This window comes from Macrococcus lamae, from assembly GCF_004359545.1.
GTDB classification, from domain to species: Bacteria; Bacillota; Bacilli; order Staphylococcales; family Staphylococcaceae; genus Macrococcus; species Macrococcus lamae.
This window is the reverse complement of the sequence record NZ_SCWB01000001.1, coordinates 115,344-228,048: the sequence shown is the minus strand read 5'-3', so window position 1 is coordinate 228,048 and position 112,705 is coordinate 115,344. Positions and strand designations below refer to the sequence as shown.

General features: G+C 40.0%; 130 protein-coding genes, 1 other RNA gene and 2 riboswitches (2 of these 133 only partly in view). Of the genes, 19 read left to right on the top strand and 112 right to left on the bottom strand.

Annotation, left to right across the window (positions count from 1 at the left end; all coding sequences use genetic code 11):
- The 9 genes from msrA to ERX29_RS01215 all read right to left on the bottom strand — a co-directional run.
- Positions 1-311 carry the 5' portion of a peptide-methionine (S)-S-oxide reductase MsrA gene (gene msrA, locus ERX29_RS01255; RefSeq protein ID WP_133442860.1) on the bottom strand. 217 nt of this gene lie to the left of the window's left edge, so only the first 311 of its 528 coding nucleotides appear in the window; the start codon lies at positions 309-311; its stop codon lies beyond the left edge, outside the window.
- Positions 312-316: 5 nt separating this feature from the next.
- The gene (locus tag ERX29_RS01250) at positions 317-871 is read right to left on the bottom strand and encodes a DUF2140 family protein (RefSeq protein WP_133442859.1); all 555 of its coding nucleotides are present in this window, start codon (positions 869-871) and stop codon (positions 317-319) included.
- Positions 855-1,586 (bottom strand): lysophospholipid acyltransferase family protein, encoded by a 732-nt coding sequence (locus ERX29_RS01245; RefSeq protein WP_133442858.1) that lies wholly within the window; start codon positions 1,584-1,586, stop codon positions 855-857. The genes ERX29_RS01250 and ERX29_RS01245 overlap by 17 nt, the downstream gene beginning before the upstream one ends.
- Positions 1,570-2,058: a dihydrofolate reductase gene (locus tag ERX29_RS01240; RefSeq protein ID WP_133442857.1), complete on the bottom strand. Its 489-nt coding sequence runs from the start codon at positions 2,056-2,058 to the stop codon at positions 1,570-1,572. The genes ERX29_RS01245 and ERX29_RS01240 overlap by 17 nt, the downstream gene beginning before the upstream one ends.
- Before the next feature lie 10 nt (positions 2,059-2,068).
- Positions 2,069-3,019 (bottom strand): thymidylate synthase, encoded by a 951-nt coding sequence (locus ERX29_RS01235; protein ID WP_133442856.1) that lies wholly within the window; start codon positions 3,017-3,019, stop codon positions 2,069-2,071.
- A 231-nt stretch (positions 3,020-3,250) separates the two neighbouring features.
- A complete protein-coding gene (locus ERX29_RS01230; protein ID WP_133442855.1) occupies positions 3,251-4,048 on the bottom strand; it encodes a class I SAM-dependent methyltransferase in 798 nt (265 codons plus the stop codon).
- A complete protein-coding gene (locus tag ERX29_RS01225; protein WP_133442854.1) occupies positions 4,032-4,469 on the bottom strand; it encodes a BrxA/BrxB family bacilliredoxin in 438 nt (145 codons plus the stop codon). Before ERX29_RS01225 ends, ERX29_RS01230 begins: the two co-directional genes overlap by 17 nt.
- Before the next feature lies 1 nt (position 4,470).
- Positions 4,471-5,583 carry a conserved virulence factor C family protein gene (locus tag ERX29_RS01220; RefSeq protein ID WP_133442853.1) on the bottom strand — a complete coding sequence of 371 codons (1,113 nt, stop codon included), beginning with the start codon at positions 5,581-5,583 and terminating at the stop codon, positions 4,471-4,473.
- Between the two features lie 10 nt (positions 5,584-5,593).
- Entirely contained in the window at positions 5,594-5,770 is a 177-nt protein-coding gene (locus ERX29_RS01215) for a zinc-finger domain-containing protein (protein ID WP_133442852.1), read from the bottom strand.
- 173 nt (positions 5,771-5,943) lie between these two features.
- On the opposite strand from ERX29_RS01215, the gene ERX29_RS01210 reads away from it, so the two are divergent.
- A complete protein-coding gene (locus ERX29_RS01210) occupies positions 5,944-6,585 on the top strand; it encodes a queuosine precursor transporter (protein WP_133442920.1) in 642 nt (213 codons plus the stop codon).
- Entirely contained in the window at positions 6,560-6,955 is a 396-nt protein-coding gene (locus ERX29_RS01205; RefSeq protein ID WP_165981020.1) for a ribonuclease HI family protein, read from the top strand. Before ERX29_RS01210 ends, ERX29_RS01205 begins: the two co-directional genes overlap by 26 nt.
- 71 nt (positions 6,956-7,026) lie before the next feature.
- On the opposite strand, the gene ERX29_RS01200 is transcribed toward ERX29_RS01205, so the two are convergent.
- The 8 genes from ERX29_RS01200 to ERX29_RS01165 all read right to left on the bottom strand — a co-directional run bounded on the left by ERX29_RS01200 (position 7,027) and on the right by ERX29_RS01165 (position 15,096).
- On the bottom strand, positions 7,027-7,899 hold the full coding sequence (locus ERX29_RS01200; protein WP_133442850.1) for a 5'-3' exonuclease: 873 nt from the start codon (positions 7,897-7,899) through the stop codon (positions 7,027-7,029).
- A gap of 3 nt (positions 7,900-7,902) precedes the next feature.
- Positions 7,903-8,703: a sulfurtransferase gene (locus tag ERX29_RS01195; protein WP_133442849.1), complete on the bottom strand. Its 801-nt coding sequence runs from the start codon at positions 8,701-8,703 to the stop codon at positions 7,903-7,905.
- 11 nt (positions 8,704-8,714) lie between these two features.
- Positions 8,715-12,080, bottom strand: coding sequence for a dynamin family protein (locus tag ERX29_RS01190; protein WP_133442848.1), 3,366 nt, complete (start codon positions 12,078-12,080; stop codon positions 8,715-8,717).
- A gap of 117 nt (positions 12,081-12,197) precedes the next feature.
- Positions 12,198-13,316 carry a THUMP domain-containing class I SAM-dependent RNA methyltransferase gene (locus ERX29_RS01185; protein WP_133442847.1) on the bottom strand — a complete coding sequence of 373 codons (1,119 nt, stop codon included), beginning with the start codon at positions 13,314-13,316 and terminating at the stop codon, positions 12,198-12,200.
- A gap of 150 nt (positions 13,317-13,466) precedes the next feature.
- Positions 13,467-13,840, bottom strand: an RNA gene (gene rnpB / locus ERX29_RS01180) — RNase P RNA component class B.
- Positions 13,841-13,884: 44 nt separating this feature from the next.
- Positions 13,885-14,196 (bottom strand): DivIVA domain-containing protein, encoded by a 312-nt coding sequence (locus ERX29_RS01175; protein WP_133442846.1) that lies wholly within the window; start codon positions 14,194-14,196, stop codon positions 13,885-13,887.
- Between the two features lie 10 nt (positions 14,197-14,206).
- Positions 14,207-14,764, bottom strand: a complete 558-nt coding sequence (locus ERX29_RS01170; protein ID WP_133442845.1) for an SLOG family protein — start codon at positions 14,762-14,764, stop codon at positions 14,207-14,209.
- Positions 14,761-15,096 carry a DUF1798 family protein gene (locus ERX29_RS01165; protein ID WP_133442844.1) on the bottom strand — a complete coding sequence of 112 codons (336 nt, stop codon included), beginning with the start codon at positions 15,094-15,096 and terminating at the stop codon, positions 14,761-14,763. Before ERX29_RS01165 ends, ERX29_RS01170 begins: the two co-directional genes overlap by 4 nt.
- A gap of 74 nt (positions 15,097-15,170) precedes the next feature.
- Here ERX29_RS01165 and recU point away from each other — a divergent pair, with 74 nt between their 5' ends.
- Entirely contained in the window at positions 15,171-15,779 is a 609-nt protein-coding gene (gene recU, locus ERX29_RS01160) for a Holliday junction resolvase RecU (RefSeq protein WP_133442843.1), read from the top strand.
- A 3-nt stretch (positions 15,780-15,782) separates the two neighbouring features.
- A complete protein-coding gene (locus ERX29_RS01155; RefSeq protein ID WP_133442842.1) occupies positions 15,783-18,191 on the top strand; it encodes a transglycosylase domain-containing protein in 2,409 nt (802 codons plus the stop codon).
- 62 nt (positions 18,192-18,253) lie between these two features.
- Here ERX29_RS01155 and ERX29_RS01150 read toward each other — a convergent pair whose 3' ends face one another.
- The 11 genes from ERX29_RS01150 to ERX29_RS01100 all read right to left on the bottom strand — a co-directional run bounded on the left by ERX29_RS01150 (position 18,254) and on the right by ERX29_RS01100 (position 29,035).
- Entirely contained in the window at positions 18,254-18,583 is a 330-nt protein-coding gene (locus tag ERX29_RS01150; RefSeq protein WP_133442841.1) for a YpoC family protein, read from the bottom strand.
- A complete protein-coding gene (gene nth / locus ERX29_RS01145; protein ID WP_133442840.1) occupies positions 18,573-19,232 on the bottom strand; it encodes an endonuclease III in 660 nt (219 codons plus the stop codon). Before nth ends, ERX29_RS01150 begins: the two co-directional genes overlap by 11 nt.
- Positions 19,222-19,890 (bottom strand): DnaD domain-containing protein, encoded by a 669-nt coding sequence (locus tag ERX29_RS01140; RefSeq protein ID WP_133442839.1) that lies wholly within the window; start codon positions 19,888-19,890, stop codon positions 19,222-19,224. Before ERX29_RS01140 ends, nth begins: the two co-directional genes overlap by 11 nt.
- Positions 19,891-19,943: 53 nt before the next feature.
- Positions 19,944-21,236 carry an asparagine--tRNA ligase gene (gene asnS / locus ERX29_RS01135; RefSeq protein ID WP_133442838.1) on the bottom strand — a complete coding sequence of 431 codons (1,293 nt, stop codon included), beginning with the start codon at positions 21,234-21,236 and terminating at the stop codon, positions 19,944-19,946.
- Positions 21,220-22,419 (bottom strand): pyridoxal phosphate-dependent aminotransferase, encoded by a 1,200-nt coding sequence (locus ERX29_RS01130; RefSeq protein WP_133442837.1) that lies wholly within the window; start codon positions 22,417-22,419, stop codon positions 21,220-21,222. Before ERX29_RS01130 ends, asnS begins: the two co-directional genes overlap by 17 nt.
- 61 nt (positions 22,420-22,480) lie before the next feature.
- Positions 22,481-25,078 (bottom strand): helicase C-terminal domain-containing protein, encoded by a 2,598-nt coding sequence (locus ERX29_RS01125; protein WP_133442836.1) that lies wholly within the window; start codon positions 25,076-25,078, stop codon positions 22,481-22,483.
- A 1-nt stretch (position 25,079) separates the two neighbouring features.
- On the bottom strand, positions 25,080-26,060 hold the full coding sequence (locus ERX29_RS01120) for a biotin--[acetyl-CoA-carboxylase] ligase (RefSeq protein WP_133442835.1): 981 nt from the start codon (positions 26,058-26,060) through the stop codon (positions 25,080-25,082).
- Positions 26,047-27,225, bottom strand: coding sequence for a CCA tRNA nucleotidyltransferase (locus ERX29_RS01115; RefSeq protein WP_133442834.1), 1,179 nt, complete (start codon positions 27,223-27,225; stop codon positions 26,047-26,049). The genes ERX29_RS01120 and ERX29_RS01115 overlap by 14 nt, the downstream gene beginning before the upstream one ends.
- Complete coding sequence (gene bshA, locus ERX29_RS01110) at positions 27,209-28,339, bottom strand: N-acetyl-alpha-D-glucosaminyl L-malate synthase BshA (RefSeq protein ID WP_133442833.1); 1,131 nt, start codon at positions 28,337-28,339, stop codon at positions 27,209-27,211. The genes ERX29_RS01115 and bshA overlap by 17 nt, the downstream gene beginning before the upstream one ends.
- Before the next feature lies 1 nt (position 28,340).
- Positions 28,341-28,715: a methylglyoxal synthase gene (gene mgsA, locus ERX29_RS01105; protein WP_133442832.1), complete on the bottom strand. Its 375-nt coding sequence runs from the start codon at positions 28,713-28,715 to the stop codon at positions 28,341-28,343.
- Positions 28,712-29,035 carry a nucleotide pyrophosphohydrolase gene (locus ERX29_RS01100; RefSeq protein WP_133442831.1) on the bottom strand — a complete coding sequence of 108 codons (324 nt, stop codon included), beginning with the start codon at positions 29,033-29,035 and terminating at the stop codon, positions 28,712-28,714. Before ERX29_RS01100 ends, mgsA begins: the two co-directional genes overlap by 4 nt.
- A gap of 68 nt (positions 29,036-29,103) precedes the next feature.
- On the opposite strand from ERX29_RS01100, the gene ERX29_RS01095 reads away from it, so the two are divergent.
- Positions 29,104-29,973, top strand: a complete 870-nt coding sequence (locus ERX29_RS01095; protein WP_133442830.1) for a YitT family protein — start codon at positions 29,104-29,106, stop codon at positions 29,971-29,973.
- 67 nt (positions 29,974-30,040) lie between these two features.
- Here ERX29_RS01095 and ERX29_RS01090 read toward each other — a convergent pair whose 3' ends face one another.
- The 22 genes from ERX29_RS01090 to cmk form a co-directional block, all read right to left on the bottom strand.
- Positions 30,041-30,736 (bottom strand): zinc metallopeptidase, encoded by a 696-nt coding sequence (locus ERX29_RS01090; protein WP_133442829.1) that lies wholly within the window; start codon positions 30,734-30,736, stop codon positions 30,041-30,043.
- Between the two features lie 57 nt (positions 30,737-30,793).
- Entirely contained in the window at positions 30,794-31,363 is a 570-nt protein-coding gene (locus ERX29_RS01085; protein ID WP_133442828.1) for a DUF1405 domain-containing protein, read from the bottom strand.
- 50 nt (positions 31,364-31,413) lie between these two features.
- A complete protein-coding gene (locus ERX29_RS01080; RefSeq protein WP_133442827.1) occupies positions 31,414-32,202 on the bottom strand; it encodes a menaquinol-cytochrome c reductase cytochrome b/c subunit in 789 nt (262 codons plus the stop codon).
- A gap of 32 nt (positions 32,203-32,234) precedes the next feature.
- Positions 32,235-32,909: a menaquinol-cytochrome c reductase cytochrome b subunit gene (gene qcrB, locus ERX29_RS01075; protein ID WP_133442826.1), complete on the bottom strand. Its 675-nt coding sequence runs from the start codon at positions 32,907-32,909 to the stop codon at positions 32,235-32,237.
- Between the two features lie 12 nt (positions 32,910-32,921).
- Entirely contained in the window at positions 32,922-33,425 is a 504-nt protein-coding gene (locus ERX29_RS01070; RefSeq protein ID WP_133442825.1) for a QcrA and Rieske domain-containing protein, read from the bottom strand.
- A gap of 116 nt (positions 33,426-33,541) precedes the next feature.
- Positions 33,542-33,970 (bottom strand): DUF2487 family protein, encoded by a 429-nt coding sequence (locus tag ERX29_RS01065; RefSeq protein WP_133442824.1) that lies wholly within the window; start codon positions 33,968-33,970, stop codon positions 33,542-33,544.
- 4 nt (positions 33,971-33,974) lie between these two features.
- Positions 33,975-34,490, bottom strand: a complete 516-nt coding sequence (locus ERX29_RS01060; RefSeq protein ID WP_165981019.1) for a YpiB family protein — start codon at positions 34,488-34,490, stop codon at positions 33,975-33,977.
- The gene (locus tag ERX29_RS01055) at positions 34,480-35,691 is read right to left on the bottom strand and encodes a tetratricopeptide repeat protein (RefSeq protein ID WP_133442822.1); all 1,212 of its coding nucleotides are present in this window, start codon (positions 35,689-35,691) and stop codon (positions 34,480-34,482) included. The genes ERX29_RS01060 and ERX29_RS01055 overlap by 11 nt, the downstream gene beginning before the upstream one ends.
- On the bottom strand, positions 35,691-36,977 hold the full coding sequence (gene aroA, locus ERX29_RS01050) for a 3-phosphoshikimate 1-carboxyvinyltransferase (RefSeq protein WP_133442821.1): 1,287 nt from the start codon (positions 36,975-36,977) through the stop codon (positions 35,691-35,693). Before aroA ends, ERX29_RS01055 begins: the two co-directional genes overlap by 1 nt.
- Positions 36,967-38,010, bottom strand: a complete 1,044-nt coding sequence (locus tag ERX29_RS01045; protein WP_133442820.1) for a 3-dehydroquinate synthase — start codon at positions 38,008-38,010, stop codon at positions 36,967-36,969. Before ERX29_RS01045 ends, aroA begins: the two co-directional genes overlap by 11 nt.
- On the bottom strand, positions 38,010-39,176 hold the full coding sequence (gene aroC, locus ERX29_RS01040; RefSeq protein WP_133442819.1) for a chorismate synthase: 1,167 nt from the start codon (positions 39,174-39,176) through the stop codon (positions 38,010-38,012). The genes ERX29_RS01045 and aroC overlap by 1 nt, the downstream gene beginning before the upstream one ends.
- A gap of 87 nt (positions 39,177-39,263) precedes the next feature.
- Complete coding sequence (gene ndk, locus ERX29_RS01035) at positions 39,264-39,710, bottom strand: nucleoside-diphosphate kinase (protein WP_133442919.1); 447 nt, start codon at positions 39,708-39,710, stop codon at positions 39,264-39,266.
- Between the two features lie 69 nt (positions 39,711-39,779).
- Positions 39,780-40,715: a hexaprenyl-diphosphate synthase large subunit gene (gene hexs-b, locus ERX29_RS01030; RefSeq protein ID WP_165981018.1), complete on the bottom strand. Its 936-nt coding sequence runs from the start codon at positions 40,713-40,715 to the stop codon at positions 39,780-39,782.
- An 11-nt stretch (positions 40,716-40,726) separates the two neighbouring features.
- Entirely contained in the window at positions 40,727-41,437 is a 711-nt protein-coding gene (locus ERX29_RS01025; protein WP_133442918.1) for a demethylmenaquinone methyltransferase, read from the bottom strand.
- A gap of 7 nt (positions 41,438-41,444) precedes the next feature.
- The gene (locus tag ERX29_RS01020) at positions 41,445-41,915 is read right to left on the bottom strand and encodes a hypothetical protein (RefSeq protein WP_133442817.1); all 471 of its coding nucleotides are present in this window, start codon (positions 41,913-41,915) and stop codon (positions 41,445-41,447) included.
- Positions 41,916-42,023: 108 nt separating this feature from the next.
- Positions 42,024-42,296, bottom strand: coding sequence for an HU family DNA-binding protein (locus tag ERX29_RS01015; protein ID WP_133442816.1), 273 nt, complete (start codon positions 42,294-42,296; stop codon positions 42,024-42,026).
- 111 nt (positions 42,297-42,407) lie between these two features.
- Positions 42,408-43,124 (bottom strand): hypothetical protein, encoded by a 717-nt coding sequence (locus ERX29_RS01010; protein ID WP_165981017.1) that lies wholly within the window; start codon positions 43,122-43,124, stop codon positions 42,408-42,410.
- Entirely contained in the window at positions 43,117-43,305 is a 189-nt protein-coding gene (locus ERX29_RS01005) for a DUF2768 domain-containing protein (RefSeq protein ID WP_243719919.1), read from the bottom strand. The genes ERX29_RS01010 and ERX29_RS01005 overlap by 8 nt, the downstream gene beginning before the upstream one ends.
- A 27-nt stretch (positions 43,306-43,332) precedes the next feature.
- Positions 43,333-44,331 (bottom strand): NAD(P)H-dependent glycerol-3-phosphate dehydrogenase, encoded by a 999-nt coding sequence (locus ERX29_RS01000; protein WP_133442813.1) that lies wholly within the window; start codon positions 44,329-44,331, stop codon positions 43,333-43,335.
- 12 nt (positions 44,332-44,343) lie between these two features.
- On the bottom strand, positions 44,344-45,654 hold the full coding sequence (der, locus tag ERX29_RS00995; protein WP_133442812.1) for a ribosome biogenesis GTPase Der: 1,311 nt from the start codon (positions 45,652-45,654) through the stop codon (positions 44,344-44,346).
- A 107-nt stretch (positions 45,655-45,761) separates the two neighbouring features.
- On the bottom strand, positions 45,762-46,919 hold the full coding sequence (gene rpsA, locus ERX29_RS00990; RefSeq protein ID WP_133442811.1) for a 30S ribosomal protein S1: 1,158 nt from the start codon (positions 46,917-46,919) through the stop codon (positions 45,762-45,764).
- 78 nt (positions 46,920-46,997) lie between these two features.
- A complete protein-coding gene (gene cmk / locus ERX29_RS00985) occupies positions 46,998-47,648 on the bottom strand; it encodes a (d)CMP kinase (RefSeq protein WP_133442810.1) in 651 nt (216 codons plus the stop codon).
- A 74-nt stretch (positions 47,649-47,722) separates the two neighbouring features.
- Between cmk and ERX29_RS00980 the strand changes: the two genes are divergently transcribed.
- Complete coding sequence (locus ERX29_RS00980; protein ID WP_133442809.1) at positions 47,723-48,688, top strand: asparaginase; 966 nt, start codon at positions 47,723-47,725, stop codon at positions 48,686-48,688.
- A gap of 103 nt (positions 48,689-48,791) precedes the next feature.
- On the opposite strand, the gene ERX29_RS00975 is transcribed toward ERX29_RS00980, so the two are convergent.
- The 5 genes from ERX29_RS00975 to ERX29_RS00955 form a co-directional block, all read right to left on the bottom strand.
- Entirely contained in the window at positions 48,792-49,766 is a 975-nt protein-coding gene (locus ERX29_RS00975) for a YpdA family putative bacillithiol disulfide reductase (protein ID WP_133442808.1), read from the bottom strand.
- Positions 49,767-49,808: 42 nt separating this feature from the next.
- Complete coding sequence (locus ERX29_RS00970) at positions 49,809-50,429, bottom strand: CBS domain-containing protein (protein WP_243719918.1); 621 nt, start codon at positions 50,427-50,429, stop codon at positions 49,809-49,811.
- 49 nt (positions 50,430-50,478) lie between these two features.
- Positions 50,479-51,456, bottom strand: coding sequence for a LysM peptidoglycan-binding domain-containing protein (locus tag ERX29_RS00965; protein ID WP_133442806.1), 978 nt, complete (start codon positions 51,454-51,456; stop codon positions 50,479-50,481).
- 71 nt (positions 51,457-51,527) lie between these two features.
- A complete protein-coding gene (locus ERX29_RS00960; protein WP_165981016.1) occupies positions 51,528-52,892 on the bottom strand; it encodes a RecQ family ATP-dependent DNA helicase in 1,365 nt (454 codons plus the stop codon).
- A complete protein-coding gene (locus tag ERX29_RS00955) occupies positions 52,870-53,802 on the bottom strand; it encodes a helix-turn-helix domain-containing protein (RefSeq protein WP_133442804.1) in 933 nt (310 codons plus the stop codon). The genes ERX29_RS00960 and ERX29_RS00955 overlap by 23 nt, the downstream gene beginning before the upstream one ends.
- A gap of 125 nt (positions 53,803-53,927) precedes the next feature.
- Between ERX29_RS00955 and ERX29_RS00950 the strand changes: the two genes are divergently transcribed.
- Positions 53,928-54,152 carry a ferredoxin gene (locus ERX29_RS00950; RefSeq protein WP_133442917.1) on the top strand — a complete coding sequence of 75 codons (225 nt, stop codon included), beginning with the start codon at positions 53,928-53,930 and terminating at the stop codon, positions 54,150-54,152.
- A gap of 49 nt (positions 54,153-54,201) precedes the next feature.
- Here the strand turns inward: ERX29_RS00950 and ERX29_RS00945 are convergent, their stop codons facing one another.
- The 11 genes from ERX29_RS00945 to ERX29_RS00895 all read right to left on the bottom strand — a co-directional run bounded on the left by ERX29_RS00945 (position 54,202) and on the right by ERX29_RS00895 (position 64,365).
- Entirely contained in the window at positions 54,202-54,426 is a 225-nt protein-coding gene (locus tag ERX29_RS00945; RefSeq protein ID WP_133442803.1) for a sulfurtransferase TusA family protein, read from the bottom strand.
- 18 nt (positions 54,427-54,444) lie between these two features.
- Complete coding sequence (locus tag ERX29_RS00940; RefSeq protein ID WP_207999141.1) at positions 54,445-55,512, bottom strand: YeeE/YedE family protein; 1,068 nt, start codon at positions 55,510-55,512, stop codon at positions 54,445-54,447.
- A 159-nt stretch (positions 55,513-55,671) separates the two neighbouring features.
- Positions 55,672-56,217 (bottom strand): ECF transporter S component, encoded by a 546-nt coding sequence (locus ERX29_RS00935; RefSeq protein ID WP_243719930.1) that lies wholly within the window; start codon positions 56,215-56,217, stop codon positions 55,672-55,674.
- Between the two features lie 82 nt (positions 56,218-56,299).
- Positions 56,300-56,428: riboswitch (FMN riboswitch) on the bottom strand.
- 54 nt (positions 56,429-56,482) lie between these two features.
- The gene (locus ERX29_RS00930; RefSeq protein WP_243719917.1) at positions 56,483-58,153 is read right to left on the bottom strand and encodes an ATP-binding protein; all 1,671 of its coding nucleotides are present in this window, start codon (positions 58,151-58,153) and stop codon (positions 56,483-56,485) included.
- Between the two features lie 50 nt (positions 58,154-58,203).
- Entirely contained in the window at positions 58,204-58,914 is a 711-nt protein-coding gene (locus ERX29_RS00925) for a response regulator transcription factor (protein ID WP_133442799.1), read from the bottom strand.
- A gap of 15 nt (positions 58,915-58,929) precedes the next feature.
- The gene (gene ccsB / locus ERX29_RS00920) at positions 58,930-60,132 is read right to left on the bottom strand and encodes a c-type cytochrome biogenesis protein CcsB (protein ID WP_133442798.1); all 1,203 of its coding nucleotides are present in this window, start codon (positions 60,130-60,132) and stop codon (positions 58,930-58,932) included.
- Positions 60,129-61,760: a cytochrome c biogenesis protein ResB gene (gene resB / locus ERX29_RS00915; RefSeq protein WP_133442797.1), complete on the bottom strand. Its 1,632-nt coding sequence runs from the start codon at positions 61,758-61,760 to the stop codon at positions 60,129-60,131. Before resB ends, ccsB begins: the two co-directional genes overlap by 4 nt.
- 14 nt (positions 61,761-61,774) lie before the next feature.
- Positions 61,775-62,308, bottom strand: a complete 534-nt coding sequence (resA, locus tag ERX29_RS00910; protein ID WP_133442796.1) for a thiol-disulfide oxidoreductase ResA — start codon at positions 62,306-62,308, stop codon at positions 61,775-61,777.
- A 77-nt stretch (positions 62,309-62,385) separates the two neighbouring features.
- On the bottom strand, positions 62,386-63,123 hold the full coding sequence (locus ERX29_RS00905; RefSeq protein ID WP_133442795.1) for a pseudouridine synthase: 738 nt from the start codon (positions 63,121-63,123) through the stop codon (positions 62,386-62,388).
- Position 63,124: 1 nt separating this feature from the next.
- Positions 63,125-63,661, bottom strand: a complete 537-nt coding sequence (gene scpB, locus ERX29_RS00900) for an SMC-Scp complex subunit ScpB (RefSeq protein WP_133442794.1) — start codon at positions 63,659-63,661, stop codon at positions 63,125-63,127.
- The gene (locus ERX29_RS00895; RefSeq protein ID WP_133442793.1) at positions 63,655-64,365 is read right to left on the bottom strand and encodes a segregation and condensation protein A; all 711 of its coding nucleotides are present in this window, start codon (positions 64,363-64,365) and stop codon (positions 63,655-63,657) included. The genes scpB and ERX29_RS00895 overlap by 7 nt, the downstream gene beginning before the upstream one ends.
- 29 nt (positions 64,366-64,394) lie before the next feature.
- Here ERX29_RS00895 and ERX29_RS00890 point away from each other — a divergent pair, with 29 nt between their 5' ends.
- On the top strand, positions 64,395-64,916 hold the full coding sequence (locus tag ERX29_RS00890; RefSeq protein ID WP_133442792.1) for a DUF309 domain-containing protein: 522 nt from the start codon (positions 64,395-64,397) through the stop codon (positions 64,914-64,916).
- 49 nt (positions 64,917-64,965) lie between these two features.
- Here ERX29_RS00890 and xerD read toward each other — a convergent pair whose 3' ends face one another.
- From xerD to ERX29_RS00875, 3 genes are all read right to left on the bottom strand, one after another.
- A complete protein-coding gene (xerD, locus tag ERX29_RS00885) occupies positions 64,966-65,853 on the bottom strand; it encodes a site-specific tyrosine recombinase XerD (protein ID WP_133442916.1) in 888 nt (295 codons plus the stop codon).
- Between the two features lie 72 nt (positions 65,854-65,925).
- Positions 65,926-66,363 (bottom strand): ferric iron uptake transcriptional regulator, encoded by a 438-nt coding sequence (gene fur / locus ERX29_RS00880; RefSeq protein WP_133442791.1) that lies wholly within the window; start codon positions 66,361-66,363, stop codon positions 65,926-65,928.
- 80 nt (positions 66,364-66,443) lie between these two features.
- Positions 66,444-66,986 carry an NUDIX hydrolase gene (locus ERX29_RS00875; RefSeq protein WP_133442915.1) on the bottom strand — a complete coding sequence of 181 codons (543 nt, stop codon included), beginning with the start codon at positions 66,984-66,986 and terminating at the stop codon, positions 66,444-66,446.
- A 63-nt stretch (positions 66,987-67,049) separates the two neighbouring features.
- On the opposite strand from ERX29_RS00875, the gene ERX29_RS00870 reads away from it, so the two are divergent.
- Together ERX29_RS00870 and ERX29_RS00865 are read left to right on the top strand one after the other, a co-directional pair.
- The gene (locus ERX29_RS00870) at positions 67,050-67,952 is read left to right on the top strand and encodes an aldo/keto reductase (RefSeq protein WP_279433902.1); all 903 of its coding nucleotides are present in this window, start codon (positions 67,050-67,052) and stop codon (positions 67,950-67,952) included.
- Positions 67,949-68,881: an alpha/beta hydrolase gene (locus tag ERX29_RS00865; RefSeq protein WP_243719916.1), complete on the top strand. Its 933-nt coding sequence runs from the start codon at positions 67,949-67,951 to the stop codon at positions 68,879-68,881. The genes ERX29_RS00870 and ERX29_RS00865 overlap by 4 nt, the downstream gene beginning before the upstream one ends.
- A 70-nt stretch (positions 68,882-68,951) precedes the next feature.
- Here ERX29_RS00865 and ERX29_RS00860 read toward each other — a convergent pair whose 3' ends face one another.
- Both ERX29_RS00860 and ERX29_RS00855 read right to left on the bottom strand, forming a co-directional pair.
- On the bottom strand, positions 68,952-69,722 hold the full coding sequence (locus ERX29_RS00860) for an SDR family NAD(P)-dependent oxidoreductase (protein WP_165981015.1): 771 nt from the start codon (positions 69,720-69,722) through the stop codon (positions 68,952-68,954).
- Positions 69,723-69,780: 58 nt separating this feature from the next.
- Positions 69,781-70,701, bottom strand: a complete 921-nt coding sequence (locus ERX29_RS00855) for an MBL fold metallo-hydrolase (protein ID WP_133442787.1) — start codon at positions 70,699-70,701, stop codon at positions 69,781-69,783.
- A gap of 107 nt (positions 70,702-70,808) precedes the next feature.
- Between ERX29_RS00855 and zwf the strand changes: the two genes are divergently transcribed.
- The 3 genes from zwf to ERX29_RS00840 are packed head-to-tail and all read left to right on the top strand — an operon-like array spanning position 70,809 to position 73,797.
- The gene (gene zwf / locus ERX29_RS00850) at positions 70,809-72,287 is read left to right on the top strand and encodes a glucose-6-phosphate dehydrogenase (RefSeq protein WP_133442786.1); all 1,479 of its coding nucleotides are present in this window, start codon (positions 70,809-70,811) and stop codon (positions 72,285-72,287) included.
- Between the two features lie 54 nt (positions 72,288-72,341).
- A complete protein-coding gene (locus ERX29_RS00845; protein WP_133442785.1) occupies positions 72,342-72,935 on the top strand; it encodes a hypothetical protein in 594 nt (197 codons plus the stop codon).
- A 28-nt stretch (positions 72,936-72,963) separates the two neighbouring features.
- Positions 72,964-73,797, top strand: a complete 834-nt coding sequence (locus ERX29_RS00840; protein WP_133442784.1) for a helix-turn-helix domain-containing protein — start codon at positions 72,964-72,966, stop codon at positions 73,795-73,797.
- Positions 73,798-73,830: 33 nt separating this feature from the next.
- Here ERX29_RS00840 and gndA read toward each other — a convergent pair whose 3' ends face one another.
- Both gndA and ERX29_RS00830 read right to left on the bottom strand, forming a co-directional pair.
- The gene (gene gndA, locus ERX29_RS00835; protein WP_133442783.1) at positions 73,831-75,234 is read right to left on the bottom strand and encodes an NADP-dependent phosphogluconate dehydrogenase; all 1,404 of its coding nucleotides are present in this window, start codon (positions 75,232-75,234) and stop codon (positions 73,831-73,833) included.
- Between the two features lie 90 nt (positions 75,235-75,324).
- Positions 75,325-76,434 carry a M20/M25/M40 family metallo-hydrolase gene (locus ERX29_RS00830; protein ID WP_133442782.1) on the bottom strand — a complete coding sequence of 370 codons (1,110 nt, stop codon included), beginning with the start codon at positions 76,432-76,434 and terminating at the stop codon, positions 75,325-75,327.
- A 65-nt stretch (positions 76,435-76,499) separates the two neighbouring features.
- Here ERX29_RS00830 and prli42 point away from each other — a divergent pair, with 65 nt between their 5' ends.
- Positions 76,500-76,601, top strand: a complete 102-nt coding sequence (gene prli42, locus ERX29_RS11100) for a stressosome-associated protein Prli42 (RefSeq protein WP_165981014.1) — start codon at positions 76,500-76,502, stop codon at positions 76,599-76,601.
- A gap of 23 nt (positions 76,602-76,624) precedes the next feature.
- On the opposite strand, the gene ERX29_RS00825 is transcribed toward prli42, so the two are convergent.
- The 9 genes from ERX29_RS00825 to ERX29_RS00785 form a co-directional block, all read right to left on the bottom strand.
- Entirely contained in the window at positions 76,625-77,602 is a 978-nt protein-coding gene (locus ERX29_RS00825) for an aromatic acid exporter family protein (RefSeq protein ID WP_133442781.1), read from the bottom strand.
- Between the two features lie 34 nt (positions 77,603-77,636).
- A complete protein-coding gene (locus ERX29_RS00820) occupies positions 77,637-78,074 on the bottom strand; it encodes a BrxA/BrxB family bacilliredoxin (RefSeq protein WP_133442780.1) in 438 nt (145 codons plus the stop codon).
- Between the two features lie 73 nt (positions 78,075-78,147).
- Complete coding sequence (locus ERX29_RS00815; protein WP_133442779.1) at positions 78,148-79,398, bottom strand: dihydrolipoamide acetyltransferase family protein; 1,251 nt, start codon at positions 79,396-79,398, stop codon at positions 78,148-78,150.
- A 12-nt stretch (positions 79,399-79,410) separates the two neighbouring features.
- Complete coding sequence (locus tag ERX29_RS00810) at positions 79,411-80,394, bottom strand: alpha-ketoacid dehydrogenase subunit beta (protein WP_133442778.1); 984 nt, start codon at positions 80,392-80,394, stop codon at positions 79,411-79,413.
- Positions 80,395-80,397: 3 nt separating this feature from the next.
- The gene (locus ERX29_RS00805) at positions 80,398-81,378 is read right to left on the bottom strand and encodes a thiamine pyrophosphate-dependent dehydrogenase E1 component subunit alpha (RefSeq protein ID WP_133442777.1); all 981 of its coding nucleotides are present in this window, start codon (positions 81,376-81,378) and stop codon (positions 80,398-80,400) included.
- A 12-nt stretch (positions 81,379-81,390) separates the two neighbouring features.
- A complete protein-coding gene (gene lpdA / locus ERX29_RS00800) occupies positions 81,391-82,797 on the bottom strand; it encodes a dihydrolipoyl dehydrogenase (RefSeq protein ID WP_133442776.1) in 1,407 nt (468 codons plus the stop codon).
- A gap of 11 nt (positions 82,798-82,808) precedes the next feature.
- Complete coding sequence (gene buk, locus ERX29_RS00795) at positions 82,809-83,864, bottom strand: butyrate kinase (protein WP_133442775.1); 1,056 nt, start codon at positions 83,862-83,864, stop codon at positions 82,809-82,811.
- Entirely contained in the window at positions 83,864-84,964 is a 1,101-nt protein-coding gene (locus ERX29_RS00790; protein ID WP_133442774.1) for a Glu/Leu/Phe/Val dehydrogenase dimerization domain-containing protein, read from the bottom strand. The genes buk and ERX29_RS00790 overlap by 1 nt, the downstream gene beginning before the upstream one ends.
- Before the next feature lie 236 nt (positions 84,965-85,200).
- The gene (locus ERX29_RS00785; protein WP_133442914.1) at positions 85,201-86,091 is read right to left on the bottom strand and encodes a bifunctional enoyl-CoA hydratase/phosphate acetyltransferase; all 891 of its coding nucleotides are present in this window, start codon (positions 86,089-86,091) and stop codon (positions 85,201-85,203) included.
- Between the two features lie 104 nt (positions 86,092-86,195).
- On the opposite strand from ERX29_RS00785, the gene ERX29_RS00780 reads away from it, so the two are divergent.
- Positions 86,196-86,441: a DUF2627 domain-containing protein gene (locus ERX29_RS00780; protein WP_133442773.1), complete on the top strand. Its 246-nt coding sequence runs from the start codon at positions 86,196-86,198 to the stop codon at positions 86,439-86,441.
- Between the two features lie 6 nt (positions 86,442-86,447).
- Here ERX29_RS00780 and ERX29_RS00775 read toward each other — a convergent pair whose 3' ends face one another.
- From ERX29_RS00775 to ERX29_RS00705, 15 genes are all read right to left on the bottom strand, one after another.
- The gene (locus ERX29_RS00775; protein WP_133442772.1) at positions 86,448-87,158 is read right to left on the bottom strand and encodes a glycerophosphodiester phosphodiesterase family protein; all 711 of its coding nucleotides are present in this window, start codon (positions 87,156-87,158) and stop codon (positions 86,448-86,450) included.
- Positions 87,159-87,161: 3 nt separating this feature from the next.
- Entirely contained in the window at positions 87,162-87,821 is a 660-nt protein-coding gene (locus ERX29_RS00770; RefSeq protein WP_133442771.1) for a response regulator, read from the bottom strand.
- Positions 87,822-87,835: 14 nt separating this feature from the next.
- The gene (gene recN, locus ERX29_RS00765) at positions 87,836-89,506 is read right to left on the bottom strand and encodes a DNA repair protein RecN (protein ID WP_133442770.1); all 1,671 of its coding nucleotides are present in this window, start codon (positions 89,504-89,506) and stop codon (positions 87,836-87,838) included.
- A gap of 13 nt (positions 89,507-89,519) precedes the next feature.
- Positions 89,520-89,972, bottom strand: a complete 453-nt coding sequence (gene ahrC / locus ERX29_RS00760) for a transcriptional regulator AhrC/ArgR (RefSeq protein ID WP_133442769.1) — start codon at positions 89,970-89,972, stop codon at positions 89,520-89,522.
- A gap of 106 nt (positions 89,973-90,078) precedes the next feature.
- A complete protein-coding gene (locus ERX29_RS00755) occupies positions 90,079-90,867 on the bottom strand; it encodes a TlyA family RNA methyltransferase (protein ID WP_133442768.1) in 789 nt (262 codons plus the stop codon).
- Complete coding sequence (gene dxs, locus ERX29_RS00750; protein WP_133442767.1) at positions 90,848-92,740, bottom strand: 1-deoxy-D-xylulose-5-phosphate synthase; 1,893 nt, start codon at positions 92,738-92,740, stop codon at positions 90,848-90,850. Before dxs ends, ERX29_RS00755 begins: the two co-directional genes overlap by 20 nt.
- 102 nt (positions 92,741-92,842) lie before the next feature.
- The gene (locus ERX29_RS00745) at positions 92,843-93,703 is read right to left on the bottom strand and encodes a polyprenyl synthetase family protein (protein WP_133442766.1); all 861 of its coding nucleotides are present in this window, start codon (positions 93,701-93,703) and stop codon (positions 92,843-92,845) included.
- Positions 93,693-93,893, bottom strand: coding sequence for an exodeoxyribonuclease VII small subunit (xseB, locus tag ERX29_RS00740; RefSeq protein WP_133442765.1), 201 nt, complete (start codon positions 93,891-93,893; stop codon positions 93,693-93,695). The genes ERX29_RS00745 and xseB overlap by 11 nt, the downstream gene beginning before the upstream one ends.
- Positions 93,877-95,226, bottom strand: coding sequence for an exodeoxyribonuclease VII large subunit (gene xseA, locus ERX29_RS00735; RefSeq protein ID WP_133442764.1), 1,350 nt, complete (start codon positions 95,224-95,226; stop codon positions 93,877-93,879). Before xseA ends, xseB begins: the two co-directional genes overlap by 17 nt.
- Positions 95,223-95,615 (bottom strand): transcription antitermination factor NusB, encoded by a 393-nt coding sequence (gene nusB, locus ERX29_RS00730; protein WP_133442763.1) that lies wholly within the window; start codon positions 95,613-95,615, stop codon positions 95,223-95,225. Before nusB ends, xseA begins: the two co-directional genes overlap by 4 nt.
- A 41-nt stretch (positions 95,616-95,656) precedes the next feature.
- Positions 95,657-96,004, bottom strand: a complete 348-nt coding sequence (locus ERX29_RS00725; RefSeq protein WP_133442762.1) for an Asp23/Gls24 family envelope stress response protein — start codon at positions 96,002-96,004, stop codon at positions 95,657-95,659.
- 152 nt (positions 96,005-96,156) lie between these two features.
- Positions 96,157-97,506, bottom strand: coding sequence for an acetyl-CoA carboxylase biotin carboxylase subunit (gene accC, locus ERX29_RS00720; RefSeq protein ID WP_133442761.1), 1,350 nt, complete (start codon positions 97,504-97,506; stop codon positions 96,157-96,159).
- Complete coding sequence (accB, locus tag ERX29_RS00715; protein WP_133442760.1) at positions 97,506-97,949, bottom strand: acetyl-CoA carboxylase biotin carboxyl carrier protein; 444 nt, start codon at positions 97,947-97,949, stop codon at positions 97,506-97,508. The genes accC and accB overlap by 1 nt, the downstream gene beginning before the upstream one ends.
- A 108-nt stretch (positions 97,950-98,057) precedes the next feature.
- Complete coding sequence (gene efp / locus ERX29_RS00710; protein ID WP_133442759.1) at positions 98,058-98,615, bottom strand: elongation factor P; 558 nt, start codon at positions 98,613-98,615, stop codon at positions 98,058-98,060.
- Between the two features lie 25 nt (positions 98,616-98,640).
- The gene (locus ERX29_RS00705; protein ID WP_207999134.1) at positions 98,641-99,693 is read right to left on the bottom strand and encodes a M24 family metallopeptidase; all 1,053 of its coding nucleotides are present in this window, start codon (positions 99,691-99,693) and stop codon (positions 98,641-98,643) included.
- An 83-nt stretch (positions 99,694-99,776) separates the two neighbouring features.
- Here ERX29_RS00705 and ERX29_RS00700 point away from each other — a divergent pair, with 83 nt between their 5' ends.
- Positions 99,777-100,364 (top strand): hypothetical protein, encoded by a 588-nt coding sequence (locus ERX29_RS00700; RefSeq protein WP_133442757.1) that lies wholly within the window; start codon positions 99,777-99,779, stop codon positions 100,362-100,364.
- A gap of 125 nt (positions 100,365-100,489) precedes the next feature.
- Here the strand turns inward: ERX29_RS00700 and ERX29_RS00695 are convergent, their stop codons facing one another.
- A complete protein-coding gene (locus ERX29_RS00695) occupies positions 100,490-101,320 on the bottom strand; it encodes a lipoate--protein ligase family protein (RefSeq protein WP_133442756.1) in 831 nt (276 codons plus the stop codon).
- Positions 101,321-101,416: 96 nt separating this feature from the next.
- Between ERX29_RS00695 and ERX29_RS00690 the strand changes: the two genes are divergently transcribed.
- Positions 101,417-101,800: a rhodanese-like domain-containing protein gene (locus ERX29_RS00690; RefSeq protein WP_133442755.1), complete on the top strand. Its 384-nt coding sequence runs from the start codon at positions 101,417-101,419 to the stop codon at positions 101,798-101,800.
- Between the two features lie 29 nt (positions 101,801-101,829).
- Here the strand turns inward: ERX29_RS00690 and gcvPB are convergent, their stop codons facing one another.
- The 10 genes from gcvPB to comGA form a co-directional block, all read right to left on the bottom strand.
- Positions 101,830-103,299: an aminomethyl-transferring glycine dehydrogenase subunit GcvPB gene (gene gcvPB / locus ERX29_RS00685; protein WP_133442754.1), complete on the bottom strand. Its 1,470-nt coding sequence runs from the start codon at positions 103,297-103,299 to the stop codon at positions 101,830-101,832.
- Entirely contained in the window at positions 103,292-104,635 is a 1,344-nt protein-coding gene (gcvPA, locus tag ERX29_RS00680) for an aminomethyl-transferring glycine dehydrogenase subunit GcvPA (RefSeq protein WP_133442753.1), read from the bottom strand. The genes gcvPB and gcvPA overlap by 8 nt, the downstream gene beginning before the upstream one ends.
- Positions 104,636-104,646: 11 nt before the next feature.
- Positions 104,647-105,732: a glycine cleavage system aminomethyltransferase GcvT gene (gene gcvT / locus ERX29_RS00675; RefSeq protein WP_133442913.1), complete on the bottom strand. Its 1,086-nt coding sequence runs from the start codon at positions 105,730-105,732 to the stop codon at positions 104,647-104,649.
- Positions 105,733-105,798: 66 nt separating this feature from the next.
- Positions 105,799-105,886, bottom strand: a riboswitch (glycine riboswitch).
- Positions 105,879-106,379, bottom strand: coding sequence for a shikimate kinase (locus tag ERX29_RS00670; RefSeq protein ID WP_243719914.1), 501 nt, complete (start codon positions 106,377-106,379; stop codon positions 105,879-105,881). (Overlaps the previous riboswitch by 8 nt.)
- 155 nt (positions 106,380-106,534) lie before the next feature.
- Entirely contained in the window at positions 106,535-107,002 is a 468-nt protein-coding gene (gene comGF / locus ERX29_RS00665; RefSeq protein ID WP_165981013.1) for a competence type IV pilus minor pilin ComGF, read from the bottom strand.
- Complete coding sequence (locus tag ERX29_RS10920; RefSeq protein WP_165981012.1) at positions 106,941-107,183, bottom strand: hypothetical protein; 243 nt, start codon at positions 107,181-107,183, stop codon at positions 106,941-106,943. The genes comGF and ERX29_RS10920 overlap by 62 nt, the downstream gene beginning before the upstream one ends.
- Positions 107,170-107,604, bottom strand: coding sequence for a hypothetical protein (locus tag ERX29_RS00660; RefSeq protein WP_133442751.1), 435 nt, complete (start codon positions 107,602-107,604; stop codon positions 107,170-107,172). The genes ERX29_RS10920 and ERX29_RS00660 overlap by 14 nt, the downstream gene beginning before the upstream one ends.
- Positions 107,591-107,926 (bottom strand): competence type IV pilus major pilin ComGC, encoded by a 336-nt coding sequence (gene comGC / locus ERX29_RS00655; protein WP_133442750.1) that lies wholly within the window; start codon positions 107,924-107,926, stop codon positions 107,591-107,593. Before comGC ends, ERX29_RS00660 begins: the two co-directional genes overlap by 14 nt.
- A 17-nt stretch (positions 107,927-107,943) precedes the next feature.
- Positions 107,944-108,936, bottom strand: coding sequence for a competence type IV pilus assembly protein ComGB (gene comGB, locus ERX29_RS00650; protein ID WP_165981011.1), 993 nt, complete (start codon positions 108,934-108,936; stop codon positions 107,944-107,946).
- Positions 108,937-108,961: 25 nt separating this feature from the next.
- The gene (comGA, locus tag ERX29_RS00645; RefSeq protein ID WP_133442748.1) at positions 108,962-109,939 is read right to left on the bottom strand and encodes a competence type IV pilus ATPase ComGA; all 978 of its coding nucleotides are present in this window, start codon (positions 109,937-109,939) and stop codon (positions 108,962-108,964) included.
- Positions 109,940-110,138: 199 nt separating this feature from the next.
- On the opposite strand from comGA, the gene ERX29_RS00640 reads away from it, so the two are divergent.
- Positions 110,139-110,387, top strand: a complete 249-nt coding sequence (locus ERX29_RS00640; RefSeq protein ID WP_133442747.1) for a DUF2626 domain-containing protein — start codon at positions 110,139-110,141, stop codon at positions 110,385-110,387.
- Positions 110,388-110,417: 30 nt separating this feature from the next.
- On the opposite strand, the gene ERX29_RS00635 is transcribed toward ERX29_RS00640, so the two are convergent.
- Complete coding sequence (locus ERX29_RS00635) at positions 110,418-111,047, bottom strand: MBL fold metallo-hydrolase (RefSeq protein WP_133442746.1); 630 nt, start codon at positions 111,045-111,047, stop codon at positions 110,418-110,420.
- A gap of 96 nt (positions 111,048-111,143) precedes the next feature.
- Here ERX29_RS00635 and ERX29_RS00630 point away from each other — a divergent pair, with 96 nt between their 5' ends.
- Entirely contained in the window at positions 111,144-111,383 is a 240-nt protein-coding gene (locus tag ERX29_RS00630) for a DUF2759 family protein (RefSeq protein WP_133442745.1), read from the top strand.
- A 26-nt stretch (positions 111,384-111,409) separates the two neighbouring features.
- Here the strand turns inward: ERX29_RS00630 and ERX29_RS00625 are convergent, their stop codons facing one another.
- The 3 genes in view from ERX29_RS00625 to ERX29_RS00615 are tightly spaced (at most 10 nt apart) and all read right to left on the bottom strand, a layout consistent with a single transcriptional unit that may run on beyond the window.
- Positions 111,410-111,718, bottom strand: a complete 309-nt coding sequence (locus ERX29_RS00625) for an MTH1187 family thiamine-binding protein (RefSeq protein WP_133442744.1) — start codon at positions 111,716-111,718, stop codon at positions 111,410-111,412.
- Between the two features lie 10 nt (positions 111,719-111,728).
- A complete protein-coding gene (locus ERX29_RS00620) occupies positions 111,729-112,688 on the bottom strand; it encodes an ROK family glucokinase (RefSeq protein ID WP_133442743.1) in 960 nt (319 codons plus the stop codon).
- Positions 112,685-112,705: the 3' end of a YqgQ family protein gene (locus tag ERX29_RS00615; protein WP_133442742.1), read on the bottom strand. It continues 171 nt past the right edge of the window; the window shows 21 of its 192 coding nt (coding positions 172-192); its start codon lies off the right edge, out of view — the gene reads right to left on this strand; it ends in the stop codon at positions 112,685-112,687. Before ERX29_RS00615 ends, ERX29_RS00620 begins: the two co-directional genes overlap by 4 nt.

Below are 112,705 nucleotides of genomic sequence, written 5' to 3'. Positions count from 1 at the left end.
TGCTTGCTGTCATGATAAAAGATTGCGGGTTCGTAGCTTTCTCCTCGGTCATAAAACTGACCGGATGCATCAGTCGGGTCAAATGTCTTAAAAAACACTTCAAGTACTTCTTTATATGAGATGACCTGCTCATCAAAAGTAATCTGCACCGCTTCACGATGTCCAGTGGTATTCGTACATACTTCTTTGTATATCGGATTTTCAATGTGTCCTCCACTGTAACCAGATATCACTGATTCTACCCCGTCATACTGGTGAAACGGTTTGACGAGACACCAGAAACAACCGCCTGCTAATGTTGCTACTGCCATATATATCACTCCTCGATTATTATGTTAAAGTGCCATCCTGTCTGATCTATATGAGTAAGATCCAAGGCAGTTCCATCTAGTTTAATGGGTTCCATGTCATAATAAAAACATTCATTTCTAACATCCAGTTCTACATTATTCGGTAAAGTGCCGAACCTTTTAATAATATTCAACGTTCTTTTTTTTGACAACGGAAGTCCGGCCACTTTTACTTCTTTTATATTCAGCCTGAGTTTATTATGACCAATGACAACAGGTGTCGTCAAAACATTTGTCTTAATTTTCTGACCAATGACTTCACTTTCCTGCTCAATCAGCAGCTGCTGGTCAGATAAGGTCAGTTTCATTGTCTCAGTATTCTCCTGCTTTAAATAATGATTGACTACTTCTGGTTTCAATGTCAGAGTATTTTCACTTTGAGCAGGATGCTGATTTTTTACTTCAATGCTTTTCGGTTCTTCTGTCAGAACGTTCAGTATAGTCATGACAGCAATGATATTAACTATCAGTAACAACCCGAACAAAGCAGTCCAGCCATTGATTTTAAATATGCTGTTCATTTAAATGGTCCTCTATCTGAGATTTCACCATATCCGCCACTTCCTGTAATGGCAGCTGCTGAAAAATATCTGGTGATATGGGATCAAACAAATGTACATGAACGTGACCCAGAACCATTCTTTTACTGTTGTACTGCTCCATTATTTTCGATGTGCCTGAAACAGCTACCGGGACAATTGAAACACCTGCAGATTTAGCAAGCTTGAATGAACCCGATTTAAACTCCTGCAGACCACTACCCTTACTCCGACTGCCTTCAGGAAAAATCATGACGCTGTGCCCTTCTTGTAACGACTGCACACCGTCTTTAATCATCTGAAGTGATGAACGTCTATTTGAACGGTCAAGATAAATACAGTTCAGCAGCATCATCCAGCGATGCAGGAACGGAATTTTCCGTACTTCAACTTTTGAGACGAAACCAAAAGGTTTATCAATGGCATACATGAGCACCGGAATATCAAAATTACCTTCATGATTGCTGACAAACAGTACCGGCTGTCCATTATCCGTATTATTACCTGTAACAGTCACCGTGACACCAGCACTTTCCAGAACGCGGCGCGCCCAGTTTCTAGACATTAAACTGGCATAACGGTCCTGTGTGCTGACATTTGACAGCAATTGCTGATGTTTTTCCATATAATCAATTTTAGTGGTCGCCAGTGCCGCGTAGCCGATAATGACACCGACAGTTTTAATCATTCTGATCATGAGTTCTCCTCACCAGATGCAAGAATTTATGTGGCGGCTGACCATTGTCAGCTGACCCTTGTTCGACTGACTCTACTTCCCAGTCAGTAAAGCTATACGGAGGGAAGAAAGCATCCCCCATATGCTTTGTTTCAATGACAGTGACATACATATCGTCAACGATATCCATTGTCTGCTCATAAAGCTTCTGACCACCAAAAATAAAGACATGGCCATCAAGTCGACTGATGTCACCCAAAGAATGAATCACATCAATTCCTTCTGATGAAAATGACGGGTCACTTGTCAGTACAACATTACGACGGTTCGGAAGCGGCTTTCCGAGTGATAAATATGTGTTTTTCCCCATAACAATCGTATGACCCGTTGTCAGCTGTTTGACACGCTTTAAATCATCCGGCAGATGCCATGGCATCTTGTTGTTATGACCTATCACTAAATTGAGATCATGACATACAATAGTTGAAAGCATAATTGTCTCCTTAAACGGCTATAGGTGCCTTGATGGCAGGGTGAGCCTCGTAGTTTTTAATTGCCAGGTCTTCATATTCGATATCGAATAGTGATTTGTCTGATAAGATCTCAAGTCGCGGCGGTTCGTAAGAGTTCCGGGACAGTTGTTCCTTTACCGCTTCCAGATGATTGCTGTAAATATGAGCATCACCTAGTGTATGAACAAATTCTCCAACTTCCAGCTCACATTCTTTTGCCACTAAATAAGTCAGTAGACTGTAACTTGCAATATTGAACGGTACACCTAAAAATACATCAGCGCTGCGCTGGTAGAGCTGACAGCTCAGTCTACCATCCTGAACATAGAACTGAAACAATGTATGACAAGGCGGCAGCGCCATCGTATCAATTTCACCCGGGTTCCATGCCGAAACAATATGACGCCTTGAAGATGGATTGGTCTTAATGTTTTCAACCACGTCTTTCAACTGATCAGTTACTCGATTTTTCGTTTCAAAATGGCGCCACTGTTTACCATATACATTGCCGAGATCTCCGTACTTTGACATAAACGCATCATCTGTCAGAACACGCTCTTTGAAAATCGCGAGCTGTTCTTTATACTGTTCATTAAACGCAGCGTCAGATAATGAGCGATGTCCGAAATCAGTCATATCGGGACCTGTATAGTCGTCACTTTCAATCCATTTTTTAAATGCCCATTCATTCCATATATTGTTGTTATACTGCAGTAGATACCTGATATTTGTATCGCCTTTAATAAACCAGATCAGCTCTGTCGCCAGCAGTTTAAACGATACTTTCTTAGTGGTCAGCAGCGGAAATCCTTCCGCCAGATTGAACCGCATCTGATGACCGAACTTGGATAGTGTTCCGGTATTCGTCCGGTCGTCCTTCTCCTGTCCTGCCGCTAAAATTTCTTTGCATAATTCATGATAGACATGATCAAATGAATTCATGACTTCACCTCTTTCATAATTGTCTACTATACTTTATAATACATATAGATGAATAATAAATAAAACGATAAATTTTTGAAGCATGAATATCGTTGTATTGGAGGAAGAACAATGGAAGAAGTCATGGTAGTATCTGGTTTATTCTTATTACTGGCATATATGATCAGCATGATGATCACAGAATAGTTTTTAATTTCCATAACGAAACAAACAAGGAGCTGAGTTACTGTCTCACTTTCTTGTTTGTTTTTTTAATATTCCAAAATGACTCTTTGAACTTTTTCTGATGATGACATCAAAACCAAACTGTACAAACAGCTGACTTCTGAAATGAGCTTTTAAAATTATACACTGAGACGACTTCACTAATTCCGACACTAACTGCTCATTATGCTCAGTGGTGATTTGTCTATTAATAACCTGCATTCCTGAATTCTGACCGATAGTCGTTTCAAACATCGGATCGGCATACACTATATCAGCTGTAGATACCAGACTGTTACGAACAGCTGAACCATAGTGAAAAGTGATACGTTCAGTGATATCTGCTGCATGATACTTCACAATCCCCTCTTTGATTACAAAATAAATAAGCGGATGCGTTTCAAACGCATGAAATTCTGCCGCTATCAAAATATGTGCCATCAGCATCAGATCATTTCCCATTCCCATCGTCGCATCGACAATAGTGACAGCATCAGACGATGCCACAGGCAGAATTTCAATAAGCGGTGGTAAGTCACCATATTTATTAAAGCGCTTCAGCTTAAAACGCATCGTATTCTCATGGTAAAACACTTTCTCTTCCGCCGAAAAATAAAGGACAGGCATATGATGACTGATAACGATAACAGGAGAACTATCATTTTTGAACAGTTCTTTTATCGTCCGCTTGCGACGAGGGATTATTTCAACCGATAAATCCAGTTCTAGTGACTGTAGTTCTGAATATGCCTGTTTCATCATTAAAAAAATCACATCATCGGTCTTTACCGGTGATGTGATTCTTACCTTACTGACAATGTTCATCGAAAGCTTCCTTGATATCCATACAGATTTCCTCGATCGGACGTCCTTCTATATGTTCACGCGGCATAAAATATTTGAGTTCTGTTCCTTTGAAAAGTGCCATCGATGGACTTGACGGTACTTGTCCGATATACTGACGCATCATATCGGTTGCTTCTCTGTCCTGACCTGCGAAGACTGTGACCGCTGCATCAGGTTTATGGTCATTCTGCTGTGCTACTGTCACCGCTGCGGGACGTGCCAGCCCTGCCGCACAGCCGCACACGGAATTGACGACAACAAAGGTTGTTTTGTCGTCAGCAACGCTATTGAAATAATCAGCTACTGCTTCTTCTGTTTCTAGCGACTTAAACCCCTGGTTTGTTAATTCATTTCTCATCGGCATTGCCAGTTGCTTCATATATTCCTCGTATGCATTCATATTACTGCTCCCTTTCTCTGTTAGCCATCTGCTTCCAAACGGAACCGACCGCTTCCTCGCCTTTAGTGATTCGTTCTCTTGCCATCCTCGCCTGCAGCCTCACTTCAAACGCTGGATCATCGAGATGTTTCTCTAAATACGGCAGGCTTGAGTCATCGCCTTCATCATAGATAAACATCGCGGCACGCCATCTGACGATCGGATGTTTATCATCAAGTGCACGATGCATGACTGGCAGACTTTCCTTGAAACCAAGATCACTTAAAGTATCACCTGCAGTACGGCGTATCGTCAGATTATTATCTGTCATCGCAGCATGTAGCAGCGGCAGCACTTCAGTGCCGCCGATCATACCAAGGAAAACAATTCCCAGTCTGCGCAGCTGAGGTTTCTCGTCCTGCATCACTACCTCAAGAAACGGAATATCGCTCTCGTCCGGTTCAGGGAAATGGTCCAGCATACGGTAGCGTTCCTGCCAGTCAGTTTCATCTATATATGCGTCTATCGGCGTTCTTTTGAGCTGTTTTTCCTTGAAGATATATTCTGTTGCTTTAGCAGCTGCAGTCAGCATGCTTAACCGTTCTTCAGGAAACAGTGCATCCACTTCCTCAATTACCGACTGAATAATCTCATCGACTTGACCATAACGGATACCGAACGGCACCCATTTTCTCAAGAAAACGATGTTGTCATCGTCCAGCTGGGACTCAAGCATTGCATCAATAAATCTTAAATCCAGCTGTTTACGTTTCTCTCCTTCAACATTTGTCACTTTCACCTGATATGGAATCTCTTTAAAGGTCAGCAGTTCTACCGTGTGTTCTCCAGTGTCTATTTGAAGTTCAGGTTCAGCGGATACTTCTTCATCAAACAGTTGTTTGATCTGTGGCAGCAGCTGCTCCCAGTTTGATTTCGGTGATTTATCGACAGCTATAAAATCCATGACGTGAAATACTGACTGGATATCCTCTATTGCCAGCAACCCGTTAATAAACTCCGGGTTGCTGCTGTCAACCACTTTGTATGTTCTACTTTTATTATCATCACGCTGATAATCCAGTACAATTTTTAAAGTATTAGGACTTGGTGTAGGTTCTATCTTTAAGATTTTCATGTTGTACTCCTTACTGAAGATTATTACCCCACTGTTTAATCTGGAGGCCGATTGAACATTTTGAAATGCAGTAAGCATGCGCTTTTGTCTTGCTTTCAGAACGCAGCGTTTTCTTAATCAGACATCGATGACAGTAGTGATCTTCAAGTTGATTGATTTTCTTCACAGTCTCAACTGTTTGCTTCACTTGATCACCTCATTCATGATTATAGCAGATAAGAACTTCTCTGTAATTGTCCTTGCTTAAATGATATCGCTCCCCTATAATTGAAAAGTTGAATTATAAAAGGAGGAATCATCTTGTCCAACGAACTTATTGCTGTCATTGCCTTTTTTGTGACTTTCATCTGTTTAATCGCGATGTACCGTTTTTTCGGCAAAAGCGGTTTACTCGTCTGGGTGGCCATTGGTACAGTCATAGCAAACATACAGGTAACGAAAACTGTTGAAGTATTCGGCATTACAGCAACACTCGGCAATATTCTGTTTGCCTCAATTTATCTCGCAACTGATATTCTGAATGATATATATGGAAGAAGAACTGCAAAGCGCGCTGTCTGGCTCGGATTTGCATCAGTCATTGTAATGGTGCTATTGATGACCATCTCGCTCAGTTTCAAACCCGCTGAATCCGATATTGCCCAGCAGAGCATGGAAACACTCTTCGGACTGGTTCCAAGAATTGCTCTTGGTTCAATCATCGCCTATATCATCGGACAGTACTTTGACGTATATATTTTCAACGTCATCAAGAAATTTTTCTCAAGCGATAAAACATTTATCATAAGGGCATATGGTAGTACAGCGGTCAGTTCTATTTTTGATACTGCACTGTTCACACTGATTGCCTTCTACGGCTTGATGCCAGAATCAGTCATGATGGAAATTTTTCTGACGACTTATCTGTTCAAACTGCTGACAACAATCTGCAATGTGCCATTCGGTTATCTTGCGAAATATATAGCGAAAGATGTGGATGATGATGGCCCAGCTGTTCATTGATGCAGCGACAAGGCAGAATCCATTTGAGAGCAGTATCGGGTATGTCTTCAAAATAGATGGTCAGGTACTGGAGTTCGGCCAGTATCTGGGTGAACTCGATAATCACGAGGCTGAATGGACAGGGCTGATCAAAGCATTGGAGCAGGCCATACTGCTTGATATACGTACATTGATCATTAAAAGCGATGCGAAAGTAGTAGTAGATGCTGTTAGTAAAAAATATACTAAGAATCTTAAATTCAAGACTTATCTTGAACAGTATCAGCTTCTTGAACAGCACTTTGACCTCATCCTCATAGACTGGATTCCACGGGACCAGAACAAACATGCAGATCACGTGGCAAGGCACTATTTAAATCACAAGAACTGAATTTTGATAGAGCATATGAAAACCCCTGAACTTTGACGTGAAAATCAAGTTCAGGGGTTTTCATATGCCAATTACAGTTTGAGAAGAAAATTGCTAGCCACTTTCAGCTCATGCTGATCACATATCATACTCATTTTATCAATATCAAGCGTATAACACATCGATGAGCTAATATGCTCTAAATCGAGCGGAACTTCTGTATGTATCGCTGCAAGTTGATGACTGATGATTAGATCCTCATAAAACATGTCTATTTTATTCTGCTGACCTTTCGGCAGTTCCTTCTTATGAGCCAGTGTATTTTTAACTGAGCCATACGTCTGAATAAACTTCAAGGCGGTCTTTTCCCCGATTCCTTTAACACCCGGATAGCCATCTGATGTGTCACCCATAAAGGCTTTGACATCAATTAGCTGTTTAGGTTCAATACCATATTCTTCTCTGAAACGACGGACATCATATTTATTATATTCAGTGAATCCTTTTTTAATCAGCCAGATTTCTATTCCATCATCAAGCAGCTGCAGTAGATCCCGATCTCCGCTGATAACTTTAATTTGAAACCGACTTTTCAGTTTATCAGCAATCGTACCTATAACATCATCTGCTTCATAGTTTCTGACACCGATATTGAAGAAGCCTAGTTCCTCAGATAAGCGTTGTACCATTTCAAACTGAGGATTAAGTTCATCTGGTGGTGCCGGTCGATGGGATTTATAATCTGCTGAAATAGTGTTTCTGAAAGTCACTGCTCCCATATCCCATGTCACAATCACGTGATCAGCTTCTGCATCCTTGATGGCGCTTGCCACATGTCTGATAAAACCTTGCACGCCGTTTGTCGCTATGCCTTCTGAATTGCGCATAAAATGGTGATTCATGGCTGTCGCAAAGTAATGGCGGAATAACAGGGCCATTCCATCAACAATTAATAAGTTTTTCATTGTTCAACCTCTTTCTATATCGTCAGGGTAATGGAAGAGCCACTCTGAATAACTGCCAGCATACAACTTAACCGGATGGTTTAATGATGTCAGCGCAGCGAAAAGCGGAGTGGCAGATAAACCAGATCCGCAGTAAACAATCGCCGGATTATCCTTAACCATATGCTGCAGTTCAGAGAAATCCCCGCCAGAATTTAATACATTTTGATACGGAAAGTTCACTGCTCCTGGAATTCTTCCTGGTCGCGCATCAATGGGCTCTACTTCTCCAAGATAACGCTGTTCTGCACGTGCATCAATTAGTATATCATTTGTCTGTCGTGAGTTTCTAACTTCCTGTCGAGACGCCAATAGTTCTTTGTTTATATGATCCGGCTGAATGCGCGGCAGTTCACTAATAGAAGCAAGATAGTGGACAGGAGATAACTCACTGACTGTTTTCGGCAGTTCCAGTTGATTATAATTCTCTTTAAGAATAAGACATGGTAAACCCGCAAGATAGCAGAGAAAGAAAAACCGTGTTGCCATGAATCCTTCTGACTGGTCATAACATACAGCTGTTCTACCGTTTGTATGATAGTTAACAAAAGTATAGAACAACGAGAGCTCCGGCAGCGGATGACGCCCTTCTTCAGGTCTATTCTGGTTATAGAGCACAGGAAATCCAGACACAAATACTGCACCGTCGATGTGCCCCTTGTTAAAAAGAGCTGTGCTTTGTTCTATATCATCCATAACATTTCGACAGTCAAATAACTGATGATGCACAGCGCTTAAGTCTTTACTTTCCATCCAGACTTGCATGGTTATCCCTCCTATAAAGCAGCACGAATCTCGGTCACAACTGATTCATCGAGCTGCTGAGATTGTCTTTCCTGAATATCCGCAAGCACTTCTTCATTGTTAGCGGTCCACTCAGCGATTATGGATTCCCGCCGCTCATTTAAATAGTCAGCGACGGCTGCCTTATAGTCTTTCAGCTTCGCTGCCAGCAGCTGCAGAGATACATCATGAACCTGTTCGTACAATTCGTTGATAGTTTCCTTTGTTCTATAGCTCCGCGTCGTCACTTTAACCGGGATGCGGCCGATTTTGGCATCGATGAACGATTCTGTGAGCTGTATTAACTTCATTTCAGCCGGACTGCTGATGATCTGATGGTCCAGCAGTTCTTGGCGGATTAAACTTGAGTTATTCTGCACCGCCTGATTGAAGACATGATTAAGCCGTGGTGAAATCATTGATAATTCTTCTTCCAGCCGGTTCGACAAATGATTTAAATAGCCCGTTGAATCGTCTACTGTACGCCTGTTATAGTACGTCTTAATCAGGTCATACAGTTGAATGTTAAAGCGGTCAGTAAGGAACGTCAGCTGCTCGTTCAGTTCCTGTATTGCTTTGTCAATACTGCTGTCAATGACAGATGCATTAAATGGCGGCTCTGACTCAAGCTTCGAGTAATAAACTTTATGCTCAGCTTCTTCTGCTTTAGCGGTCTCAAAGTTCTGAACAATGTAGTTGGCATGCGCCGCCAGCTGATTCACACCGCGTTCGAACTGCTGAATTTTCTGCGTCTTGCTGTCTACTGCTGCAAAGTGCTGAATAGCAGTCTTGAATTCAGTGAAACGGTCGTCTTGTGCTGCGAGTGCCTGTTTGCTTGACAGCTGAAACAATGTCGCCGGGACGTTTAACTGCGCGAGCTCTGATTCGAAGTAGCGTGTCACCTGATCAATCTCTGCATCGTTGCTCGCAAGGTCGATCGCATTAATGACGTAAAAAGTTTCGCTGTCCTCACTTAATACTTGCAGTTCATTCAAATAAGAGATAAATGCTTTATCGCTCTCAGTAAAGACATGGTTAAAATATGACACATAAATCAGCAGGTCACTGTCAGCAATAATTTCAGTCGTCTCGTTAGTATGCCGCATATTCGTCGAGCCGATGCCCGGGGAGTCGATAATGACTTTGCCACGCAGAAAATTAATGTCGTACTGAAGGTATATTCTATCTACAAATGCTGAATGCACGTCAACCGCTGTAAATTTGACGACTTCTTCTTCAGAAATCGCAATGATATCACCTTCAGCCAGATGCGGCATGTAATGGGCATAGTTTTCTTTAAGTGCCTGGATAAACTTTTTGTACTGGTTATCAAGCATCGGCTGCGCTTTATCATAAGTTTTCAACCATGCTTCAATCGTCGGCTCATTAATATTGACCGCGCGCCCGATTTTATTGAGTTCGGCTGTCAGCATGGCTGTTGTCTTGAACTTCATCGTATGCTGATGGCCATAGCTGATTTCTGTAATTGCTGCAGTTGTCGGATTTGGAGAGGAGACAAGTTTCTTGTCACCAAGCATCGCGTTGATCAGTGAGCTTTTCCCGGCACTGAACGCGCCGAAGACTACGATTCTAGTGACGTCATTATTAATGCGGTCCAGCTGCTGACTCAAACGTGCCGTGATGTCGCTAAAATAGCTGATGTTGCTGAACTGACCAAGTGTCTCCACTGCCTGCTCGATGTCGGTTTCTGCTGCTGCTTTTCTTATGAATACGCGCTGCATTTCCTGTACATTCTTCTGCAGCGTCAGCGTTACTAAATGACGATCGATCAGCTTATCGATTGATTCGTCTACGTGTATATAGTAATGACGGTAGTTTTCAGTCGTTAATGAGTCAATCAGCTCATCATTCTGTTCATACTGCTCAAGCAGCTTCATCTGTTGACTATCACCTGACGACTGTATACGCGTTCGGTCCAGCTCCTGAATAAACTTATCGATGATCGCCCGGTTATCACGGACGACATCCTGTTCGATATATTTTTTCAGCTGGTCGGTGTAGTTTTGGACATAATCGTTGTTGATCAGTGCCTGTGATTTCATCTGGGTGCGCACATCTTCTGCAGTCACGCTGTATGTATAATCTTTGCAGTTTTCAATCCAGCTGCTATCTTTTGTGTACTTCGCATAGTTCTGATAGAACGCACGAATATGGAAGTTTACCTGCTTTTCAACCGACTGATTAAGCGCGGTAAGCACTGCGTCCATCATATCGTTTCTCAGCTGCTCCCGCTTTTTCTCTTTACCGAACAATCCGCCGACTTTATAGTCAGACGCATAGACTTCCAGCAGTTCACGAATCTGCTCCCTAATTTCGAACGGAATGATATAAGCATTCTTCAGAATGTCACGTATATGTTTCAGGAATGCGTCACGCGTCGTCTGCTCATCGCTGAAAATCGCCTGTTCTTCTGACAGCTGTGACTGCTCAAGCGTCTTTACTTTGAAGGCAGGGAACTCGTCTTTTTCAATGCCGAACTGTTCCAGCAGCTCTTTCTGTGTCTGTTCCAGAAAACGCAGCTGTTCAGTCGTAATATAAGGTATGATTCGCTTAAAGAAGCCTGCAGCACTTGCATTTAGCATCTGCTGGTCAGTCATCAGTTCTTTCTTCAGCTGGTTAAACTGATTGAGTGGATGGTCATAGATCGACGTGAAATATAATGACTCCAGCTTGATTTTCCACATGTTGATGTTTGATAAGATGGCTGCTTTGAAATCTTCGAACGAAACTTCTGTCTCATCATGTTTGTCAATCTGGTTGATGACTAAAATCAGCGGCACACCCAGTGCATTCAGCCGCTGCATCTCCTTGAAGTTCTTCTCAGACTCCACATGGTTATACTCAACCGTGTATATGATGAGATCGCTCGTAAGCAAGTACTTCATGGTGTTTTCTTCGTGATTGCTGAATGTCGCATCTATTCCCGGCGTATCCTGCAGCGTCAGCCCTTCAGCCAGATGCGGTGCCTGATGCTTGATTTCAACAGATTCTATCCGCTGATTCTCAGTATTGATTTTCTTCACCGTATCATAGTCCTCTACGACCGCATATTCATGGTTTTCAAGATTGACAATGATTTCTTCACGGGCACTGACCGTGATCTGCGCTGAATTACTGGTCGTCGGCACAGGCGAACTCGGCAGAATATCTTCTCCTAGCAGCTTATTGATCAGTGATGATTTCCCGGATGAGAAATGACCGACGAAGCTGATGATCTTTTTATCTTCGTAAACTTTCTTTATGACTTCATTGATCTGAGCGACCAGCAGTGTATTGCTTGATTTTTCGACTTCTTTTTTCAACTTATAGAGCAAATCAATCTTCTGTTTAACGTCCATCTGAATCCCCTTAGCTTGAATAAATGATATGTCCTATTATAAAGAAAGAATACGCTTTAAAACAACCGTAAAAAGACAGCATGTTTTATGCTGCCTTTTTACGGTTGTTATTTATTGCTATTTTCTGCCCCAGTACTGATAATACGTACATTCAAGGTAGCCGTTGAAAAGCTTTCTTCTTTTCGTCGCTTTCTGACCGACTAACACTTCAAATTCCTTATAGCTTGTCATAATGTAGAGAGACCATTTCGGATTGCGCTTTAGCAGCTCTCCTAAATATGTATACATCGCCTCTACTTCACTCCGTTCCCCGATACGTTCACCATAAGGTGGGTTTCCAATGATAACACCTTTTTCTGCAGACACGTTTAAATCATGCACATTCAGCTGTTTAAAATCGATAATATCCGCAAATCCGACTTCTGCTGCATTGTTTTGCGCGATTTCAATCATCTTCGGATCAATGTCACTTGCCTGAATTGAGAGGTCTTTGTCATAGTCAGCCGCATCTTCAGCCTTCACTCGCTCTTCGTCATACATCCCCTCAGGAATAATACTCCATTCTTCACTTGCAAAATCTCTGTTAAATCCTGGTGCGATATTCTGTGCAATCATTGCCGCCTCGATAGCGATCGTGCCGGACCCGCAGAATGGATCGATGAAAGGAGTATCACCTTTCCAGTTGGAAAGCAGTACGAGAGCCGACGCCAAAGTTTCTTTCATTGGTGCCTCGCCTTGTGCGAGTCGATAGCCACGTTTATGCAGTCCAGCACCAGAAGTATCAATTGTCAGCAGCACTTCGTCCTTTAAAATTGAAACCTCAACTTTATAGAGGGCCCCGTTCTCGTCAAGCCAACCTTGTTTTTGATAAGCTTTTTTCAAACGTTCTACAATTGCTTTCTTGACGATCGCCTGACAATCCGGCACACTGTGCAACGTTGATTTAACACTTTTACCGGATACCGGGAAACTACCGTTCTCAGCAATAATCTCCTCCCATGGCAGCTGCTTCGTCCCTTCAAACAACTGGTCAAAAGTAGTTGCCTTAAATCTTCCGACAACGATTTTCAAACGATCTGCACTTCTTAACCAAAGATTGGATTTCACGATTGCTCGTGCATCTCCTCTAAACAGTACGCGTCCATTTTCAGTTTCCGTCTCATATCCTAATGTCTGAACTTCTTTCGCAGCCACCGCTTCAATTCCCATCGGTGTTGTCGCTAATAATTGATACATATTATTCTCCTTTAAATATAAGTTTACATAATATTGTTATTATAATTAATTATTCAAAAAAATAGTTCCTCTCCATCATATCATTTATATTTGATTAAATGACAAACAAAAAAGCTCTCCTTTAACCGGAGAGCTAACCTAGAAAGATATCTCTGTAAGCCATGTTCTGTTCCTTAGTACTGCTAGCGAGTCTAGTTACTCTCGTACGCCGGTGATAATCATCTGTCTGTATGTAACCATACCTCTTCTATACGTTCATTTCCGCTAGAAAAGTGCTCCTACCAAATTTGGATTGCTCACTCGAGGGGTTTACCGCGTTCCACCTTTTTTATTTCTAAAAAAGCTACGTCACTGTGGCACTTTCAAACTACTGAAACCATATCTAAAGACTTAGGTCTGTTCGTTGCCGTCAAATTAATGCCCTGGCTTATTGTTTCGCCAGGCACGATCACTACAGCCATCTCAGGTCTGTGTGAGCATGGACTTTCCTCTACATACTAAGTATATAGCGATTATCCGAGATATCTTCGCAAGTGTTTTTAATTATATCACATTACTAAAAAAAATACTATTTTCCAAAAACAGCTTTTTCTAGATTAGAAATTCTTTTCATAAGATCATAGTTATTATGTTGAGCACTTGATTCATGTCTGCCGGTTGCCACTCGAATTCTCAAGTCTTCTACTTCTCTTTTCAGCTTTTTGTTTTCATCCATTACTTTTAACAGCTGATTGTTGAGATCGTCCATCTTCTGATAATCTGCAATCACTTCATCAAGAAAACCATCAACATCTTCTGGTTTAAAACCACGGATCATTGTTCTTTCAAATTCTTTTTCGTAAATATCTTTTGCAGATAATTTTAAAGTTAAATCTTCCATTTATTACACCTCATCCATTCTCCCATTGATTACTTAAATAGTCGTTTATGAACACTGATAAATCATCAAGTGAAATAATATCCATAGTATAGTCATTTTCAGCCGTAAAATCAATGAGGGTATGTAATGTATATTTCGGACTTCCTTCTCGTTCATCATCATATAGCAGAAGTGTGCCGTCTGTATTGTTCAATATAAATTCAGTAGCTGCCTTGAACATGTATCCTCCCAGGTAGGGCTGTTCAAAAACAGTTGAGATAAAATCTGCGGAATCATTGATCTTCTGATAATACAGCTGATTCTCTTCATTCCATTTTGATGTATGCTCTAAAAAAGGAGTAATTATAGCAAGCTTTAGCCCATAATTCTTTTTCAGACGAATCGCTGCTTCTGCTGCCCACAATTCAATACCAAGCTGACCACTAATGATCACCCATTCCAATCCTTCTTCAGCATACTGCTTCAGCCGTTCCTGAAGAAACAGCTTGATATATTTCACTTCCGGCTGACTATTCTTAAATATATTGAGTTCAAATGGCTTATACCCAGTGACATACATTGTCTTCATAAGCTTGACTGTCTTTCAATATAATGAAGGTCATGCTGGACAGCTTTAAACTGATCGATAAAAACCTTCTTGCTTGTTTTTTCAAAGAAACACGCAACCGACAGTTCTTTTAAATGGGTAACCATAAGATCAAGTTTAATAGGATTCATCAGTCTCATCGCAATGATTTCATCCTTATAAAGAAGAAAGTCGTTGAGGTGGCCGTCTACTTGTTCAGTAAATGGCTGTATATCAATGACGAAGTTAAACTCACGGCCATTTTTAGCAGCGTCAAAATTATTATCAATGGCGGACAAGTCTTCGATTAAAAATTGGATACATTCATGTAACATTAAGCGTAACCTCTCTTTAGATATGGTAAAATCATCTATATGTCTATAATACAAGAAAAACGGGATGAATTGGAATGGTAAACTATCCTAACGGAAAAAAACATACAACTAAAGACTTAGTTACAAAGCAGGAGAAACATAGTAAGATTGAATATGGTAAAAGAGGGATGTCTTTTGAAGACGCAATAGATAAGACCAATCAATATTATATCACACGTCAGATTGCAGTAATTCATAAGAAACCTACTCCAGTTCAAATCGTTAAAGTGGATTATCCGATGAGAAGTAAAGCAGTGATCAAGGAGGCTTATTTCAAAACTCCGTCAACTACTGATTATAATGGCATCTACAGTGGTAAACACATTGATTTTGAGGCAAAGGAAACACATAATAAAACAAGTTTCCCTCTTCAGAACATTCATCACCACCAAATTGAGCATATGCAGCAGGTCGATCAGCAGGGTGGTATTTGTTTTTTGCTGATTCAATTCACTCACTGGGAAGAAGTTTATCTACTCCTTCTGGAACATTTAATGTTTTACTGGAATCGCTATATGTCCGGTGGCAGAAAATCAATTGCTTTAACAGAAATTAAGAAGGATGGTATATTAATACCATATCAATATCAACCACGGCTGGATTATTTAGCAGCCTTAAACATGAAAGATGAGAGTGAGGATTAATTCATGGCCACAAGCAAAAAGAAAAAAAGAAATACTAAGAAATTAATACTACAGATAATCGGGGGTATTGTCATCGCCGCTGCTTTGATGCTGGTATTAGGTCTTGGCATGTTCATCTACTATGCATGGAAGGCGCCTTCCTTTAACGAAAGCAGCTTAAGAGATCAGCTTCCGACAAAAATATATGACAAAAATGATAATCTTGCTACTGTCCTGTACATGGGGCAAAAACGGGAAAGTGTGAAGTTCGCTGACATCCCTGACCAGATGCGTGACGCCGTCCTTGCGACTGAAGATAACCGTTTCTACGAACACGGAGCACTTGACTTTAAACGGCTGACTGGTGCTGTATTCAAGAATATTACCGGTGGATTCGGTTCACAAGGGGCATCAACTTTGACTCAGCAAGTTGTCAAACGTTCATTTTTAACAGATAAAAAATCTATTGAGCGTAAAGCCCAGGAAGCATATTTATCTTACCGTCTTGAACAGGAATATGGTAAAAATGATATCTTTGAAATGTATATGAACAAAATCTACTATTCTGACGGAATATACGGTATCAAAACAGCAGCCGATTATTATTTTAATAAAGATTTAAATGAGCTGACATTAGCTGAATCTGCATATCTTGCAGGCCTCCCTCAAATTCCTAACGCTTATAACATATACGACCATCCAGAAGCAGCAGAAAAAAGAAAAGATACCGTTCTATATTTAATGAACCGTCATAATAGAATCACTAAAGAAGAGATGGAGAAGGCTCAGAACGAAGATTTAACGGCGAATTTAGTAGAAAGAACAACTGCCGACCGTCAAAATATCGAACAGAATGATGAGAGATATGCATCATATGTCAATGTCATCAAAGATGAAATCAAAAATAATAAAGAATTTAAAGGAAAATCCATCAATGATATATTAACGAGCGGACTTAGTATCTACACCAATATGGATATGAACGCTCAGCAGACACTACAAAATAATGTCGATAATCTGAACATCTATAAAAATAAATATAACCAGACTGGTGTAACAATTCTAGATACTAAAACCGGTGGACTCGCAGCAATTTCCGGCGGTCGTAACTATAAAGATGTCGTTGATCGAAATCAGGCCACTGATGCTCATGCTGTAGGTTCTACGATAAAACCCATCTTAAGTTACGGTCCGATCATTGAAAACAAAAAATGGCCGACTGACCATAAAATACAGGATGAAAGTGAATATGATATCAACGGGAACAAATTCAGAAACTATGATACGCAAAGTCACGGAATAGTCACGATGCGTGATGCGCTTCGAAAAAGTTACAATGTTCCTGCATTGAAAACATTCCAAGTTATGAAAAACGATTCAACAGATGCATCTTATAACTTCGCAAAAGATTTAGGTCTTAAGTTCCCTACTAAAGATCTGGGTCCTGCTGAAGCATTAGGTGGTGGTGCTGCTGAATTCTCGACCAAACAGATGGCAGCAGCCTTCTCTGCTTTCGGCAACAACGGCCAGTACAATGAAGCAACTGCTATCAGAAAAATCGTTACTCAAGATGATGAAACGATTAAATTCACCCGCAAATCTGAAAAAGTGATGGAAGATTATACTGCTTACATGATTACAGATATGCTGAAAGATGTATTTGAGCCGTATGGTTCTGGTTATGGCACCGGAATTCCTGGACTTAATATGGCAGGAAAGACAGGAACAACGACTTATGCCGATGAAACATACCAGGAATATAATCTGCCGGATTCTGCTGCAAAAGATGTGTGGATTAACGGCTATACACCGCAGTATACGGTGTCAGTATGGATGGGTTTCACAAAGATTGCTGAGAACGGTGAAAATTCATTTGTCGGTCATGATGAACAAATACTGCCGCAAATCCTTTATAAAAATGTAATGACTGAAATCAGTACGATTGATGGCAAAGACTTTGACAAGCCGGCTTCTGTTACTGATATCGGTACAGAGTTGAAAGTCACAGGAACAAATCCTGATAATTCTATAACAACTGATCCTAATAAACCATCAATAGAATATCCTACCAACACCACAGAAGCTGTACGATCATCCAATGAACGTGCAGCCTCTTCTGCAAAACAGACTGAGCAGGAGGCTGTGACGACTGAACAGGCTGCCAAAGAAGCTGTGACGACAGAAAAAGTGACAACTGAGCGGACGACGACAGAAAAAGCGACGACAGAAAAACCAACGACCGAAACCAAGATGGAACAAAGAACTACAGAAACAACAACTGAAGTTCCTACGACAGAACTTACCCCCAATGAGCAGGCTGCCAAAGATTTAAAAGCAGCCAGTGATAAAGCAGCAGCCGAGCTTAAAGCGGCGAGTGAAAAAGCTGCCGCTGACCTCAAGGCTGCACGTGAAAGAGCAGCGAGAGGACAATAATTATTACAACTTCACAAAAAAGACCTTGAATGGAACAAAGCAATCCTTCAAGGTCTTTTTAACTATATTTTTCGTTTCTTTCTGATTTCCATCACTGCTTTTAATTTCTTCAGTTCTTGTCTCATCGTTTTCATCTGCTGGTAACGCATGAAGTGAAATTTATTCTGAGAAAAATAATCAACGCGTTCAACGACATTGAGTGGTTTATATTCAAGTTCCGAAAGTTCGGATAGGTTAACAGTCCGACGATCATTGATCTCAAACATCATTTCAAGTAGCGCGATTCTATACTCCGCAATCAGCTGTACACCTTCTTCCTGATGAAGATGCTTACTATCTGCAAGTTTATCCAGTTCTGTTTCTTTCATTGAAAACCATTCTTCAGCCTGCATCTATGATCACCTTCTTCCGCTTTCGCCCTTCTCTGCAGTCTATAAGCAGTGGGCACTCATTGCATTTTGGATTTCTCGCGAGACAATGATATCGACCAAAGAATATTAACTGATGATGCGTCTTATTCCAGCGTTCTCGTGGAATTTTATTGCATAAAGTTTCCTCTACCTGCAGGACATTATCTTTCCACTTACATATTCCGAGTCGTTTAGATACCCGCTCAACATGCGTATCGACCGCTAAGGCCGGCACACCATAAGCTACAGAAACAACGACATTAGCAGTTTTTCTGCCTACCCCCGGAAGTTTCACTAGTTCACTATGCTCACGTGGTATTTCACCGTTGTACTGGTCAATCAATATTTGACACAGTGCCTGAATGTTTTTTGCCTTGTTTCTAAACAGACCAATTGATCTGATGTCTTCCATCAGTTCTTCTACTGGTACAGAAAGATAGTCTTCCGGTGTTTTATATTTCTGAAACAACGTACGTGTGACTCTGTTTACTGCTGCATCAGTACACTGTGCAGACATTAATACTGCTATGGTCAGTTCAAATGGATTTTCATGAACCAGCTCACATTCAGCATCCGGATACATTTGACCGATAACATCGATCATTTCAATTGTCTTCTTCTTACTTATCATAAGGGTTTTCTCCATTGACCCAGTCAAACACCGGGAAGTTCTCAATTGTCTTAGTGAACTGCTTCGTCTGCTGAAAATCTTTTCTTACCGCTTTAGAGTCATCGATTGTTTTTACGTTTCGTTTCTTCCAATTCAGCAATATCCGGTCAATATATTTAAAGCTGAGTTTGTCATGAACTGTCGCTTCATCCAGTGCTGTATTGATCAGCTCAGTAGAATGATGATCTGTATCAATCCAATGGGTCAATGTCTGCATCTCAATCGGTGTAAGGGGCCGTCCAAACTGAACTTCAAAACGCTCAAACAGCTGAGTAAAATCAAGCTGCTTATTGATGACATCAGCTGGAATATCTAATGCCGCTAGTTTATCGTCAAGGGGCTGAAGAGAGAAATGTTCACTATAGTGACTGTCAGAATGATTGACAGTCACCTGCAGCATGTCTTTTTGAATAAGACCCTGGATTAATGTCGCGACTTGATTAACGTCGAGAGATGTTTCTTTTGCTACTGCTTCAAATGAAGGCATTTCATTGCTTTCACTGCTGATCAAAATCATTTTTAGAAGAATAACTAGTTCTGTTTCATTGATGCCGAGCTTTGAGTAATTACTAATTAGGCGCTTAGGGACAGCTAGCTGTTGATTAATATATTGAAACATTTTTTCACCTGCAAGAAAGAGGTTGAAACATGCGTTTCAGCCTCTTTGTTTTATTATGGATATAATCTGTTCAGTAGTCGCGGGAATGGGCTTGTTTCTCTCACATGCTCGACACCGGACAACCAGGCAACTGTACGTTCCAGACCGAGACCAAATCCTGAGTGAGGTACGCTGCCATATTTTCGTAAATCAGTATAATAAGAATATGATTCTGGATCGAGACCATGTTCATTAATGCGTTCTTCCAGCAGCTTAAGATCGTTAATACGTTCGGACCCACCGATGATTTCACCGTATCCTTCAGGTGCTATTAAGTCAGCACATTTTACTGTACCTTCCTCATCGGGGTTCGGCTGCATATAAAACGGTTTGATTTTTGTTGGATAGTTGATGATAAATACCGGCAGATCGAAATGATTAGCGATAGCTGTTTCATGAGGTGCCCCGAAATCATCTCCCCATTCAATATCATCAAATCCCCATTCTTTAAGTCGGTCAATCGCTTCAGTATATGAAATGCGTGGAAATGGTGCTGCTACTTTTGCAAGCTTTTCAGTGTCTCGTCCTAAAATCTTGAGATCGAGTACACAGTTTTTTAGGACAGACTGGACGACGTAACTGACGTAGTTCTCCTGAACTTCAAGACTGTCTTCGTGTTCACAGAAAGCCATCTCCGGCTCAATCATCCAGAATTCGATTAAATGCCGTCTTGTTTTTGATTTTTCAGCACGGAATGTCGGTCCAAAGGAAAATACCTTACCATGAGCCATCGCTGCCGCTTCCATATAGAGCTGACCACTTTGAGAAAGAAATGCATCTTCTTCGAAGTACTTAGTATGGAACAATTCACTGGTTCCTTCTGGTGCACTTCCTGTCAGAATCGGCGGATCAATTTTCGTGAAGCCTTCGTTATTAAAAAACTCGTAAGTCGCACGGATGACTTCATTTCTAATTTTCATCACTGCATGCTGACGCTTGGAACGCAGCCATAGATGACGATTGTCCAGCAGAAACTCAGGACCATGAGCTTTTGGCGTAATCGGATAGTCTACTGCTTCATGGATAATCTCAAGATTTGTGACTTCCATTTCATAGCCGAAGTCTGAACGCGCGTCTTCTTTGATGACTCCTGTCACATATAATGAACTCTCCTGAGTAATTCCTTTTGCCGTTTTAAACAAGTCTTCTCCAATATCTTCCTTCACAACAACAGCCTGCAAAAAGCCAGTACCGTCACGCAGCTGCAGAAATGCAATTTTTCCGCTTGAGCGCTTATTTAATATCCACGCACCTAGCGTCACTGTTTCACCGACATGACTGCCGGCCTGATTAATTGTTATCTTCATCGTTATTCTCCATTCTCTTCTCTACAAATTGTTTCATTCTTTCAATTGCCTCTAGCATCGAATCTAGATCAGTGGCATATGACAGCCGGATGTTATCCGGTGAACCAAAACTTGAACCCGGTACGACCGCAACGAGTGCTTCATCCAGCAGTTGTTCTACAAACTGGTCAGCAGTATTAAATCCACAGAACTTTATCGTTTCACTGACATTAGGATAAAGATAGAATGCTCCTCGTGGCTTAATACATTGTATACCTGGTATTTCCATCAGTTTCGGATAGATGGTCTCAAGTCTATCTTTAAAGATGCCGTTCATTTTCTTAATAAAAGAATCATCGCCATTGTAAGCTTCGACAGCTGCCCATTGGGACGGTGTTGTCGGATTACTTGTTGAGTGACTGGCAAGGTCAGTCATCGCTTTGATGAGTTTCGCATCGCCTGCTGCATAACCGATACGCCAGCCAGTCATCGAATGGCTTTTTGACACACCGTTAATGACTATCGTCAGGCGTTTAATGTCTTCATTTAGGCTGGCTATACTGACGTGAGTACCGTCATAGATTAATGTCTCATAAATTTCATCAGAAATCACGATAATATCATTACTTACAGCGAAATTCGCAACCTGCTCCAGCTCTTCTCTGTCATAAATGACACCTGATGGATTGCTTGGTGAATTTAGAATCAAGGCCTTAGTTTTTGAAGTGACGACAGTATCAAGCATTTCTCTCGTCAGTTTATAGTTTGTAGTTTCGTCTGTAAAGACAAAAACGGGTTTTCCGCCGGCAAGAATCACCTGTTCAGGATAACTCACCCAGTATGGAATCGGTATGATGACTTCGTCACCTTCATTTAAGATTGACTGGAACAAGTTGTAAAGTGCATGCTTTGCACCAGAAGCTACCATAATTTCATTCAGTTCATAAGATAAATTGTCTTTTTCCAGTTTCTGCTGAATGGCTTGTTTCAATGCAGGAAGTCCCCCTGCAGGTGTGTACTTAGTCTTTCCTTCGTTGACCGCTTTGAAAGCTGCTTCAATGATATTAGCTGGAGTATTAAAGTCAGGTTCTCCTGCTGCAAGACCGATGACCGGCTCGCCATTTGCTTTAAGTTCATTAGCTTTAGCTGTAATGGCAAGTGTTGATGAAGGTGTCAATTGTTGAACACGATGTGATAATTCCATGGGTACAGCTCCTTATACAGTAGTTAGTTATAGTTTACCAAAGTTAATCCTATTCTTTAAATCATTTATTTTTGGCAGGCTTGTTTTTCTCGATCCATGAGACAAAGTCATTCAATTTACCGCGCTTAACATGATAATGATTCAGCACACTGTCAAAGACTTGATGATAATGTGCCTCGACTATTCTCCGGTCCATACAGATAATCATTCCATCATCATCTTCATTTCGAATCAGACGACCTGCTGCCTGTCTCACTTTAGTCGCGGCGTATGGCAGCTGGTACTGGTCGAAACTGTCAGCTGTCTCGTCCTGCATCAGCATGACTCTCTTGTCATTAGGATGGATAAACGGCAGGCTGACAATCATCACACATTTAAACGTATCAGACTGATAATCCAGACCTTCATAAAATGACTGAGTCCCGAGCAGCAGTGCTCTGTCGAGCTGATTGAACTGAGTCAGAAGTTTGTGGGGATTAGACTGCTGTGTCTGTACGAGCAGAACATGATCTGTTACTGCTGACAAGTATTGCTCGACTTCCTGAATCAGCTGATAATTATTGAATAAAATCAGCATTTTCTTATGTCCTGTCGATAAGTAAGATGTGATATATAGAACGACCTGCTCGACAAAATTGTCTGTTGACCGGTAGTCAAACAGCGGAATATCTTCTGGTATGAAGAAAGTTACTTTCTCATCGCGGTGCATTGGATTAAACGCAATAATCTCACGCTCATATCGGCCCAGCAACGGCCTTAAATGTTTCACTGATTGATCAAGCAGCAGTGAACCAGAAATTAAAGCCAGAGAATCGAAATGACTTAGCAGCTGCTTATTAAATACATCGTCAAGCTTGCGATCTTTGACAAAGATTGACACTGTTGACTTTGAAGCACTGTAAGCTCCGTAGAATACCAATTGTCCTTTATCAATCGCCTGTTTAATCTGCAAAAAGATATGAAGGACGTTTCGCGCCTGCTTTTTTACCATACGGTTCAATGGCAGCTCTTCGACTAGAGCATTGAATAACTGCAATTTTTCAACGAGCTGCAGCAGAACAATATTACCGGTTTTCAGCTCTAAAAGTGAACGATGATGGTCATGACTACTCAGCTCATCAAAAAATAAATCATTTAACCGTTCTATCTCGAGTAGGAGATCCTTCAGCTCAATATGAGAAGTTTTCATAGAATGTATGGATGTTTTATCCGTCTTGATGTTTCTATAATCTGTAAACAGCAGTCCATCTTCCTTAGACAATTGTGACAAATTATATTTCACTGACTGATAGTTCCATTCCGTGAAAGTGTGATTTAAGGCAACTTCCTGCAGTTGATGCCCCTCATCAATGATGAGATGCCGGAAATATTTAGGAAAGCCTTCGTGACCTGAATGCAGCAGATGAGAATGATTGGTAATACCGAGCATCGGCACATCAATTTCTTTGACATTCTGATAAAGGTAAGTATCCTGCTTCGCCTTGTAGAGGTTTCTCATCAGCTCAAAATAAATTTTCCTGCCACCATTCAGATTCATCCGTTCAATGTCTCCGTCCTGTTTTTCCAGCAGAAAAACAAGGAGCTGCATTTTAAGAAGTAGAATATCATGATTTTCTTTTTGGTCATCAAGGATAAATTTAACAAACTCCACTGAAATATAATTCCGCTTACTTTTTAATAGGACGAGCGGTAACTGGTAGCCAAGTGTCTTCTCAATCTTAGCTGCATCTGCATGTAGTAGCTGCTGCTGCAGTGCCTTAGTAGCCGTCGTCAATAAAATATTATCACCATGGGTTAAAACATAGTAAACTGCAGCAGTTAAATAGGCCAGCGTCTTTCCGCTTCCAACTTCTGCTTCAATCATTTTCACTTTATTTGACACCATGTTAGCGTATAGTAGTTCCGCTAAATAAAGCTGCTCTTTTCGATAATTCAATTGGTTAGCTTTAATGATCTGTTCATAGAATTCAGGGAGACTTTTATCAATTTCACCTCTAACAAATAATCTGGTTGACGGTATGTACTTTAAACCTGCTGCTTCCAAAAAGACTTGAGAAGTCTTGTGGCTTTCTATGATCGGAAAAAGCATATGGTCGATATCATTTTTCAGCCGTTTTGCCAGATGATAGAGCTGTATCAATGTTTCTTTCGGTAACGATGCTGCTTTATCAAGACATTTAATGAGAAGATTCGCCGTTGCTTCCGCATCAGCTATCGCACTATGAGCAGTAATGAGCGGCACGTCAAGCGCTGCTGCTATAACTCCTAGCTGATAACTCGTCTGATCGGGATAAAAAATTTTAAACACATCTATTGTATCAATCGTATACCTAGGTTTAAATGCGATATCATACTTATTAAACAATTGTGTCAAAAAATTCAAGTCAAAATTAATATTATGGGCGACAAACACTTTGTTATCCAGAAGTTCAAGAATGTAAGGAGCCAGCTGACTGAACGTCGGTGCACTTTGAAGCATATCGTTATTGATTCCTGTCAATGATTCAATAAACGGCGTGATAGTTTCTTCCGTGTAAATATAACTGTCAAACTGATGGATGATTTTGTTGTTTTCCATCAGGACAATTCCTATTTGAATAATGTCATCAACTGCAGCGTTATTACCTGTAGTTTCTATATCGACGACTGCAAACTGCATGTCATTCCACCTGCATTTCTATGTCAGCACTGATAAACTGATGAGTCATTCCATCCGCGTCACGAACAATAAGTCGGCCATCGTCCTTGATTTCAATAGCTTCCCCCATCACCTGCTTACTGCCTTCTGTGTATCGCAGCGTTCTCCCCCAAATATTTGAGTAGGCTGTGTACTGCTCCTTGATTTCACTGAACTCCGTAGTCATGAATCGCTGATAATACAGCTCAATACGGCGATATAACGCCTCAAAGAACGTATAACGATTAATTGTATGTCCGCTCTCAAGAGAGATACTCGTTGCTTTACGCTGAAGATCCTCAGGAAAATCCATCAGTGCATGATTCAAATTAATTCCTATTCCGCATATAATATGATGAACCCCTGTTGAATCTCCGTTAATTTCAGTAAGAAAACCGCATACTTTCTTATCATTAATATAAATATCATTCGGCCACTTGACTTGAGCATTAACCTTAAATTCAGAGCGCATTGTTTCAGCTATAGCAAGCGAAATAAATAAATTGAATGTCGCGATTTTCTGAAAAGAAATATGCGGATTAAATACAAGGCTCATCCATAATCCTTTCTCTCCTTGAGAATCCCAGACACGATTAAATCTTCCACGTCCTGAATTCTGAACCTCACTGATGACGATAAAAGGTTCCTGATTAGTCAGCAACTTCTCATGAGCCATTTTCTGAGTTGAAGTGACTTCCTTGTATACATAGATTGATTTGAAATACTCGGAATTTCCAATCAGCAGTCGCATGAGATTATTATCCCAGACATCAGGAAATTGAATGATCTTATACCCTTTGTTCTGAATGGACTCAATCACAAATCCTTCCTCTTTCAAGGTTTCAATTGTCTTCCATACTGCTGTACGACTAATGTTCAACTGCTCAGCAATTTTCTGTCCAGATACATGTTGATCTTTATGGTCATACAGATAGGATAATATAGTAAATTTATATTTTGACATTGTTATCTACCCACTTTAAAATATCTTCCTTATTATTTAGCAGTTTACCTAGAACAATCTGTTCTTCAATACTGCTCAGCAGACTTTTCAGCCAGCTGCCACCTTGACGACTCAAATGAGTCATCAATACATAGCCATCTACTGCAATATCAGCTCGTTCTTTTATAGTCAACTCACGGTAGATTGAGTCAACTTGCTGGTTCGTAAGACTGACTTCAATCTGCAGAGCTGCAAGCAGCTGAAGACAGTTAACGACAAGCTTCTTCCCGTAATAATATAACAGCAGCCGTTCGGTGTATTGTGCACTGAACAATTCCTCGTAAATGTTTCCGGAGTCTTTTATCGCTTTTACTTCATGATTCGATAACTTTAATTTAACGATATCCTGCACAGTTATCATACGTTTATATAGACAAAAACCAAAATAAGCTTCAAGAGTGACATCCTTTTCAGGCAATAATAATGGTGTCAGTTGGTCAAGCACTGGTATATAAGTATGTAATGCCGAATCCTCCATCGTTTTCATGGCAGCTTTCGGGTTCTTCCCCTGCAGCAACTTCCTGAATTCCAGAATAATTCGTTCGATGGCAATATGTCTAATAAGTTCACTATGTCGGTTCATTGCTGTCATTGTAGAATTTTCAATCTGAAAATCAAGCACACTTTGAAAGCGGCAGGCACGCAGCATGCGAAGTGCGTCTTCATAAAACCGGGTATAAGGGTTTCCTACTGCTCTAATAAGATGATGTTGTAAGTCATTCTGCCCGCCCGTATAATCTATAACGCGAAAGTCACGGTCAAGCGCCAGAGCATTAATCGTGAAATCACGGCGTAGTAAATCTTCTTTTAAGTCTGAAACAAATATGACATCATCTGGTCTTCTGAAATCCTTATATTCACCGTCTATCCGATAAGTCGTCACTTCAAATGGCACCCCTGCATCCAGTACCATTATCGTTCCATGTTCTTTACCTACAGGAACTGTTCGGGCGAAGATTTGTTCTACTTCGTCCGGTAATGCACTTGTAGTGATATCGACATCGTTGATCGGGATATCGAGCAGATAATTTCTCACTGCCCCTCCTACTATGAACGCTGTGTGTCCATGTGCTTCCAGTGTCTCTATAATAGGTAACGCTTCTTTAAGTTTACTTAGATTGTCCATCGATTAACTCCTGGTATAACTGTTCGTACTGGTCTGTAATATGTGCTGATGCAAACCGCTTTTTAATATCAACAAGCATATGCAGCTGAAGATCTTTGTAATATTCCTCATCTGTAAGAAGCCGGATGGCATACTGACTTGCAGCTTCTGTATCTCCTACATCAACTAAAAGTCCGGTTTCATTATGTCTGATGACTTCACCAATTCCCCCTGCGCGCGTACCGATACAAACGACGCCGCAGTACATGGCTTCAAGGAGTACAAGACCAAAACTTTCCTTCTCGGACATCAATAAGAACAAATCCGACATCTGATAGAACGGTGCCACCTGCTCCTGCTTACCGATAAATAATACATCCTCAGCGACTCCTAATTTTTTAGCCAGTTGACGCATTTTAGATAACTCCGGACCATCACCGATCAACAGTAATTTCACTTTTATTTGTGAACGTATCTTTTTAAACGTGTGTATAATGTCCTGAATCCGTTTGACTTTTCGGAAGTTTGAGACATGAGTAATGACTTTATAATCATCAGGTATTCCATAATTTCGTTTAATATCAGGATTAATGCTAATCGCAAAATCTTTTTCATTAATAAAATTATAGACGGTGACGATATCTTTATTCGGGTTTATGACCTGTTTTGTCTCTTCAATCAGAGCATCACTCACGCTAGTGACGACATCACTTTCTTCAATACCGAATTTAATGGCTTCTCGTAAAGTAGAATCATAGCCGAGCACAGTAATATCCGTCCCATGAAGAGTCGTCACAATCTTGACGTCCTTCCGAGCGATCTGTCTTGCCAGTATACCGCAGATTGCATGGGGAACAGCATAGTGCATATGCAGGACGTCCAGATCATAGTTGTTAATAACTTCAGCAATCTTAGTTGCAAGCGTAATATCATACGGAGGATACTGGAATACTGCATATTGATTGACATCTACTTGATGCAATGTAATATTCGGTCGCTGAAACTGTATTCTAAATGGCGTGTTTGATGTGATGAAATGAACATCGTGTCCACGTTCTGCCATCATCATTCCTAGTTCAGTTGCAATGATTCCTGAGCCACCCATCGTCGGATAACAAGTAATTCCTATCTTCACTTTAATCACCTATACTTTCATAATAACTAATGATTGCGCCGGCGCTCCCCTCGTTCGTCGCCAGTGGAACGTCATAGACATCTGACAATCGGAGCAGCGCAGAAACATCTGGTTCATGCGGCTGTGCAGTCAGTGGATCTCTGAAGAAGAATATCGCATCTATTTCCTTATTAGCGACCAGTGCTCCTATTTCCTGATCGCCGCCAAGTGGACCTGATTTAAACCGATGAACATTCAGACCTGTCTGTTCTGACACTCGTAGACCAGTAGTACCTGTAGCATATAATTCATGCTTAGTGAACTCTTCTATATGCTGTTTGATAAAGGTGACCAGTGCTTCTTTTTTTTGATCGTGAGCAATAATTGCGAATTTCATTGTTCTCTCCTTTCAAATCGATTTTTATCTCTTGTCTTGAACTTGTCCATTGTTCTATTAAAATAATCTGTCAGATCGATATCCATCGAATTAGCAAGACATATTAACACAAATAGATTATCTGCAAGTTCCATACCGATCTCTTTTTCCCGTTCAGATAATTTTTTCTGTTTAGGACCATAGACATGATTGATTTCTCTTGCCAATTCTCCGACTTCTTCAGTTAATCTGACCATATTCTCCATCGGTGTAAAGTAGCCGGACTTAAATTGATTGATATAGACATCTACTTCCTGCTGCATTTCAGTTAAATTTTTCATAGAACCTCCTATTGCATATCTATGGTGTTGATGTTTATTATTGAATTATAAAGGGGGTATTACTGCGCATGACTATCAAGCCGCTTAATATAGTAATGATTCTACTTGGAAGTTTTATATTTAGTTTCGGTATCGTTAATTTTAATATGGCGCACCATCTGACAGAAGGTGGTTTCACTGGCATCGCTCTTATATTATATCATTTATTTAACTGGAGCCCTGCTGTACTGAACTTAATTTTTAACATTCCGTTATTTTTTGTCGGTTATCATCTGCTTGGAAAAATGTCATTCATCTATACTTTAGTTGGGACTATCAGTGTATCGGTTTTTCTATATTTATGTGAGCTTTTTCCAGCAGCGATTCATTTACAGAATGACCTGCTGCTTGTCGCTTTATGCGGGGGGGTATTAATTGGACTTGGCCTCGGAATTATCTTTCGGTTTGGCGGCACGACCGGAGGTGTAGATATCGTAGCACGACTTATGAAGAAATATTTCGATGTTGCTATGGGACGGACGATGTTTATCTTTGACTGTTTTGTCATTTTCCTCACTCTTATCACTATCGGGGATTACAAGTTGACATTATATACACTGGTCTGTGTGTTTGTCGGTGCACGTGTCATCGATGCGATTCAGGATGCCGGTTATTCAGCACGTGGTGCACTTATTATTTCTGAACATCATGAAAGAATCGGAGATGAAATCAATGAGCTGCTAGAACGAGGGGTCACACAGATTTCTGCCCTGGGCCATTATTCTAAAACAAGTCGTCCAATGCTCTACTGCGTTGTCCCTAAAAATGAGCTGACACGATTGAAACAGATTATCCATTCCATTGATCCTCATGCTTTTGTCTCGTTACTTGAAGTTCATGATGTATTAGGTGAAGGGTTTACATTGGATGAAAATAAACAGCTGATTAAAGATCATTAACTTGAATCATACAAAAAAGAACCGGATCCATATCTTCATGATATGAAATCCGGTTCTTTTTTGCTATTTAATCACTGCTTCTTGCAAGCATGAACATTCTTACAAATTCTGCTACCGCGACTGCTGTTGCTGCGACATAAGTCATTGCCGCTGCGGATAATACTGATTTTGCATGACGGTATTCTTGAGCATCAACCATTTGAAGTGCCTCGATCTGGTTCATTGCTCGCTTACTTGCATCAAATTCTACAGGTAGCGTCACAATGGAGAACAATACTGCAAATGCCATTAACGCAACACCTGCCCAGATAGCCATGGCACCGATACCACCGCCAGCATTAGAAATACTTGTCAGAACAGCTCCAATCATAATCAGTAAATAACTGAAAGACGTACCTAAATTAGCAAGCGGCAATAAACTTGTTCTGAATTTTAGAAAGCCATATCCAGTCGCATGCTGGATAGCATGACCAACTTCATGAGCAGCAATCGCTGTTCCCGCTACACTTGGCTGTCTGAAATTCGATGGACTGAGAACTACGCGTTTAGAACGTGGATCGTAATGATCAGATAAGAATCCTTGACCTTCTACTACCTGTACATCATGAATACCATTTGCTGTTAAAATTTCTTCTGCGACTTGTTTTCCTGATTTTCCTGAAGTCGATCTTACTTTTGAATATTTATTATAAGTAGATTTAACTCGAGCCTGAAAATACATAGGAATTAACATGATTAATACGAAATATATAATATAACCCATTGATACACTCTCCTTTAATCTTATTTTAATAAGATGGTCAGATTAAGTCAAATAATATTATCTAATATATCTGTTCCATAATAGGACCAATGGAATTACTGACAACCAGAAAGCAAAGTAACCGATATGTCTGATATATTGTTCCAACATGCTGTATACAGGATACTGCATATAGACATAATCGATGACATCGTTATGAAATACCCAGATGATTGTCACCAATATATGCCATTTTTTGATTTTAAAGAACGGAAGAAATATCAGTGCTTCAATCGCCATGATTCCGTGAGAAAGACAAAGCATTAATCCTGTTCCTGTCACTTCCTCAATTTCTATAAACGTAAAAATATTCATGACAACTGCCCATACACCATATTTAATTAAAGTCACAAATGCTAGAGATTCCATCAGCCCTGAATGTCTGCCAGCAACTATGAAGATAAGTGCTATAACTAAAAAAAGTGAAGCTGTCGGACTGTCAGGCACAAACGGCATGAAGTACCACTTCGTACGAGCAAGTTGACTCCCGTACCAATAATATCCATACAATGTTCCAAGCAGATTACACATAATAAGAAAAACAAGAAAATAACGGTTCATCATCCAGAAATAGAACTGCTGTTTCATTTTGACCTCCTATAAAAAAAGAGCCATCTTCTCAGATGACTCTTTGTATATTACTTTTTCAACTCTTTGCCGTTTTCATCGGTCTCATGAAGCCCTTCGATAAACTTACCGACTTCCTTAATTTGTTCTTTAGACAGTGTATCTTTGAAAGATGGCATAGCTCCGTTACCGTTAGTGACGAATGCTTCAACACCGGCAGCAGGTAAATTAGCTTTAACTAAGTTCGGACCCGCACCACCTGTCAACTCACCACCGTGACAGCTTGTACAGTTAGATTTAATGATATTTTCGTATGTTGGATCCTTTTTATCTAAGTTAGTAAATGAAATCGCACCTTGAGCTTCTTGTTTTTCCCAGTCATGGTATGCTGCTGATTCCCATGTTGTATAAAAGATAATACTAAAAGCTGCAAGCATCAACCCTGAGGCGATAGGGCGTTTATACCATTTACGTTCACTACCTCGGTCTAACCATGGTGCGAGTAATAAGGCACCGAATGCAAGACCAGGTAATACGATTGCACCGAATGTATTAAATGGACCTGAAGCGTACGTATACTTCAGAATCTGATACAGAAATAAGAAGTACCAGTCTGGAAGCGGTGTGTAACCCGTATCAGAAGCATCAGCTACACGTTCAAGTGGTGATGGGTGAGCAACAGTCAGACATAAGAATGCGACTAAAAATACTGCGCCTGTCATCCATTCCTTCAATAAGAAATCCGGCCAGAAACTCTCTGTTTTTCCGGGAAATTCTGAATAATCTCTATTTAATTTGGCTTTCTTGTACTGTTTAATACGAGAGTCACCAACAAATGTCATACCTTTTCCTTTATGCATTCCTCATTACCTCCTTTATAGTATATTCGGTTTTATAGTGGGCCTGAAATACCTTGTTTTCTGATCATGATAAAATGCGCCGCTAATAAAGCGAATAAACATGCTGGCAGGAAGAAGACATGAATAGCGAAGAATCGTGTCAACGTCTGAGCTCCGACGATTTCAGGATCACCTGCAAGAAGTGTTTTCACCCAGCCGCCGATGAACGGAACAGCTTCAGCAATCTGAAGTCCGACTTTCGTTCCGAATAATGCTTTCATATCCCACGGTAATAAGTAACCTGTAAAACTTAGACCAAGCATTACAAAGAAAATTAATACACCAACAACCCAGTTCAACTCACGAGGCTGTTTATAAGATCCTGTAAAGAATACACGTAGTGTATGCAAAAACATCATCACGACGACTAAACTTGCACCCCAGTGGTGCATACCGCGGACAATGACTCCAGCTGCAACATCATGCTGAAGATAGTATACTGATTTCCACGCATTAACGATATCTGGTACATAGTACATTGTCAGGAACATTCCTGACAAAACTTGAATAACTGTGATGAAGAATGTCAGACCACCAAAGCAATAGACGAAAGCAGAAAAGTGATAAGCAGGGTTGACATGCTCAGGCACTTCATGATCCGCGATATCACGCCAGATTGGTGTTACATCAAGTCTGTCATCGACCCAATCATAGATTTTCTCGATCATTATTTACCCTCCTTATTTTGCTAACTCATTTGGATGCTTTTTACCGATTGTCAGCATACCGCCTTTTTCGCCGGTTTCATACTGATCAAGCGGTGCAAGTGGTGGTGTACCTGGAATATTCTTACCGTTCTTCTCATAACGACCACTATGACAAGGACAATAGAACTGGTTCGGATTCTCTTTATCACCATTCCAGTTGACAGTGCAGCCTAAGTGTTTACATGTTGGTGAAAGTGCGACTACATTTTCGCCGTCTTTATATACCCATGCAAATGCCGTCACTTCACTTGTATACCATGCGTCCTTCTGTTCAAACTTGAAGTCAACCTTTGTCGGCTCTTCTTTAAGCTCAGAAATTTTGACGCTTGTTGTTATCATACCGCCTGCAGAGCCTGATTTGAATAATGGATCCAGAGCAAATCGACCCATCGGCAAAGCAATGCCTGCTGCCATAAATGACCCAACTCCCATCAGGGAATAGTTTAAAAATTGGCGTCTTGTGACACGTTGGCTCATTTAGATTCCCCCCCTCTAACGCTTCTTTTTCTAAAAATATACTAGGACATATCAATTTTAGCTTAATAACTATTGATGGTCAATATGATGGAAGAAATAAGTCCATTAAAATAAGGTTACTTATTCCACATTGCTATAATATGACGCATCAAGTCTTTCACCTGAGTTTGAATCATTTCCTGTTTAAAATCGTCATCCATTGTCTCAAGCGGAAAAATATTGACTTTGAAATGCTCAAGCTGAGTTTGAAAATGACTGTTCATAGATGACACAAATAAGACATTTTTCATTCCATAACCTTTTAACTGTTCACCTATAACAACAGGCAGCGTATAATCCTCCTGCACTTGGACCGGAGGAATGAGCAGGACGCGTCCCTTGAACTGGTTCTCTACTTCCAATGTCAACGCCTGGATGACTTCGTAATGATCAACGATAGTCATCAATTGCCCTCTATAATCAACATCAATGATGGGAATTATAGCGGTGTCGATATATTCGAGCTGATGTTTAATATCTTTTAAATCCCTGTAGTTAAATAACATATCATCATTCCTTCAGTCTATTTATTAAAGCACTGTAATAATTAAAATCAGTTCTATCATGCAATAGCAGCGCTACCTCTATTTTATCGCTGATGATTTCTGTCAACCGGCTGTGATCCTGAGCATTAAGCATCCGGAAATCATCTGGCAGTTGTCTATTGAGGATAAGTTTCCTGATTTTTTCATAGCGTTCGAGTTCGCTAAATTTCGGTTCATTAAATGCTATATAAAAGTAGTAGTTTCCTTCTACTTGATTTAAAAGATGGAAGATCACATCGGCTTGTGTAATAATACGATCTTTATAATGAAAGAGTAACTGATGAGACCTGGTCAGTGTAATACCTTCATTGATTTCTGCAGGAGGATTACTGAAAGTAAAGTGTTCAAGAACTTCGTGGTCCTTTAGAAAATTTAATACCCAGACCACTTCTTTCTGTTCAATTGTATGGTGGAAAAGCAGATACTTTAAAAACCCTTGTCGTTTGCCAACAATATCGACCAGAATCGGATCATCTTTCATACGGATCGAAACCTGGATCAAGTGCAGTAAGCTGGCTACGGACTTTGGTTGTATCTTCACCGATTTCAAGAAGATAGTCATGATAATCATAGAGAAAATCCAAGTTATCACTTAAATCAGCATAGGCCTGTTCATAGAAATGTTTAGCTTCATTATCCCGTTCAAGCTGCTGATAACTATATCCAAGATTCCATTTAACAATCGGATCAATATCTTCTTCATCAATTAAAGAAAATAACCTCACTGATTCTTCAAACATGTCATTTTCCTTATAATAGTCAGAGAGCAGAAGTGCTGCTTCTGTATATGAAGGATCGATTGTCAATGCTTGAATCAAGTACTGTTCTGCCTCTTGATTCTTAGTATGCAGCATGACACGTGCTGTATCGACAAGAAGCTCCTTGAAAAACTCATTCAAAGCAAGGCCCTGCTTACCTATCAAAATCGCTTCATCATATAATCTTTCCGCTTCATAGAGATTGACGAGTAATAAATAGGCATGCATGTAATCAGGATCTTTTTCCAGCAGTGTATTCAGCACCTGAATGGCATCAGGCACATGATCATTTTTCTGAAGCGCGATGGCTTTCCTGAAAAAGTCATCACTGGTCATTTCCTGTTCTTCCAATGTGTTAAAATAAATTTCTGCTTGTTCATAGTCTCCGCTCTGCAGCATAGCATCTGCCAGCCGGCTGTTTACATTCACGTGATTAATCACTTGTTCTCCACTGTTTAGCAGTGTTTCATAGCGACGGGCTGCCTGAAGATACTGTGCATCGAAATAAAACAGCTCTGCCAGCGCAAATGTAATGATCAAATCGTCAGGTGCCAGCTCTTCCGCTGACTTCAACTTATCCAGTGCGACTTCTATCATGTCCTGCTGCTGATAGACATCTGCTTCAAGCAGCAGTCGTTCTGTTGTCTTTGGTGCATGATGCAGAATTTCCAGTGCCTTGTCTATTTGATTCTCATCAATGAGTCCTTCGATGTAGTAGACGAGCAGCTCTATTTCTTCTGGATATTGATGATAGAGTGCTTCAAAAACTTTCATCCCTTGGGGCACAAGTCCGTACTGATAAAGTGTTTCTCCAAGGACAAATAAACCTTCGTGGTCTTCTGACATCAGTGCATCATTAATGTCGTTATCAATCTGTTCTATCTTCTGCAAATGCACTTTGTCTATTATATGATAAATATCCATTAATATGTTCCCAACCTTTCCATCATATCCATAAAGTCAGGAAATGACACCGCGATGCTGTCAAACCCTTTGATTTCAACAGGCTCTGGTGTGAGCAAGCTTGCAACTGCAAGCATCATGCCGATTCTGTGATCACCTCGGCTGTCTGTTGCTTTATGACGGTTGCTCCGTCCTGGATTGACAATCATTCCATCTTCAGTGGCAGTGAGGTGAAATCCTACCTTCCCGAGTTCTTCAACTACTGCATCAATTCTATTAGTTTCCTTGACCTTCAATTCTTCGGCATCCTTAATGATGCTCTGTCCATCAGCCTGAGTCATTAATAATGCGATAATCGGAAGTTCATCGATAAGCCTCGGAATGAGAGCTCCTTCTATTGTGACAGGCTTTAACTCTGAAGTATATTGAACACGAATAGCTGCAGTCGGCTCGCCATCTGTAGTTACAACAGATACTTCAATATTACCGTTCATCATTTTAATGACCTCTACAATGCCGTTTCGTGTATTATTGATTCCGACATTGTTAAGAGTAATGTCACTGCCAGGTGTAATCAATGCTGCTACCATTAGAAAAGCCGCGGACGAAATATCTCCCGGGACTTTGAAGTCACTTGGACGCATCTCATCTATTGAACGTTGAGGAAGGGTGATAACATTGTCCTCTAGTTGAATGTTTACTCCATATACCGGAAGCATCGTCTCCGTATGATTTCTTGTTTTAACGTTTTCAGTGATACGTACAGTTTCATCAGCAAATAATCCAGCCAGTAGAAGTGCTGACTTAACCTGCGCGCTGGCGACAGTCATTTGGTGATCTATTCCTTTGATCATTGAAGGTTCAATGACTATGGGAGTACGTGTATTGTTATGACTGCCACTGACCTGAGCGCCCATGGCATTCAATGGTTCAATGATCCGCTTCATCGGACGTCTGCCGATAGAAGCGTCTCCTGATAAAATCGTTCTAAACGGAAGTCCACTCATGACCCCTGCCAATAGTCGTGTGGTCGTACCGGAATTGCCGGTATAAAGTACTTGTACGGGCTCCTTGAAATTACTCCATCCATCAGATTGAATCGTTATTTGATGATCAGAGACAGTAATTTCAACACCGAGTCTCCGGAAGACATCAATTGTTGACAGACAGTCCTCTCCAAGCAGTGGATCATAGATAACAGATTGTCCAGTGGCCAATGAACTGAAAATAATGGCACGGTGGGTCATCGACTTATCTCCGGGTACCGTTGCACTTCCACGTAATGGTGCTTTTAATTTAATAGTCATAATCTACTCCTAACAATGACATTAATGAATCAAATGCTTCAGACAGCTGTTCTTTCGTGAAATGCTCCATACAGGGCTTATCTTTCAACAGTATAAACTGAATATTTTCATCGTTATTTTTCTTATCTTTCTTCATTAAATCATAGTAACAATGAAAATCTTTGAAGACTGGTAACGGCAGTCTCAATGCTTTAAACCACTCAAGCAGGAGAACTGGATTTCTTCCAGATAGTATTTCCATATAGAGCAGCCCTATCATGATTGCATGACCATGTGGTATTTTATGGGTAAATTCAATAGCATGCCCGAGTGTATGCCCTAAATTCAAATAACTTCTAACGCCGTGCTCGAACTCATCTGCAACTACAATCTCAAGTTTTCTTCTGATTCCTGTCATAATCCAGTAATCCATGTTTTTCAGCTGATTCAGTTCGCTGGATGAGGGAACATCCTGTTCAAGTTTTTGTCTCTGTTCAACAGATTCAAGCATCGCATGCTTTATGACTTCGGCAAATCCACTCAGTTTTTCTTCGTATGAGAGCGTCGTTAAAAAAGATAAATCATAATATACACCTGCCGGCCGTTTAAAAGCACCAATTAAATTTTTACCTGCTGAACTGTTAAGTCCGGTTTTCCCTCCGACACTGGAATCGTGTGCAAGTATCGTTGTAGGAATCTGTATAAAATCTATTCCCCGAAGTAAAGTAGCTGCAATAAAACCAGCAAAGTCACCAACACTGCCTCCACCGACAGCCATGACAACTGAGCGCCGTGTGATACCAGCAGATAAAATTTGTTCAATGATTTCAGTATACTGTTCCAGCGTCTTTAAACTTTCACCTGCTTCTACTACAAAAATCAGATTTGGTTGAAGCAGCAGTTGGTTGACTTTCGACGAATGTTCTGACATCACCCGGCGATCAATAATATAGATGTAATGCTGATAATGAGTCAGCTTTAACAGACTGTGCAGCGCTTCATCACCGACTATGATAGGATAATTATTCTCAGTGTAAGTTGTCATCAATTCCATTAAAAATGTCTCAGCTCTTCCCGGTAACGTTCTACCTGAGTTTTCAGCTGATCCATATGATTGGACTGGAATTCTTCTAATACAGCACGGGCAATCTCAAATGCTACAGCATGCTCACAGACAATAGATGCCGCAGGGACAGCACAGCTGTCTGAACGCTCGATACTCGCCTGATAACTCTCTTTTGAAATAATATCAACGGAAGGAAGTGGTTTATAAAGCGTCGGTATAGGCTTCATTACTGCATTCACAATAATCGGCATCCCATTTGTCATACCGCCTTCAAAACCTCCGAGATGATTGCTGAGTCTGTAAAACCCAGTTGTCTCATTGTAAGCAATTGGATCCTGCACACTGCTCCCAGGCATACTGGCCATTTTGAATCCTTCTCCGAACGAGACACCTTTAAATGCATTGATACTGACGACACTTTGAGCAATACGTCCATCAAGTTTTCTATCGTAGTGAACATAGCTGCCGAGACCTGGTGGACAGTTGACGACACAAACTTCTACTTCCCCGCCGATGGAGTCACCTGCTTTTTTAGCATCATCAATTCGTTCACGCATCTGAGCTGCAACGGTTTCATTCAGACATCTCACGTCATTCAAGTCATTACCAGCTGCAATCTCTTCCGGAGTATAATTAGACTCATCCCTTATTCCGCCGATTTCCTTGACACGACTCATCACGTGAATGTCCAGCTGCTGCAAAAGAATTTTAGAGACTGCACCGACTGCAACTCTGGCAGCTGTTTCGCGGGCACTTGAACGCTCAAGAACATTTCTAAGGTCACGATGGTCGTACTTCATTCCTCCGACTAAATCCGCATGACCTGGTCTAGGTTTTGTAATCACTCGTTTCATCTGTTCCTGAGCAGATTCAGCAATCGGTGATACGCCCATTATATTCAGCCAATGTTTGTGGTCATCATTTTTGACGACTAATGTAACAGGGCTGCCGAGCGTATAACCATTTCTTACACCAGACATGATTTCTACAGTATCCTTCTCAATCTGCATTCTGCGGCCTCGACCGTACCCACCCTGTCTCTTGAGAAGTTCTGTTGTAATTTCTTCTGCTGTCAAAAACAAATTTGCAGGCATTCCTTCTATAATCACTGTCAGTTGAGGGCCATGTGATTCGCCCGCTGTTAAAAATCTCACACGTATACATCCTTTCACACCATTAAGTACTCATAGTTTACCATAAATAAAAAAAGTCGTGCCATCGCACGACCTGTTTAATGTCTATTAGTAGACCCATGTTGAATTGACTAAAGAATAGTCAACTAGTTCTTCGCTGTTGAACCATAATGCGATTTCTTTCTCTGCTGATTCAACGGAATCAGACCCATGAATAATGTTCTTACCGACAGTCAGCCCGAAGTCCCCGCGAATTGTGCCAGGAAGTGATTCAGAAGGATTAGTGACTCCTACTAATGTACGGCCGACCTGTACCACGTTCTCACCTTCAAGAACCATTGCAAATACAGGACCTGAAGTGATGAAATCTACAAGCTCACCGAAGAACGGTCTTTCACTATGCTCTCCGTAATGAGTTTTAGCTAAGTCTTCTGAAACAGTCATCAGTTTTGCACCGACAATTTTCAGACCTTTGTTTTCAATACGTTTTACTATTTCACCGATTAAGTTACGCCCAACGCCGTCCGGCTTAATCATTAAGAAAGTTCTTTCCATCATTATCCCTACCTTTGTTTATTATAAAGCCAAAAACAGTTTACCATTGTAAACGATTTCTTTCAATCCCTAATGTGTACGCCCCGTCATTCTCTCGAGCAGCTCCTGCATTTGATATCTTGCATCTGTACTCGGAAGCTGTTTTAAATGCTCATAGGCTTTCTGTGTAAATTGGCCGCTGATTAGCAGCGCTTCATCAATACCATTTGTCTTCACCAAAGCGATGATCCGATCATAGTAACTTGATGTCTGAGTTGGGTGAAGGCTTTCAAGCAGCTCGACTAACTGCGGCTCCTTTTTCAAGGCACACAATAACGGCAATGTAATATGTCCATTACGAATATCGCCACCGACCGGCTTGCCTAACTGGTCTTCAGTACTTGTATAATCCAGCACATCATCTATAATCTGAAAACTCATTCCCATATAGTGTCCGAATCTGCCTAAATGATAAATATCATGCTCAGATGCCCCCGTACTAATACCACCGAGTTTGCAGCTTGCCTCAAGTAATATAGCTGTTTTTCTGTTGATCCGTCTTAAATATTTTCTGAAAGTGATATCTTTGTTGAACTGGTCTTCCATTTGAGCGAATTCACCGTAACAAACTTCAAGAATAACATCTGCTAAATACTGATGATAATATTCATTGTCGATATCAGCGATTAAATTCAACGCTGCTGCAAGAAGATAGTGACCTGTCTGAACAGCAACAGGTGCATCCCACTCTTCATGAACTGCATTGACTCCTCTCCGCTTTGAGCTGTCATCAATGTAATCATCATGTACGAGGCTTGCCATATGAATAATTTCAAGAGCTGTGGCAGTTTTAATCAGTGTCTCATCATCAGCTTTCCCAAAAGTACCAGACAGTAGCACAAAATAAGGTCGGATTCTTTTACCACCAGATGTCAGAATATGTTTTCCCGCTTCGTTCAATGATGTTTGATCATCACTGATGACATCATTTAATAATGATTCAACTGATTTGATACTTTCGTTCATAATGATCATCCTTAATGTGGTTTATAGCCGATGTGCATTGCACTAACGCCGCCTGTGAATCCTTTGAACTCAATTTTAACAAAACCTGCTTCAGCAAATAATTTAGCTAGTTCGAATTTACCTGGGAAGTTAAAGGCAGATTGCTGTAACCAGCTGTATTCTTTCATCGACTTGGCAAAGATCTTACCAAACAGCGGCATGATGAATTTAAAGTAAACTTGATAGCCTTGTTTAAAGACCGGCATAGTTGGATCACTCGTCTCGAGACAGACAACCATTCCACCTGGTTTTACAACACGGTGCATTTCTTTCAGCACCTGCAAATAATCAGGAACATTTCTCAGCCCAAAACCAATGGTGACATAATCAAACTGGTTATCCGGAAAAGGAAGTTCCATTGCATTACCCTGTATCAGGCTGATATTATTGATTTGTCTTGTTTTCTCTTCAGCCACCTTCAGCATGTTAGCGCTAAAGTCGAGTCCTGTGACCTGACCTGACTTTCCGACTGCCCGTGCCAGCTGAATGGTCCAGTCTCCTGTTCCGCAGCAGATATCAAGTGCTTTAGCGCCAGACTTCACTGCCATGCGCTTCATAACTTTTTTTCGCCAGCTTTTGTGCTGATTAAAACTAATGATATCGTTCAGACGATCATAGCGGGCTGAAATATTTTCAAATACACCATGTACCAGTTCTGTTTTTTCTTCCTGTGTCTTAGGCATTTCCTGTTTATTCAATACTGCACCTACTTTTAATATTATTAAGTGATGAATGCTGAATCAATCTTTGCATATCACTATCCTGAATCGATATGAACGGCGCCACAAAGGCAGTTTCGATTTTAGCAATTAATGACTGATCTCCGCTTTCCTTAAACATCGATTTCCACATATTCTGTGCTTTTACTGCCTGAGTCAGCACTTTAAATTGACCGACGTTGAACTCTTCTGCCATGTAGCGGTAAAATAAAGCACTAAGAAGGTCAGTCGTCAGTAAGGCCGTCGCCTTATTGTCATGATCAATTAAATCAGCATATCTCATGCTGGAATCAATAGCGATGATAGCTTTTTTGACATTGCTGCTGATGTTCAGCCGCTCAACGATCGCTGCTATATAAGGATTGATTTCAGGGCACTTATATGAAGTATACCGCTGCTCAAGCATTTGATTGTCATGATTATATTGTGCAATGAAGCCCATCGTTATTCCTCCAGTCATTACTTGTATATTATAACTTAAATACGTCAGAGTTAAACCAATAAACTCAAAATAAAAAAGCCCGAAAACGGGCTTTTTTAAAAGTCACAATTATTTAACTGCGTCTTTCAAAGCTTTACCAGCTTTAAATCCTGGTACTTTGCTTGCTGGAATTTCGATTTCTTTACCAGTTTGTGGGTTACGCCCTTTACGAGCAGCACGTTCACGAACTTCAAAGTTACCGAAACCGATTAATTGAACCTTCTCACCATTAGATAATGATTTTTGAATTGATTCAAAAACAGCATCAACAGCTAAGCCTGCTTCTTTTTTAGTTAAATTAGCATTTTCAGAAACTGCATTGATTAAATCTGTTTTATTCACGTCAATTCACCTCCCCAAAGGTTATGTAATGATAATAGTTTATCATTATGTAATGACTTTAACATAACAAACGTTGCTACTGCAATGTTTATTGTCAGTTTAATTATTTTTTCACTTAATTATCGCGTGCGTTTTAAATACAGGCTCATTTTTATCGTCTACAGTATAAGGGACGCTGTATGCTGGAAGTATTGGTGAATCGTCATATAGGATATGGCGTATATCGGATCCTTTTTCCAGATTTAAATGGCTGTCGCTTATTTTTTTGCCGAGGTCAACTGTGTAATCAATGATGAAATCATTTCCGCCGTTAATATATATCGGCAGTGCTTCACCGCTATATGGACTTTTAACAGTCGGATATTTTTTTAGACCATATTTCTTGTAGTCAATCTCATAAACATTTGGTCCGATTTTATTTTTGAGCGGCAGTTCATTATTTTTTACATTCAGCCGTATCCTTAAATCTTTCAGCACCTCAGAGGTACGTAGGTCAATCAATTTAACTGTCGGATTTTTTTCGACATCCACCAGCACATATTGAAAATATCCGCCCTTCTCAAAGGAAGAACCAGGCAATTGAGATAAGTACCGTGGTGACAGCTTTTCAAAATCAATGGGGTGTTTGACATAGATGTCATAGCTTGTATCCCGTTCTTTAATCGGCAGAAGACCATCATTATCCTGCTGATATTGGTCGACTGCAGTCTGCACCATCTTCAATTGGTCGTCAGGCGCCACCTGGTTTTCAGTACGTTGTTCTTCTGGATAGAGACAACCGGATAGAAGAAAGACAGGTATGATGAGTAGTAATAGACGTTTAAGCATGGCTTGAACCACCTAACACCACAATCATCAGCAGACCACTGATAATCAGGCTTAAGTAAGCCGCAATTGTCAGTACTGTAGACAAAACTTTATTTTTGACTTTGAATCTGGCGAAATAGATAAGCGCCATAGCTGCAAGCATCAATCCGAGTGAGTAGAAAGATACCCACATTAAATCCATTCTTGATATGTTAAACATTACAGTCACCTATTCATTTGTTTTTTCACGATTCATTAAGGTCTTGACATTAGTTTCCAGTGGTTCATTGTTGAACAGTACGCCATATAACGCTTCAGTAATCGGCATCTCAACGTTATAAGTCTGTGCCATCTCAAAGGCTGCTTCAGTCGTTCTCACGCCTTCAACTACCATTCCCATTCTACTTAATGCTTCTTCAAGAGACAGACCTTTACCGAGCATATTCCCGCACTTCCAGTTTCGAGAGTGTACAGATGTACACGTGACGATTAAATCACCTATACCTGCAAGTCCTAAAAATGTCATCGGATCAGCACCCATTTTTGTTCCGAGCCTTGTAATTTCAGCAAGACCACGAGTCATCAATGCCGCTTTCGCATTATCGCCGTGACCCAGACCATCTGTAATTCCAACAGCGAGAGCTATGATATTTTTTAAAGCGCCGCCGATCTCTACACCAATCAGATCATCATTTGTATAGACCCGGAAATAATCCGACATAAATAAATCCTGAGTCATTGTTCTGATAGCTTCATTGTCTGAGGCTACTGCAACCGTGGTCGGTTGTCTGAGTGCGACTTCCTCGGCATGACTCGGCCCGCTTAACACCCCTACCCCTGTAAAAAAATCTTCATGAATTTCTTCTTCGATCATCTGTGAGATTCGTTTAAAAGTCTGTGGTTCAATTCCTTTGGAGACATGTACAATGACTTTTTTACTATCCGCTTCTCTATTGATTTTCTGACATACTTCGCGAATACCTTTAGTCGGAACAGCCATGATCAAATAATCACTGAAAGAGAGTGCCTTTTTTAAGTCTGAAGTGGCCTGCATATTCTCATTCAAAGTAATGCCGGGAAGGTATTTTTGATTTGTCTTTGAATGATTAAGCTCATCGACAGTCTGCTGTGTTTTTCCCCACATCATTACATCATGTCCATTATCTAACAGAACATTAGCAAGCGCTGTACCCCAGCTGCCTGTTCCTAGTACTGTTATTGTCGTCATAAAAATTTCCTCCTAATTACGCTTTCTTGCAATTAAATGAATAGGTGTTCCCTCAAAACCAAATGCATCACGTATTCTATTCTCGAGAAATCGCTGATACGAGAAGTGCATCATTTCTACATCATTGACAAAAACAACAAATGTCGGTGGTTCAATCGCCACCTGTGTGCTGTAGAAAATGTTCAGACGGCTGCCGTTATCGGTCGGCGTAGGATTCATTGCTACTGCATCTGTAATGACTTCATTGAGTGTACTGCTTTGCACACGTTTTTTATGGTTTTCACTTGCCATATTGATCAGCGGGAATAATGTAGTCAGACGTTTTTTCTGCAATGCAGAAACGAAAGCAATCGGAGCATAGTCTAGAAACTGGAAGTGCGCACGAATATTGTCTTCAAACTTTTTCATCGTTTTAGAGTCTTTGTCAACTGTATCCCACTTGTTGACTACAATAACAATTGCTTTTCCTGCCTCGTGAGCGTACCCGGCAATTTTCTTGTCCTGCTCAATAATTCCTTCTTCAGCATCTATTACGACCAATACAACATTAGAACGTTCTATCGCGCGAAGCGCACGAAGTACGGAATAACGTTCTGTAGATTCGTAGACTTTCCCCTTTTTACGCATGCCCGCTGTATCAATCATGACATACTCCTGATCCTGGATTGTATACACTGTATCTATTGCGTCTCTTGTCGTGCCCGCAACCGGCGATACAATGACCCGTTCTTCTCCGAGAATGCTGTTAATCATGCTGGATTTGCCAACATTAGGACGACCAATCAAGCTGAATTTAATGATATTGTCATCATAATCTTCTTCATTGTCTTCAGGAAAGTGTTTGCTTGCTTCATCCAGCATATCACCGAGACCCAGACCATGAGAACCAGAGATAGGAAACGGTTCGCCGAAACCTAATGAATAGAATTCATAAATATCACTTCTCATTTCAGGGTTATCTACTTTGTTTACAGCTAGTACGACAGGTTTATTTGATTTATAAAGAAGCTGGGCAACGAATTCATCATCACGGGTCACACCATCTCGTGCATTGACCATAAAGATAATGACGTCAGCTTCATCGATAGCGATTTCAGCCTGAGCACGAATCTGTTCCTGGAATGGTTCATCTCCAAGTTCAATACCGCCTGTATCTATAATGTTGAATTCATGTGTCAGCCAATCGCCACTGGAATAAATACGGTCACGTGTCACGCCTGGTGTATCTTCGACGATAGAAACACGTTCACCGATAATACGGTTAAATATAGTTGATTTACCGACATTAGGACGGCCGACGATAGCTATAGTTGGTTTAGTCAATTTGTTCTTCCTCTCAATTAATATCCAATCTATTTTATCATATGTTGAATTGTTATCATAATTAAAAAAAAGTAACGCCGAAACGTTACTTCTTTAGTCTTAACAGATTATAATTTTAAATTTTTGAACTTATCACCGAAGACATCACCAAGCGTCGGCGCATCATCATTTTGCTGAGATGAATTCAAGTATGAAGTATCAAAGTCTTCTGACTGCTCTTCAGTCGCTTTGATGGATAGACCGATACGTTCATCTTCTTTATTGATATCAAGAATTTTTACGCGGACGGTCTGTCCTGCTTCAAGTACATCAGCAGGATTAGCAATATGTTCATGGCTGATCTGGGATATATGGACTAACCCTTGAAGTCCTTTAGCAATCTCAACAAATGCACCGAAAGCAGCGAGTCTCATCACTTTACCTTCGACGATGTCGCCTACTTTGAACTGCTCATCGATTGTTTCAAATGGTCCAGGCAATGCATCTTTGATCGACAGTGAAATACGTTCTGAGTCTTCGTCGACGTTCAGAATTTTCACTTTAACGTCCTGCCCGATTTCCAGTGCATCTTCCACTTTTTCAAGACGGTCATGAGTAATCTGAGAAATATGAACTAAACCATCCACATTGCCGATATTGACGAATGCACCAAAATTAGTAATACGTGCAACTTTTCCGTCAACGATAGAACCTGCTTCAAGCGATTTGAGGGATTCAGCACGTTTGGCTTTATTTTCTTCTTCTTCAATCGCTTTATGGTTTAAAATCACACGATTCTTTTCCTGATCCAGCTCTTCAATCTTAAGCGTCAGCTGACGTCCTTGATAATCAGAAAAATCTTCAATGTATTCAGTTGAAATCAATGAAGCAGGAATGAACCCTCGCAGACCAACGTCTACGACTAGTCCGCCTTTTACTACTTCTTTCACTTCAGCTTCAAGTGTTTCATTGTTTTCAAATTTTTCACGTAATGAATCAAATGATTGAACTTCGTCTAATTTACGTTTGGATAAAATGTAATGTCCATCCTCTTCTTTATCTTCTATTTTAGTGACAAATGCTTCAATTTCATCACCAACTGATACTGCCTCTTCAGCTTTTTCAATATGAAGACTCGTTAACTGGCTGATAGGAATGATACCGTCATATTTTGCACCTTCGATTTGCACAACAACGTGCTTATCCTCGATTTTTTGAACAGTACCAGTTACTTTATCGCCTTCGTTAATTTCAGTTATCATGTTTTCGTTAAATTCTTCAGTCATCGTCTCGTCCTCCTAATAATAAAACTTCCATATTAAACTTCTTATAATATGGAATAAAAGTCAAGAAATACGCCTTTACTATAGACGTTCCTCTGCGAGTGATAATATTTTATCGGTCACATGTTCAATCGATAGACCAGTTGTATCAATAGAGACTGCATCCTCTGCTTTAGTAAGCGGTGAGATATCACGTGTCATATCGAGATGATCGCGCTCTGAAATGTCGGCAATCAGCTGATCATAGGAACTGGCAATACCTCTTGATTCATTATCCAGAAGACGTCTATTCGCCCGTTCCTCAACAGAAGCAATCATATAAACTTTAAGCTCAGCATCAGGAATCACTGTTGTTCCGATATCACGACCATCCATGACCACACCTTTATCTCGAGTCATCATCTGCTGCAACTCTACGAGAAATGCTCTTACTTCAGGCTGACTTGCAACAAAAGAGACATTTTCAGTTATATCGTTCTCGCGAATTCTATCAGTGATATCCTCATCATTTAACAGCACACGTTGGCCTTTTTCATTAATTAACTTGATCTCCAGCTGATTCACCAGCTCATTAAAGGGAATTTCTTTGTTGTTCAAATGTGCAAATGTAATTGCCCGGTACATGGCACCAGTATCAACATAAATCATATTGAGTGCAGCCGCCACTCGTTTGGCTATCGTACTTTTTCCAGCAGCTGCCGGTCCATCTATCGCAATGTTAATCTTGTCCATAACGTTACCTACCTTGTTGTTTAATCTTATTTATTTTATCATAGAAACAAAAGCTTTGTAATCAGGAGGAAGCCATGAAAAAAATATTAGTGCTCCATACCGGAGGCACCATCAGTATGTCAGAAAACAAAGAAGGATATGTCACAACGAATACTGAAAATCCAGTGTCAGATATAGCAACAGTTCACCACCTTGCAGATATAACAGAAGTGAATCCGTTTCAGATCCCCTCACCTCATATGACACTTCATCATATGAACCTGCTCAGAAAAACAATTATTTCACATATCAACGAAGAGAACTTTGATGGTGTAGTTATTACTCATGGTACTGATACTCTTGAAGAAACGGCCTATTTTCTTGATCTAACACTCAATGTCTCTATTCCGGTCATATTAACCGGTGCGATGCGTTCGTCTAACGAAATTGGCGCAGACGGGCTCTATAACTACATTGCAGCTATACGGACCGCCTGTGATAATTATGCCAAAGGAAAAGGTGTTCTTGTCGTTTTTAACGATGAAATTCATAGCGCAAAAAACGTGACGAAAACACATACATCAAATACAAGTACTTTTCAAAGTCCAAACTATGGACCGCTCGGAATTATCACTAAGAATAATATATATTTTCACCATTTACCTGTAATTAACCAGCCGTTAGTAAAAGTTGATGAATCAGTCAAAGTCGGCCTGATTAAAGCACACTCAGACTTAGATGCGTCCCTGCTTAATTTCTTTAATGAAGCACAGTATAACGGAGTCATTATAGAAGCGTTAGGACAAGGAAATCTTCCTCCTAGCGCCATGGAAGGATTAGAACTGCTGCTTGATAATCACATTCCTGTCGTTCTTGTTTCACGCTGCTTTAATGGTATAGTCAGCAATAACTACCAGTATGAAGGCGGTGGTTATGAGCTTCACCAAAAAGGTGTTATCTTCTCCAATGGTCTGAATGGTCAGAAAGCCAGACTGAAGCTTATCGTCGCTCTGAGTAATGGCCTGTATGGTGAAAGATTAAAAGAATATTTCAGCAAGTAACCTGCTAAATGGGGACAGTATGCGCTATTGACTGCATGCTGTCCCCTTATCGTGTCCCAATTGACCATCTCTCAATAAGACGGGTCAACTAAAATCTTAAAATCTACTGATTCTTTCTCTGTATAATCGTCTCCGCTATCATGCCACCATGAAACTTCCCATTTTCTATAAAGATTGTGTTGGCATCATTGCCTGCTGCTATGACACCTGCGATAAATAAATTTGGTACATTGGTCTCCATCGTTTCTCTATCATAGTATGGAGCCGTGCCATAATCGTTCGTGATGAGCTTAATACCTGCTGATTCAAGAAAAGAGTAGTCCGGGTGGTAGCCGATCATTGCAAATACATGATCATTGTTAAGTTTCATCGTTTCTCCATCTACAGAGAAGACGACATAATCTTCAGCTATCTGCTCTATCGCTGCGTTAAAATGCATATCGATTTTTTCATTTCTGACTAGTGAATCAAACACCGGAAGAATCCACGGTTTAATACTCGTTGAATACTCGGATCCGCGGTAGATGACAGTTACCTCAGCTCCGGCCTTTTCAAGTTCTATCGCCGCATCTACAGCTGAATTTTTACCCCCTATTATCAGTACTTTCTTATTAAAATAAGGATGAGCTTCTTTAAAGTAGTGGTGAACTTTTGGAAGGTCTGAACCTGTCACTTCAAGTACATTTGGCTGACCATAGTAACCAGTCGCTATAGTCAGATATTTACACTGATAAGTTGTTTTATTCGTTTCGAGTTTAAACCCTTCAGAGTCTGATGTCACTGAAAGTACTGTTTCATCTGTATTAATAGTCAAGTCATAAAATTTAACTACTGAGCGATAATAGACTAACGCTTGATTCCTTCTCGGCTTATGTTCTTCAACTATAAACGGGACATCACCGATTCCCAGTTTCTCGCTTGAAGAGAAAAATGTTTGATGCGTCGGATAATTATATATCGCCTGGACGACATTTCCTTTTTCAATAATCAACGTCTCAATGCCTTGTTTCTTCTGCTCAATCGCAGCAGATAAACCACAGGGACCAGCGCCGATGATAATGCTTTCAATATATGTCAATGTCTACACCTTCCTAAAAAAAAGAAGCTCAAAGCGAGCCCCTTAGTCTTGTTGAATATCTAGAATTTTAAATCCATGATTCGTCAAATATTTTGTAAATTTCTTAAGGTCTTTGTCTGATTCAACTTTAATGATCATACGACGATGCATTTTATCTGTCTCATCAAATGTTACAAATGAAATAGCATTTAGTTTGAATTTCTGCATCGCCTGTGCGAGCCGTTTAATTCGACCTTCTGCATCGATAGATGTAATCGCAATACGGACCCCTTTACGATTCATACCGAATGCGCTCTTGAACTGCTCCATTACATCAAATCGTGTCACCACACCAAGAAATTCATTTCGATTATTGATAATGCTCAAAATAGGGAAATCCTGAAGAGATAAGAACGATTCTTCAAATAACGAGTCATCTTTCACACTATACTTATCAATTGCCAGAATATCTTTTATCTTCGTATTATCAAGAAAATCTTCTCTTTCTTTTCTTTCTTTCATGAAGAAAAAGTGTCTGAAAATATCAAACTGTGTCGCTGTCCCGTAATAACTTCCTGTGCCGACTACCGGCATTCCGTCAATTCCATAGTGCTCAAGTTTGTCGAGTACTGATTTCACTGAATCGTCCGGACTTGCTACGTAACATTTTCCTTTTGGTATCATTATTGTCTTTAAATACATGGATATCCCCCTTGTTTAAAACACATAAAAATTACTTAGGTATCACTAATGTTTGACCTGCGCCAATTTCATTTCCCGTAATACCATTAGCTCTTCTAATTTTTTCAACATTTTCTGCTGATCCATTGCCGTAATACTTAATAGCAATACGGTATAAGTTTTCATTAGAGCCTACTACGTGTGTGGTACCAACAGTGTTATTACTGTCTTTTTCAGTAGAAGGTTCTTCTGATGTTGGTGCTTCTGTTGCTGCACTTTCAGTTGAAGGTACTTCAGTCGTTGTATCTTCAGAAGTACTTTCTTCAGTTGATGCAGCAGTCTTTTCTTCTGTTGTTTTTTCTTCAGTTGATTTCTTCTCAGTGGTCGCCGCATCATTTTTATCGTCCGCTGATTTTTTATTTTCTTCAGTTGATTTATCTTTGCTGTCAGTCACTGCCACATTGTTATCTTTGTCAGGACCATTAATCTGATTGTTAATATACATCCCTACCAGCAAGATGATAGGAATCAAAATTAATAAAGCAGCAAGTAACGGGATCCATTTATTGCTTGTCTTGTGATCTTCATAGTAGTCATCATCATGTTCATCTGAATCTACTTCTTCAGCCTCGGCATCATGTGCTGACGCTGCAGCAACAGTACCTGCTGCTGCTCCACCGGCAACATACGTCGTACGGCTGACATGTTCACTGTCATCTTCATCGTTCTTACGTGTAGCGTTTCCTACTGCTGAACTGCCTACACCTGAAGCAATGATAGATCGTTTGCGACGCTTTTCACTACCAGTCTCTTCTTCAGTTTCATCGTTATGATCTTCCGAACGACGACGTCTTTCAGCAGAGCGATTTCTTCTTGAAACACCTCGAGGTGGAAACTCCTGCGATTCATTTGTTTCTACATTCTCACTGTTTACGGTATCATCTGATACTGGTACTTCTGTTACTTCTTCCTGTCTTTCAACCGGCTGCTTACTTTTTTCAAATTCATCTCTAAAATCATCTTTTGACATAAATTCACCTGCTTATAAATTATTCAAATATATTATTTATTATAGACAATGAAACGCTTATTAGTAAAGCACTAGTCAAACTTAAATAAAGAATTAATGTATTCTTCGAAAAGAACGGAACGTTTTTCCTTCACGATAGTTTTAAACTCAAAGTCATGCGTGCCTTGACAGACTTCACAATGCTCACACGTTCCCTCGTAGTCATAAAGCTGACTGCTTAGACAGTGTTTAGCGGTCCCGTAATTTATCATAGCCTTCACAGCATTATATTTTGCTGCTGTTTCATCATTTAACAACTGTCTCAATACACTCACAGAAAATCTTCTGAGTAGAATATGGATGAATTCCTTCTTTTCATCAGGCAGCTGAACACCTTCCTTGTAGAATTTAAGGTCTTCTTCTGTCAATCGATCTTCTTCAAGAAATTTAAAAGCGATGTTTAAATCTTCCGGATGATAGAGCAGTATGGCCTGTGACTGCTCTCCGTCTCGCCCTGCTCGTCCTATCTCTTGTACATATTGAAAAATTGATTTTGGAACGTGATAATGGATAATCGTCCGAATGTTCTTCTTGTTGATTCCCATACCGAACGCACTCGTCGCGCAGACAAACTGGATCGTATCATTTTGAAATGACAGTTGCACACTCATCCTCTCTTCGTAACTCATATCTGCATGATATGTCATTCCTTTAAAGCCGGAACTGAGCAGCTGCTGCTGAACATCATCACACATCTTCTTAGAAGAAAAATAAATAATCGCAGGTCCTGATGCTGGCAGAAGTTGCATCAATTTTTCCACTTTATGTGAAGTATGTACTGGCATCACTTTCAAAAAAATATTATCTCTGGCTGTTCGATGATCGATAACAGTCAATCTGCGATTAAGAAGATGCTGAATATCATGAATCGTCTTATCATTGGCAGTAGCTGTCAAAGCAATCACCTGAGCTTCAGAATAATAATCCAGCAGCTCATTAAGCAGCAAGTAGTGCGGCCTGAAATCATATCCCCATTCTGATATACAGTGTGCCTCATCGATGACGATATGAGTGAACTGCATATTAGAAATAATAGAACGTGCTCTGTCTGTAGCAAGCCATTCCGGTGAACAAAAGATAAAGTGATACCGGTTGAGCTGTCTTAAAATCATGCGCTTTTCACGTATATCAAGATGACTATGAATACACACCGCTTTAATTTTCAGTCGTTTAAGTTCAGCCACCTGGTCTTCCATAAGAGAAACAAGCGGAGTAATGACTAAAGCACGCCCGTTCACATTGAGAACAGGCAGCTGATAACATAATGACTTTCCTGCGCCGGTTGACAGCAGCGCTAATATGTCACACCCTCTGTTCGCAAGCTCTATAATCTCCTTCTGACCAGACCTCAAACCTTCAAATCCAAATACATCACTAAGTATTTGCTCCTGCTTCATCATACGCCTCCTTTATGACAAGACATAAAGCCAGTTTAATCTTGAAATAACTATCGATGCTGGAATTCTCATAATAAGGCTTTAGTTTCTCGAACTTATGTAGTCTATACAGCTGTCTTATTTCTACTACTTCCGATTCGCTGATAAACTGCTTCCAGTCAAATGCATAATCTTTGATCATCATCTCAATTAAATGATCTTCTATTGTATGTTGTTTAACGTGACGGATAGCAGCCATCCGCTCAACAGTATATCGCTGCTCAAGGAGAGTAGATGTCTTTTCACTTGCACTATGAAGCGGTATTCTAATATACAATCCGGATAGTTTCGGGTGCTGTCTGATCATCGCTGTGATAACATTGTATTCTTTAAGGAGCGCTAAATCGATTTCATCTTCTGTAATTCCACACTCTATCAAGATATCACTTTTACTGAAATGCTGACCTGAACCGTCCGGCAGCAGTAAATAACTATAACAAGTTCCGAGACATTTCTCCACTGATTGATAAAGATTAACCAGGTCATTCCTGAATATTTCAGGATTGTCTTTATAAAGTATGAAACACTGTCTTACTTGCTGCTGAACAAACAGATGATTCGTCACTGGATAAAAACTTGGAAGCTGAAGAGTTTTAGCTGATAAGCTTTGAGTAAGCAGTCTTAAACTCTGGAATGTCAGTTGTGATGAATCATAGAAATAAGGATAGAACTGATGATCCCTTATAACTATATGTGATTCGTCGTCAGACTTTAGTCCATGAGGAAAACAATTATAAAAAGGCAGCAGTCCTTGCATTAAAGCATCAAAATAAGTCTGATGGGATTTGTAGCCTGTTAAAATATTAGTAAAGCTTTTATCGGTTTTTGATTGAAATTTCTTCATTTTTGCAAGTGTTAATATAGAATTCATTTACTCCTCCAAATAATATAAGTTGAAAAATAAGAAATGAATCTCTAAAATAAGTATGTACTGATAGTGTAGCACTTTTAAGTAAGGAGGCGAATAGTTTGGCAGGTAAATATACGATTGTCGATATGGATACATGTATCGCATGTGGTGCTTGTGGTGCCGCTGCGCCCGATATATACGACTACGATGACGAAGGTATTGCGTTTGTCATTCTCGATGACAACAAAGGAATTCAGGAAGTACCAGAAGAGCTTGAAGAAGATATGATTGATGCATTTGAAGGGTGTCCAACAGATTCTATCAAAGTAGCAGACGAGTCCTTTGATGGAGATGCACTTAAATTTGAATAACTCATTATAAAAACGGCTGGAATTTAAAATTCCAGCCGTTTTAGTCTTATTAAGCTTTCTGTACAGTGATTGACCACGATGCATCGTCCAGCTGTTCGTAATTCGTCACCGGATAATTGTTATCCGCTGCCCAGTTCGGAATTGCTTCTGTCGCCTGAGTGCAGTCAAAATCTATTTTAAGTTCTTCGCCTGGTGCAAGTGTCTCCATTTTTTTCTGTGCTTCAATTAAAGGAAACGGACAGACCATCCCAACAGTTCCTAACTCATGTACCATAATTAATCCTCCTGAATTTTAAGCAGTCTGTGTCACTGCTGATGTTTTTGCAGATTTTTTATATTGCTGCATTGGTCTGACAAATACAAAATAACTCATAAACCAAGATCCAAATATCATAAACACAAGTGAAATCCATCCCTGCCACGACATGGTAGCTGTTGCTACCAGCCCATTACCTATAGAACAGCCGCCTGCAAGCGATGCACCAAAGCCCATAAACAATCCACCGATGACGCTATTTTTGATAGTTTTAATATCCGGCAGTCGCCATTTGAACTCCCGTGATCCCTTGGCTGCCATATATGAGCCGACAAAAATTCCAAGTACCAGGAAGACACCCCAGTCAAGTATTGCAGTATCACCTGTTGTAATAAACTGAACTAATTTTGCTGAAGGTGTGGTGATGCCAAGTCCACCTTCTCTACCTGTAGAAATACTCATCGGCCAGGCAAGCAGTGCAATCAGACCGATAATTATCGCTGCAGCAAATGTGTGATATCTTTTTTCGAATAAGTAATGTTTGATACCGGTAAAACGCTGCTTCAGTTGGGGGACTGCCATCATTTTCTTTTTACTTAATGTTCTATTCACCAAGAACAAAGTGACTGCTGACAGAACAACTACAAAAACCCAGAAGGGAATACCGGTCGTTTCAGTCATGCTAGAATTCGCTAGAGTTTTACTGTTAATACTCTCGCTGATGGGTTTCAGAAAACCGAATTTTGTTGCCGAAGCACCAAGAGCATACATGAACAGCGCAATCCAGCTGCCAATTAAACCCTCTCCTGCGCGGTACCAAGTACCTGTCGCACAACCTCCTGCAAGAATAATTCCAATTCCGAAAATAAATGAACCGATTATCGTTCCTACAATTGGAAAGGGTTCATATGTTATTTTAAACACTCCGGTCACAGATAATATTAAAAGCCCTATACTCTGAATAGTGATTGCTATTAATAATGCATAGAACATTTTATTGTTTTTTTGTACGTACATATCTCTGAAGCCGCCCGTCAGACAGAACCGAGTCCGCTGCATCACGAACCCGAGCATACTTCCTACGATTAAACCACTGATAATCATCCAGACCAATTTTATAACCTCCTACAATTCCGATGGACTTAATAAGATATATAATAAACAATTAATCAGTAGAATGCAAGATTAAATTTCCATATAAAAAGAACCGACATCAGCCGGTCCTTATGTCATGTTATTGAATTGATTAATTTTATAGATTATTTAGAAACGGTTCTTTAAGATTGGCAGTAACGGTTTGCTGAGCAGCATAAAAATTAGTGACAAAAGCAGTCCTTTAATGATATTGAACGGAATAATGCCTGCTGATACAATCACCTTTAAGTTTGCAGCGATATCTTCTAAATTCATGATCATCCCGTACAATGGCAGAAGTACAAAGTAATTCAGTATACTCATCACTACGGCCATCGCGAGTGTCGCAGCTATAAATGCTGGCACAAGACGGTGTTTGAGCTGTCTGCCGGCAATCAGATAAACCGTGATAATGAACGAAGTCCCTGCTAAGAAATTTGCTGCTGGTCCGACGGGATCACCTGGGGTCATCAGAAAGTTAAGAAGATTTTTGATACCTTCGACTAGGATGGCACCGACCGGTCCTACAGTAAATAAAGCGAGGAGCGCTGGAATATCGCTGAAGTCAATCGTTAAATAAGGTGGTAAAAAAGGAAGCGGGAACTTGATAAACATCAGTACAAAACTAATTGCACTTAATAGACTGATTAAAATCAGCCGTTTTGTTCTATGAATATTTGCCATGATAATCTCCTTACATTCATCCGAGAATGAGGAGGTTGCAGCACAAATAAACATGACCATATTCATGTGTTCCCTCCATCTTCTCCCATCCAGACTTTACTGTCGGCTCTGGAATTTCACCAGATCAGCCATCATCAAATTACAATGACAGGTCGCGGGCTTTAACCGCCGGTACGGAATTTCACCGTCCCCGAAGATGAATATTAAATTTTTGGACCGAAGTCCATTTATTATCATATCAAAACAAGAATAAAAATCAATGTTTTGGTATTGTGATAATGAATTTCGTTCCTTGACCCGCCTGGCTTTCAACTCGTATATGACCGGCATGTGACTGAACAATAGCCTGGACAATAAATAAGCCGAGCCCTGTGCCGTGGTTTCCTCTCGTTCTTGCCGCTTCCACTTTGTAAAATCTGTCAAATATATGCGGAAGGTGTTCCGCTGCTATTCCGACTCCTGTATCTTGAATAGTCAGTTCAAGAATTTCTTGATGGACCGATGCTTTGAGCGTAATGGCGTCCCCTTCATGCGTATACCTGATGGCATTATCTATTAGATTGGTCAGTACTTGAATCATCTTGTCATAGTCAAGCATCCAGTTTAAATGATGAGATACTCCATATTTAAGTTCAATTTTGTTATCAATTAGCCGTTGATTGAAGTTTGCCGCTACTTTACTGAAAAGGGTTTCGATATTGACTTCTTCAATCATCAGTTCATTAGTTCCTGCGTCATAGCGGGCCACGTTCAACAGTTCATTGACCATTCGGTTTAACCTTTTACTTTCGTCAAGAATAATATAGAGGAATTCATCACGTTCTTCCTTTGTGTTCCCAATACCATCAAGCAGTGCTTCAGTATAGCCCTGCAGCATCTGTATCGGTGTTCTTAGTTCATGGGACACATTAGCGATAAATCTTTTCTTCATTTCATCATTCTGATATTCTTCTGTCATATCTCTAATAAGAGCAACGGCCCCAACTTTCTGATTGGTTTTCACAGGAGAGATGATGATGACGAAAAAATGCTTATCCTGTACCGCAGTATAACTTTCAGTCTGTACTAAAGTCGTCACTCGTTTAAACTTTTCCTTTAACCGCTGTTTTTCCTCGTCACTGATAAGTGCCAGAAATTTTTCAGCCATCGGATTGATCAGCTGTGTTTCAATATCAAGCTCATAGCTCAGTACTCCGTCAGCCATAGCATCAATGAGTTTATCTCTGACATTTCGCTCTGCTTCAATGGAATTGATATTTTGTCGAATATCATGCTCCATCTTATTAAATGCGACTGTCAGTTCACCGATTTCATCCCGTGAATGCGTGATTAGTTTTCCAGTCTGTTCTCCTCTTGCAACTTTAAATGCTGAATCTTTTAGAAGTAACAGCGGTTTAGTAATTCTCGTCGACAGAAAGAAAGCAAAAATAGTCGTCAATAAAATGAGGAGCAGTGTTACCCCTAAAATAATAAGACAAATAAACTGTATTGTATCAGTGATTGAATTGATGTCCTGATATAAAATAATGGCACCATTCGTGTCGAATGCCTGAGATGGAAATCCGAGAAGTATATATCTGTGCAGATCTTCCTGATAATGGACAGTGATCGTTTTAGTCACATGTTTTTCTTTATCGAAAACTGCCTGGTAATCTTTATTTGTTTTTACTTCATCAATCATGACCTGTTTTAACGGATTATCATATGATTTTTTCAGATCATCTTCGCTTTTTAAAATGATCAGACCAGCAGGATTCTCCATCAGTTCCTTAGCATAATCAAGTGAATCCTGTTGATTATGATGGCTCATAAGAACTTCTTCAATTTTTGTCGCATTCTGATATAGATTATTACCGGTTTCAGCAATAAAGTAAGCATTAAAAAAGCTGACAAGTGCCACGGACAATATAATTAAAACTGTAGTCACTATCAAAATGATAGTTAACCACAGTTTTATGACCACACTATTTAAATGATTCATTGTTCTTTAACCTCGAATTTATAACCGACTCCCCATACAGTGTGAATCATCTCAGCGGTTTTCGGAGACACTTTGTTCAGTTTTTCCCGCAGTCGTTTGACATGAGTATCCACTGTGCGAAGATCACCATAAAACTCATAATGCCATACTTCTTTCAATAGTTGCTCACGATCAAATACTTTATCCGGTGATTTTGCCAGGAAAAGCAGCAGTTCATATTCCTTAGGGGTCAAGTTAACTTCCTTATTCTCCGCGCTCACGCGGTGAGCATCATTATCGATGACCAGTGTATCAAAGACAATCAGATCCTTTGCATGATTATCGTGCTGAAAAAACAGCGAACTTTGGGAACGTCTCAATATCGCTTTAACACGAAGCACAACTTCGCGCGGTGAAAATGGTTTAACGATATAATCGTCTGCACCAATTTCAAACCCTTCTACTCTATTGTTTTCCTCACCTTTAGCTGTCAGCATGATAACGGGCGTTGACTTCTCTTCTCGAATCTTTCTGCAGACTGTCAGGCCATCCATACCAGGCAGCATGATATCGAGCAAAATACAGTGGAAATTACTTTCCAGTGCCAGCTGGAGTGCTTGTTCTCCGTCTGCTGCTTCTACTGTTTCAAATCCTTCACGTTCAAGATACATCTTAGCAAGTTTTCTTATTCTATCTTCATCGTCAACTATTAGAATTCTTTCTTTCATATGACACATCCTTTTCTAAGCGTATGAATGTAATCCGGCAATAATCAAGTTAACAGCTATTACGTTGAATAAGATGATACCCATACCGACTACGGCAAGCCATGCAGATTTTTTACCTTCCCAGCCTCGTCCAAGTCTTAAGTGAAGGAAGATAGCATAAAACAGAAACGTGATCAGTGCCCATACTTCTTTAGGGTCCCATCCCCAGAATCTGCTCCAGGCAATCTGAGCCCATATACTTGCAAATAGTATACCTCCAAGTGCAAATAAAGGAAAACCAATGATAACTGACCGGTAGCCGATTTCATCCATCAGTGGAAGCGATACTTTGTTCGTCAGCGGCTTAACCATTGAAAAAATTGTTCTTCTTGAGATGAGTCGGATCAGTCCGTAAAGGATAGAACCGATAATAACAGACCATAGCACTGTCGTTAACTTCTGCGCATTCAGTACTGGTGGCACTTCGATGCCAGTTGTAAAATGATCGGATGGTTCCCATTGATTGTTTCCTTTTGGATCAACCGGCAGAGATCCTTCAAATGTAATCAAGGCAGGTAAATGATAAGTTGCGACTGCGTCATTTCCGTTTTTATCTGTATAGAAGAAATTGTCCTCATAATGGACGATACCTTTCATGACGACTGTCGTCAATATAAATGCAATGACAAGTACAATAAAATACATGACGACTTCCAGCCAGAAGGCATCCTTTGATTTTTTAGTGCTGTCTACAAAACGCAGCAGATAAATGAGACCCGCTACAGAACTCACAGACAGAATACCGTAAGATAGTGTCACAGTTATAACGTGGATGGCCAGCCAGTTACTCTGCAGTGCAGGAATTAACGGCGATACATCACGTGAGAACATACTTGCATAGACGATGACAAGCATCGCAATCGGCAATGAAAATAAAGCAAGAATCGGTGTATGATAGATGGCATTGATAACCAGGAATCCTCCGACCATCATAATGCCGAACATCGTCAAAAATTCATACATATTGCTGACTGGTGCATGTCCTGCCGCCATCCACCTTGTTATAAAGTAAACAAGCTGCATAATAAAGCCGATTGTAGTCAAAATAACTGCAATCCGCTCACTCCCTTTACGCTTTGCTTTGATGCTGGCAGAAAAGGGGATAATCGCTATTAAATAGAGAATAAAAGCAGCGTATAATGCCGTACTGCTTATATTCAGTAATGTATCATGATTCATGATTGAGCCTCCGATTCATCATTTTTATCCTTAACTTCAGGTAAATGATAAGTGTCTAACATACTGTTGATTTCTTTTTTAAGACCAAAATAATTTTTATTTGTATGTGCTGCAAGTTTCATCCCATCCTCTTGATTGATCCAGATTCTTCTATGGTTGATATAAGAACCGATGAACAATCCGAACAGGAAGATGGAAAAACCGATAAATAAAATCGGTAAAGTTAAATCTTTTTTTACAGTCAGGAATGTCAGTACATGGTTCGTCGCGCCAACAAACTTAATGGAATAATTATTTCCTTCTGTAATGTCCTGTGATGATCTGATTTTAAGAAGACTATATTCAGCCTTTTTGTCATCTTCCGCAACTTCAAAGACAAAAGCAGGATTAACTGTATTAGGTGACTTAGTTGCCAGTGTTCCATTTGCTTCGACTTTATCAAAATCAGGTGCATAGTTTCTTAAGTTTACCTTCAAATTTTTAGCGATGGTATAGCTTGTATCCGGTTGATCAAGATTAACAGTGAACTGTTTTCCTGTTTCTTTTCCTGTAGCGTTATCCACTACTTTAAAGATCATTTCTTTCAGCTGACTTTGATCGAAGCTATTCTGATAAAGCTCGAAATGATCAAATTTAAAGGGATGGTTAACACGAATGCTGCCTTTATCTATTTCTGACAGTTTAGGCTCTGCCCCGGGTATTTTATCATTATTGTTTTTATATAACGTCAATTTAGTTTCATAATTTTTGGCGATCATATTTTGCGCTGCATCTGCTTTTTTTGACTCTGTATTCGAATGAGCTGTTTGATCATACTGCTCAAAAATGAACTTATCATGTCTGATATAATACTGTTTCTCTGTACCAGGAACACTTTTAGTATCCCCTTCCTTCAATGCAATAGACCCGTCGTAGTAAAAGGCCGGTATAAATCTAAGCATACTACCTGCCAGCAGAATAATCAGTCCGGCATGGTTAATATAAGGGCCATAGCGGCTGATCCGTCCTTTTTCTGCCAATAGTGAATTGCCCTCGATTTTTACTTTGTAACGTTTTTTTTCGAGTTCTACCTTTACGTCTTCTAAAGGCAGTGTATGTGAATCTGTTAACGTCAATCGCTGTCTTTTAAGAAATGTCGGATGTTTCTTCACCGTCTGGTTACGCAGCGATTTAAACAGAGGAACACCTCTATCAATACTCGCTGCAATGATTGAGAATGCAACAAGCGCAAGTAAAATGAGGAACCACCATGATGTATAGAGGTTATCAAATCCGAGTTTATAATACAAATATCCGATTGAACCATATTTCTCCTGGTAGAACGTTTCCGGGTCAACATTAGCCGGAATAAAATATCGCTGCGGCAGCAATGACCCCATCGCAGCACCGATAACAGTCAGTACGAGTAAAGTCACTCCAGTTTTCACTGAGCTGAAGAAAATCCAGATTTTATCGATCAGTGTTTTGTTTCTTGTCTTGCTTCGTACTGCAGAACCATCATAGCGCATAACGTCTGTTGTTTTTTTCTTATCATAATCATCATTGATTAGCCGTCCACAGTTCTGACACAGCTGTGTTCCGGGAGGATTGACGTGACCGCATGTGCAGATTAGTTGTTTTTCATCCATTAATAGACCCTCACTTACGGTGTAATACTCTTCATATAATTTTCAATAGTGCTGGTGCTCATTTCACCTTCATGAACAGCCGTAATTTTGCCGGTTTTATCGATAACAACAGTCGTCGGCAGCGGATCTACACCGAATGCATCAGAGACTTCATTGTTATTATCAAAAGCTACAGGTATATGAACTTCTTTATCCAGCCCTCTGAAGAACTGATCAACCTGCTGAGGCGTATTTTTAATATGAATGGCCAGCACTTCAACACCTTTATCCTTGTATTGATCATAATTATTACTCAAGGCAGGCATCTCCTTACGGCATGGTTCACACCATGTTCCCCAGAAGTTAAGGATAAGTCCTTTTCCTTTATAATCACTTAATCTGACCGTTTTACCGTCAGTCGTCTTCAACTGAAATTCAGGTGCCTGGTCTCCTACTTTTGCCACATTATCATGATTTTTAGTGAGTGTGACATAGATGATAAATCCAATCGCCGCAACGATCAGCAGCATCACAATAATCTGTGTGATGCTTTTAGCTTGTTTTGACATAATATACTCCTTACTCAGACATATTTAAGTCCATTATAGCACTCAACCTTTTAGAATGAGTGGCAACAATGTGAATTTTAACCTTTGTATTGAGCCATCTGACGGAGCTGTTTGACTTCGTGAGGTGATAGTTCGCGGGCATCCCCTGCATTCAGACTTTTTAAAGTTAAATTGCCGTATTCTATGCGTGATAATTTAACGACTTCATGCCCGAAATGTGCAAACATTCGACGTACTTGACGATTTCTTCCTTCTGAAATAGTGATTTCAACAAGTGTTGTGTTTTTTTCACGGTCCTGAGTCTTAACTTTGACAATAGCAGGTGCGGTTTTACCGTCTTCAAGCATAATACCTTTTTCCAGTTCTTTAACTTGTTCCCTGAGCAGAAAACCTTTCAGCTTCGCTACATACTTTTTCTTCATTTTGTATCTTGGATGGGTCATATGATTGGCAAATTCCCCGTCATTTGTCAGGATCAGAAGTCCTGAAGTTTCATAATCGAGTCGGCCGACTGGAAATATTCTCTCTTTCAGCTGCGGGAAAAAGTCGGTAACGACTGTCCGTCCTTTATCATCAGACACGCTGGTGATAACTTTTGTCGGTTTGTGAAACAGAATATACAGCTTATTCGGATTCTCAAGTGGTATACCTTCCACTTCAATCTTATCTGACGGTTTAACTTTTGTGCCAAGCGTCTTGACCACTTCACCATTCACTGTCACTTTACCTTCAGTGATCAGTACTTCAGCTTTACGGCGGGACGTGACACCACTTTGTGCGATGACTTTCTGTAATCTTTCAAATTGCTCGGTCATGTTATTCTCCTTTATCGTTCATAGTTTTGAAAAACTGTTCCATTTCCTGTTCATTCTCTGCTGTACTGTCTGATGGCAGTTCATCTAACGATTCAATTCCGAATACTTGCAGAAAATAATCGGATGTATACAACTGCTGACTTCTTGTTTCTTCTTGTTTTGTTAATATTAATCCTTTTTCAATCAGCGTTTTGACCGGTCCATCTGAATTCACACCGCGCATCGATTCAACATCACTTCTTGTAACAGGCTGATTATAAGCAATGATCGCTAATGTTTCCATGGATGCCTGGGTCAGTTTACGTTCGACTTCATGGGTCACCAGCTGATTAATGAAAGGATTCAGCTCAGGCACAACCCCTAGAAAATAGCGGCTCCCATATTTTGTTATACGAAGTACAGATGATTGATAACTTTTTATAAGATCATCCAGTTCAACAGACGTCACTTTAAGCATTTCAGAAAGCGTCAACTGCTCGATTCCTTCGTCTCCTACGGTATAAAGAAGACCGATTAAAATATCCTCATGATTCAACATGCTTTCTTCCCTCTTTTAATTTCTATTTCTCCGAACTGCATTGTCTGACTGACAACTATTTCCTGATGCTTCATCATTTCAAGCATGGCCATAAAGAGAGTCACGAGCCGATGCTTCGATTCATTGAATGTAAACAAATCGGTGAAGCAGATAAGACTGCTAGTCGCAAGTTTTGTTCTTATTAAATCAGTTCCTTGCTGGATTGTATAAGTTTCACGTGCAAGTGTCACTTCAGGTACCTGTAATTTCTTTCTGGACTTCGCTTTTTGATATGCTGCCATTAAATCGATGATTGAGAGTTCCAGTTCTTCTTTGACCGGCCGTTCATATTGAGATAAATCCGCTGGTGCTTTAATGAAGAATTGATCCCGGTCCTGTCTTTTCTCCTCGAGAAGTTCTGCATAATATTTATAGTTCTGATATTCAATTAACTGCGACACTAGTTCATCACGAGGGTCGTCCTGAACGTCTTCTGTCTGAACCGGCAGCAGCATTTTACTTTTGATACGCAGCAGTTCTGAAGCCATGACCAAATATTCACTTTGCACATTAATATCCAATTCGGTCATTGAATTGATATAATTAAAGTACTGCTCAGTAAGATGTTTCATCGATATATCATAGATGTCAATTTCATATTTTTTAATCAAGTGCAGTAACAGGTCTAAAGGTCCCTGAAAAATATCTAATTTTACTTCATACATAACTTCACCTCTCAGTCAGGAGTTTTAGAATGAATGCATTCATGATTGATTATTATTACCAGTTTTTACATGAAAGGCATTACTTTGAATGCCACGAGTTGCTTGAAGAAGTTTGGAAAGCTAAAAACAACTTCAGCAAGCAGGATATTGAAGTCGCTTTTATCATGCTTGCTACAAGCCAGTATCATTATAGACGTGGCAATGTAAAGGGTGCTGCAACGTGCTTGACAAAAGCAATCAACGGCTTTAAAAATCACCGTTCTTTATTAAACAGCTATGGCGTTAACGCGTCTATTATCGACCTGCTGGAGAAGAGCGCACGTAATATCGTTAATCCTTACGTACCGCTTCAGCTGCCTCTGACAACAGAATGTCTCGAGACGATGATGATTCATCACCCTGACTTTGATCCTTATCAGCCAGTCAACTCAGACTATATCGATTTCCACCGCACACGCGACCGTAGCTCCATTATTGCAGAACGTGCCGCACGCTTAATGCGCAATAAATATCCAGTAAAAAATCCCCCAGCCGATTGCGAGGATGAATAAGACGATTAATGAAATATATTTATTATTCTCCTGATTCATTGGCCCCTCCTTATGCTCTCGGATGTGTCTTCTTGTAAACATCGCGAATTTGTTTTTTTGATATATGAGTATAGAGCTGAGTGGTACTAATATCTGCATGACCCAGCATTTCCTGGACTGCGCGCAGATCAGCTCCATTTTCCAGCAGATGTGTGGCGAATGAATGTCTGAGAGTATGAGGTGTCAGCTTCTTCTTAATCCCCACCTCTTCTTTCAGCTGCTTGATAATTTTCCAGAAACCTTGTCTTGTCATCCTTCTGCCGTGGAAATTTAAGAATAGACTATCCGTTACTTCTTTTTTCAGCATTTTAGGACGTGTGTTTTTAAGGTAATCATCCAGCACTGTCATAGACTTTGTACCGAGGGGAACAATCCTTTCCTTATTTCCTTTACCAAATACACGGACGTAACCCATTATCAGATTGATGTCATCTACATCAAGATTGATCAGTTCACTGACTCGCATACCGGTGGCGTATAGCAGTTCAAGCATCGCCTGGTCTCTTCTACCGAATAGCTTCGAAGTATCCGGTGATTCTAGAAAAATATCTACTTCCTCTATAGATAATACATCCGGCAGATGCTTTGCTACTTTAGGTGGTTCAAGCATGACAGAAGGATCTTTGACAGCATATTTTTCTCGTAACGCAAACTGATGAAATCCTCGGATGGATGCAGTGTTTCTGGCAATCGTTTTCTGCGATTTATTCTCTTCTTTCAGATGACCTAAATATAATGTGATAGTAAATCGGTCTACATTATCCAGATGCCCGATTTTTTCTTTCTCAAGAAAATTGATGTAACCTATTAAGTCTCTTCTATAAGCAGCAATTGTATTTTCACTAAGTCCTTTTTCAATCATAATGAAATGTAAAAATTCTTCGACAACATCGCGCATATTCTCACCTCTCATTAAGTTTACCATAATCATTTTATAATCAAAGAAAAAACCGCATTCTTTTGACTGCGGCTAATGATGACATCGGTGACAAATTCCGTGAAATGTCAGACGATGATCCATTATTTTAAAATGATAATCTCTTTCAACTTTCTTTTCTACATCTCCCAGAAGATCTTCTTCAATCTCATCAACTGCCCCGCATTCCATACAGACAAGGTGATGATGGAAATGTTCCGCACCTTCTTTTCTAAGGTCAAATCGTGCAACGCCGTCACCAAAATTAATCTTGTCGACTACTTTAAGCTCTGCAAGAAGTTCCAGTGTCCGGTAAACAGTTGCAAGCCCTATTTCCGGCGATTTTTCCTTAACTTTTAAATAGACGTCCTCAGCGCTGAGGTGATCGGCTTCATTTTCCAGCAGCACAATTACTGTCGATTCTCTTTGCGGAGTCAGTTTATAGGAAGCTGCGTGCAGCTGGTCTTTAATTTTCTGAATTCGTTCCTGCATGTGTCACCTTCCTCAAGCACCCTGATATTATATTAATAAAATAGCAGTAATCGTCACACTTTGCAACTACCATTCATCTGTTATTTAGAATTATTATAATTTAGAAGGAAATGCTGTAATGCAAGAATGGTCTTTGAATCTCTTACTTTTCCAGATAAAAGCAATGCATTGATTTCTTCAACTGGAACCCACATTTTCTCAATGAACTCATCTTCATCAGCAGTCAGCTCTGAGGATTCAATTAGGTTTTCTGCGTAGTAAAGTGAAATCAATTCATCACAGAAGCCCGGAGACACGTAGAAATCATAAATATGATCAATGCTGTCTGTTGTAAATCCTGTTTCTTCCTCCAGTTCACGAAGTGCCGTCTTTTCTCGATCTTCACCAAGTTCTACTTTACCAGCAGGAACTTCAATGAGCAGCTCCTCCATCGCTTTACGAAACTGTCTAATTAAGAGTACCTTGCCATTATGGATAGCGAGCACAGCTACTGCACCTGGATGTTTTACTACTTCCCGCGTCGTCTCATGTCCATTCGGTAATTCGACCTGATGTTTTTCTACTTTAATTATTTTACCGTTATAAATTTCTTCAACATGCAATGTACGTTCTTCAAATGTCATTGTTTTACCCTCTTTTCTCTCCATGTTAAACTATTGTTATCATACCATTAGGAGGGAATGCTTGTGAATTTTAGACGGACAAGAAGCGGGCTGGAATTTTCAGAAATTGGTCTCGGCTGCATGAATCTGCCTGAGAACTATCAATTGGCTTCAGAAATCATGGATTCAGCGATTAACCAGGGCATTAATTACTTCGACACCGCTGATCTCTATAATAAGGGAAAAAATGAAGAACTCATCGGCAAATTTTTAAAAGAGCATCATAAAAGGAACGATGTTCTGATTGGCTCGAAAGTCGGGAATGAATTCAATTTTGAAGATGATGATGTCAAATGGAATCCTTCCAGAAATCATATATTAAACAGCGTCAAGGAAAGTCTTAGAAGACTGAAAATCGATTATCTTGACCTTTATATGCTGCACGGTGGAACGATGGAAGATGATAAAGACGAAACGATTGATGCTTTCAACACGCTGAAAAATGACGGTCTTATCAGAGCGTATGGTATTAGCTCCATCCGTCCCAATGTCATCAGCTATTACTTGAAGCACAGTGATATTGATGTCATTATGATGCAGTTCAATATGTTAGATAACCGCCCGGAAATGCTGACTGATACTATTGCTGAACACGATGTTAAAATTTTAGCGCGTGGTCCAGTAATGAAAGGACTGTTGACAGATCATTATTCCGAAGTTGTCGACAAAAAATTCAGCAAAGGCATTCTGGATTACTCAAAAGATGAACTGACGCAGATTTTATCGAAAGCAGCTATGGATTCGCCGCTTACTGAGAGTACGATGAGCTACTTACTCAATCATCCTGTCGCTTCAATTGTCTGCGGTGCAAGCAGCCCGGATCAGCTGCAGACTAATCTTGCTCATTATGAACAGATTAAAAATTCAGCAGCAAATTCAACTCGAGATTACTTTAAAAATATTGATTATCAGGATCATCTATCATGAACATGAAGACGTTTAAAAATACGGCTATTATTACTTCTTCTATCGTCACAGCTGCTCTTGCAGTAACGGGCATAGTCGCCAGCAACTATATTCTGAACTTTAAGCTGCGTGATGTTGAGGTGATTCGCAGGCGTGAAATCAAAGCGAAACGGCTGGATGAAGAAGCCTATCGTGCACTTAATCCAGAAAAAGTTACAGTTGCATCGAAAAATGGCTATCACCTTGAAGCGGAAGTCATCAAAAAATATTCTCATAAGAAATGGATGATTTTCTGTCATGGTGTCACAGAAAATCGAATCACCTCCATCAAATATATGAATCTATTTCTAGAACTCGGCTTCAATGCCATCATATTCGATCACCGGAGACATGGCTCAAGCGGCGGAGTTTATTCTACTTATGGATACTACGAAAAGTTTGATCTGGAGTCTGTTATTTTATATTTAAAAGAAAATTACGGCTTTGACATCGAGTTTGGAATCCACGGAGAATCCATGGGGGCTGCTACTATGCTTCTATATGCCGGAGAACTGGCGAACGAGGCACAATTTTATATTTCAGACTGCTCTTTCTCGTCATTTGAAAAAGTACTGACTCATATTATCGGAGCACGACTTAAAATTGGTTCTGGTTTTCTGCTCTATATCGTCAATATATTCCTAAGACTACGGTCAAAATTTTCATTGTATGCCGTTTCTCCTATAAAAATCATCAGTAACATCGAGCAGCCGATATTATTCATCCATTCCAAGCCGGATACATTCATTCCATACACGCACTCAGTAGATTTATACAACAAGAAACAAGGACCAAAAATGAAATGGTATCCTGAATATGGCGGTCATGCAGCGAGTTATAATGTCAATCCAGTCACTTATCGCAAAAAAGTAACTAAGTTTCTAGAAAAGTATGGATTCATTCCAGATTAAAAAAGTAGAAATATAGACCGCTCCTAATGAATAGAGCGGTCTATTTCATATTAATCTATAATGACTAGCATTATTTTAATCCGCTTTTAGACATAAACGGCTTTTCAAGTTTCTGCTCAATCCACCTTGGAAACAATGAATAGATAGACAGACCTATGTGCATCCACTGGGGACGATTGATTTCAATTTTCTTTGAACCTATACCTTCCACTATTTCTCCTGCCAGTTTATACTTATCAATCTGCAGACGTTTAGTCAATGACTCATACGTTCCGCTGGCATCCGCCCTCATAAAAAATGACGTTGCAATCGGTCCTGTCTGAACTGTCATGACGTGAAGAGATGGATGTTCCATTCTCAGTGCATTAGTAAACGACGACAGCCCTGCTTTGGAGGCAGCATAGATCGCACTATAAGGTGTTGTGACTCGAGCAGCCTGTGATGAGATATTCACTATCGTACCGTTTACTCTTAAATAAGGCAGCATCATATGAGTCAGTAAAATCGTCTGTGTTAAGTTAACGTTTAAAATATCGTGAATTTCCTCAGGTGTGTGAGACATAAACGACTTAAAATATCCAAAACCTGCATTATTGATCAATCCGTCATAGACCGGTTGCTCGCCTTTAAGCCATTCGTGGAATCGATTAAGATCTTCCTGTATATTTAAATCTGCCTTAAATACATCAACCTGCCCAGGATAGACATCAACCAGTTTCTTCAGTTTGTCGTGGTTTCTTCCAATCACAGTCACCTTAGCGCCGTTTGCGATCAGTTCTTCTAAAATCGCTTCTCCTAATCCACTCGTCCCACCAGTCAGCAAATACTTTTTCCCAAGCATTCGTTCATCTCCTGTCATCATGTACTACTTAACGCTCAACAATTTTAACTAAGAAACATTATATCTCGTAAGACAAATAATCTTCTGTGATCTGAAAATTAAACTCTGGATGGCTGTTCTTCAACTGATGAGTCAGAGCTTCTATATCATCTTTTGTATAGCGGTTGCTCACATGGTTAATCAATGTCATCTTAACGTGACATTCTGCTGCCAGTTGAATGACATCGTCTATATGGCTATGAAAATATTTGTGACTTAACTCATGATCACCGTCAAGATAAGTGGATTCATGAATCATCACATCAGCGTGATCAGCTAGTAGCCGCTCAGTTTCGACCGGCATCGTATCACCAAAAAATGCGATAACTTTACCAGGCTCTGGATGTTCCTTATAATCTTCAGTGATATATTCTTCGCCGTTATAAGTTACTACCGGACGCGTCTTAAATTCCTTATAGATGGGACCGGGTTCTATACCTGCTGTCAGCAGCTTTTGCTGTTTCAGCCGTCCTTCTTTTGGAGGAAACTTTAGGCGGTAACCCAATGAAGATATTCCGTGTTTCAGCGGCTGCACGTTCACACTGACCTTGTTGATTGTCAATACCTCACCGCCGTTCAGTTCCAGCACTTCAAGTGGATAATTAAGATGAGAACCTGTCAACATTAGTGTTGTTTCAACATATAATTTAATTCCTCGAGGTCCAATAACTTTAAGAGGTCTGCCCTCGCCACCCTGAAAACTTCTGGAAGTTAATAAACCAGGGAGGCCAAAGAGATGATCACCATGAAGATGTGTAATAAAAATAGTCGTCAGTTTTCCAAGTTTAATATTCGTATTCAATATTCGATGCTGAGCTGCTTCGCCTGCGTCAAACAGCCAGTATTCATTAGATAGAGGATTCAGATCAAGGACGGTCGTCTGTGTATTTCTGTCTTTCGACGGAAGCCCTGCACCTGTCCCTAAAAAAGTAATTTTCATTCGTTTCACCTACTCAATTAATCATGTCATTATAGCATGTTTTATTTGTGTTTTCAGAGATTGTATGAAAAAATAAAATAGACTTTTAACGAATCGAGGTTACTCAGTTGGATATCGAAAAACAAAACATTCCATGTTTAATTACCATTTTTGGTGCAACAGGTGATTTAAGTCACAGGAAACTGTTTCCATCACTGTTCCATTTATATCAACAGAATAATCTTAATGAACATATTGCTATTATCGGTGTCGGGCGACGTGACTGGACTAACGAAAAGTTCCGTGAAGAAATTAAGGCATCTATTTCTGAGCATGTAAAAGATACCGACAAAATTGACGATTTTATGGAGCATGTCTTCTACCAGTCAAATGACGTAAACAATCTGCAAAGTTATAATAAACTCGTCACTTTGTCAGAAGAACTGGACGGTAAATTCACATTAGAAGGTAATCGCCTTTTCTATTTAGCGATGGCTCCAGAATTTTTCGGCACTGTAACTGATGCATTGCAATCAAGTGGTCTGACAAAAACAAAAGGATTTAAAAGATTGATTATCGAAAAGCCATTCGGTACTGATTTAAAGTCAGCGGAGGCCTTGAACAAGCAAATCACAAAATCCTTTGATGAAGAAGAGATTTTTAGAATTGATCACTATCTTGGTAAAGACATGGTACAGAACATTGAACTTATTAGGTTCAGCAACGCTATGTTCGAACCGTTATGGAATAATAAATATATCTCAAATATACAGATTACATCTTCAGAAACTCTTGGTGTTGAAGATCGGGGAGGTTATTACGATAACTCAGGTGCTTTGAAGGATATGGTGCAAAACCATATGCTGCAGATTGTGTCTTTACTTGCAATGGAACCACCCATTTCCCTGCAATCTGAAGATATTAGAAATGAGAAAGTCAAAGCGTTACGTTCTATCCGTCATATTACTGAATCTGAAGTAAAAAATTATTTTGTGCGCGGTCAGTATGATAAAGGGATTATCAACAATGAAGAAGTGCCGAAATACCGGGATGAAGAAAATGTTGATCCGCTATCAAACACACCGACCTTTGTCGCTGCGAAAGTGATGATTGATAATTTCCGCTGGGCTGGTGTTCCGTTCTATATCAGAACTGGTAAACGGATGAAGGAAAAAGAAATTCGAGTCGTTGTTGAATTCAAGGAAGTGCCGATGAACCTTTACTATAAGAAAGATCAGCATCTGGACTCTAATCTTCTTGTGATCAATATTCAACCGAATGAAGGCCTTGAACTCCACTTAAATGCACGTAAGTACATCGAAGGCATTGATACAGAACCTATTAAATTATCTTATGCACTGACAACTCAGGATAAAATGAATACAGTTGATGCTTATGAAGGACTCATATATGACTGTCTAAAAGGCGATTCAACGAACTTCACTCATTGGGAAGAACTGAAGGCAACATGGTCTTACGTCGATCCAGTGGACCAGTACTGGCATGATCACCCTGCCCCATTCCCGAATTACCCAGCTGGTTCAAATGGTCCTGTCAAAAGTCAGCTGCTGCTCAGCCGCGATAATTTACATTGGTGGGATTTTTAAAATATGAGCTTGGGACAGCTTGCTGTTCCAAGCTTTTTTTACGGAGATTAAATGATGAATTATGACGATCTGCTTCACATTAAGACAACTGAAGAAAATCATCAGTTTCCGACGGTAACTCATTATCATCGCTATGAACCGACGACATACAGTGATCTGTTAGCCTTAAGCAATTATTTAAAGCCTATGATTCAAGAGGATGAGCTGCTCGTTGATTTTGGCTCAGGGCTGATGCGTGTTCCCATATTTATGAATTATCAGCTGCAGATTAATACGCTCGGTATAGAACTTAACAAAGCTCTATATTTAGATGGATTAAAGAACGTCGATTCCTATCGTCAGCAACTGAATTCTTCAGGTGACATTCAGGCTTTGAACATGAATGTCACTGATTATCACTTTAATGGCAGGGAATCAATTTTATTTTTCTTCAATCCATTTTCAGCAGAAATATTCAAGACTGTTCTTTCTCATCTTATATCTCAAGCCAGTTACAAAAGAAGAATAATAGTGATATTATATTATGCAAAGGTTGAATATATTGATGCCATCCATCAGTCGGGACAATTTACTGAAATCAAGAGCATCCTTCTGAGCCGGTATCCAACAGATCAGAACGATGTTATCGTAATATATCAGCTAGACTGATGACTAAACATATGAAAGTGTGAAATGAATGGAAGCTTTAAGAATAGTCCAGCAGACCATCGTTTATTTAGAAGATCACATGCTTGACAATATTGATATGAATCAATTAGCAGAATATATCGGAGAAACCGCTTATCATCTTAATCAGACTTTTACAATGATCTGCGGTATGAATACTGAAGAATATGTTTACAGACGTCGGTTGTCTGATGCTGCTGATGAACTTATAAAGGGCGACCAGCGACTGGTAGATGTGGCTGAAAAATATGGTTATAAAGATGCGCATGCTTTCTCTCATGATTTCAGTGACTATCATGGTTTTTCTCCGGTACTTGTCCGAACTCATAAAGAGTCAGTGAAACGGTTCAGCCGGTTATATGTCAAATACGGTGTGACTGAACATCCACCGTTGTCGTACACTATTTTGGACTTTCAGGAAATTCGGCTGGCAGGCTACCGTCAGTTCATTCCTAATCAGGAACTATTGAATCATTTTTTGATTCCTGATCTTCTGTTTGAAGCAGTGGAGAAAGGACATCTTAATGAACTTCATGACCTCAGATCTCAACAAATATATATTTCTGTTCGTCCGCTTGTAGATGGTCTTGAAATTTTTTACGGCGTTCCTCATGATGGGAATACACTGCTTGAAGTAGAATATCTTAAGGAGAGAAAATGTGCTGTCTTCACTCAGCAAGGACATATTGACTTTCTCTACAATCAAGTATGGCAGGGAATCGAACAGCAAGTATCGGTGACATTGAATTACTTGAAAAATGATCACTATGTTTCCGTACTGCTGCTTCCACTTGATTTTGACAGTCATTATACAAAGATGACTTTTTATCTGCCGATACAGTAAAACACCATGATGTCAGCATCATGGTGTTTTATATTAATTCCAGTCAGTGTGGAAAATACCTTCTTTATCCTTGCGTTCATATGTGTGAGCCCCAAAGTAGTCACGCTGTGCTTGAATTAAATTAGCGGGAAGATTTTCAGCTCTATAGCTGTCAAAATACGTAATAGCAGCTGCAAATGACGGAACCGGGAATCCTGCTTCAATTGCAGTACCAGTCACTTTACGCAGTGAACCATTGTACTTCGAAACAATATCCTTAAAGTAAGGATCAAGCAGTAAGTTCTGTAGTTCGGCATTGTTGTCGTAAGCATCTTTAATCTTTTGCAGGAACTGCGCACGGATGATACATCCTTCGCGCCAGATCATTGCAAGATCGCCGAGTTTAAGGTCCCAGTTGTTCGTTTCACTGGCTACTTTCATCTGGCTGAAACCTTGAGCGTAACTGCAAATTTTACTCATATATAGCGCCTGACGTATTTGCTCAAGAAATTCAGTTTTATCACCTTTAAATGAATATTCATGACCGACAAATTCTTTTGCAGCAATTAAACGCTCATCTTTCTGCGCTGAGATGAAGCGTGCAAAGACGGATTCCGTTATAATTGTCAGTGGAATGCCAAGATCCAGCGCATTGATGGATGTCCATTTCCCTGTGCCTTTCTGTCCTGCTTTATCCATCACTTTTTCAACTAGTGGCGTACCATCTTCGTCAAGTTTACGGAAGACATCTGCCGTAATCTCAATTAAATAGGAATCCAGTTCACCTTTGTTCCACTCTTCAAAAGTATCTGCAATTTCTTCGTGTTCCATCTTCAGAACATTCTTCATCAGATCATAACTCTCAGCGATTAACTGCATATCTGCATATTCAATACCATTATGGACCATCTTCACGTAATGACCTGCACCGTCCGGACCGATATAAGTCACACATGGCTTACCGTCACTTGCTTTCGCAGAGATATCTTCTAAAATCGGCTTAACAAGTTCATAAGCTGCCTTCTGTCCTCCAGGCATAATAGATGGACCATGAAGTGCGCCTTCTTCACCGCCAGATACGCCTGTACCTATAAAGTTCAATCCTTTTTCGGATAAGTAATTGTTACGTCTTATTGTATCCAGATAATTTGTATTCCCACCGTCGATTAAAATATCACCTTCATCAAGTAATGGAATCAGACTTTCTATCGTGTGATCTGTCGCTTCTCCGGCTTTGACCATCATTAATATTCTTCTAGGAACTTCAAGACTTGCCACGAATTCTTCCAAAGAGTATGTCGGGAAGATGTTTTTACCAACAGATTCCCGAACCATCTCATCTGTTTTCTCTGGAGAACGGTTAAATACCGCTACAGTATAGCCTCTTGATTCAATATTCCATGCCAGGTTTTTACCCATCACGGCTAGACCTATGACACCGATTTGTTGTTTAGTCATGTATATACCTCTTTCCTAGTCATTTACTCAATCATTATATCACAGTACAAATAAGGTCACTAAATGAAACACTGAAATCCAAATCGCATTTTAGACTAACTTTATTATCTCTAGTACTTGCTTCGTCAGTTTCTCAAGCTGATCAATCGGCATCTTTTCATGCTTTGTATGGATTTCCTGATAACCTACTGCAAGAACAATGGTAGGTACACCGAAGCTGTTAAAAATGTTAGCATCGCTACCACCCCCGCTATGAATAAGTTCAGGTGAAATGCCGATATTTTCTGCTGCCTGTTTCGCTACCTGCACAACTTTTGCATCTTCTGCAACATTAAAACTCGGGTAAGCAGGTATCACTTTGACATCAGCACTGCCGCCCATCTCTTGAGCAGTACGCTCAAATGTTTCTTTCATATGAGCCACTTGTTTGTCGAGTTTATCCTGATTGATACTTCTTGCCTCACTTAATAAATAGCAGCTATCAGCGACAATATTAGTCACTGTTCCGCCTTCAAAGCGTCCAATGTTCGCTGTAGTCTCATGGTCAATTCGGCCTAATGTCATTCTGCTGACTGCTTTTGCAGCAATATTGATTGCACTGATTCCTTTTTCCGGCGCAACACCCGCATGGGCCGTCACTCCACTGATCACTGTTTCTACTTTAGCCTGAGAAGGCGCCGCAGTGACAATAGTACCGACTGTATTGCCTGAATCAAGAGCGAAGCCGAATTCAGCAGTTAAATACTTACTATCAAAAGCCTTTGCTCCTACAAGCTGACTTTCTTCACCGACAGAAATAATCAACTGAATATCTCCATGCGGTAGATTTTCTTCCTGAATCACTCTTATCACTTCAATAAGCGTCGCTATCCCCGCTTTATCATCAGCTCCAAGAATGGTCGTACCGTCTGAAGCAATAATACCATCCTTGATTACCGGATTGATGTTTTTTCCAGGAGTCACTGTGTCCATATGACAGGAAAAATAAATAGGTGTCTGGTCTGTCGTTCCTTTCATATTGATAATCAGATTACCTGCACCAAATCCTGTACTTTTCTGACTATCGTCTTCTGCCACTTCAAGTCCGAGCTCTGTAAACAGCCCTTTTAAGTGATCTGCAATTTCTCTTTCATGTCCTGTTTCACTATCAATTGATACAAGTTCGACAAACGTTTCTACTAATCTTTGCGAGTTTATCATAAGTTCACTCCTCTTTAATTATAGAATTTGCTATAATATAACAAAACCTGAAAGGATGACATGACTTGAATAACAAACGGTTCAGACAAATATTTATTTATCTTATGCTAATTGCTATTGTTGCATCATTGATTCTCTCAAGCTTAATTCCATTATTCGCAAACTAAGTCTACTTAATGGTAGACTTTTTTTAATATTTTTTCAAAGAACCGAACCTTGATTTAGCTGTTAAATATGATTCGATTTCCTTTAGCAGTTGCATAGCAGCTGCTCTGGATTTCAGTTCCTGATAGTTTTCAGGCAACCTATGTTCCTTAATTTCAAGGCTGATTCCATACAAGTCATGTAATCGAATAGCAGTATAATCATTACTGGATACTCCTTGACTCATCTCACCAAGGAGGTCACTGCATTTACTGTGAATTTTATCAGAGCGGTTCATGTCATTGATTAAATCTACCATACGATACAGCAGTTCAACTTGTTCTCCTCGCATATCGAAATAGTGATAGTATGAGTTCTCGTTTCTCACAAAATGGTTCTCAACATCCATGAATGCTACAGACTTTGCTTTTTCTATTGTCTGGACTAATTGATTGAGTATTTCCTTCTCAAGAATGATATCCACATGTTTCAGCGCATCACTGAACTGAGCCAATATAATCTTGAAATCTCCTTCTATTCGCTTTTTATAATGTTCGAGATCCGCCTCCCGGTCAGGCATATAGCTGTTTAACAGCAACGCGATACCAACACCGACTATTAAAAGGATGATTTCATTCAGCATTAAATGAGGCGTGACATTGCCCGAATTAAAACAATGAAGTAAAATAACGCATGCTGTGACGACGCCTTCCTGGACATTCAACATCACTGTCACCGGTATAAACAACAAAACGATAAGTCCAAGAACAACAGCATTATAACCAAGAAATTCAAAAAAGACGTATGAAAAAAGTATCGCGATGATGCAGGAGACAAGTCTTGATGTGGCCGCTTCCATAGATTTGATCTTAGTATTTTTGACACACAGCACGACCAGAATAGCAGCTGAAGAAAAATTCTCCAGTCCAAGTAGTTTAGCTATCAGTACACCGACTGCCATGCCGAACGCAGTCTTTATCGTTCGGTAGCCGATTCGATAAGGTTTAATTGTAAGCTTCTGCATAAATGAAAATAAAGCCGGGGGAAAATCCCCAGGCTTATCTCTCCCCCCCGTGTTCTTCAAACAGGGCTTGAATATTTGTGATGACGCTCATCGGATCATGTCCTTCAATTTCGTGGCGTTCGATCATCGTCACAACTTTACCATCTTTAATTAAGGCAAATGATGGGCTGGATGGTGGATACCCTTCAAAGTATTCTCTTGCTTTAGCTGTCGCTTCCTTATCCTGTCCTGCAAATACCGTAACAAGACGGTCAGGCAGCTTATCGTAATGAAGTGCATGAGCAGCAGCTGGTCTTGCAATTCCACCGGCACATCCACATACAGAGTTCACCATGACAAATGTCGTACCAGGTTTATCTAGTGTTTCCTGCACTTCTTCTGCAGTGCGCAGTTGTTCGTAACCAGCACCTTCAATTTCCTGACGTGCAGTATCCACAACCTGGTTCATATACAGATTAAAATCCATTTCCATTCAAAACACCTCTTCAATTAGTCATATTATTATATTACATAAATCAACTTGAATAATCTAGAGAGTTGTTTGGCTAATAGATCGAGGTATTGTCAACCGTCATCTGTTCCAAGTTCTTTTTGACGTGCTGCAGGAATTGACCAGCGACAAGTCCATCAAGAATTCTGTGATCAATAGATAAACATAAATTACACATATCTCTGACTGCAATCATGCCGTCAATGATTACCGGTCGTTTCACGATCGCTTCAACCTGAAGAATAGCTGCCTGAGGATGATTAATGATTCCCATTGATTGGACAGAGCCGAATGAACCCGTATTGTTCAATGTAAAAGTGCCACCCTGCATATCCCCGCTGGTCAACTGATGACTGCGACCTTTAACTGCGAGCTCACTGATGCGTTTGGCAATCCCTTTAATGGACAGGTCATCTGCATGATGAATGACGGGAACATAGAGCTTATCATCACTTGCAACAGCAATCGATAAATTAATGTCCTTATTGATGACAATTTGTTCACCCTGCCATGAACTATTCAGCATCGGGAATTCTTTCAGTGCTTCAGCCACAGCTTTGGCGAAGAAACTGAAAAACGTCAGATTATAGCCTTCCTGCTGCTTAAACTGAATTTTATGTTTGTTCCGTGTTTTTACAAGTTCAGTGACATCTACTTCAATCATCATCCAAGCATGAGGAATCTCTGTCACACTTTGAACCATCTTATTCGCTATTGCTCGTCTCACTCCGTTCACCGGGATGGTTTCGCCTGCAGCTGGTGCCGACACGGTTTTTGTTGCCGGTGTAGTTGAAGTTACTGCCGCTTGCTCTTGCACCCTGCTTTCTTCATAGGATGCCGGTGCTTCAGGAACACCGTTCGCTATCGCATTCATAATATCTTTTTTAGTGACCCGGCCTTCAAAACCAGTGCCTGTTACCTGCTCAAGGTCAATACCATTTTCACTCGCCAGCTTAAAGACCACAGGTGAAAACTTACCGTTATTCTTTTTACCAGTAGTTTTTGGTGTAGTTGGTTGAACGGTCTTTAATTCTTCTTGTTCTGCTGCTGGTTCTTCTGTACTACCGGGTTCGTCGTCTGTTTCAATACGGCAGATCACCGTACCAACTTCTACTGTCTCACCAGAATCCACAACGATCTCACTGATTGTTCCAGTGACGACTGATGGGACTTCCGCTGTGACTTTATCCGTGATGACTTCGCATAATGGCTCATATTCATTAATCGTATCTCCGACTTTTACAAGCCAGTTGTCAATTGTACCTTCATGCACACTTTCACCTAGCTTAGGCATTTTAATATCCATGATTAACCTCCATTAAAAGTTTGCAAGCTCGCGCATAGCAGTTTCAATTTTCTCCGGATTCACCATGAAGAAATCTTCCATCGGCGGTGAATAAGGCATCGATGGAACATCCGGTCCCGCCAGCCGTCTGATCGGCGCATCCAAGTCGAACAGACAGTTCTCTGCGATGATCGCTGATACTTCACTCATAATGCTGCCTTCAAGATTATCTTCAGTGATGAGCAGCACTTTTCCTGTTTTCTTTGCCGCATTGATGACATATTCTTTGTCGATCGGATAGACGGTTCTTAAGTCCACAATTTCTGTTTCAATACCTTCCGCTGCAAGTTTTTCAGCAGCCTGCAGCGCATAGTTGACACAAAGGCCGTATGTAATAACTGTAATATCATCGCCCTCACGTTTTGAATCCGCTTTACCTATCGGGACGATATAATCTTCTTCCGGTACATCCTGCTTCAGTAATCTATATGCTTTTTTATGTTCAAAATACAATACTGGGTCATCATCGCGGATTGCTGCTTTTAACAGCCCTTTCGCATCATATGGTGTTGAAGGAATGACAACTTTCAAACCAGGGGTTGATGCAAAAATTGTCTCAATAGACTGTGAATGATAAAGTGCTCCGTGAATGCCACCGCCGAATGGTGCACGAATTGTGAGAGGACAATGCCAGTCATTATTTGAGCGATATCTGATTTTTGCTGCTTCGTTAAGTATCTGATTTGTTGCGGGCAGTATGTATTCAGCGAACTGGATTTCTGCGACCGGACGCTTTCCCATCATTGCAGCTCCGATAGATGCACCGACAATATTAGACTCAGCAAGTGGTGCGTCTATACTGCGGTATTCTCCGAATTTTTCCTGCAGTCCTTTAGTCACCCCGAAAACGCCGCCTTTCTTACCGACGTCCTCGCCGATGACAAAGACATTGTTATCTCGTTCCATTTCCTCAGCCATTGCCTGATGAATTGCTTCTAAATAAGATATTTTTGCCATTGTTTAACCTCCATAAACGTGCAGTAGCGCTTCTTCAGGTGCTGGATAAGGAGCTTGCTCTGCTTTCTTTGTCGCATCATTGACAATTGCAGTAAGTTCCTTGTCGGTTTCTTCAAACCATGTTTCATCTGCCACGTTGTTTTCTAACATATATGCTTTAAATCTGATGTTACAGTCAAGCTCTTTATTGGAATTACGTTCTTCAATCGTACGATAACTGTCATCATCATCTGATGAGTGGGCAGTGAGTCTCGTAGACATCGCTTCTATTAATGTCGCACCTTCTCCATTAATGCCTCGGTTTCTAGCTTCTTTCACTGCTTTATATACGGCAATAGGATCGTTCCCATCAATATGCTCACCGTGCATACCATAACCAATCGCACGGTCAGATAATTTATCAGCTCCATATTGAAGCGTATGAGGAACGCTGATGGCATATTTATTATTCTCAATGATACAGATAAATGGTAAGTCATGTACACCTGCGAAATTCAGTCCTTCGTGGAAATCTCCTTGATTACTTGAGCCTTCTCCCAGCGTCGTCAATGCGACCTTTTCCTCTCCATCCATTTTAAAGGCAAGAGCAGCTCCGACTGCATGCAGTACTTGTGTAGCAACACATGACCCCTGCGTCAGAATGCCGCATGATTTTTTACTGAAGTGGGACGGCATCTGTTTGCCCCCGCTTGAAACGTCTCCAGACTTGGCGAATGCTGAGAGCATTGTCTCTTCAGGAGTCATCCCCATATGTGTGACTAGAGCGAGATCTCGGTAATAAGGAGACGTAATGTCTCCTTGTTCAAGTGCATAAGCAGCACCTACTTGAGTTGCTTCCTGACCTTGACAGCTGATGACAAACGGTAGTTTCCCTGCCCGGTTCAACAGCCACATCCGTTCGTCAAGTTTTCGCCCGAGCAGCATCGAGCGGTACATTGCCTTTAAGTCGTCAGGAGACAGTCCTGCTTCTTTATAATCCATCATAATTGTTTCCTCCTAAATATGAATCGCACGGCCAACACTTGCGAGTCCAAGCTCCATCAGCACTTCTGACACTGAAGGATGAGCGTGAACTGTAAGTCCGAGTTCAAGCGTTGACGCATTCATGAATTTCGCCAGTGCGACTTCATTGATGATTTCAGTGACATTTGGTCCTATCATCGAGAGACCGAGTACTTCATCACTGTCTTTATCTTTGACAAGGACAGCTTGACCATTGCTGTTACCGCTGATTACGGCTTTACCAATAGCTGCAAAAGGGACAGCTTTGATTTGAGTATCGAACCCTGCAGCTTTAGCCTGCTCTTCAGTCATACCGATACTCGCAACTTCAGGGCTCGTATATATACATTTCGGAACAGTATTGTAATCGAGAGCAATCGGTGCGGCATCGTTCATATGCTCTACAGCAATGGTTCCTTCTTTCGTCGCGACATGAGCCAGCTGAAGGTTACCGATGACATCACCGACTGCATAAATATGTCGATCTTCTGATTGGTAGTACTCATTGACTTCGATAAAGCCGTTGTTGACTTTTATCTTAGTATTGCTGAGACCGATGTCCGTACTGTTCGGCGTTCTGCCGATAGCGACCAGCACTTTTTCAGCACTGACTTCTTGTGACAACTTAAATGTGACTCCTTCAGCATTGTGATCAACGTTATCAACTGACAGACTTTCACCGATGTAGAACTTAATTCCTTTTTTCTCTAGTTCTTTCTGAAGAATTCTACTGATTTTCTTGTCTTCAGCCGGAATAATGGCTGATCCAGCTTCTACGACGGTTACTTCTACTTCAAGATCAGCAAGTAATGAAGCAAATTCAAGGCCGATTACTCCACCGCCGATAATCACCATCGATTTAGGCAGCTGATCAAGAGTCATCATATCATCACTCGATAGTACAGTCTCATGATTGAATGGCAGAAATGGAAGTTCGCGCGGCGTACTTCCTGTACAGATTAATACATGTTTGTTCACCAGTAGTTCTGATTCACCATTACTATATTCCACTGAGATCGTTCCTGCCTGAGGTGAAAAGATGGAAGGTCCAAGAATTCTTCCGGTTCCTGTGTAGATATCAATCTTATTTGCTTTCATCAGATGCTGGACACCGCCGTACATCTTTTCTACTACTTCATCTTTACGTGCTCTAATCTCTTTAAAATCGTAATTTGCTTCTACCGGTTTAATCCCATATTGATCAGCATGCTTCATGTAGGAGAAGACTTCTGCTGATTTCAACAGACTCTTTGTAGGTATGCAGCCTTTATGAAGGCATGTTCCACCCAATTTTTCTTTTTCGACAATTGCGACTTTCATTCCAAGCTGAGAGGCACGGATAGCAGACACATAGCCTGCTGTGCCTCCGCCTAGAACGACTAAATCATATTCATTTGCCATATTAATCTCCCTTACTCATAAACTTTAGGCTGCTCTTCTTGATTGATGACTCTTAGGACACCCGCCGTGAGCGCTTCCATTTCTTTTTCTCCTGGCATTACTGTGACGTCAGCAATAAATTTCACTCGCTCGATAATCATATTCACCAGCAGATTACTATATGCGAGTCCACCGGTAATAATGATCTGATCTGCTTTGCCGTTAAAGTAAACACTTGCGGCAGCAATAGATCTGGCAATTTGATAAGCCATCGCTTCATAAGCAAGACGTGCTTTCTGATCTCCATTTTGAGCCTTTTGTTCAATGATAATTGCGTCGGTCGTACCAAAATGAGATACAAACCCACCTTTTTTTGATAGCAAAGTTGCTACATCTTTAGTAGTCAACTGTTCTTCTATCACTAAACGAGCTAATTGATCAGCCGGAAGAGATCCTGCACGTTCAGGACTGAATGGTCCCTCACCAGTTAATCCATCATTGACATCAACGACTTGGCCGTAGGCATGTGTGCCAACCGTAATGCCTCCACCGAGGTGAGCGACGACCAGATTTAAATCTTCATAACTTTTATGGATGCGTTCAGCGTAGTTTCTAGCAACAGCTTTCTGATTCAATGCGTGAAATATACTACGGCGCTCTATTTGCTGTAACCCGGTCATTCTAGTCATAGGAATCATCTCGTCCACTACAACTGGATCAACGATGTAGGCAGGTATATTGTACTCCTTACTAAGCCTTCCGCCAAGTAATGTGCTGATATTAGATGCATGAGTTCCGTATTTAGAAATTTTTAAATCAGCAGTCATTGTATCATTAATTAAATAGGTTCCGCCTGCCATGGGTTTCAATAGTCCTCCACGGGCTGCTACTGCATCAAAGGATGTAATATTATGGCTTTCCAAAAAATAAATGACGACTTTCAGACGAAAAGCTGTCTGTTCTTCAACATTGCCGCTCACTTCTTCAACCGAATGTCGTACGGTTTCAGAAATCATACATGTATGGTTGTCAAATAAAGCAATCTTGGAAGATGTACTACCAAGATTGAGCGTTAATATTTTTGCCATTATTTATTTCTTCTTGAGATAAGCGAATGTTCATTGATACTGAATGTGCTTCTCACACGCATCATCTGATCGATTCTTTCTTCAGCCATACGATCTGCTGCCATCGCTGTAGAGATGTTATCCCGGTTAGCAATTTCAAATACTTTGTCCATCTGCTCATAAATTTCTTCAATTTTCTTAGTTGCCCGACTTTCGTTATAGCCATGCAGTTCATCGGCAACATTGATCACACCGCCAGAGTTGACAACAAAGTCCGGCGCATAAATAATGCCGCGTTGTGCAAGCATGTCTGCATGCTTTTCTGTTTCTCTCAACTGATTGTTTGAACTCCCGCATACTGCTTTAACTTTTAACTGCGGTATCGTCTCATCATTTAAAATGCCACCTAACGCACATGGTGCAAATATATCTGCCTGGACTGAATATATCTCATCAGGCGCTACTGCTTTTGCTCCAAATGCTTTCACGGCACGGTCGATTGATTCCTGATTAATATCAGTTACAATAAGATGTGCGCCTTCTTCATGTAAGTATTCACAAAGGCTGTATGAAACATTTCCTACACCTTGCACAGACACTGTTTTTCCTTCGAGCGAATCAGAACCGAAAGCTTCTTTAGCTGTACGTTTCATCGCTCTATAGACGCCTAGTGCAGTCATCGGACTTGGATTTCCTGATGATCCAAAGCTTTCTGACAAACCAACGACAAAGTCCGTTTCTTCATGTATTGTATCCATATCTGCAACAGATGTTCCTACGTCTTCTGCTGTAATATATCGCCCATTTAAACTTTGTACATAGCGACCTAATGCGCGGAACAGCGCTTCTGATTTATTAGTTTTAGGATCGCCGATGACAACGGTCTTGCCGCCACCTAGATTTAAGCCTGCTGCGGCATTTTTATATGTCATGCCTCGAGCTAGGCGTAGTGCATCATCAATTGCTTCTTCCTCAGATGCGTATGGCCACATTCTGCAGCCGCCAAGAGCTGGACCAAGTGTTGTATCATGGATGGCGATGATGGCTTTTAATCCGCTCGCTTTATCATGACAAAATACTACCTGCTCATAATCATATTGTTCTAATCGTTCAAAAATCATTGCTATACCCCTTTTCATGATTATATTAGCTCACTACACTTCTAATTTTACCTTAAAAACTTTACTAATCAAATATAAATTATAAAACTCTAATTGTCTCCTATTAAATAAATGCAACTTTATTATTAAATATAGGGGTTATTTTATCGCTTTTAATCAATAAAGCGCTTACATAACAATTAATGTTCGCAATATTGTTTTTTGGAAAAATTTATATTATTATATTAAAATAATATTTAAAGAGTACTTAATGCAAGTACGATTGAATTGTATTTATCACTGAACTTATCAGCTCTGGATGATAAAATAATCGGAACTTTTGCACCAACGACCATACTTGCAACTTCAGCTCCTGCTAGATATGTCAAAGACTTATATAATACATTGCCTGCTTCTATCTGCGGCATTATTAAAATATCGGCGTCTCCTGCAACAGTAGATTCTATACCTTTATGCAAGGCTGCATCTTTATTGATAGCATTGTCCAGAGCAAATGGACCGTCAATAATACCACCTTTAATCTGTTTTCTATGGCCCATCTGAGTAATTAATGCTGCATCAATAGTAGACTGCATTTTAGGATTAATGAGTTCAATCGCTGAGATCAGCGCAACTTTTGGTTCCTGATAACCTAACTTTGCTGCTATGATTAATGCATTATTGATGATATCCACTTTTTCATCAAGCGTCGGACTGATATTCATACCAGCATCTGTCACCATCAGCATTTTATGATAGGTGGGTACATTAAAAAATGCCAAATGACTCAGTTTTCTTCCTGTTGCCAGCTGATAATCTTTCTTTAGTACTTCCTTTAAAATGACCGGTGTTGCCACGAGCCCTTTCATCAACACCTGTGCTTCTCCTCTTGCTACAGACCTGACCGATCTCTCGACAGACTGTTGTTCAGATAATGTATGACGAATGTCAAGACGGTCAGTGATGTCCTGTTGTTCCTGCTCAAGCAGTGCTCTGATGACAGTTTCGTCTCCATATAATCTAAACGCGGCCTTTGTTTCCACCAGCGCTTTACAGACGGCTTTAATGACATCAGAATCTGCTGCCTGGCAGACAGAAATTACTTTTTGAACTGATTTTCCTGTTGTTAATATATCGTGGAACTGCATTTCACTCATCCTTTCTCTTATATTGTATCTCTTTTATACAAGTTATCAATTTATAATTTGTCAATTATCCTGTGAGTAAGCTATAATGGTTCCAGGTGATTAACATGCAAAAAATGATTGCGCTATTAATACTTGTCATTCCTATATATTTTTCAGGTTTAGGCATTAAATGGATGAGAGATGCAGTATTTGGTATTTTAGTACCTGAACTGCATTTTATATGGCTTCAGTTTCTTTTAGGATTTTTTCTTGCAATTGCAGGCATTGCTTTTGTAGGAGGATATATTCTTCATATAGAGAAGCGAACAGAACGAGCACAAAAAAAATTCATCGATCAGAGTAAAAAATAATCTCTGTCAGATGAATTTTTTTGCTTTAATTGCCAGTTCCACATCATCTGTAATAATGGCATCAACAGTTGAATTCAGCCAGTACTTAATATCATCTGCTCGGTTCACCGTATACATCCGTACTTTAAGTCCTTCACCCGCGATTCTGTCTGCAAAATTTCTTGAAATATAAAACGTATTTGTATGTATACCATCAAATAAATAGTCTGCTTTTAAGTTCCATGGCAGGTCGACATATCGTGAATAAAGATATGCGGTTTCCAAATGTGGATTGAGCTGCTTGATGAGCTGAACAGAATTCAAATAAAAGCTTGAGATGATGATGCGTTCGTTCATTGAATAATGGTTGAGAAGATCGACTAACAGCGATTCAAGTACTCCGTCGGTCTGCCCTTTAATTTCAATGTTAAGTTCGAGTTTAGTATCGTGAACTAAATCCAATACTTGCGATAACAATGGGACTTTTTCATATTTTAGTCGACCTGTTTTTATTTTTGCTCGATGAATTTCTGAGAGCGTCATTTTACTGATACTTCCAGAAAGATTGGTTGTCCGACTCAGCGTTTCATCATGAATCACTACAATATGATGATCTGCTGTTAAATGAACATCAAGCTCAATACCATCCGCACCGAATTCAATCGCCTTTTTGAAAGCACGCATACTGTTTTCAGGATACTTCTTCTTATAACCTCTATGAGCAAAAATTTTAACCATCTGTCACCTCATCAAATATTCCAGCAGCTCTCCGATGGTTGGTTTTGTATATCGACCTTCAGCAAGCCATTTCTGTTCAAATCCTTGTTTCCAGGATTTATCGATAGAATGGCGTATGGCTCTCTCTACACTTGCCGTATTTACGCCATTCATTCTAGCTATCTCAGGATATAGGGTCCGGGTTAAGTGCTCTATTTTTTCAGGCTCTTTCTTAAGAATGGCTATAGCATCGTTTAAATACTGTGTACCTTTAAGCTTCTCCGGAAATAAGGTGTCAAGAACCAGCTTGTCACTTTGGCCGCCCTGACAAAGCCGTTCAATAGTCTGATGAATCACATCAAGGTTTACCGGCTTCAGCAGAAAGTAATCTACTCCTAATGCAGTTGCTTCCGTCAGCACCGATTCTTTACCAAATGCTGAAAAACAGATGACTTTATAATGTCGGTCATGCGGCATATAATTTTTTACAAGAGTAAGACCATCTATATTAGGTAATACAAGGTCAAGCAGGAGCACATCAAAGTTTTCTTCTTCAATTAACTGTCTGCCGTCTATTCCATTGTTAGCAATGCCTGTCACAATCATCCCTTGATTTTGCAGGTGTATTTTTATCGTAGAAGCCAGTTCTTCTGAATCTTCGATGATAGACACTCTTATAACCATTGATACACCTCCCTCTATTTTTCTTTATTCTGTTCAATTAGTTCAGCAGCATGTTCCAATGTAAGCGGTGTAACTTCTACACCAGAAATCATCCGGGCTACTTCGTTGATTTTCGCATCCCCCGTCAATTCTGTAACAGATGTGACAGTTCTGTCTTCACGCTCATGCTTTTCGATATAAAGATGATGATCACTAATTGCAGCGACTTGTGGTAAATGTGAAATACAGATAACCTGCATGTGTTCCGCTATCATTTTCATTTTCTCAGCCATTTTCTGAGCAACTCGTCCTGATACACCCGTATCTACTTCATCAAACAAAATAGCCGTCTGCCCTTTACTTTCAGCAAATATACTTTTCAATGCCAGCATAATTCTGGACAGTTCGCCACCTGATGCAATCTTATAAAGAGATTTGAGAGGTTCTCCTTTATTTGGACTGATCATAAATTCCATTGTTTCCAGCCCATCAATCATCGGTTCAGATTTTGTAAAAGCAAATTCAAAATTTGCACTTTTCATTTCCAGATGATGGATTTCCTCTAAAATATCATTTCTCAGCTGCAGTGCATCTTTTCTTCTTTCTTTCGCCAGCTTGTTTCCGGTATTGACCAACTGCTTATAGAGCTCTTCAATTTCTTCTTTCAAGTGAGAGGTACTTTCTTCAAGATTTTCAATCTGATTTATCTCTGTTTCCAGTCTATCAATCAGTAGAATCAATTCATCATGATCAACCCCATATTTACGCTCAAGTTGCTGGATCAGGTTCATCCGTTCTTCCAGCTCATTCAATGTCTGCTCGTCATACTCATTTAACGTCTGCGCGTCATGCAGCCGGTGCTTTGCATCTTCAAGCTGATAATAGGTGTTCTGAGTTTCTTCTATCAGCTGAGAATACTGACCCGATAAAATTTCGTTGACTTCTTTTAATGATTCCGTAAAATCAAATAATTGATCAAGGATATTATCCTCACTTGATAAATAACCTGCTGCTTTAGTCAGCTCAATGTTTAATTTTTCAAAGTTTCTCAACCGATTGATATCCTCAGACATTGCTACTTTTTCACCAGCTACAAGTTTAGCCTGAGTCAATTCCTTATGCTGAAATTTGATTAAATCTAATCGCTGCAGCAACGAATCATCTTTCTGTTCAAGTTTTTTAAGTTCATCCTGCTTCTCGCGGTAGTTCATAAAGAACAGTTCATAGGTTTGTTTGACGTCTGCATATCTGCCTTTCGAATATTCATCGAGCAGTGTCAGATGATACTTCGGTTTCAGTAAATGCTGTGTTTCGTGCTGACCATGAATATCGAGTAGTTCCTGCATGACAGTTCTCAATTCATTCAACGTCACGGTATGATTGTTGATTCTGCAAATACTTTTACCTGTCTTCATGATTTCCCGTTTGACAATCATAAAGTCGTCCTGGTCTATACCCTTATCATTCAGCATTTGCTGGACTACTGGATTATGATCAATATCAAAAACACCTTCTACAACAGCTTTATCTTCTCCATGTCGAACAAGATTTTGGCTTGCACGAGCTCCGATCAACTGCGAAATGGCATCAATGATAATAGATTTCCCAGCACCAGTCTCACCTGAAAGTACTGTCAGTCCTTGTTTCAATTCAATTTCAAGTTGTTCTATAATCGCAAACTGTCTAATCGACAATGTCTGTAACATATTCTGCCTCCAACTAAAGCATATTAAATAAGCGCTCCGTCACTAACTTACCTGAATCTTTATCTTTGCAGATAATCAGACAAGTATCATCTCCGCAAATTGTTCCTAAAATCTCTTCCCATTCCAATTGATCGAGTATCGCACCGATTGACTGAGCATTTCCAGGAAGAGTTTTTAGTACAAGAAGATTTTCAGTCCCTTCAAGTTTAACGAAAGAATCCATTAAATAGCGTCCTAATTTGTCAAGCGGATGATATTTACGGTCTCTTGGCAGGCTATAGATATACTGTCCACTCGGTGTCGGAACTTTTATAAGCTGAAGTTCTTTAATATCTCTAGATATAGTCGCCTGAGTGACATTGAGATTAAATTCATTCAGTTTTTCGACCAGCTCTTCCTGCGTTTCAATCTGCTGGCTGGAAATTATTTCTCTAATTTTAATCTGTCTCATCGTCTTGTTCGCCATTTGCATCCCCCAAATTGTATATTTATTCACTAATGGTAGCATAGAAATAAATTTTTTCCTAACAAAAAAACCGTTTAATTTATTAATTACACGGCTTCTTCTATAACTATCCAGAAACTACTTCTGCGATTAGGTCATCTGTGATTTCTGTATGAGCAGGCATGTTCGACAAGTGCATTAAATACTCAGTATTACCGGTCGCTCCTTTAATCGGTGAAGTTGTGAGGGCAATCGGGAAAAGCTCCTGCTGCAGAGCATAATCGATCACTTTTCGAATGACTTTCATATGGACGGAACGGTCTGAGACTATTCCCTTTTCTTCAACTTCATGCCTGTCAGCTTCAAACTGCGGTTTAATTAAAGCTACAATCTCCCCAGGCCGCTCAAGAATCTCTTTTAGTGTCGGAAATATTAGTCCTAGTGAAATAAAGCTGACATCAATTGTTGCAAAGTCCGGCAAGGGTTCAAACTGCTCACGAGTGACATATCTAAAATTTGTCTGTTCCATTACTGTTACCCGGGGATCAATTCGGAGTTCATAAGCGAGCTGATTAGTGCCTACATCTATCGCGTAACTTTTCTTGGCACCATGTTTCAGTGCACAGTCAGTAAATCCACCTGTCGACGACCCGATATCAATATGAATCCTCTTCTTTATATCAAGTCCGAATGTAGTCAGAGCTTTCTCAAGCTTAAGACCTCCGCGGCTGACATATTTTTTTTCAAGTCCTTTGATTCTGATTTTCACTGTCTCTGGATTAATTCTTTCAGCAGATGAGTGAATCCGTTCATGTTCATTAAAGACTTTTCCTGCCATGACATAGCGTTTTGCTTCATCTATCGTGTCAAAATAATCATGACCGACAAGCCATTCATCAATGCGCTGCTTCTTCATCTTGTTTACCTACCAGCTGTTTTACTTCATCAATAATATGGGCAGTAGTGAGTCCAATCTCCTGAAGCAGCATATCTACATCGCCTTGCTCTATATACTCATTATCAATCCCAAGTCGTCTAACAGTGACACATTGATGATGGTCATTAAAATAATTGACAACTAAAGACCCGAATCCACCGGTCAGCATAGATTCTTCGACTGTCAGAACTGGGACATTTCGTTCGGCCAGTTTATCAAGATAGTCCTCATCTAAGGGCTTGATAAATCTGGCATTGACGATTTCTATATTGATGCCTTCTTTCAGCAGTGTCTCCTGAGCTTCCAGCAGCATCTGAAGTGTCGGCCCGAAGGACAAGATCACCGCATCAGTTCCCTTACGCAGCACCTCCCATTTTCCGAAAGGCACCCCTTCAGATGCGTCTGTCACATCAACACCTAATCCATTTCCTCTAGGATACCTGATTGCAATCGGTCCGCCAAACGTGTTGAATGCGCTATAGACCATTTTCGCTGCTTCATCTTCATCTTTCGGCATCATGACAGTCATATTAGGAAGATGACTTAAAAAAGGAATATCAAAAACACCTTGATGTGTTTCACCATCAGCACCGACTAATCCGGAACGATCAATACCGAATACGACATCGAGCTGCTGTCGGTCAATGTCATGCAGTAACTGGTCATATGCGCGCTGCAAAAATGTAGAATAGATAGCAACATATGGCTTCATACCGTTTGCTGCAAGTCCTCCAGCCATAGTTACAGCATGCTGTTCAGCAATTCCTACATCAAAGAACTGGTCAGGTAATTCCTGCTGAAATTTCGTCAGTTTGCTGCCAACAGGCATTGCCGGAGTAATCGCGACAATCCGTTTATCTTCCCTTGCAAGCTCCAGTACAGCATCGCTCATCAACTGACTCCATGACGGTGCCGTCGCTTTACCGCCAAGCTGTTCTCCAGTATCAAGTTTGTATGGTCCAAGACCATGCCATGTACCGATTTTATCATTTTCGGCAGGTCTGTACCCTTTTCCCTTTTTAGTAATGACATGAATGATGACAGGTCCATTGATTCGTTTCGAAGTTTCGATCGCCTCTCCAAGTTCCCGAAAATTATGACCATCGACAGGACCGACATATTTTATTCCAAGCTCTTCAAAAAACACCCCTGATACAACAAGATATTTCAAACTATCTTTAATTCTATCCGCTGAATCTCTTAATTTAAGTCCACCGGGTAACTTGCTCAGGAAACCATCAATATCCACTTTCGCTCGGTTGTAATTTTGATTAGTCCGCAATCGACCGAACATATTATGCATCGCACCGACGTTCGGTGCGATACTCATTTCATTATCGTTTAAAATAATCGTCATATTAGTGCGGTCATGCCCGATATGATTTAACGCTTCAAGTGCCATCCCACCTGTCAGCGCTCCGTCACCTATAATTGGCACGACATGATAATGCTCTCCCATAATGTCACGCGCTTTTGCCATGCCCATCGCAGCTGACAGTGACGTAGAACTATGTCCCGCTTCCCATACATCATGGTCGCTTTCAGAACGTTTCGGAAAGCCACTAAGTCCTTGGTGCTGACGCAATTGGTCGAACTGTTCTCCTCTTCCTGTCAGAATCTTGTGAATATAAGCCTGATGTCCTACATCAAAAATCAGTTTATCTTCAGGGCTGTTAAAGTATTTGTGCAGAGCAATCGTCAGTTCGACTACACCTAAATTTGCTCCGATATGACCACCTGTTACTGCACATTTTTCTATTAAAAATGTTCTGATTTCTTCACTCAGCAAAATGAGTTCGTCTTCTGAGAGATCCTTTATATCTGATGGATTTTTAATTTTATCAACATCCATTTATGTTCCACCTACAGTCTAAATAATTAATTAAGTTTTATTATATCATTACAAAACCTATATGAACAAAAAAAGCCGCCAGGGCTTTTATTAAACATCTTCTTATTTGCTGCGTGTAACGATATAATCCAGAAGTTCGACCATAGCTGTCCCGTTATCAGTCAGATTATTCACCAGCCGGACTGATTCATCGTGCACCTCTGCCATTACTCTTTTCGCTTCAGGTAAGCCGAGCAATGTGACATAAGTCGTCTTACTGTTTACGGCGTCACTTCCTGCTTCCTTGCCCATCTCTTCTAAACTGCCTTCGACGTCAAGAATATCATCTTTTATCTGGAACAGCAGACCGACTTTTGAACCAAGTGTATCCAGCTTTTCCATCGCTTCATCATTCTGCTCTGCAATGACGCCCGCACAAAGAAAACAAGTCCGGATTAAATCACCGGTCTTATGCGTATGGACCGTCTCCATCTCCTGTAATGTCAGCTCACTTTTTTCCGCTGCCATATCGAGCATCTGCCCACCGACCATACCTCTACTTCCAGCTGCAAGTGAAATCAGACGTGCGAGCTTGACTTTGGTATCAGCAGTTAAATGTTTATCACCCATCAATTGTGTAAAGCTATCAGTCAGTAGACCATCTCCTGCAAGAATGGCTGTAGCTTCACCGAATACTTTATGGTTTGTTAACTGACCCCTGCGATAGTCATCGTTATCCATCGCCGGTAAATCATCATGAATCAAGGAATAGCTATGAATCATTTCAATAGCGGCTGCAGCGGATAAACCCGATTCTGCTGACTTCCCGAACATTTCAAGCGTCGTGAGCAGCAGCACGGGACGTACCCGTTTCCCTCCTGCCAGCAATGAGTATTTCATTGACTCATCAAGTTCAGCGCTTAAAGAATCATTATAAATATTCGCTAAATAATCATTGATCAAGTCAGTATAACTAAGCTTCATTGTTAACCTCAGTGTCACTGACCTGATTGATTTTCTTTTCAGCTTCTGATAACTGACTCTGACACGCTTTTGATAACTTAATTCCTTCTTCGTATAATTTAATAGATTCATCCAGAGAAACTTTATCGTTATCCAGCTTATTCACGATATCCTCTAGTTCCATCATCATCGTTTCAAAGTTTTTCGCCATGTTGATCCTCCTTCACTGTCTTTACAACAGCACTGATTTCTCCATCAGCCATTTGTATTTCAACTTGCTGTGATACATTAACATCATGAATACTGCTTAAAATACCTTGTGATGTTCTGACAATACTATAACCTCTATCTAATATGCCTGTAGGATTAACGCTTGTCAGCAATTTCTGCTGGAATTCGAGTGACCTTGCAAGTGACTGCAGCTTTCTATCCATTGACCGGTCGAGCTGCAGAATATTTTGTGTCAGCTGCTGCTGCCCCATCTGTATACGGGCGTTCAACCGTTCTTTTGATAATCTGCTGTCTAATCTGACGAACCGTTCATTATTAACTGTAAACTTATCTTTAAGCAGATAGAACATTTTTTGTTCTAATTCATCTTTACGTTGAATCTGCTGCTCAATCAGCAGATTAGGGTTGCGAAAAACTGGATGACCACTTAACCGCTGCATCCGTTGATTCTCATACTTCAGACGCTGCGTCAGCTGCTGTCTTAAAAATTGATCTGATGATTTCAGTTGATTCATCAGTTCAAACTGGTCAGGTGTCGCCATAACTGCCGCTGCTGTAGGTGTCGGTGCTCTTAAATCAGAGACAAAGTCGCTGAGCGTCGTGTCTGTTTCATGACCAACTGCTGAAATCACAGGTGTTGCTGCGTCATAGATTGCCTGGACGACGTCACGCTCATTGAAAGCCCATAAGTCTTCAATCGATCCCCCGCCACGTCCGACTATCATTACATCTACATTGAGAGAGTCGGCATGTCTGATATTTTTGACGATATCTTCTACAGCTCCTGCTCCTTGAACAAGCGTTGAGATATAATGTACGTTTGCAAGCGGGAATCTTCTTTTTAAAGTAGATTCAATATCGCGTATCGCAGCGCCAGTAGAAGCAGTGAGAACGGCAATACTCGCCGGATATTTCGGCAGTTTTTTCTTGCGTCCTGTATCAAAGTAACCTTTCGATTCAAGTTCTTTTCTGAGTGCTTCAAATCGCTCATAAAGCTGACCGACACCGTCCAGAGACATGTCACTTGCATACAGCTGATAGCTGCCACGACCTTCGTACACAGAAATACGTCCTGAAATGAGTACTTGATCGCCTTCTTTAGGTGTAAAGCTGATTTTTGAGACTTCTTTTTTGAACATCATTCCATTTAAAACCGCTCCGCCGTCTTTAAGCGCAAAATAAAGGTGACCGCTGGAATGATGCTTGACATTAGATAGCTCACCTTTTATAAATACATTCTCCAGATAAGGATCGCGGTCAAACTTTGCCTTGATGTATTTAGTCAGTGCACTGATTGTTAAATAGTTTGTCATTGCATTTTCTGTTTGATGACTTCACTGAGCACTCCGTTGATGAATTTATAGCTGTCATCATCTCCATATGTTTTAGCCAGATTGACTGCCTCATTGACAGCTACTTTTTCTGGAACATCTGTAAATAGCACTTCAAAGACTGACATGCGAAGAATAATTCGGTCAACTTTACTTAGACGCTCTAAAGTCCACTGCTTCAGATAAGGACGGATAGCCTCGTCAATAGCTTTCTGATTGTCCTTAACTCCTGTTGTCAGGCTATCCATAAATACATCCTGAGCAGATGGATCTATTATGAAAGACTTGGCTTCCTGCAAAGTGATTGGTTCTTTAGTTTCCATCTGAAAAAGTACTTTTAATGCTAGTTCTCTTGATTCACTACGACTCATAATTGTTCTCCTTCAAAAATTGAGAGGATGCATGCATCCTCTTAGTTGTCTTTAAATTTAATATTGATGATATGTACGTTAACTTGCTTCGGGTTAAGTGCCGTCATGTTTTCAAGCGCATGTTTAATATTCTGCTGCACTTGCTTAGCAGTTGCAGAAATCTTCGTACCATAATCAAAAGTACAGTATGCATCTATATAAATATCATCTTCTTTGATTTCTACATTGACACCTCGGGCATTTTTAACACCTAACTTATCGAGGGATTTATTTTTCTGTAGTAATGAGACGCCTTTTACTTCACTCACTGCAATATTGGCGATGACTTCAATGACGTTCGGCGAAATCTCAACTGTTCCTAAATTTTGTTTAGACATTGATTCAACCATTGTTATGCCTCCCATCGTATAGTATATATATCATACCATTAATACGTATTAATTTTAACTATATTGAATAGAATATATCGTGACTAATATAAATTTTTAAGTTAAAAAAAGAATGGAAGTTTCCCTCCACTCGTTTTTTCAACTCATTAAATTCAATCATACAGAAGTTCATTCTGTTCAAGAAAATTCGTACTATATTCCTTGCTTAAAAATACGGGATGTTTCAGCAGTGCCTGGTGAAACGGTATCGTAGTATCAATGCCATGAATGATATACTCGTCCAATGCACGACGTGCACAACTGATCGCTTCTTCGCGTGTCGGCTGGAAGACAATCAGCTTCGCTACCATGGAATCATAATAAGGCGGAATCGTGTATTGATTGTAACAAGCTGAATCGACTCTGACACCGTAACCGCCCGGGACTAAATATTGAGTAATCTGACCTGCTGACGGCATGAAGTTCTTCAGCGGATTCTCTGCGTTAATTCTCAGTTCCATCGCATGCCCTTTGAATTCAACTTCTTCCTGCTGGATATCAAGTCTCTCACCTGAGGCAATTCTTATCTGCCATTTCACTAAATCAATTCCAGTCACCATTTCAGTGACAGGATGTTCCACTTGAATGCGTGTATTCATCTCCATGAAATAATATTTATTTTCGTTTAAATCATAGATGAATTCAATCGTTCCTGCACCTTCGTAATCAACTGTCTCAGCAGCTCTGACAGCCGCTTGCCCCATAGCTGCACGCGTTTCTTCAGTAATCGTCGGGCTCGGTGACTCTTCAACTAATTTCTGCATCCTGCGCTGAATCGTACAGTCACGTTCGCCAAGATGAATCACATGACCAAATGAATCAGCAAGCACCTGAATTTCAATATGACGGAAATTCTCAATGAACTTTTCAATATATAATCCTTTATTGCCAAATGCAACTTCTGCTTCCTGCTCCGTCATGCGGTAACCGGTGATTAGTTCTTCCTCATTTCGTGCAATTCGGATTCCTTTGCCGCCACCGCCTGCAGTCGCCTTGATAATGACAGGGTAACCGATTCGCTCTGCTTCCTGTTTTGCGATATCAATCGTTTCAACAAGTCCATCACTACCAGGAACTACCGGAACATTAGCTTTAATCATCTCTTTTTTAGCAAGATCCTTGATTCCCATTTTTGTAATCGATTCATGACTCGGCCCGATGAATTTTATATTGCATGCTTCGCACATTTCAGCAAAATCCGCATTCTCAGCAAGGAAACCATAACCAGGATGAATGCCCTCGCAACCGGTCGCACTTGCGATAGCTAAAATATTCGGAATGTTCAAATATGAGTCTTTGGAATATTTAGGTCCGACGCAATACGCTTCATCAGCGAGCTGCGTATGGAGAGCTTCTTTATCTGCCTCAGAATATATAGCAACAGACTGAATATCAAGTTCTTTTAACGCTCTGATAATACGTACCGCAATCTCACCGCGGTTTGCAATCAATACTTTTTTCATTACTTCACCCGGAATAAAGGCTGACCGTATTCCACCATTTGACCATCTTCAACAAGAATCTCTACGATTTCACCTGAGAGTTCAGCCTGTATTTCATTGAAGAGTTTCATCGCTTCCAGAATGCAGACCACTGATTCAGCGGAGACTTTATCTCCGACTTTTACATATGCATCACTTTCCGGAGTTGGTGATTTATAAAATGTACCGACCATTGGCGCATTGATCGTCATGCCGGCAGATGAGTTCTCGCCTTTAGGAGCTTCTGCCTGAACAGTCGGCTGTAAAGGCTCTTGAGTCTGTACAGGAGCTTGGACAGCAGCTGCTGTCTGTATAATTGATTCTTTTTTAAGTTTGATTTTTTGATTATCTTCTTCGACTTCAATCATCGTGAGTGACGATTGATCAAGTAATTCTATCAATTCTTTCAGTTCTTCAAAATTCATGCTGTTCTCCTTTATACTTCGTATTAGTACTAGCTACCTAACCCATTTTACTTCAGTGGTCAGACCAATTCAAGTATTAAAAAAAGACATGCCTAAGCATGTCTCAATTTAACCGCGCGATACGTATGATCCATCTGTTGTATTAATAATCAATTTGTCTCCGATATTCACAAATAAAGGAACATTCAATGAATAACCTGTCTCTACAGTAGCTTGTTTTGTCGCTCCTTGAGCAGTATCACCTTTAATTCCGGGTTCTGTTTCTGTTACTTCGAGCGTCACAGTATTAGGTAATTCAACACCTAATGTTTCGCCTTCGTAACTCTGAATATGAACATCCATATTTTCTTTAAGAAATTTAAGTTCATGAGTCAATGAGTTTTCAGAAATTTCAGTCTGATCATATGTCTCTGTATCCATAAACACGTGAGCATCGCCGCTTGCATATAAATACTGCATCTTACGGTTGTCAATCTGAGCACGTCCTACTTTTTCTCCTGCACGGAACGTTTTTTCCTGGATTGAACCCGTTCTTAAGTTTCTTAATTTTGAGCGGACAAATGCTGCCCCTTTACCTGGTTTAACGTGCTGGAATTCAAGAACGCGCCAGATGCCGTTATCAACTTCAATCGTTAAACCCGTTTTAAAATCGTTTACTGAGATCATTTAAAAATCCTCCTAAATATACTGTCTATAAAATAATAAGGTCTTTTGTAGAATGTGTAAAGCGCTTTAGAGCAGTTTCAGTGACAATCACATCATCTTCAATTCGTACACCGCCAAGACCCTCAACATAAATTCCCGGTTCAAGTGTCACACACATATTCTTCTGAAGCTTGATGTCTGAATTGGAAGAAAGTCCTGGTCCTTCGTGGACTTCAAGCCCAATACCATGACCGAGAGAATGTCCGAAGTTATCACCATAACCAGCATCCTTGATGATGTTACGGGCTATGGCATCAGCCTCAGCACCAGTCATACCAGGTTTGACTGTTTCAAGTGCTGTCACTTGTGACTTTAATACTATATCATATACTTTCTTCATTTCTTCACCCGGATCACCGATTGCAAAAGACCGTGTGATGTCAGAAATGTAACCTTGATATATGGCACCATAATCCAGCGTGATCATCTCACCATTGTTGATGACTTTATTGGTTGCGACACCATGCGGCAAAGCTCCTCTATGTCCTGAAGCTACTATAGTTTCAAAAGAAGAACCCGATGCTCCGTTCTTTCTCATGAACATCTCAATCTCGTTATTTACTTCCATCTCTGTCATTCCAGCTCTGACAAATTTAAGGATGTGTTCATATGTTTCATCTGCAATATCTGCAGCTTTTTGAATCAGGTCAATTTCAAACGGTTCTTTGATCATTCTGATCTGTTCAATTTCTCCGCCAATATCCACTAAATCCATTGTCTGCTTTAACTTAGCAAATTGCTGATAAGTGATTAAATCGCCTTCAAAACCGACCGTTTCTGCGGAAATTGTTTTAATGACCTCCGCTACACTGTCAAGCAGGCCCCCACTCTGCTTAACGACTTCAAATTCACCAGCCTGTTCAGCTGCCTGAACTGTATATCTGAAGTCAGTCACCAGGAATCTCTTATCCCTTGAGATGACTAATGCACCGCTTGATCCTGTAAATAATGATAAATAACGACGATTATGCGGTGACAATACGACAATCGCATCAAGATTTTTCTGTTCAAGCAACTGATTAACTTTTTCAAACTTCATGATAATCCCCTTCTCTTGTTGTTTTAAAAACCTGTAGTATCATGTTACCATAGATTTAGAAATAGTGAATAAGGAGAACGACTATGCGAAAACAATTACTTATTGCAAGTACGTTACTGCTCGCTTCATGTAGTAACGAGACAGAATCACTGCAAAAACAAAAAGATGTGCTGCAGTCTGAAATAAAAGCTACTAAAGAAAAAATAAGCGAAGAAAAAACTAAAAATATCTCAAACAATAATACTTTAACTTCCTTAAATAAAGAGTTGAATATCAGTAACGGTACCAGCAGCACGATATCTAATGAAGCATATGCTGAGAACTTTAATATTTATAGTCAGGCTATGGCTGACGCTTTCGGTGAATACTCAAGTATAGATAAAAATGTCGCTTCACTAAAGAGTGACCCGGCAGTAAAGGTACAGCTTCAGAATATCCAAAATAAAATCAATGATTCAACAGAGTCCTTTAATACGAAACTTGATGGAAAAAGTATTCCCATATCTTATAAGGACATTCATAATCAAGTCATCGCTGCTAACGCGGAATTTGTATCAGGCATGGATAAAGTCGTCAAAGCCTATACAGACTCAGACCAAAAATTGTTTAATCAAGGTAGTGCTGAACTCAATGAAGGCATCAACCGCATCGATAGTATTCAGTTTCAATAGAACATTATTGAGTATAAAGCAATAAATTTAACAATTCGGATTTCAGAAATACGGCGCACCTTATATTTTCAAGTGCACCGTATTTTTTGAAGAAATTTGTAAAATCATTTTAGTCTTTAAATTGTCTACCTTCTATATGTCCATTCATCACTCATATATTTTTGAGATAGCGTATGAACTTCCTCAAGCTGCTCAGCAGTCAGCTCATACGGAATGAGCTCAATATGAAGTCCCTGCTCGAATCCTCTGTAAAATGCTTCTTCCATTTGTTCAATCGTCACTTCTTTTGCTGTCAAATCATTAATTGAAACTGCTTTATCGTGAAAGGCATCTTTCATCTTCGTCTTCAGTCGTTCATTTCTGAACTTGAATAATCCGAATAGTTCATCCACATCAATTTTCTGAAGAATTGAACCGTGCTGTAGTATCACACCTTTTTGTCTCGTCTGCGCACTTCCCGCAATCTTTCTGCCTTCTACCACCAGTTCATACCAGCTTGGCGCATCAAAGCATACAGAACTTCTCGGATCTTTCAGCTTTGCGCGTTGTTCCTCCGTCTTTGGAATCGCAAAATAAGCATTAAGTCCTAAATTTTTGAATCCTTCCAGCAAACCGGAAGAAATGACACGATAGGCTTCAGTGATGGTTTTCGGCATTTCAGGATGACTTTCTGGGACAATCACTGAATACGTCAGTTCATGGTCATGCAGAACGCCACGTCCACCTGTCGCACGACGAACAAGACCGATGTGATTCTGCCTCACTTTTTCGATATCTATTTCTTTTTCCAGCCTCTGAAAATAACCGATGGATAAAGTTTTAGGATTCCAGCCGTAAAATCTTACAACTGGCTTCATCTTTCCTTCTGATACCCAGTTCATCAATGCCTCGTCCAGTGCCATATTAAAGTAGGGATTTTGCTTTTTTGTATTGATAAATAGCCATTGTTCTGTCAATTTAATCACCCTTATAGATAGTTTCTAGAAAATAACTTTGTAATTAAAGCCTTTAATCATTATAATGAAATATATGTAATTTAGGAGGAATTTTTAATGAACACATGGATCATCCTTGGTCTCATCCTTCTTGCACTGATTGCTTACATCGCGATCAATTACTTTATCAATCGTAAGGCTGTCACAGAATTAAGTCAAGATGACTTTCAAGCAGGACTTCGTCGTGCTCAGGTGATTGATTTACGTGAAAAAGATGATTACGATTATGGGCATATCATCGGTGCAAGAAACATCCCGATGAGTATTTTCAGAACGCGTATGCTAGGACTACGCAAAGATCAACCGATTTACTTCGTTGATAAAAACGGCATACAATGTTACCGTGCAGCTAGAATGCTGAAAAAGAATGGATACGACAATCTTTATATGCTTAAAGGCGGTTATAAAGAATGGAAAGGTCGTATAAAATCAAAAAAATAAGCTTAAGGCATATGCCTCAAGCTTATTTTTTATACTTCAATAGTCCCTTCGTATTTAAGAACTGGCTTTCTTGCAGCAGTCGTTTCATCCAGGCGACCAATAACCGTATGATGCGGCGCTTCAAGAACGATATCTGGATTATCCTCTGCTTCTTTAGCAATCTGAATCATCGTGTCACAGAAACTGTCCAGTGTTTCCTTTGATTCGGTTTCTGTCGGTTCGATCATCATACACTCTTCAACATTCAATGGGAAGTAAATTGTCGGCGGATGGAAGTTGAAGTCAAGCAGACGTTTAGCCATATCAAGCGTTCTGACACCAAGCTTTTTCTGTCTGACGCCACTGATAACAAATTCATGTTTGCAATGTCTGTCATAAGGCAGTTCAAAATAAGGCTCGAGTCGGCGCATCATATAGTTGGCATTAAGCACTGCGGTTTCAGAAGCTTCTTTAAGTCCATCTGGACCCATTGTACGAATGTAAGTATAGGCACGCAAGTATATTCCGAAGTTTCCGTAGAACGGTTTTACCCGTCCGATAGACTGGGGCATATCATGGTCGAACTTGTATCCATCTTCAGTCTTAATAATATGTGGTTTCGGCAGAAATGGAATCAGATCAGCTTTGACACCGACGGGACCAGAACCCGGACCACCACCGCCGTGAGGACCAGTAAATGTCTTATGAAGGTTCAAATGGACAGCGTCAAATCCCATGTCTCCAGGACGCACTTTGCTCATAATCGCATTTAAATTGGCACCATCATAATAGAGTTTACCGCCAGCCTGATGGACAATTTCACGTATTTCAAGAATGTCTTCTTCGAATAGACCAAGAGTATTAGGGTTTGTCAGCATGATGGCCGCAGTATCAGGACCTACGACACGTTTTAAGTCATCGATATCTACAAGTCCTTCATCGTTTGACTTCACTGTAATGGTCTCAAAGCCGGCTACTGTTGCGGACGCTGGATTGGTACCATGTGCTGAATCTGGCACTATAACTTTTGTCCGTTCAAAGTCACCGTTTGCTTCATGAAAAGCACGAATCATCATCAAGGCAGTCCATTCACCATGAGCACCGGCTGCTGGTTGCAGCGTGACTTCGTCCATACCTGTGATTTCTTTTAAGTGTTCCTGCAGATCATAGATGATCTCAAGAGATCCTTGAACTGTTTTTTCATCCTGCAATGGGTGTGCCGAAGCAAATCCTGACATCCGTGCGACTTTCTCATTGATTTTCGGATTATATTTCATCGTACATGAACCTAGTGGATAAAAACCGGAATCTACCCCGTGATTTTTATTGGACAGTTCTGTGTAATGACGCATTAAATCAAGTTCTGCTATTTCAGGCAGCATCGGTGAATTTTTGCGAATAAATTTAGATTCCAGAATATCTTCAACTTGCTGATTGTCCACTTCGACAGGAGGGAGAGAATAAGCGAAACGGTTCTCTCTAGAGCGTTCAAAAATTAACGGGCTTGAGCCTTTAAGCATTGTAGACACCTACTTTCGCAATGAATGTATCGATTTCTTCTTTCGTTCTCAGTTCTGTGACTGCAATCAGCATATGGTTGTTAAACTTATCATCTACACGACCTAGGTCAAACCCACCAATAAAACCATCTTCCAGCAGTTTGTCGTTAATGTCAGCAACTGGCTGGTTGAATTGAACGACAAATTCATTGAACGATGTTCCTGGGAGAACGGTAAAACCTTCCTGCACCATCTTATCTTTCATATAATTCGTCTTATAAAGGTTCTGCCTAGCCATTTCATAGACACCATTTTTACCAAGTGCACTCATCGCAACAGAAGCAGCCAGTGCATTCAATGCCTGGTTAGAACATATGTTAGAAGTCGCTTTATCACGTCTGATATGCTGTTCGCGCGCCTGCAGTGTCAACACGAATCCGCGATTTCCATCGTCATCCTGCGTCTGACCGACAAGACGACCAGGCATTTTACGCATCAATGCTTTTGTTGCAGCAAAATAGCCACAGTGCGGCCCGCCGAACTGTGCCGGAATTCCGAACACTTGCGCATCTCCTACAACTATATCCGCGCCAAACTCACCTGGAGGAGTAAGAAGACCTAGTGCCATCGGATTACTAGAGACTATGAACTGCGCTTTAGTACCTTCAGTTGTCGCTTTTACTGCCTCCAGATCCTCGATGCTTCCGAAGAAGTTAGGATATTGAACCATTACACAGGCAGTGTCATTGTCTATAGCTTCTTTAAGTTTGTCGAGATCCGTCACTGTATCCTTCAGATCGATTTCAACTACTTCTAAATTTTGACCTTTGGCATACATATGGAGTACTTCACGTGATTCATTGTTAACAGCTTTAGAGACAATAATTTTTTTCTTTTTTGTATGACCACATGCCAGCATCGCAGCTTCTGCAAATGATGTTCCGCCATCATACATTGATGAGTTTGCAACATCCATTCCTGTCAGTTCAGCAATCATCGTCTGAAATTCGAAAATGGCCTGCAATTCTCCCTGTGAAATTTCGGGCTGATAAGGTGTATACGCAGTATAGAACTCTGAGCGTGAAATGACATGGTCCACCACAGTAGGAATATAGTGGTCATATACACCGGCACCAAGGAACGATACATGTGTGTCGCTCGTTACATTTTTTGCGGCAATCTGTGCAAGTTCACGAAGCAGAGGTGTTTCGGATTTACGTTCTTTAATATTTAACGGTCGGTCAAAGCGTACTTTTTCAGGAATATCGGCAAACAACTCATCAATCGATTGAATCCCGATTGTCTTCATCATGTCCTGTTTATCAGTTTCTGTTAATGGAATATAGCGATGGCTCATAATGTCTCCCCTTAGTTTTTATGGAATGGTGTTTTAACTACTTTAGCAGGTACTTTATTTTTTCTGATCTGAACGTAAACTTCATTGTCAAGTTCAGTTTCTTTGACATCAATCAATGCGAGAGCAATGGAACGACCAGTGGATGGTGACTGCGTTCCACTCGTCACATAACCAATTTTTTCATCATTTTGATTGAATACTTCATAATCCGTACGCGCTATTCCACGTTCTTGCATTTCAAGTCCAGCAGACTTTCGAGTAACACCTTGTTCTTTCTGTGCTTCCAGTGCCGAGCGTCCAATGAACTCTCCTTTGGTCAATTTAACACTGAACCCCATTCTAGCTTCATATGGAGAGATTTCAGTTGATAAGTCCTGCCCGTGAAGCGGAAGTGCTGCTTCCAGACGCAGTGTATCCCGTGCTCCTAGTCCACATGGTTTAACACCTGCTTCAAGTAAACCTTCCCATATTTTCGCAGTGACAGGTGCCTCGCAGTAAATCTCGTATCCATGTTCTCCAGTATAACCTGACTGAGAAAGAATCACTTTTTCGCCGAACAGTTCTACATCCTGAATGTATTCAAACAGCTTAAGACCGCTCAACTCTTCAGAAACTAATGAAGAGATGATATTTTGTGCTGCTGGTCCCTGGACGGCAATTTGACCATATTCATTAGAGACATTCATCACTTCCGCTCCATCAATCTCATGCTGTTTCAACCAGTCAAAATCAATATCCGTGTTTCCTGCATTTACGACAAGTAAATATTTATCTTCTTCAAGCTGATAGACTACTAAGTCATCAATCACACCGCCTGCTTTATTACAAAGCATTGAATACTGCGCTTTCATCTTAGTTACTTTCGTCACATCATTTGTCAGAACGGACTGAAGGAATTCAGCAGCCTTCTCACCTTTGATGACAATCTCGCCCATATGGCTGACGTCGAACATACCTGCTGATTCTCTCACTGCATTATGTTCGTCTTTGATCGTTGTAAACTGCACGGGTAACGCCCAGCCCGAAAAATCTATTACTTTAGCTCCGGCTTTAACGTACACGTCATATAACGGTGTCTTTTTTAATTCCATCCTTATACCCTCCTCTAAAATATAAAAAAACAAGATAGCTGATAGACTATCCTGTCGATTTCTTCAGGCAAGCGTCCAAGTGATATCCTTTTGCCTGAGAGTTTCACATGAGTTTGCCCCTTCGGCGATGATAGTTATCATTCTCTCTATCACTATTCTTCCGCTAATATTCGATTTTTTATAAAAGTGATGCATGTGTCAATTGATTCTTCACTATTCACTCTAATGAATGCGATTTCATTATATCGTGAACAGCGTGAATTGTACAACTCTTTAATAGAAGAATAGGACTGGTCTACTGCATTGGGACGTGTTTTGTCACCAACAATTCTATTATACAGCGTATTAAAGTTCGTATCTACCCAAATATTAATCAAATTTTTATTTAATAACAAGTAATTGTTCGGATTTTCAATAATTCCGCCCCCAGTAGCGATAACAACGTCTTCTGTAATAAATTTTTTTAATGCTGCACATTCTAAAGACCTGAAATATGATTCTCCTTCATCAGCAAAGATCTCGCTGATGGCCCTTCCTTCCTGCTCTGCAATATATGTATCAATATCAAGAAACGGCAGACTCAGTTCTGCCGCCAGTTGTCTTCCTAAAGTTGATTTGCCGGCTCCCATGAAGCCTATTAATGTGATAGCCAATTTAATGCTCCTTTAATTCTCTGCTAATCTGAATATAATAATATTCCTTTATATTATCCATGGAATTGATTTTAATCATATACCTAACACTATAACTACTGACATAAAAAATAACAATCATCAGTAAGATAATTGCAAACGGAAACATCATTCCCTCATTTGATCTGAAGCGTTTCATTCCTGATTCTCCTTGCATCCTGCCATTTGATTCTCAGAAATACAGATTGATTCTGTTCATAAAATTCAGCCTGTTTCACCTGTTCCAATAAGATGACATAGCCTGCTCTATCCACTTTTCTGATGATTCTTCCTAAATGATAATTATAACTGTATATTTTTCCTGTTGTTAAATCTTTTGCAAGCAGTTCACCATTTACAGCAGTCACTTCTTTATTTTTAATTTCGCTTAGTATATCTCTTAAGCACAGCTCAAAGTTAATATCATAGTTATCCGAAGAAACGGATTTAAACATCATGATATTCTGAATGATTAAAGGAAATAACGACATAATAATGATTGCAATACTGAAATTGAGCAGCATTTCGAGCAGAGTAAATCCTTCATCTTTTTTGAATACAGATAGTATCATTGGTTGCCCGGCATAAATATCCTTCTCTTTCAATGACAGCACCTCCCGACTTGACATAAACGTAAAAATTATGATAATCCGTGAGTTCTTCCATTGATTTTTTATAGGTAATATTCATTTCATGCAGCATTGGAATAAGCACTGCGCAGATGATAGTGACAGTCGACAGACTAAGGAGTGCATCAACTAACAGAAAACCATTATCCTTCCTCAATACGGACTCTTCCTTTCACTAATTGTAAGACTAAATTGAACCTTTTATCGTTAACAAAGTATGTGACTGTTGTTCCATGGTTAATTCCTTCTCCACTAAATCTGACTTCAAGTGCGCTAGTCTTATTACTGGTATAGATATATCCATTTCTCAGCATATATTTCGTTTTGATACCGAGCTTTGGTGAATAAATATTGACTGCATTATTTCCTGGAAGAAACTCAAGTGTTATTGACTGATTAGTTGACATCGCTAATGTCTGATAATATGTGATGACTGCAAGAAGTTCGTTATTGACTTCCTCAACATCTGCTGATTCATAATCAAACGTATGATAGCTCATCATGTGTATCATGATGAGCATTATAGCAATGACTATCAGTGTCTCTATATAGCTGAATGCTTGATCAGCTTTCCGCAACCGCTTCTCCGCCTACAATATTAATCACATTACCGTTTTTACACTTTGTCTGATTTTCCTTCAGGAAGTCAGGAACCAATGCCTGAATAGAAACAGGGGCTGTACCATTCTGTAGTTTATAAGCTTCAATCTGACCTTGTACCATCTTAACTTGAGCCTTGCAGCCAGTATCCTGAACGTTGTCTGACTGTTTAGCGATGTTAGGTATGATGACGATGATTAGAACTGAAATGACCAGTAAAACAAGTAACATCTCGATCAGAGTGAACCCATCATCATTTCTAAATAATTTTTTCAATCCTACCGTTAATTTGTTAATCATGTTAACCTCTCCTTTAATTATTGTATTCCGCTCATCATTTGCAGCATCGGCAGAATGATGACCAGGTAAAGTGTAATTATAAGCAGACCGAGAGCTGAAAATATGACCGGCTGAATCCATTTAATATATTTTAAAATCTGTGATTCAAACTTTTTAAATATATAATCTGAGTAATATTTGAGTTCAACATCAAGTTTTGAATTTTTTTCGCCATGCTGAATGAAATTAATCATAGACTGTTCAAAAAGACCAACGCTGTTCACAGCATCGGGAAGAGATTGGCCGTTCATTAAAGAGTGATTAATCATGCTGCCGATATGCTGCATGACAAGGTCTTTATCCTGATTTCTGAATATCTCAATTATTTTAATCATCGCTATGCCATTGCTCAGAAAAAATGACAGTTCAATACTGACCCGGTAAGTAAGATATTTTCTGTATAAACTGCTTACGACAGGAACTTTTTTGATTAACCATAATTTTTTTTGAATGTCAGCTCGTTGAAATAGCAAATAATAAATGATAAATAAGATAATCATGATAACTGCAACTGTCATTAAGACTCTCGGCATTAAAAATAAAGCAGCAGTGAGGAATTGCAGTTCTGCTGAAATCTGTATGCCCATAGAATCATACATATTCTGGAACTGAGGAAGAACGGTCTGATTGACAATAATGATTAAAGTGAAAAATATGGCGAGAAGTATAAGAGGATATTGAATGGTCTTTAAAAAATGCCTGGTACTTTGACGTTTAACTGTACTAAACTGGTGACACTGAACTAGCGTTTCTTCGAGGTTACCGTACTGCTCTCCAAAATATACCTGCAGTATGATATTAGTTGGATATCGCAGATAACTGATGATATCACTTAATGACCCGCCTTTTCGCAGCGATTCGAGACACTGAGATTTTATATCAGTATGAATACCATCGTACTGACTGAACAGGAATTCCACGGCTTCATACTGAGTAAAGCCGCTTTTAGTCAGCTCTGCGATTCTCAGCAAAAAATCATCTTGGTAGTGTTTTAACTTATTGGTTGACCACACGGAATTTCTCCAGTTCTTCTGTAGTAATCAGTTGTTCATCATACATCCGTTGAATTTGTTCGAGCAGAGAATTAAAAGCAGTGATAGGTACACCGGTCAGCAGCTGTTTTATTTGTTCACTTGTCAGAGTTTCTATGACCAGTTTTCTGCTGATTCCCGATTTAATTAACCGCTGACTTGTTATAAGCTTGACCGCCTGTTTGAGCTCAGATGGTTTAATCCCCATCTCTAAAAGCCGTTCTACAGCTCCGGGAGTATTGCTGGCATGAAGTGTCGATAGAACAAGATGTCCACTGAGACTGGCATTGATTACTTGTTTAGCAGTCAGTTCATCTCGTATTTCACCGATCATAATGATATCCGGATCGCAGCGCAATATGGCTTTAAATGAATTTTGATAGGTGATATCAGCTTTGTCATTCACACTGATCTGAATGGTATCTTCAAGAAGCTGCTCTACAGGATCTTCGATGGTAATAATTTGACGGTTCAAAGTCTTCCTTGCAAAATTCAGCAGATTATACATCAAAGTACTTTTACCGCTTCCTGTTGGACCTGTGATTAAAATCAAGCCGTGGGAAAGTTTCATCGTCCCATAAAGAAGTTCTGTATTTTCTATGATCCGGCTAGAGAACTGCGCTTTAAGAATTCGAAGCACAGCTGCCTCGGTTCCGATTGATTGAGGAAGCGTTGATACTCTGATATGATACTGCTGATCGCTGTGTGTGATAATCACGATGCCACTTTGTGATTTTTTCTTATCACTTACGTCCAACCTTGAAACGAACTTTAAATATGCTAAAATGCGCTCGTAATGGCTTATATCAAGCGATTCTACAAAGTGCATCTCGCCTTCTATTCGCAGTTTCAACTGGACATGTTCTCTACAGGGAATAAAATGAATGTCTGACGCATGACGTTCGATGCTGTTCACAATGATTTGATTGACGATTTGTTCCATATATCCCTCCTCAAATCAATTATCGAAAACAATTCTCACAAAATTTTTAATTCAACAAAAAAACGATTAATTAATTTTTTTGCTTACTTTTCATTATCCTTTTTCAAAATACTGGGTTTTAAAAATTAGGTTTACATCTGAATGATGAATCTTTATAATAATAGTTGATATTAAGAGTTTTTGGAGAGGAGAACATCAAATGGATAAAGTCTACAAAACCTTAGGATTTTGGACTGCCATCTTTGCAGTTATGTTCTATGTCGGCAATATGGATATGATGGCTTTTGTATTTTTAGCTCAAACAGGTTTCTTCGTTCTTTTAGGATATATGAATCTGTCAGAAAGAATGTATATGTATATCTTTGCAGCGTATTTAGTCGTTTGCTTCGTCGGTTTCACATATTATTCAACATTTCTGCTGGAACCAAGTTTCGGCGCTCATCATTAAAAATCCTTCCTCACAATGAGGAAGGATTTTTTAATAGCCATTGATATACGGATTATGGTCCATTTCATATCCGATTGTTGTTTTTGGGCCATGCCCGGGATAAACGGTCATTTCTTCATCCAACGAGAATAAAACTTCAGTAATACTGTGCATCAATGACTGGAGGTTACCATCTTTAAGATCCGTTCTGCCAATCCCCTCTTTAAACAGTGTATCTCCTACAATTGCAAAGTCTTCAAAAATAAAGCTTAGACTTCCCGGAGAATGCCCCGGTGTTTCTAACACTTCAAAACTGAAAGATTTAATAGTCCGATGTCCTTTAGCTATTACTTTTGGATGCTGTTTAACAATCGTTTCCGGAAGTCCGTAACTCAAAAACTTTCCTGACCCATTCAGTTCAGCATCAGTCAACCAGTATTTCTCCTTTTCTGCTATATATAATGGAGCATTGTATTTATTACAGATTTCATCGACAGCACCAATATGATCAAAATGAGCATGCGTCAATAAAACAGCTGCGACCGGTTTATTGATGACCATGATCTGATTAATAATCTTCTCAGGTTCTGCTCCCGGGTCAATAATCAGCACTTCTGTTTCACTCTCGATAAGATAACAATTAGTTTCAAGCATCCCTAAACTTAGTGTATATAGTTTCATAAACAATGACCTCCTGCTAAAATTACCCTCGACAAATGGCACTATTAATTATACAATAATCATTGATAATAAAAGTACTATCTTGGGGGTTATACTATGCCATTTATTAATACTGGCGAACTATTCGAATTATTCGGTATTAAAATTCATATCGGTGTTAATATCTTTGCTTTACTGATGTTAGCTGTAGCAGTCTTATCTGTCATGGGTTTAATCGGTGCGATTAAAGAGAAGAACATTTTAGGTATGATCTTTGGATTACTTTCTGCATTAGCATTTGGATTCTTTGCATTAGCTACAATTTTCACTTATGGTTATCCAATATTACATCACTAAAAAAGACGACCTGGATCGTCTTTTTTTTATAGATGTTTGTTGACTGAATCAATTTTCTCGTTCATCTTTCGTCGTTTATCTCTTCTATCGTCTATTCTAATATTGGTACATACTCGCTCTACACCTTTATTGAAAGGTGCTTCGTGAATCTCCTCTACAACTTTTAGCAGTACTGGTAATTCACCTTCAATTAATGTACTCATCGGTGTCAACTGAAAATCAATAAGTCCTTCCTCTTTTTTAACCTGTAAATTTTTTTGAATATCTGCTATATACTGACTGACACTGATGGATTGTCCATCAAGCGGTATAATCACTACATCTACTATCGCCATTATTGTTTCCTCACTTTACATATTGTTTTATTAAACCGGCAGCACCAATGATTCCCGCATCATTCCCAAGTTTTGCAGTAACAATTTTTGTTCCTTCAACTGCGGGTTTGAAAGTGATTTCCTGAAATCTCTCTTCAATATGATCGATCAGAAAGTCTCCCGCCTTTGAAACACCGCCGCCGATTATAATGTATTCAGGATTAGACATCACACTGATGACACTTAGAGCATAGGCGATATAGTTAGAGACTTTACGGATGATATATAAAGAAAATTCATCTCCTTCTTTTGCCGCATCAAAGACTTGTTTTGCCTGAAGTGTTCTGCTCTCTATATCATCCTCTATTATCGTGCTGAAGCGCAGTTCCTCATAATAATGGTATGCAAGGTTAACAACACCTGTCGCACTCGCGACTGTCTCAAGACATCCTCTATGGCCGCAGTTACATAAAAACCGCTCTTTAAAGTCTACTTTGAAGTGACCAAGCTCCCCTCCAGAACCATTATATCCGTGTACCAGCTCGTTATTACTGATAATTCCGCCACCTACACCTGTACCCAGAGTTATACAGACGACATCTTTTGCATTTTGTCCTGCTCCTTTAAACTTCTCACCAAGAGATGCAACATTAGCGTCATTATCCACGTATACCGGCTTACCACTTAACTGCTCATATTCTTCTCTTATATTTTTTTTACCAGCCCAATTTAAGTTAATTGCACCATTGACAACACCATTATCAAAATCAATAGGACCTGGCACTCCCAGTCCAATCCCTTTAACTTCATCCATACTATAATTTTTTATTTGTGCATTCTTCTGAAAAGATTCATGTATGTTTTTAAGTATGTGTCGGCCATCTTGTTCTTTGTTCGTTGGTATCTCCCACTTATGAAGAATCTCAAGTCTTTCATCCATTACTCCTAGTTTACACGTTGTCCCGCCAATATCTGCTGCTAATATAATCATAGTTTCTTCATCTTCCT

What these genes read in the sequence shown, in the direction of transcription:
- ERX29_RS01250 (WP_133442859.1), bottom strand. Translation starts at nt 871, where the DNA reads ATGAACAGCATATTTAAAATCAATGGCTGGACTGCTTTGTTCGGGTTG.
- ERX29_RS01245 (WP_133442858.1), bottom strand. Translation starts at nt 1,586, where the DNA reads ATGATCAGAATGATTAAAACTGTCGGTGTCATTATCGGCTACGCGGCA.
- ERX29_RS01240 (WP_133442857.1), bottom strand. Translation starts at nt 2,058, where the DNA reads ATGCTTTCAACTATTGTATGTCATGATCTCAATTTAGTGATAGGTCAT.
- ERX29_RS01235 (WP_133442856.1), bottom strand. Translation starts at nt 3,019, where the DNA reads ATGAATTCATTTGATCATGTCTATCATGAATTATGCAAAGAAATTTTA.
- ERX29_RS01230 (WP_133442855.1), bottom strand. Translation starts at nt 4,048, where the DNA reads ATGAACATTGTCAGTAAGGTAAGAATCACATCACCGGTAAAGACCGAT.
- ERX29_RS01225 (WP_133442854.1), bottom strand. Translation starts at nt 4,469, where the DNA reads ATGAATGCATACGAGGAATATATGAAGCAACTGGCAATGCCGATGAGA.
- ERX29_RS01220 (WP_133442853.1), bottom strand. Translation starts at nt 5,583, where the DNA reads ATGAAAATCTTAAAGATAGAACCTACACCAAGTCCTAATACTTTAAAA.
- ERX29_RS01210 (WP_133442920.1), top strand. Translation starts at nt 5,944, where the DNA reads ATGTACCGTTTTTTCGGCAAAAGCGGTTTACTCGTCTGGGTGGCCATT.
- ERX29_RS01205 (WP_165981020.1), top strand. Translation starts at nt 6,560, where the DNA reads ATGATGATGGCCCAGCTGTTCATTGATGCAGCGACAAGGCAGAATCCA.
- ERX29_RS01200 (WP_133442850.1), bottom strand. Translation starts at nt 7,899, where the DNA reads ATGAAAAACTTATTAATTGTTGATGGAATGGCCCTGTTATTCCGCCAT.
- ERX29_RS01195 (WP_133442849.1), bottom strand. Translation starts at nt 8,703, where the DNA reads ATGCAAGTCTGGATGGAAAGTAAAGACTTAAGCGCTGTGCATCATCAG.
- ERX29_RS01190 (WP_133442848.1), bottom strand. Translation starts at nt 12,080, where the DNA reads ATGGACGTTAAACAGAAGATTGATTTGCTCTATAAGTTGAAAAAAGAA.
- ERX29_RS01185 (WP_133442847.1), bottom strand. Translation starts at nt 13,316, where the DNA reads ATGTATCAATTATTAGCGACAACACCGATGGGAATTGAAGCGGTGGCT.
- ERX29_RS01175 (WP_133442846.1), bottom strand. Translation starts at nt 14,196, where the DNA reads ATGGAAGATTTAACTTTAAAATTATCTGCAAAAGATATTTACGAAAAA.
- ERX29_RS01170 (WP_133442845.1), bottom strand. Translation starts at nt 14,764, where the DNA reads ATGAAGACAATGTATGTCACTGGGTATAAGCCATTTGAACTCAATATA.
- ERX29_RS01165 (WP_133442844.1), bottom strand. Translation starts at nt 15,096, where the DNA reads ATGTTACATGAATGTATCCAATTTTTAATCGAAGACTTGTCCGCCATT.
- recU (WP_133442843.1), top strand. Translation starts at nt 15,171, where the DNA reads ATGGTAAACTATCCTAACGGAAAAAAACATACAACTAAAGACTTAGTT.
- ERX29_RS01155 (WP_133442842.1), top strand. Translation starts at nt 15,783, where the DNA reads ATGGCCACAAGCAAAAAGAAAAAAAGAAATACTAAGAAATTAATACTA.
- ERX29_RS01150 (WP_133442841.1), bottom strand. Translation starts at nt 18,583, where the DNA reads ATGCAGGCTGAAGAATGGTTTTCAATGAAAGAAACAGAACTGGATAAA.
- nth (WP_133442840.1), bottom strand. Translation starts at nt 19,232, where the DNA reads ATGATAAGTAAGAAGAAGACAATTGAAATGATCGATGTTATCGGTCAA.
- ERX29_RS01140 (WP_133442839.1), bottom strand. Translation starts at nt 19,890, where the DNA reads ATGTTTCAATATATTAATCAACAGCTAGCTGTCCCTAAGCGCCTAATT.
- asnS (WP_133442838.1), bottom strand. Translation starts at nt 21,236, where the DNA reads ATGAAGATAACAATTAATCAGGCCGGCAGTCATGTCGGTGAAACAGTG.
- ERX29_RS01130 (WP_133442837.1), bottom strand. Translation starts at nt 22,419, where the DNA reads ATGGAATTATCACATCGTGTTCAACAATTGACACCTTCATCAACACTT.
- ERX29_RS01125 (WP_133442836.1), bottom strand. Translation starts at nt 25,078, where the DNA reads ATGCAGTTTGCAGTCGTCGATATAGAAACTACAGGTAATAACGCTGCA.
- ERX29_RS01120 (WP_133442835.1), bottom strand. Translation starts at nt 26,060, where the DNA reads ATGTCAAAATATAAATTTACTATATTATCCTATCTGTATGACCATAAA.
- ERX29_RS01115 (WP_133442834.1), bottom strand. Translation starts at nt 27,225, where the DNA reads ATGGACAATCTAAGTAAACTTAAAGAAGCGTTACCTATTATAGAGACA.
- mgsA (WP_133442832.1), bottom strand. Translation starts at nt 28,715, where the DNA reads ATGAAATTCGCAATTATTGCTCACGATCAAAAAAAAGAAGCACTGGTC.
- ERX29_RS01100 (WP_133442831.1), bottom strand. Translation starts at nt 29,035, where the DNA reads ATGAAAAATTTAACTGAAATGCAGCAGGAAGTAGATGTCTATATCAAT.
- ERX29_RS01095 (WP_133442830.1), top strand. Translation starts at nt 29,104, where the DNA reads ATGACTATCAAGCCGCTTAATATAGTAATGATTCTACTTGGAAGTTTT.
- ERX29_RS01090 (WP_133442829.1), bottom strand. Translation starts at nt 30,736, where the DNA reads ATGGGTTATATTATATATTTCGTATTAATCATGTTAATTCCTATGTAT.
- ERX29_RS01085 (WP_133442828.1), bottom strand. Translation starts at nt 31,363, where the DNA reads ATGAAACAGCAGTTCTATTTCTGGATGATGAACCGTTATTTTCTTGTT.
- ERX29_RS01080 (WP_133442827.1), bottom strand. Translation starts at nt 32,202, where the DNA reads ATGCATAAAGGAAAAGGTATGACATTTGTTGGTGACTCTCGTATTAAA.
- qcrB (WP_133442826.1), bottom strand. Translation starts at nt 32,909, where the DNA reads ATGATCGAGAAAATCTATGATTGGGTCGATGACAGACTTGATGTAACA.
- ERX29_RS01070 (WP_133442825.1), bottom strand. Translation starts at nt 33,425, where the DNA reads ATGAGCCAACGTGTCACAAGACGCCAATTTTTAAACTATTCCCTGATG.
- ERX29_RS01065 (WP_133442824.1), bottom strand. Translation starts at nt 33,970, where the DNA reads ATGTTATTTAACTACAGGGATTTAAAAGATATTAAACATCAGCTCGAA.
- ERX29_RS01060 (WP_165981019.1), bottom strand. Translation starts at nt 34,490, where the DNA reads ATGAAAGATGATCCGATTCTGGTCGATATTGTTGGCAAACGACAAGGG.
- ERX29_RS01055 (WP_133442822.1), bottom strand. Translation starts at nt 35,691, where the DNA reads ATGGATATTTATCATATAATAGACAAAGTGCATTTGCAGAAGATAGAA.
- aroA (WP_133442821.1), bottom strand. Translation starts at nt 36,977, where the DNA reads ATGACTATTAAATTAAAAGCACCATTACGTGGAAGTGCAACGGTACCC.
- ERX29_RS01045 (WP_133442820.1), bottom strand. Translation starts at nt 38,010, where the DNA reads ATGGAATTGATGACAACTTACACTGAGAATAATTATCCTATCATAGTC.
- ndk (WP_133442919.1), bottom strand. Translation starts at nt 39,710, where the DNA reads ATGGAAAGAACTTTCTTAATGATTAAGCCGGACGGCGTTGGGCGTAAC.
- hexs-b (WP_165981018.1), bottom strand. Translation starts at nt 40,715, where the DNA reads ATGAACGAAAGTATCAAATCAGTTGAATCATTATTAAATGATGTCATC.
- ERX29_RS01025 (WP_133442918.1), bottom strand. Translation starts at nt 41,437, where the DNA reads ATGCCTAAGACACAGGAAGAAAAAACAGAACTGGTACATGGTGTATTT.
- ERX29_RS01020 (WP_133442817.1), bottom strand. Translation starts at nt 41,915, where the DNA reads ATGGGCTTCATTGCACAATATAATCATGACAATCAAATGCTTGAGCAG.
- ERX29_RS01010 (WP_165981017.1), bottom strand. Translation starts at nt 43,124, where the DNA reads ATGCTTAAACGTCTATTACTACTCATCATACCTGTCTTTCTTCTATCC.
- ERX29_RS01005 (WP_243719919.1), bottom strand. Translation starts at nt 43,305, where the DNA reads ATGGATTTAATGTGGGTATCTTTCTACTCACTCGGATTGATGCTTGCA.
- ERX29_RS01000 (WP_133442813.1), bottom strand. Translation starts at nt 44,331, where the DNA reads ATGACGACAATAACAGTACTAGGAACAGGCAGCTGGGGTACAGCGCTT.
- rpsA (WP_133442811.1), bottom strand. Translation starts at nt 46,919, where the DNA reads ATGACTGAAGAATTTAACGAAAACATGATAACTGAAATTAACGAAGGC.
- cmk (WP_133442810.1), bottom strand. Translation starts at nt 47,648, where the DNA reads ATGGACAAGATTAACATTGCGATAGATGGACCGGCAGCTGCTGGAAAA.
- ERX29_RS00980 (WP_133442809.1), top strand. Translation starts at nt 47,723, where the DNA reads ATGAAAAAAATATTAGTGCTCCATACCGGAGGCACCATCAGTATGTCA.
- ERX29_RS00970 (WP_243719918.1), bottom strand. Translation starts at nt 50,429, where the DNA reads ATGATACCAAAAGGAAAATGTTACGTAGCAAGTCCGGACGATTCAGTG.
- ERX29_RS00965 (WP_133442806.1), bottom strand. Translation starts at nt 51,456, where the DNA reads ATGTCAAAAGATGATTTTAGAGATGAATTTGAAAAAAGTAAGCAGCCG.
- ERX29_RS00960 (WP_165981016.1), bottom strand. Translation starts at nt 52,892, where the DNA reads ATGAAGCAGGAGCAAATACTTAGTGATGTATTTGGATTTGAAGGTTTG.
- ERX29_RS00955 (WP_133442804.1), bottom strand. Translation starts at nt 53,802, where the DNA reads ATGAATTCTATATTAACACTTGCAAAAATGAAGAAATTTCAATCAAAA.
- ERX29_RS00950 (WP_133442917.1), top strand. Translation starts at nt 53,928, where the DNA reads ATGGATACATGTATCGCATGTGGTGCTTGTGGTGCCGCTGCGCCCGAT.
- ERX29_RS00945 (WP_133442803.1), bottom strand. Translation starts at nt 54,426, where the DNA reads ATGGTACATGAGTTAGGAACTGTTGGGATGGTCTGTCCGTTTCCTTTA.
- ERX29_RS00940 (WP_207999141.1), bottom strand. Translation starts at nt 55,512, where the DNA reads ATGATTATCAGTGGTTTAATCGTAGGAAGTATGCTCGGGTTCGTGATG.
- ERX29_RS00925 (WP_133442799.1), bottom strand. Translation starts at nt 58,914, where the DNA reads ATGAAAGAAAGAATTCTAATAGTTGACGATGAAGATAGAATAAGAAAA.
- ccsB (WP_133442798.1), bottom strand. Translation starts at nt 60,132, where the DNA reads ATGAATCATGATACATTACTGAATATAAGCAGTACGGCATTATACGCT.
- resB (WP_133442797.1), bottom strand. Translation starts at nt 61,760, where the DNA reads ATGGATGAAAAACAACTAATCTGCACATGCGGTCACGTCAATCCTCCC.
- resA (WP_133442796.1), bottom strand. Translation starts at nt 62,308, where the DNA reads ATGTCAAAACAAGCTAAAAGCATCACACAGATTATTGTGATGCTGCTG.
- ERX29_RS00905 (WP_133442795.1), bottom strand. Translation starts at nt 63,123, where the DNA reads ATGACCGAGCAATTTGAAAGATTACAGAAAGTCATCGCACAAAGTGGT.
- scpB (WP_133442794.1), bottom strand. Translation starts at nt 63,661, where the DNA reads ATGTTGAATCATGAGGATATTTTAATCGGTCTTCTTTATACCGTAGGA.
- ERX29_RS00895 (WP_133442793.1), bottom strand. Translation starts at nt 64,365, where the DNA reads ATGTATGAAGTAAAATTAGATATTTTTCAGGGACCTTTAGACCTGTTA.
- ERX29_RS00890 (WP_133442792.1), top strand. Translation starts at nt 64,395, where the DNA reads ATGAATGCATTCATGATTGATTATTATTACCAGTTTTTACATGAAAGG.
- xerD (WP_133442916.1), bottom strand. Translation starts at nt 65,853, where the DNA reads ATGCGCGATGTTGTCGAAGAATTTTTACATTTCATTATGATTGAAAAA.
- fur (WP_133442791.1), bottom strand. Translation starts at nt 66,363, where the DNA reads ATGCAGGAACGAATTCAGAAAATTAAAGACCAGCTGCACGCAGCTTCC.
- ERX29_RS00875 (WP_133442915.1), bottom strand. Translation starts at nt 66,986, where the DNA reads ATGACATTTGAAGAACGTACATTGCATGTTGAAGAAATTTATAACGGT.
- ERX29_RS00865 (WP_243719916.1), top strand. Translation starts at nt 67,949, where the DNA reads ATGAACATGAAGACGTTTAAAAATACGGCTATTATTACTTCTTCTATC.
- ERX29_RS00860 (WP_165981015.1), bottom strand. Translation starts at nt 69,722, where the DNA reads ATGCTTGGGAAAAAGTATTTGCTGACTGGTGGGACGAGTGGATTAGGA.
- ERX29_RS00855 (WP_133442787.1), bottom strand. Translation starts at nt 70,701, where the DNA reads ATGAAAATTACTTTTTTAGGGACAGGTGCAGGGCTTCCGTCGAAAGAC.
- ERX29_RS00845 (WP_133442785.1), top strand. Translation starts at nt 72,342, where the DNA reads ATGAATTATGACGATCTGCTTCACATTAAGACAACTGAAGAAAATCAT.
- ERX29_RS00840 (WP_133442784.1), top strand. Translation starts at nt 72,964, where the DNA reads ATGGAAGCTTTAAGAATAGTCCAGCAGACCATCGTTTATTTAGAAGAT.
- gndA (WP_133442783.1), bottom strand. Translation starts at nt 75,234, where the DNA reads ATGACTAAACAACAAATCGGTGTCATAGGTCTAGCCGTGATGGGTAAA.
- ERX29_RS00830 (WP_133442782.1), bottom strand. Translation starts at nt 76,434, where the DNA reads ATGATAAACTCGCAAAGATTAGTAGAAACGTTTGTCGAACTTGTATCA.
- ERX29_RS00825 (WP_133442781.1), bottom strand. Translation starts at nt 77,602, where the DNA reads ATGCAGAAGCTTACAATTAAACCTTATCGAATCGGCTACCGAACGATA.
- ERX29_RS00820 (WP_133442780.1), bottom strand. Translation starts at nt 78,074, where the DNA reads ATGGAAATGGATTTTAATCTGTATATGAACCAGGTTGTGGATACTGCA.
- ERX29_RS00815 (WP_133442779.1), bottom strand. Translation starts at nt 79,398, where the DNA reads ATGGATATTAAAATGCCTAAGCTAGGTGAAAGTGTGCATGAAGGTACA.
- ERX29_RS00810 (WP_133442778.1), bottom strand. Translation starts at nt 80,394, where the DNA reads ATGGCAAAAATATCTTATTTAGAAGCAATTCATCAGGCAATGGCTGAG.
- ERX29_RS00805 (WP_133442777.1), bottom strand. Translation starts at nt 81,378, where the DNA reads ATGATGGATTATAAAGAAGCAGGACTGTCTCCTGACGACTTAAAGGCA.
- lpdA (WP_133442776.1), bottom strand. Translation starts at nt 82,797, where the DNA reads ATGGCAAATGAATATGATTTAGTCGTTCTAGGCGGAGGCACAGCAGGC.
- buk (WP_133442775.1), bottom strand. Translation starts at nt 83,864, where the DNA reads ATGGCAAAAATATTAACGCTCAATCTTGGTAGTACATCTTCCAAGATT.
- ERX29_RS00790 (WP_133442774.1), bottom strand. Translation starts at nt 84,964, where the DNA reads ATGATTTTTGAACGATTAGAACAATATGATTATGAGCAGGTAGTATTT.
- ERX29_RS00785 (WP_133442914.1), bottom strand. Translation starts at nt 86,091, where the DNA reads ATGCAGTTCCACGATATATTAACAACAGGAAAATCAGTTCAAAAAGTA.
- ERX29_RS00780 (WP_133442773.1), top strand. Translation starts at nt 86,196, where the DNA reads ATGCAAAAAATGATTGCGCTATTAATACTTGTCATTCCTATATATTTT.
- ERX29_RS00775 (WP_133442772.1), bottom strand. Translation starts at nt 87,158, where the DNA reads ATGGTTAAAATTTTTGCTCATAGAGGTTATAAGAAGAAGTATCCTGAA.
- ERX29_RS00770 (WP_133442771.1), bottom strand. Translation starts at nt 87,821, where the DNA reads ATGGTTATAAGAGTGTCTATCATCGAAGATTCAGAAGAACTGGCTTCT.
- recN (WP_133442770.1), bottom strand. Translation starts at nt 89,506, where the DNA reads ATGTTACAGACATTGTCGATTAGACAGTTTGCGATTATAGAACAACTT.
- ahrC (WP_133442769.1), bottom strand. Translation starts at nt 89,972, where the DNA reads ATGGCGAACAAGACGATGAGACAGATTAAAATTAGAGAAATAATTTCC.
- ERX29_RS00755 (WP_133442768.1), bottom strand. Translation starts at nt 90,867, where the DNA reads ATGAAGAAGCAGCGCATTGATGAATGGCTTGTCGGTCATGATTATTTT.
- dxs (WP_133442767.1), bottom strand. Translation starts at nt 92,740, where the DNA reads ATGGATGTTGATAAAATTAAAAATCCATCAGATATAAAGGATCTCTCA.
- ERX29_RS00745 (WP_133442766.1), bottom strand. Translation starts at nt 93,703, where the DNA reads ATGAAGCTTAGTTATACTGACTTGATCAATGATTATTTAGCGAATATT.
- xseB (WP_133442765.1), bottom strand. Translation starts at nt 93,893, where the DNA reads ATGGCGAAAAACTTTGAAACGATGATGATGGAACTAGAGGATATCGTG.
- xseA (WP_133442764.1), bottom strand. Translation starts at nt 95,226, where the DNA reads ATGACAAACTATTTAACAATCAGTGCACTGACTAAATACATCAAGGCA.
- nusB (WP_133442763.1), bottom strand. Translation starts at nt 95,615, where the DNA reads ATGAGTCGTAGTGAATCAAGAGAACTAGCATTAAAAGTACTTTTTCAG.
- ERX29_RS00725 (WP_133442762.1), bottom strand. Translation starts at nt 96,004, where the DNA reads ATGGTTGAATCAATGTCTAAACAAAATTTAGGAACAGTTGAGATTTCG.
- accC (WP_133442761.1), bottom strand. Translation starts at nt 97,506, where the DNA reads ATGAAAAAAGTATTGATTGCAAACCGCGGTGAGATTGCGGTACGTATT.
- accB (WP_133442760.1), bottom strand. Translation starts at nt 97,949, where the DNA reads ATGAATTTTGAAGAACTGAAAGAATTGATAGAATTACTTGATCAATCG.
- efp (WP_133442759.1), bottom strand. Translation starts at nt 98,615, where the DNA reads ATGATCTCAGTAAACGATTTTAAAACGGGTTTAACGATTGAAGTTGAT.
- ERX29_RS00705 (WP_207999134.1), bottom strand. Translation starts at nt 99,693, where the DNA reads ATGAAGTTTGAAAAAGTTAATCAGTTGCTTGAACAGAAAAATCTTGAT.
- ERX29_RS00700 (WP_133442757.1), top strand. Translation starts at nt 99,777, where the DNA reads ATGCGAAAACAATTACTTATTGCAAGTACGTTACTGCTCGCTTCATGT.
- ERX29_RS00690 (WP_133442755.1), top strand. Translation starts at nt 101,417, where the DNA reads ATGAACACATGGATCATCCTTGGTCTCATCCTTCTTGCACTGATTGCT.
- gcvPB (WP_133442754.1), bottom strand. Translation starts at nt 103,299, where the DNA reads ATGCTTAAAGGCTCAAGCCCGTTAATTTTTGAACGCTCTAGAGAGAAC.
- gcvPA (WP_133442753.1), bottom strand. Translation starts at nt 104,635, where the DNA reads ATGAGCCATCGCTATATTCCATTAACAGAAACTGATAAACAGGACATG.
- comGC (WP_133442750.1), bottom strand. Translation starts at nt 107,926, where the DNA reads ATGATTAACAAATTAACGGTAGGATTGAAAAAATTATTTAGAAATGAT.
- comGA (WP_133442748.1), bottom strand. Translation starts at nt 109,939, where the DNA reads ATGGAACAAATCGTCAATCAAATCATTGTGAACAGCATCGAACGTCAT.
- ERX29_RS00640 (WP_133442747.1), top strand. Translation starts at nt 110,139, where the DNA reads ATGGATAAAGTCTACAAAACCTTAGGATTTTGGACTGCCATCTTTGCA.
- ERX29_RS00635 (WP_133442746.1), bottom strand. Translation starts at nt 111,047, where the DNA reads ATGAAACTATATACACTAAGTTTAGGGATGCTTGAAACTAATTGTTAT.
- ERX29_RS00630 (WP_133442745.1), top strand. Translation starts at nt 111,144, where the DNA reads ATGCCATTTATTAATACTGGCGAACTATTCGAATTATTCGGTATTAAA.
- ERX29_RS00625 (WP_133442744.1), bottom strand. Translation starts at nt 111,718, where the DNA reads ATGGCGATAGTAGATGTAGTGATTATACCGCTTGATGGACAATCCATC.
- ERX29_RS00620 (WP_133442743.1), bottom strand. Translation starts at nt 112,688, where the DNA reads ATGATTATATTAGCAGCAGATATTGGCGGGACAACGTGTAAACTAGGA.